Origin of the sequence: Cypionkella sinensis, from assembly GCF_042646385.1 — a bacterium.
In the GTDB taxonomy this organism is placed as follows: Bacteria; Pseudomonadota; Alphaproteobacteria; order Rhodobacterales; family Rhodobacteraceae; genus Cypionkella; species Cypionkella sinensis.
This window is the reverse complement of sequence record NZ_JBHRTO010000001.1, coordinates 2,343,392-2,455,780: the sequence shown is the minus strand read 5'-3', so window position 1 is coordinate 2,455,780 and position 112,389 is coordinate 2,343,392. Positions and strand designations below refer to the sequence as shown.

Sequence of the window (112,389 nt, the reverse complement as noted above, 5' to 3'; positions counted from 1 at the left end):
GCACAATGCGTTTGGGCTGGATGTTCGGCCCCAAGCCATTGGCGGGCAACACCAGAACCGGGGCTTTGCCGTCAAACAGGGCGGCCTCGACCACTGCTTCGGAATCGGCGCCCGACTCGGCGCCATAGGGGCGGGGCTGGATGACCAGATCGGCAAATCGGGCACGGCTGGCGACAAGATCGGTCAACGCACCCAGTTGGGTGATCACGGTCTCCACCCCATAACGCAGATCGGGGCCTTCGGCGGCAAGGGCGGCGCGCGCGGTGGCTTCCAGCGCCTTGGCATCCGCTTCGGCGCGGTCGATGCCCACCTGCATCAGCACAGCGCCGGTGCCAATATAGGAATAGCCCATCTGCGTGCGATCGACGCCCAGGACCAGCACATCGAGATGGGCATCCTGCGCCCGCGCCATACGCGCGGCGGCGCTGATCGCAAGAGCTGCGTCGGCAGGATTGCTCAGCACGGTCAGAATCGTTTTGTAGTCCATTGCACGGTCTCCCTGTTTGGGTGGTGTCGCGGTGCAACTGTGCCTTGCGGTTCGATGCCCCGCCTTGACCTTGATCAAGCTTGGCCTTGATCCGTTTTAGATGGGGACTGGTTGACATGGATCAAGGCCCACGGCCGCCCCGACTGCCAGAAGCGGGTCAGTCAAAAGCGTTGGCCGTGGCCCGAGTCGAATTCTGTGAACCCGACAAAGCTGCGGACCGGACCAAAGTCGAAGGGACGCAAAATGTGGGATTACGTGAAACTGATCGTGCTTGGCACGATCGCGGTATTGGCCGCGATCGGGGCCAATTTCGCGCATGATCTGCCGTATATGGTGAACGCAATCGTCGTCATGCTGGCCGCTTCCATCACCTTTGTGTGGGAGATCCGGCATGTGGGCGAGGTGCGGGTGCATCCGGCAAATGAATATATGGACGGCGTGGTGCGCGCCGGGGTGATCGCGACAACTTTCTGGGGTGTCGTGGGGTTTCTGGTGGGTGTGGTCATCGCCTTTCAACTGGCGTTTCCGCAGCTGAACCTGGGCAATATCACCGATGGCGTGCTGAACTTTGGCCGTCTGCGCCCACTTCACACCTCTGCGGTGATCTTCGCCTTTGGCGGTAATGCCCTGATCATGAGCGCGTTCTACATCGTCCAGCGCACCTGCGGCACCCGGTTGTGGGGCGGCAATCTGGGTTGGTTCGTGTTCTGGGGCTGGCAGTTGATGATCGTGCTGGCGGCGACCTCGTATGTCACGGGGGGCACACAGGGCAAGGAATATGCCGAAACGGTCTGGTATATCGACATCTGGATCACCGTGGTCTGGGTGGCGTTCCTGCTGGTGTTCATGGGCACGCTGTGGAACCGCCGCGAGCCGCATATCTACGTTGCCAACTGGTTCTTGCTGTCGATGATCATCACCGTGGCTATGCTGCATCTGGTCAACAACATGGCGGTGCCGGTTTCTATCCTGTCGTCGCAATCGGTGCCGGTGTTCTCGGGTGTGCAGGATGCGATGACGCAGTGGTGGTATGGCCACAACGCTGTGGGCTTCTTCCTGACCGCAGGTTTCCTCGGCATGATGTATTACTTCGTGCCGAAACAAGCCGAGCGTCCGGTCTATAGCTACAAGCTGTCGATCATCCACTTCTGGGCGCTGATTTTCCTGTATATCTGGGCTGGTCCGCACCACTTGCACTACACCGCCTTGCCCGAATGGGCCGGCACCTTGGGGATGGTGTTCTCGATCATCCTGTGGATGCCAAGCTGGGGCGGCATGATCAACGGCCTGATGACGCTGTCGGGGGCATGGGACAAGCTGCGCACCGATCCGATCATTCGGATGATGGTGATCTCGATCGGCTTCTACGGCATGTCGACCTTTGAAGGCCCGATGATGTCGATCAAGGCGGTCAACAGCCTGTCGCACTATACCGACTGGACGATTGGCCACGTGCATTCCGGCGCTTTGGGCTGGAACGGCATGATCACCTTTGGCGCGCTTTACTTCCTGACGCCGCGTCTGTGGAACCGCGATGGGCTTTACAGCCTCAAGCTGGTGTCCTGGCACTTCTGGCTCGCCACGATTGGCATCATTCTCTACGCCTCGGCGATGTGGGTGACGGGGATCATGGAAGGCCTGATGTGGCGCGAAGTCGATGCCAATGGCTTCCTGGTCAATGCTTTCGCCGACACCGTGGCTGCCAAGTTCCCGATGTATGTGGTGCGTGGCACGGGTGGTCTGATGTATCTGACCGGCGGGCTGATCATGGCATATAACCTGTGGATGACGGTGCGCGCACAGCCCGCCAAAGCCCCGGTGAACGCCAATAACTTCGTCCCGGCGGAATAGGAGGCTGAGATGGCTTTTCTGGACAAACACAAAGCAATCGAAACCCATGCGACCCTGCTGATGGTTCTCAGCCTGTTGGTTGTGACCATTGGTGGCATCGTGGAAATCGCACCGCTGTTCTATCTGCAGAACACCATTGAAAAGGTGGAAGGGGTGCGCCCCTACACGCCGCTGGAACTGGCGGGGCGGGATATCTACATCCGCGAGGGCTGCTACAACTGCCACAGCCAGATGATCCGCCCGATGCGCGACGAGGTAGAGCGTTATGGTCATTATTCTTTGGCTGCCGAGTCGATGTATGATCATCCGTTTCAATGGGGCAGCAAGCGCACCGGGCCGGATCTGGCACGGGTGGGCGGCAAATACTCGGATGCCTGGCATGTCGATCACCTGATGGACCCGCAGGCGGTGGTGCCGGAATCGGTGATGCCGAAGTACAGCTTCCTGATGGATGCTGAAATTGATGGCAAATACATCGGCGACATCATGGCGACGCATCGGCTGGTGGGTGTGCCTTACTCTGACGAAGATATGGCCAATGCCAAAGCCGACTTTGCCGCACAAGCCGACCCGAACGCCGATACCACGGGGATCGAGGCGCGCTATGGCAAGGTGACGGTGGCCAATTTCGATGGCCAGCCGCAACTGACCGAGATGGATGCGCTGGTGGCCTATTTGCAGGTGTTGGGCACGATGGTCGATTTCTCGACCTTCATTCCCGACCCGAAACGCTAGGGGGACGCGATGGAACTTTATAGTCTCTTGCGCGAATTCGCCGACAGTTGGGTGCTGTTGTTCCTGACCGTGTTCTTTCTGGGGGTGTTCGTCTGGGCCTGGCGGCCCGGATCGCGGCAAACCCATGAGGATATTGCGAATTCGATCTTCCGCCATGATCAGAAACCGGCGGCACCTGCGCCGCAAACCGAGGAGGCGTGAGACATGTGCGCCAAGCAAGTAAAGCAAACCCCGCGTGAGGTGCCGACAACCGGCCATGTCTGGGACGGGATTCAGGAATTTGACAACCCGATGCCGCGCTGGTGGGTGTGGGTTTTGTATCTGACAATCATCTGGGGGATTGGTTACACCATCGCCTATCCGGCCTGGCCGTTGCTGACCGGGCATACCCAAGGGGTGATCGGATCGAACCAACGGACCGAGGTTGAGGCCGATATCAAGCGGTTTGACGATGCCAATGCACCGATCAAGGCCAAGTTGGTGGCGGCTGATCTGGCCAGCATTCCGGGCAATGACGAGTTGAAGACCTTTGCGGTCTCGGCTGGGGCTTCGGTGTTCAAGAACAACTGCGCGCAATGCCATGGCTCGGGTGCAGCCGGGGTGCAGGGTAAGGGCTATCCGAACCTGCTCGACAATGACTGGCTGTGGGGCGGCGACATGAACGCGATCCACACCACAATCACCCATGGTATCCGCAACACCACCGATGAAGATGCGCGGTTGTCGCAGATGCCAGCCTTCGGGGTGGATGGCATCCTAGAAAAACCGCAGATCGCCGATGTGGTGCAGTATGTGCTGCAAATCTCGGGGCAGGATCATGATGCGACGCAGGCATCAGCGGGGGCTGCGGTGTTCGCCGAGAACTGCGTTGGCTGTCATGGTGAGGATGGCAAGGGCAACCGCGAGTTCGGCGCGCCGAACCTGACAGATGCGATCTGGCTGTATGGCGGCGATGCGGCGACCCTGACCGAGACTGTCACGAAGGCCCGCTATGGCGTGATGCCGGCCTGGGGTGGCAAGCTGTCAGAAGATGAAATCCGGGCTGTTGCAACCTATGTGCATAGCCTTGGTGGCGGCGAGTAACTGCACTAAACCCAGAAAAGCCGCCCCCGGTGCGCGCCGGGGGCGGCTTTGTCTTGTGGGACGATCAGCGGCGTGGCCCGTCGCCGGGGGTGCCGCTGCGGCCCTGCCAGAAATATTCATCCTCCCACCGCCGTTGCGCGACCAGTTTCTCGCGGCTGGTGCGGCGGTCGGTTTGCGGGGCGCTGGGGTGATCGGTGCGGGTGGCGACGCCAAAGGCGGCAGCAAGAATTCCTAACATGGTGGCCTCGTATCGGTTGCTTGATGTGATGAATATCGCCCAGAGTGGCATATGATTCCACGCAGCAACCATTTTTCCATGTAAGGTTTACTTTCATGATTGACTAGCGACACATGCCCCCACTATCGGCGTTGCGGGCATTTTCGGCCCTTGCCGAAGCTGGCGGGGTCGAGGAGGCCGGGGCGCGGATTGGCGTGACTCATGCGGCGATCAGCCAGCAAATCCGGGCGTTAGAGGCGCATCTGGGCTTTGCTCTGGTCGAACGAGGTGGGCGGCGGTTGGGGCTGACGGCGGAGGGGCGGCGTTTGGCAGAGGTGTTGCAAGGCAGCTTTGCCGCGATTGCCACCACGATTAACGATCTAGCCGGGGCCGATGCCGCACGCGTCTTGCGGATCACCACGACCTCGACTTTTGCGGGCGGATGGCTGCTGCCGCGGCTAGCGGATTTTCGAGCCAAGCATCCGGGAATTGATCTGGTGATCGACCCCACCGCGGAAAGCCGCGACATCGGGCGTGAAGCTGATCTGGGCATCCGCTATGGCAATGGCGGATGGCCTGGGCTGGTGTCAAAGTTGGTGCTGCGCTCGGGCGTGGTGGTGGTGGCTTCGCCCAAGCTGGTGCCCGAGGGTGCGGCCTCGACCTTGGCTGATCTGGCGAAACTGCCGTGGTTGCAGGAGTTGGGCACATCCGAGGCGACGGCGTTTCTGGAGAAGCACGGGCTTCAGCGGGCGATGGGGGCGGGGATGACGTCGATGCCGGGCACGCTATTGCTGGATGCGGCGCGGGATGGGCAAGGGGTGGCGATATCGGTGCGCGCGTTCATGCAGGCCGATCTGAACGCCGGGCGCTTGCGGCTGCTGCACGAAGATCATGGCCGCGAGGGCTATTTTCTGGTGACGCGACCGGGAATTTTGCGCCCAGCGTTGCAGGTGTTTTGCGATTGGCTGCTGAAGCAAGCGGCCAGCGGGCGTGGACAAACGGTCGCAGGGTGAAGCTGTATTTCGGATGCGGAATTGATTCATGTCAAAGTCCGGCAGGGCGACGGGGCGCATAGAGGGGCAGCCTTAGCCACCGGAGACTTCCGTGACCCATACCGATTCCCCACCACCCAGCCTTTACGCCGCACGCGAACCGATTTTTCCGCGCCGGGTCAAAGGCACCTTTCGCACGCTGAAATGGTGGCTGATGGGGGCGATGCTGGGGATCTATTACATAACGCCGTGGCTGCGCTGGGATCGCGGGCCAAGCCTGCCGGATCAGGCAGTGTTGGTCGATATCGCCAACCGGCGGTTTTTCTTCTTCATGATCGAGATATGGCCCTACGAGTTCTATTTCGTCGCGGGGCTGTTGATCATGGCGGGGCTGGGGCTGTTCTTGTTCACCAGCGCCGCAGGGCGGGTCTGGTGTGGCTATGCCTGCCCGCAAACGGTGTGGACCGATCTGTTCATTCTGGTGGAACGCTGGGTTGAAGGCGACCGCAACGCGCGGCTGCGGCTGCATCGGCAAAGCTGGAACATCGAAAAGCTGCGCAAGCGGGCGGTGAAATGGACGGTCTGGCTGCTGATCGGCCTCGCCACCGGCGGGGCTTGGGTGTTCTATTTTACTGATGCGCCGACACTGCTGCAAAACTTGATCCACGGCACCGCGCACCCGGTGGCCTATATCACCATGGCTATTCTGACAGCGACGACGTTTTTCTTTGGCGGCTTCGCGCGCGAACAGATTTGCATCTATGCCTGCCCGTGGCCGCGGATTCAGGCGGCGATGGTGGATGAGGACACGCTGACCATCGGCTATCGCGACTGGCGGGGCGAGCCGCGCGGCAAGGCGAGCGTCGAAGGTAACGGCGATTGCATCGACTGTATGGCTTGCGTCAACGTCTGCCCGATGGGGATTGATATTCGCAACGGGCAGCAGATGGCTTGCATCACTTGCGGTCTGTGCATTGACGCCTGCAATGACACGATGGCGAAGATCGGCAAGCCGTTGAACCTGATCAGCTATATGGCCCTGACGGATGAAACCCGTGAACGCGCGGGGCAACCTCCGAAATCGGTCTGGGCGCATGTGTTCCGGCCGCGCACGGTGATGTATACCGTGCTATGGGCGGGGATCGGTATAGCGCTGGTGGTGGCGCTGTTCCTGCGGGCGTCGATTGATGTCAGTGTGACTCCGGTGCGCAATCCGATGTTTGTGACGCTGTCGGATGGCTCTATCCGCAACACCTATGAATTGCGGCTGCGCAACAAGCATGGCGAGGACCGCTGGTTCACCTTTGCCGCGACCTCTGATGCCGGGTTCTTGCTGACGCTGGATGGCGAGCCGGGGTTGAAGGTGCTGGTGCCTGCCAATGCGACCAAAACCCAGCGCCTGTTCGTGACTGCCCCTGCGCATTCGTTGGGCGCTGAGGCTGCACGCACCGATCTGCGGCTGTGGATACAGGATCTTGGCACCGAAGCCGTGCCAAGCAATGATCGGGTGCATCATGACACCGTGTTCAACGGAAAGGGTGAATAAGATGGCCGAAGCAGGCGTGCGCGAAATCAAGGGCTGGCATGTGCTGGCGTTTACCGTGGCGGCGTTTGGCGTGATCATTGCGGTCAATCTGGTGATGGCCTATAAGGCGATCAGCACGTTTCCGGGGCTGGAGGTGGAAAACTCCTACGTCGCCAGCCAGACCTTTGACGCGGATCGCAAAGCGCAAGAGGCTTTGGGCTGGACGGTGGCGCCGCAATACGATGGCGCGAAGGACGAGCTGGTGCTGGCCTTCGCCGACAAGGCGGGCAAGCCGGTGGTGGTTGAGGGTTTGCAGGTGCTGCTGGGCCGCGTAACCGAGGCACGCGAGGATTCCACGCCGCAATTCATCTATGAAGGCGGGGTCTATGTGGCGAAAGTGGCGCTGCATACCGGCAAATGGATGCTGCATGTCACCGCCCATTCGGGCGATGGCGTGCTGTTCCAGCAACGGCTGAATCTGTTTGTGAAGGGCTAGGCCATGGCACTGGTCGAGGTTGAACACGGCGGAATGGCGGCTTGTCCGGCCTGTGTGGTGGCACCAATGGCAGCGGCTCAGGCGCAGGTGGCGGCCAAGGGACGGCTGATGCTGTCGCTGCCTGCGGCGCATTGCGCGGCTTGTATCTCGACAGTTGAAGGCGCGCTGGCGGCGGTGCCGGGAGTGGCGTCGTCGCGGGTCAATCTGACGATGAAGCGGGTGTCGGTGGATGCGGATGCAGAGGTGACAGCCGAGGCTTTGATCGGGGTGCTGGCAGGCGTGGGCTATGAGGCGCACGAGCTGGATGCGGGCTTGCTGAGCGCCACCGAGACAGATCGTCAGGGCCGCGAGTTGCTGATGCGGTTGGGTGTCGCGTTTTTCTCGATGATGAACGTGATGCTGCTGTCGGTGGCGGTGTGGTCGGGGGCAGAAGGTGCCACGCGCGACATGTTCCACTGGATTTCGGCGGCGATTGCGGTGCCGACGGTGATTTTCTGTGGCCAGCCGTTTTTCCGCTCGGCTTGGGCGGGGGTGAAGGTTGGGCGGCTTGGGATGGATTTTCCTATCTCGCTGGCCTTGGTGCTGGCTTCGTCGATTTCGTTGTTCGAGACGATCAAATCCGGGCATCACGCCTATTTCGATGCGGCGGTGATGCTGTGCTTTTTCCTGCTGCTGGGGCGGTATCTGGACCATCGCACGCGCGCAGTTGCACGCTCGGCTGCCGAGGAATTGGCGGCGCTTGAGGTGCCTCGGGCCATGGTGCTGCTGGATGGCGCCGAGGTGGTGCGGGTGATCTCGGAAGTGGCCGTTGGTGATCTGGTGCGGGTGCGTCCGGGTGGCCGGATGCCGGTGGATGGCGTGGTAGAGGCAGGCGCATCTGAGGTGGATCGCAGCCTGCTCACCGGGGAAAGCCTGCCGGTGTTCGTGGGGCCGGGGACGGTTGTGGCGGCGGGTGAGGTCAATCTGACCGGGCCGCTGGAGGTGCGGGTGACGGCGGCGGGGCGCGATTCTAGCCTGCACCGGATGGCTGATCTGGTGGCGGTGGCGGAAAGTGCCAAAACGAAATACACGACGCTGGCTGAACGCGCGGCGCGGTTTTATTCGCCCTTGGTGCATATCCTGTCGTTCAGCGCCTTTGGTTATTGGATGTGGGCGACGGGCGGGGATTTGCGCTTTGCGATCAATATCTCGGCGGCGGTGCTGATCATCACCTGCCCCTGTGCCTTGGGATTGGCGGTGCCTGCCGTAGTGACGGCGGCAAGCGGCAAGCTGTTTCGCAAGGGGCTGCTGATCAAACATGGCACGGCGCTGGAGCGGCTGGCGCAGGTGGATACCGTGGTGTTCGACAAGACCGGCACGCTGACGATGGGCGCGCCGGAATTGGTGGATGGGGCGGCGCATCCTGAATGGGCGTTGCAGGTGGCGGCGGGGTTGGCGGCTGGCTCATCACATCCGCTGGCGCAGGCTTTGGCTGCGGCGGTGCGGGCGCAGGGACTGGCAGCAGAGGCGATCGCCCATCTGCGCGAGGTGCCGGGATATGGTGTTGAGGGGTATTGGCAGGGGCAGGCGGTGCGCTTGGGCCGTGCAGATTGGTGCGACGTTGCTCCGCTGGAGGTGACGGCGACTTATCTGCGCGTTGGCGCGCAGACGCAGGCCTTTGCCTTTGCCGATAGTTTGCGTCCGGGGGCCGTGGCTGCGATTGAGCAGCTTATGTCGCAGGGGATGCGGATCAAGCTGATCTCAGGCGATGTGCCGGGTGCGGTGCAGGCCATGGCTGCGCGGCTGGGGATTTCCGATTGGGTGGCGGGGGCGCTGCCCGCCGAAAAAGTGGCGCTGGTGCGGGATCTGACGGCAGAGGGGCGGCGGGTGCTGATGGTGGGCGACGGGCTGAACGACACGGCGGCCTTGGCGGCTGCGCATGTCAGCATCTCACCGGCGACGGCGCTGGATGCGGCGCGGACGGCTTCGGACATCGTGCTGCTGGGGCAGGATATGGCGCCGATTGGCGATGCAACCCGAATAGCGCGTCAGGCAACGCGGCGGATGGTTGAGAATTTCGGGATTTCGGCGGCTTACAATGTGATCGCGGTGCCGCTGGCGTTGATCGGGGCTGCAACGCCTTTGGCGGCGGCCTTGGCGATGTCTTTGTCGTCGATTACGGTGTCGCTGAATGCGATGAGGTTGAAGTGATGGAGATCCTGACGATCCTGATTCCGGTATCGTTGATTCTGGGGGGCATTGGCCTGCTGGCCTTCATCTGGGCGATGAAAACCAAGCAGTTTGATGATCCGTCGGGCGATGCCAGCCGGATTTTGATGAAGGACTGGGACGATCATCCAAAGCCGTAAGCGAATTCGGCACGAAAATCGGTTACGTAGCGCTGTGCTGCAAAATCAGGCCCGTCCGGCGGTGGCCGAAAGGGTCAGCGGCTCGATCCCCATCACCCGCAACGCGCTGGCCCATTTGGCGGCGTTGTTTTCGGCAAAGATCAGCGCCTCGGTGGGCTCGACCGTCAGCCAGTCGTTGCGGGTGATTTCGGCCTCGAGCTGGCCCGGACCCCAGCCGGAATAACCCAGTGCCAGCAAGGCCTTGTCGGGGCCAAGGCCTTGGGCGAGCGCTTCCAGCACATCAAGCGTTGCCGTCATTCCATAGCCGCCTTCGATGCGCAGCGTGGCGGGGCCGCCGGTGTAATCGGGGCTGTGCAGCACAAAGCCACGGCCACGCTCTACCGGGCCGCCAAAATGCACGGCAATCTTGCGGCTTTCATCGCCCAAAGGAATGTTCAGATGCTCAAGCAGGCCCGCAAAAGACATATCCGGCAGGGTCTTGTTGATGATCAGGCCCATCGCACCTTCGGGCGTGTGGGCGCAGACCAGAATGACCGCGTGTTCAAACCGCGCATCGCCCATGCCGGGCATGGCGACCAAGAGTTTTCCGCACAGATCCATCGTGCTGCCCTCCATCGTGCTGCCCCGCTTTTGTGTCACCTCAAGATGGGCAAAACGGCGGATGGTTACAAGGCTCTCGCCGGAACGTGATTTTCCTGACGGCGCGGCTTTGCTTATGACAGGGCCATGTTGAAAACCCTCACCACCGCCGTGTTTCTAGCCAGCGCTGGGCTGTGCGCAGCCAGTATGGGCCATGCTACCACGCAGGATGATGTCTTGGTGGCCGATCTGCTACCGGGCTGGCAGATGCCGAATGGGCACCACATGGCCGGGTTGCGGTTGCAACTGGCGCCACAGTGGAAAACCTATTGGCGCAGTCCGGGCGAGGCCGGGATTCCGCCGTTGTTCAACTGGACAGGGTCGGTGAATGTGAAATCGGTCAAGGTGTATTGGCCGAGCCCGGTGGTGTTTCACACCAATGGCATGCAAACCATCGGCTATCATGACGGTGTGGTTCTGCCGATAGAAGTGGTGCCGCGCGATCCGTCAAAGCCGGTGGAGTTGCGGGCCGGGGTTGATCTGGGCGTGTGCAATCAGATCTGTATGCCGGCGGCGGTGCAGTTGTCGGCTGTGCTGGACAAGGGCGGGCCGGATGCCGCGATCAAGGCGGCGCTGAACGCGCAGCCTGTCGGCGGCAAGATGGCGGGCTTGCGCGCGATTTCCTGCGAAGTGGCCCCGATTGCCGATGGCTTGCGGCTGACGGCCGTGCTGGATTTGCCGCAGCGCGGGGCCGAGACGGTGGTGTTTGAAACTGCCGATCCCAGCGTTTGGGTGGGGGAGGCGGAAAGTGCGCGGTCAGGCGGGCGTCTGACCGCCAGCGCCGAACTGGTGGCCAGCAGCGGTGCGCCCTTTGCGCTGGACCGCTCGGGCGTGGTGGTGACGGTGCTCGGGGCAGGTGGGTCGGTCGAAATCGCGGGCTGTCCGGCACCGTGAAGCTGTGGGTGCCTCCGGCGGGGATACTTTTGCACAGAGGATGACCTTAGCCGCGCAGCTTTTCTTGCAGTGATAGCAGGTCGGCCCAAGCCTCACGCTTTGCGGCGGGGTTGCGCAGCAGATAGGCGGGATGGGTCATCGGCAGCACGTGTTTGCCTAAAGCCTCGGCCCAGATGCCGCGCAGGCGTAGTATGCCCTTGGTCTGCATCACGGTTTGCAGCGGTGTGTTGCCCATCAGCACGATCACATCTGGGTCCACCAGCGCGATATGGCGTTCGACAAACGGTCGCATCATGGCGATTTCCTGCGGCGAGGGATCGCGGTTTTGCGGGGGCCGCCAGGGCATCGTGTTGAAGATATAGACTGCGGCGGCGGGATCGGGTGCGGTGCGCGCGAGGCCGATGGCCGCGAACATTTTATCGAGCAGTTGCCCGGCGCGACCGACAAAGGGGCGGCCTTCGCGGTCTTCCTCGACACCCGGCGCTTCGCCGAGGATCAGCACGCGGGCCTTGGGGTTGCCATCTGCAAACACCAGATTGCGCGCGCCTTTCTTCAGGTCACAATGTTCGTAGGCCGCAAGTGCTTCGCGCAGATCTTCCAGCGTGGCGGCTCGGTTGGCGGCATCGCGGGCGGCGAGGATGGCGGAATCGGGATTGGGCGCTGCGGGTTCGGGGGGCGGTGGAAGCGGTGCTTTGGGGGCGACGACGGGCGGCGCTGCGGGCGGTGGCTTTATTGGTTCGGGCAGATCATAGCGATCCAGCGGGGCTTCCGCGGAAATATCGGTCAGGCCAAGCTCGACCTGCCACGCCAATGCGGCCAAAGCGGCGTGCCAGTCGCCCGCGATGTCATCAGCGATTCCCATGCGGGCAAACTAGGGTGGATGGCGCGGTGCGGCAAGATATGATGGGCGGGCCTTGCCGGGGCGGGCGGGGCTTCCTATAAGCCGTTAAACCGCCGACGGAGATGCCGATGAGCTTTCGCGCCCGCCACCTGCTTGGGATCGAGCAACTTTCGCCACACGAAATCACCACAATTCTGGATCTGGCGGATCGTTATGTCGATCTGAACCGGCGCACGGTGAAATCTTCGGATGCTTTGGCGGGGCTGACCCAGATCAACATGTTCTTCGAGAACTCGACCCGGACGCAGGCCAGCTTTGAGTTGGCGGGCAAGCGGCTGGGCGCGGATGTGATGAACATGTCGGTGGCGGCCTCATCCGTGAAGAAGGGCGAGACGCTGATTGACACCGCGATGACGCTGAACGCGATGCACCCGGATTTGCTGGTGGTCCGCCACGGTGCGTCGGGAGCGGTCAATCTGCTGGCCAGCAAGGTGAATTGCGCGGTGCTGAATGCGGGCGATGGGCGGCATGAGCATCCGACGCAGGCCTTGCTGGATGCGTTGACCATCCGGCGGGCGAAGGGGCGTATTCAGCGGCTGACGATTGCGATTTGCGGCGATATTGCGCATTCGCGCGTGGCGCGCAGCAATCTGATCTTGTTGGGGAAGATGGAAAACCGGCTGCGGTTGATCGCACCGCCGACGCTGATGCCTGCGGGTGTCGAGCATTTCGGCTGCGAGCTTTATGACGACATGCGCAAGGGGCTTGAGGGCGCGGATGTGGTGATGATGCTGCGTTTGCAGAAGGAACGTATGGACGGCGGGTTTATTCCATCCGAGCGCGAGTATTACCACCGCTACGGGTTGGACGCCGAGAAGCTGTCCTTCGCCAAGCCGGATGCGATTGTGATGCATCCGGGGCCGATGAACCGCGGCGTCGAGATTGACGGCGAACTGGCCGATGACATCAACCGCTCGGTCATTCAGGATCAGGTGGAGATGGGCGTGGCGGTACGGATGGCCTGCATGGACCTGCTCGCGCGCAATCTGCGGGCCGAGCGGGGGCGGGCGGCTGTGGGGACGATGGTATGAGCGATGGCCCCAAGAAGAAATGGTCCGATGCCCGGATGAGCGGCATGGTGGCGACGGGCGTGCTGGTGTTTCTGGCGCTGTTCACGGTGGCGTTTGTCTGGATGGCGGGGTGAGGGGCATGACGATGGTTACGAATTCTTCGTCTTCAAATGGTGATCAAGTTCAGTGGGATAAGCGCTGCCGTGCGAGGGGCGCTAAATGACCCTCCACTTCACCAACGCCCGCTTGATCAACCCCGAAGCTGGCACCGATGAGATCGGCTCTTTGACCATCGACAATGGCGTGATCGTGGCGGTGGATGCTGACGCTCCCGCCGGGTCAACCGAACTGGATTGCGGCGGGCATTGTCTGGCACCCGGAATCGTTGATATCGGCGTCAAAATTGGCGAACCCGGAGAGCGGCATAAGGAGTCATTCCGCTCGGCGGGGCTTGCGGCCTCGGCGGGGGGGATCACCACGATGGTGGTGCGGCCCGACACCACGCCCGCCATCGACACGCCCGAGACGCTGGAGTTCGTGACCCGCCGCGCCGCAGAGGCACGGGTGCGTATCCTGCACATGGCGGCGCTGACAAAGGCCCGCGCTGGGCATGAGATGGTCGAGATCGGCTTCATGCTGGATGCGGGGGCGGTGGCATTCACCGATGTGTTCAAGGTTTCGACCGATACCAAGGCGCTGTCGCGGGCCTTCACCTATGCGCGGTCCTTGGGAGCCTTGGTGATCGGCCATCCGCAAGAGCCGGGTCTGTCGGCGGGGGCAGCGGCGACCAGCGGCAAGTTCGCAAGCCTGCGCGGTCTGCCCGGTGTGTCGGCGATGGCCGAGCGGATCGGGTTGGACCGTGATCTGGGCCTCGTCGAGATGACCGGGATCCGCTACCACGTCGATCAGATCACCACGGCGCGCAGTTTGCCTGCGTTGGAAAGGGCCAAGGCCAACGGCTTTGATGTGACTGCAGGGGTCAGCATCCACCATCTGACGCTGAACGAGATTGACGTGGGCGATTATCGCACCTTCTTCAAATTCACCCCGCCGCTGCGCTCGGAAGAAGACCGTATGGCCATGGTGCAGGCGGTGGCGGAAGGGTTGATCGACATGATCGGCAGCTTCCACACCCCAGCGGATGAGGAATCCAAGCGCCTGCCGTTCGAGGAAGCCGCATCCGGGGCGGTGGGGCTGGAGACGCTGCTGCCCGCGGCCTTGCGCCTCTATCACGCCGGGCAGTTGGATCTGCCAACGCTGTTTGCAGCGCTGGCGCTGAACCCGGCCAAACGACTTGGCCTGCCGCAGGGGCGGCTGGCGGTGGGCGCACCGGCTGACCTTGTGCTGTTCGACCCCTATGCGCCCTATCTGTTGGATCGGTTCAAATTGCACTCCAAATCCAAGAACACGCCGTTTGACGGCTGCCGGATGGAGGGTAAGGTGCTGGCAACTTATGTTGCGGGCCAAGCGGTTTATCAGGGGTAAATGATGCCAGAGATTACATCCTCGCCAATGCTGTTGGGGCTGGTGGCTGTGCTGGCCTACCTGCTGGGGTCGGTGCCCTTTGGCGTGGTGATCACGCGGGCCATGGGCTTGGGCGATCTGCGTAGCATCGGCTCGGGCAATATCGGGGCCACCAATGTGCTGCGAACGGGGAACAAGGGCGCTGCATTGGCGACGCTGATCCTCGATGCGGCGAAAGGCGGCATTGCGGTGCTGATCGCGCGCTATGCGGTGGGCGAGGATGCAGCGCAACTGGCGGCGGCGGCTGCGTTTCTGGGGCATCTGTTCCCGGTCTGGCTGGGCTTCAAGGGCGGCAAGGGGGTAGCGACCTTCCTTGGCACGCTGCTGGCCTTGGCTTGGCCGGTCGGGCTGGCGGCTTGTGCGACTTGGGCGGTGTCGGCGGCGATCTGGCGGATTTCCTCGCTGGCGGCACTGATGGCGGCGGCGCTGTCCGGTCTGTGGTGCTTTGTGCTGAACGAGGGCCATATGCTGCTTTTGGTGCTGATCCTGACGGTGCTGATTTACATCAAGCACTGGCCGAATTTGCAGCGGCTGAAGGCGGGCACCGAGCCAAAGATCGGCGCGAAGAAATGATCCGGCTGGCACTTGCGCTTTGCTTGTTCGCAGGCCCGGCTTTGGCCGAAGATACGGTCGAGAAAATCCTGTCCGAAGCGAAGGCAGATTGTGCCAGCCTTGATGACGGTGTGTTCGATGCCCCGGTTGGCACGATCACCGATGTTGACCTGACCGGCGATGGCAAGCCTGAACAGGTGGTGGATGCGGCAAAATTCACCTGCTCGACCTCGGCCAGCTATTGGGGCGGCACGGGTGGCTCGCAACTGTCGCTGATCGTGGCGGGCAAGCGGCTGGATTACTTTGCGCAAGAGTGGAAAGTGATCGAGTGGAACAAGGCGCCGGTGCTGCTTTTGTGGCTGAACGGCGGCGAATGCGGCGGCGCCGGAGCAGATTCCTGCATCGAGGCGCTGGTGTGGAGCGATTTCAACAAGGCGTTCATGTCGGTGCGTCCGGCTGCCAGCGAATAGTGGACGGCTTCGCGCAGGCGCTGGGGCAGATACCCGAGGGCTACAGCCAGGGGATCTATCAGGGCCAGCGCTGGCGGATGGAGAAAACCACCTACACCCATGGCCGTAGCGTGAAATTTTATGCGCGCCCATTGAGCGGGACTGAGTTTGTCAGCCTGAACTTGTATCATCTGGCATCCGGCGATCTGCTGAAACCCTGCGAAATGGCAGAGGCGAAGGTGCGGGATTTTGTTCTGGGCGTGCGGGTGCTTGGAGCCGCGCCTTGATTTCATCTGTCCTAAAATATCCCCGCCGGAGGCTTCTGAGGTCAATGCCGGATGCCTCCGGCGGGAGTATTTAGGCCAAGACGAAGGCTAAAGGCTGCTTGCCTCGTAAATCGGCGTCAGGTTTTTGCCCCAAGCGCCGTTGTAAAGGTCAAGCCAGCGGTCGGCTTGGGTTTTCTCGGTGGCAAGGTTTTGCACCAACGGCGCGAGATAGCGTTGTTCGTCCAGACCACGGGCGGCGAGGCCTGCGTGTGACAGGCCGACGGCGGCGCGGGCGAGGTCAAGGAGTTTGACGCCATTCGCCTCGGCTTGCAGGGCGCTGACCGAGGCATTGATGCGCAGACCCTCGCGGGTATCGGCATCGAAGCCTTTCACCAGATCCCATGCGGCATCCAGCGCTGCATCATCATACATCAGGCCGACCCAGAAGGCGGGCAGCGCGTCGATATGGGCTTGGTCGCCACAATCTGCGCCGCGCATTTCGATGTATTTCTTGACGCGGGCTTCGGGGAACACCGTGGTCATGTGGTCGGCCCAATCCGAAAGCGTGGGCTTTTCGCCGGGCAGGGCGGGGAGTTTGCCATTCAGGAAATCGCGGAACGATTGGCCCAAGGCGTTGATGTATTTGCCGTCGCGGTAGACGAAATACATCGGGGCGTCCAAGACCCAATCGACATATTGCTGAAAGCCGAAGCCTTGGTCGAAGGCGAAGGGCAGCATGCCGGTGCGGGCGTTATCCAGACCGCGCCAGATCCGGCTGCGCCAGGATTTGTGGCCGTTCGGTTTGCCATCAAAGAACGGGCTGGAGGCGAACAGGGCGGTGGCAACGGGTTGCAGGGCGAGGGCGACGCGGAGTTTCTTGACCATGTCCACCTCGGACGCATAGTCGAGGTTCACCTGCACCGTGCAGGTGCGATACATCATCTGGGTGCCGTGGGTGCCGACACGGCCCATGTAATCGGTCATCAGTCGGTAGCGGCCTTTCGGCATCACGGGCATGGTTTCGGACGACCATTCGGGTGCTGCGCCGATCCCCATGAATTTGATCCCGAGCGGGTCGGCGATGCTGCGGACCTCGTCGAGGTGGTTTTGCAGCTCCTCGGCACCTTGGTGCAGGTTTTCCAACGGGGCACCGGAAAGTTCAAACTGGCCGCCGGGTTCAAGGCTGATATTTGCGCCGCGGCGGGTCATGCCGATGATGTTGTCGCCCTCGGAAACTGGGGTCCAGCCAAAGCTTTGCAGGCCGGCGAACAGGGCCGAGATCGAGCGGTCGCCCGCGTAGGGCAGCGGCGCGCGCGTGTCGGTCAGCCAGCCGAACTTTTCATGCTCGGTCCCGATGCGCCATTCGGATTTGGGCTTGCTGCCGGAATCCAGCAATTCGGCCAGTTGGGCGAAGTTTTCGATGGGGCCGCCGCCGGACTGAGGAATCGACATGGGCACGCTCTTTCGGTTGGAAATTTCAGGATGCAACAGGTGAAGCGGCGGCGCGGACAAGTCAAGGGTGGGCGTGCATGGTCCCGAGTTGGGACCAAAGTGATATGTGTTTAAGATCAATGGGTTGAAAATTTTCGTTCAGGAATTGTTAAGCATTTTCCGGCAAATCCGGCCGATCCTGCCCCGGAAGGGCGGCTGCGGTCTTGCGGTGCCAGATGGTTTGCGTGGTGGCCGCAAGGCTGAGGGCTGTGCTGCCGGTGGAGAGGCTTGGGGCAAGCGCATTGACCAGCGCCAGCGTGTTCATACCGGGCAGGCTGGCAAATGCGTCGAACAATTTGTCGGCCCCGCTGGCGTCGACCGGGATCAGCAAGGCCTGCCCATCAGCCTGTTTCAGCCGCCAGACGCGCCTGCCGCGCAAGGACAACAGGCGCAGTTCCACCAGTTCGGGGATGGCGACATAGCCGCCGCTTTGCGGGCCAAGATAGCCGATCTGGCCTTCATCCACCTCGACAACCCCCGGCGAGTCGATGGTTTGCACGAAACGCAGCCGGCGCAGGGCGAGGATGCCCCACGCGATGCCAAAGGCGGCAATGGCGGTGCCGACCGGGGTAAGCAGATAGCCACCCAGCAGGATCAGCCAGAGGCCAACGCCGAAGGCTGCGATGGCGCACAGCACCTCGGAAAAGCGGCGGATCAGGGCGATAAATTCGGGGCGGATCATGCTGCGACCTTCTGGGGTTCGGTGAACAGGATCAGCGCGAAGCTGTGGCTGGGGCGGAATCCGATGGCGAGATAGGCGCGGGCGGCGGCATCATTGGCGGCAAACAGCACCGCGCGTTTGATGCCTGTCTGCTGCGCTTCAGCGAGGATCATCGAAACGGCGCGGCGGGCGTGGCCCAAGTTGCGCAGGGCGGGCGGGGTGTAGACGCCGCCGATCTGCACGGTTTGCGTCGTCTGCGCGTTGAACCCGGCAAGGGAGACGGGCCGGTTGCCCTGCCACAGCAGGCGGTGACGCCCTTCGGCCTGCCAGCGCTGCACCTGATCGTGGGCGATCAGTGGGGCATCTTGCGGCGCGAAGCCCATGGTCTCGACCAATGCAGCGGCGCGCCATTGGATCGCCACGGCCAGATCGGCGCTGAGGGGGGTAATGCGAAAGCCATCGACAGGCGGCAGGCGCAGATCGGCGAGATCAAGGGAAAAGCCGGGCTCGATGGCGTGCATCCGCAGCGGGGCGTCATCAAGGCCAAGGGCATGTTGCAGGGCTTTGCACTGTTCGGGCGGCCCGATCAGGCCTGCGATGGCGCGATCTGCCAGCCATGGGCGCACCAGTGACCAATCGGCGTCGGGGGCCTGCGGCATCAGGTTGTGATCTGCGGTGAGACCCAGATAGCCGGTGATCTGAGTGCCGCTTTGAAACAGAAAACTTTCGGTTCTGAGGCCATGGCCCAACAGATTGTTCATCGGAAACATCGACAAAGCCTCGTGCCGTGCCAGAAACTGCAATAGGCCCGGAGCGTCGTGCTGGGTGGCTTTGCGAAAGCGGGCGGGTGTCATGCCCAATCGCCCAAGGCGGCCTGCCAGAGGGTGAGGGCGGCAACGGCGGCGGTATCGGCGCGCAGGATGCGGGGGCCAAGTGCTGTGGGGCGGATTTGCGGCAGCTTGCGCAGGCGTTGCTGTTCATCCGTCGAAAAGCCGCCTTCGGGGCCGATCAGGATCGCCCATTTGCCGCCACGCGGGCCGGAAAGGGCGGGGGCTTGGCCCACCATCGCCTCGTCACACCACAGAAGTTGGCGGTCGGGTTCGAGGCTGGTGAGGAACTTTTCAAGGCTGGTCAGATCGCAGACTTCGGGCACGGAAGTGGCGCCGCATTGCTCGGCAGCCTCGAGCGCGTGGGCCTGCAGGCGGTCTTGGCGGATACGCTCGGCATTGGTGTGGCGGGTTTGCACCGGGATGATGCGGGCGGCCCCCAACTCGGTTGCCTTTTCGACGATGAAATCGGTGCGGGCCTTTTTGATCGGCGCAAAGGCCAGCCACAGATCGGGCGGCAGGCGCAGCGGGGCGGTTTGGGCCGCGCAGATCAGGATGCCGCCGCGCTTGCCAGCCTCGGCGACTTCGGCACGCCATTCGCCATCGCGGCCGTTAAATAGGGCTACCGCAGCGCCACGGGCGAGCCGCATCACGTTGAAAAGATAATGCGCCTTATCGGCATTGACCGCCACGGCTTGCCCCGCGCCCAAGGGCTGATCTACATAGAGGCGGATTTTTGCATCTGTCATGCTGGGGAATTTATGTCTGAGTTTGCCGAAAAACCAGAGGCGGAATTTTCGCAGGCTGGCGTGGCCGATGCGGCGCAGGACAATTGGGTGGATCGTTTTGCGCCGATGGTGACGCGGCCCTATCTGCGGCTTTCGCGCGCGGATCGCCCGATTGGCACTTGGCTGCTGCTGATCCCGTGCTGGTGGGGGATCGCGCTGGCGGGGCTGAGGGATGGGTTTACGCTGTGGGATCTGTGGTTGGCAGTGTCGAGCGCGCTGGGCGCGTTTCTGATGCGCGGTGCGGGTTGCACTTGGAACGATATTGCCGACCGCGAGATTGACGCATCGGTGGCGCGCACCCGCAGCAGGCCGCTGCCTTCGGGGGCGGTGACGGTCAAGGGTGCGCTGATCTGGATGGCGGTGCAGGCGGTGCTGGCGGCGGTTATCCTGTTTACCTACAATTGGTTGGCGATCGGGTTGGGCGTGGCCTCGCTGGGGTTGGTGCTGATCTATCCGTTTGCCAAGCGGTTTACCTGGTGGCCGCAGGCGTTTCTGGGGTTGGCGTTCAACTGGGGCGCGGTGCTGCTTTATGCCGCCCATGCGGGCGAGGTGCGACTGCCTGCGGTGCTGCTTTATGGGGCGGGGATTGCTTGGACGCTGTTCTACGACACGATCTATGCGCATCAGGACCGCGAGGATGATGCGCTGATCGGGGTGAAATCGACGGCGCGGCTGTTTGGCGACAACAGTCGCGCGTGGCTGCGCGGGTTTCTGGTGGTGTCGGTGGTGCTGATGGCGGCGGCGGTGATCACGGTGGCGATTGCGCCTGCGAAAGTGCTGGGGCTGATTCTGGCTTTGGCCGGGGTTTGGGGCTTTGGCTGGCATCTGGCCTGGCAGTTGCGCGGATTGAACATCGACGATCCGGCGCAATGCCGCAGATTGTTTCTTTCCAACCGTGATGCGGGACTGATTGCTGCGCTGTTTCTTGCCGTCGCAGGCTTCCTTTGATTGATCCGGGGGGGCGGGGGCTTTATGCAGGCGCAGAGTGGCTGTCTGGCCATGGCCGTGCTGACAGTTCAAGTTGAATGACCCCGTGATAACATTGCGCAACCTTAGCTTTGGCCAGATTCCTGCAAAGTTTCTGGCACCCTCTGCCTTTGCCGCAGCGGGGGTGGTGTCTGTGTTGGTGGCCTGGGGTGCGGCGGTGCTGGTCGAGAATATCTCGGCCCGCGCGGTGAAATCCATGCTGCTGACCGAGGGGATTACCTTTGCCAGCGTGGCCCCCGATGGGTTGCAGATTCATCTGAGCGGCACCGCCCCGACAGAGGCGATGCGCTATAAGGTTGTCAATATGGTGGGCGGGCTGATCGATTCCTCGCGCATCCGCGACCGGCTGGAGGTAACGCCGGTCAAGGCGATTGAAGCGCCGCGGTTCTCGGTGGAAATGCTGCGCAATGATGACGGGATTCAACTGATCGGATTGCTGCCCGAAAGCGACACGTTGCAGGGCATCAAGGATGCAGCGCAGGCGCTGAACCCGGAAACCCCGCTGGCCGATATGCTGGAGACGGCGGCTTATCCGGCGCCCACGGGCTGGGATGCGGCGCTGAAATACGGGCTGGATGCGCTGACGATGCTGCCGCGGTCAAAGATTTCGGTGGCGGCGGATCAGGTGGCGATTACAGCGATTGCAAAATCCGAGGCGGAAAAGCGCAGCTTTACCACGCAGTTGAACAGTGCGCGGCCCGAGGGGCTGGTGGTGAAGATGGACATCTCGGCCCCGCGCCCGGTGCTGACGCCGTTCACCCTGCGGTTCGTGAAGGATGCCGAGGGCGCGCGGTTTGATGCTTGCTCGGCGGATACCGACCTTGCGCGGGCGAAGATTTTGACCGCTGCGGCTGCGGCGGGGGCTGTCGGGCGCAACACCTGCACCATCGGTCTGGGTGTGCCGACGCCGCGTTGGGCGGATGCGACGATTGCGGGGATCAAGGCGGTGGCGCAGTTGCCAACTGCGACGCTGACCTTTGCCGATGCCGATGTGACGCTGCTGGCGGGTGCGGATGTGCCGCAGGCAGAGTTTGACCGAGTGGTGGGCGAATTGGGTGCTGCGCTGCCGGATGTGTTCTCGCTGAAGGCGACGTTGGAGAAGAAAGCTGCGGGCGGCCAAGCTGGCCCGGCAGAGTTTACCGCAAAGCTTGCGCCGGAAACGCATCGGCTGGAAATGCGCGGGCGGCTGACGGATGAGATGCTGCGCAAGGCAGTCGATAGTTTTGCCAAGGCCGAGTTTGGCGCGAATACCTATCTGGCGACGCGGATGGACCCGGATCTTCCAACCGGATGGCCTGTGCGGGTGCTGGCCGGGTTGCAGGCGCTGGGCGAGTTGGACAATGGCACGCTGCTGGTGCGCGCCGATACGGTTGAAGTGAAGGGCGTTACCGGATCGCAATCGGCCAAGGTGCGGATTTCGCAGATTTTGTCGGAAAAGCTGGGGCAGGGTCAGACGTTCCGCGTCGATGTGAAATATGACAAGGCGCTGGACCCGCTGGCCGGAATTCCGACGCCGGAAGAATGCGCGCAGGATGTCGATGACGTGGTGGCGCGGCAGAAGATCACCTTCACACCGGGCTCGGCAGAAATTGCCGCCGCGGCCAATGGGGTGATGAAGGCGCTGGCGGATGTGCTGAAATCCTGCCCTGGCGTGAAGCTGGAAGTGGCGGGTTACACCGATGCGCAGGGGTCCGAGGAGGGCAACCGCGCGCTGTCTCAGGCACGCGCGGAAACCGTCGTTCTGGCATTGCAGGGGCGGCAGATTGACGTCTCTGGCATGGTGGCCAAGGGCTATGGCGAGGCTGATCCTTTGGCCGACAACGGCACCGAGGAAGGCCGCGAGGCCAATCGGCGGATCGAGTTCCGCCTGATTGGTGCGCCCAAACCCGTCTCGGCGGATTCGGCCAAGGCGGCAGCGACGGCGGCGCAGGGTTCGGATAGTGCCGCGACAGCAGTGTCGGAGGGGCCGGATTTCTCGGGCGATACCAGCCCATCGGTGGCACCGCAGAAAAAGACCATCTCACCAAAGCCGCGACCGAAGAAGTCAGAATGATGTTGGGGGCAAGCCTATGAACCGCACGGAATTTATCGCCGCCACCGCCGTTATTCTGATGCTGGCCTTTGCGGCGGGCTGGTTCACCTATTGGCTGTTGCACCGCTTTACCCGTGTGGCAGGTGGCGATATGGGCGAGATGGATCGCTTGGCGCAATCGCTGCACGAGGCCGAAGAGATGCGCGATCAGGCGATTGTCTATCTGGAAACCCGCGAGGGTGAATTGATGAACCAGATCGCCCAGACCGAAGCCGAGTTACGCGCCGCGATGGAAGGCTTGCGCGATGCACGCCACGAGGCGGAGGAAATGCGCGCCTATATCGAGCGGATGCACGCGAACAGCTAGGCAGGCTGACCTTACCTGGGCCAAGAACGCCATGCCGCCCCGGACTTGATCCGGGGCCTCGTGGTGCGGGTTTAGAGGTTATCCAGACAGGTGTTGATCAGCGGGCTATCTGGGCTTTCCAGCGCGTCGATCACGTTGAAATGGTGGGTGCCGGAATCGACTGTCCAGGCGCAGTTCCAGTTTTCCGACAGGGTGCGGGCTTGCCAGAGGAAGGCGGGGCGCTCAGAGCCGCCGACCCAGATATGGGCTTGGGTGGTCAGGGCGTGGCGCGCAGGGCTTTCGGTGGCGATTTCGGCGGCATCAAGCTGGAGTTTGGCCTGCATGTCAGTTTCGGCCAAGGGTTCCAGTTCGGACAGCGGCGAGATTGGCACCACGCGGTGCAGGCGTTCTGTCAGGGTGGCATTGCGGCCGGGGTTGGCCATGCGTGCGGTCAGGTGGCCGCCTGCGGAATGGCCGGTGATCACCAACGGGCCTGCCACTTCGGCGCAGGCGGCGGTGATGGCAGCTTCCACCTCGGCGGTGATCTGGGCGATGCGGGCGTCGGGGGCGAGGGTGTAGCCCGGCAGCGCGCAGGCCCAGCCGCGGGCGAGCGCGCCTGCGGCGAGGTGGGACCAGAGCGATTTGTCGGTAGAAATCCAATAGCCGCCGTGGATGAACACCATCAGGCCGCGCGGCGTGGTTTCGGGCAGGAACAGATCGAAGCAGTTGCGCGGGGCGGGGCCGTAGGACAGATCAAGGCGCGCGCGGCTGCCAAGGCTTTCGCGGAAAGCGTTGGCCTTCTTGGCCCAGAGCGCGGGCATGGTTTCTGATCCGGGAATGAAAGCGCCGTTTTGATATTCTCGGGTCATGTCCATCTTGATCACTCCAGTTTGACGCTCTGTCTAGGTCCAGCATTGGTGCAGGATGTGGACTTTTAAGTCCAGAGCGGGCAAGCAGGGGCAACCCGTGATAATGGAGGCCCCCATGCTCGATTCCGTGACTGATCTGCGTTCTTTGCTGAAAGACCCCAGCCTGCTGCCGAACAAGGCCTATGTGGCGGGGCAGTGGGTGGATGCGGCGGACGGCAAAACCTTTGCCGTCACCAACCCGGCGCGCGGCGATGTGATTGCCAATGTGCCCGATCTGAACCGCGAAGATGCCAAGCGCGCGATTGCGGCGGCGGATGTGGCACGGCGCGACTGGGCGGCGCGGACCGGCAAGGAACGTGCGGGCGTGATGCGCAAGTGGTTTGATCTGTGCATGGCGGCGCAGGAAGATCTGGCGACGATCCTGACCGCCGAGATGGGCAAGCCGCTGGCCGAGGCCAAGGGCGAGATCGCTTACGGTTCGGCCTATATCGAATGGTTTGGCGAGGAGGCCAAGCGCACCTATGGCGAGATCATTCCGGGCCATATGCGCGACAAGCGGATTTCGGTTCTGAAGCAGCCGATCGGCGTTTGCGCCTCGATCACGCCGTGGAACTTCCCGAACGCGATGATCGCGCGCAAGGTGGCCCCGGCACTGGCGGCGGGTTGTGGCTTTGTGGCGCGGCCTGCGGCCGAGACGCCTTTGTCGGCGATTGCGCTGGCGGTGTTGGCCGAGCGGGCGGGCGTGCCTGCGGGCGTGTTCAGCGTGATCACTTCCAGCCGTTCGTCGGAGATTGGTAAGGAGTTCTGCGAGAACCCGGCCATTCGCAAGCTGACCTTCACCGGATCGACCGAAGTGGGTCGCATCTTGTTGCGGCAGGCGGCGGATCAGGTGCTGAAATGCAGCATGGAGTTGGGCGGCAACGCGCCGTTCATCGTGTTTGACGACGCCGATCTGGATGCGGCGGTTGAGGGCGCGATGATCTCGAAGTTCCGCAACAATGGTCAGACCTGCGTTTGCGCGAACCGGATCTATGTGCAGGCCGGTGTTTATGACGCCTTTGCCGAGAAATTAGCGGCGGCAGTGGCTAAACTGGCGATTGGTGATGGCTTGACGGCTGGCACCACGACCGGGCCACTGATCAACGAAGATGCGGTTGAGAAGGTGGAAGAGCATATCGCCGACGTGTTGGCGGGTGGCGGCAAGGTGCTGACGGGCGGCAAGCGGCATGCCTTGGGCGGCACCTTCTTTCAGCCGACGGTGGTGACGGGTGTGACCAAGGATATGAAGGTCGCCAATGAGGAAACCTTTGGCCCGCTGGCACCTTTGTTCAAGTTTGACACCGAGGAAGAAGTGATCCGCCGCGCCAATGACACGATCTTTGGGCTGGCGTCGTATTTCTACGCCCGCGACATTGGCCGGATCACGCGGGTGCAAGAGCAGTTGGAATACGGCATGGTCGGGGTGAACACCGGGCTGATTTCCAATGAAATGGCACCGTTTGGCGGCGTGAAGCAGTCCGGTCTGGGCCGCGAAGGCAGCCACCATGGCATCGACGATTATATGGAACTGAAATACGTCTGCTTGTCGGTCTAAGGCGGGCGAAACGGATGAAGCGGCGCGAGGGGAAACCCTCGCGCCGTTTTGCTTATGCCGGGTTCAGCATCGCGAAGGTTTGCGTAAAGCTGCCATTGGCTTCAGCGTTGCGCAGGAATTTCACGCGCTCGACCATGAGTTCGCCACTGGCTGGTGGGTTGGCCAGAAGCGTCAGCGATTCGGTGATGAAGTCGGCCAAGGGCATCCCATGCGGGTTTTGCGCATGGCCTGGCATCAGATCGGTTTGCACGGCTGGCGGAGCGAGTTCCAGCACTTCAACACTGGTGTGGCGCAACTGGTGGCGCAGCGATTGGGTGTAGCTGTGCAGCGCGGCTTTAGTGGCGGAATAGGTGGGGGTGGCGGCCAAGGGCACGAAGGACAGCCCAGAGGTGACGTTGACCACGGTTGCGCTGGCTTGGGCACGCAGATGCGGCAGCAGGGCGGTGGTCAGAGCGATCGGAGCCAGCAGATTGGTCGTGATGGTTGCCTCGGCGGTGCCATCGGGCGGCGACAGCAGGTCTTCGGCAATCATGATGCCCGCGTTGTTGATCAGCACATTCAGCGCTGGAAAACGGGCGATCAGATCGGCGGTGACGGTGGGCAGGGCGGCGGTGTTGCTGACATCGAGCGCCAAGGTTTGCAGGCCGGGGATCGCGGCGGCGGCATCATTCAGCAGCGCCTGACGGCGACCTGCGATGATCACGGTATTGCCCGTTGCGACCAGTGCGCGCGCCAGTTCCAGACCGATGCCAGACGTGCCGCCGGTGATCAGGATGGTGTTTTCGGTGGGTTTCATTGGGGGTGTCTCCATCAAGTGATGCTTGCCAAATGCTTCCATCACGCGCAAAAAGAAAGAAGGCACCCAAAAGATTTATACTTACCTAAAAGAGAGTGTTATGTCGGTTCAGTTCCAAGCCCCTGATGACGTCACCATCGACCCACGCATCGAGCAGTTGGTGACGGATGTGATCGGGCGTGTTGCCGACAAGTGGACGATGCTGCTTCTGGAGGTGCTGGAGCAAGGCGGCACTTTGCGGTTCACCGAATTGGGGCGCGCTGTTGACGGGATCAGCCAAAAGATGCTGACACAAACATTGCGACAGATGGAGCGTGATGGGCTGGTATCGCGGACTGTGCATCCGGTGGTGCCGCCGAAGGTAGAGTATCGGCTGACCGATCTGGGGCTAAGCCTGAGTGCTGCGTTCTGCGGCGTGTGGAATTGGGCCGCGACGCATCTGGACCGGATTGAGGCCGCGCGTGCGGCGTTTGACGCACGGGGGTGATCTGCGGCTCTGCCATCCTGGGGCGGTCAATATGTGCCGCCGTGGAGATACCAAAGGCATCCCCCGCGTTTGTGTTTAGCCGCCGACGCCGCGAGAGGTGGCTGACTGGCCGAAGCCGCCGCGTGATTGCACTTGGGTTTTGGTCATCGGGGCCAAACCCTTTGTAACCGGGGCCTTGTTGAACGCGCTGGCGCTGATCTTGCCGCCGCTGTTCAGATTGCTGATGCGGGTGCCACCGTCAGGTGTTGCAAAACCGCCGCCTGCGCTGCGCACCACCGGTTGCGCCATCACCCGGCCGCCCCCACCAAGCGCTTGCCCGATCATGTAGCCCATCAGCAGCGGCATGAACACCGAACCGCCGCCGCTGTTGTTGGCGGTTGCATCGCTTCCGCAGGCCCCTGCGCCATGCTCGGCCTCGCAGAGTTCGCGGCTTTCGTAGCGCGGCGCAGTTTCTTCATGCAGCTTTTGCGCCTCGGCGAAGGCGGTGTCGCAATCGGCGGCAGTGAACCAACCGTCAGGTTTGGCGGCAGCAAGGCAGCTTGCCTTGTCGGGAAAGGCGCTGGCCTCGGTCTTTTCTTCGGTGCAGGCAGCGACACCGAAGGCCGCGGCGCCCAACAAGGCAAGTGCTACGTGATGTGAGCGTTTCATTGCCTTACCCCTCGATAAAATGCGGCTTGAACCGCGACAGATCCTGCGTGATGCGGCTGCGATCTTCGCGCAGTCCCATGCCGACGCAGGCCTCACCCACCATCCATGCGCCGATCACCGGGCGCATCTCGGCAAACACCGGCAGCGGGTGGTAGGCTTGGATGATCTTTGGGTGTTGATCGTAGGCGCGGGCGGTGGCCGATTCCAACACAGCGCCATTCTGATGGATCGTCACCGACTGGCCTTCACGCGAGAAGATCGGTTTGGTGACATAGCCTTGGGCCAGCAGATCGGGGGCACGGCCAAGGGCGGCTTGATCTTCGAAAAATGCGGGCAGCAGGTTGGGGTGGCCTTCGAACATCTGCCACAGCACCGGCAGAATCGCCTTGTTCGACAGGATGGCCTTCCATGCGGGCTCAATGAACCGACAGCCCGAGGCCGCGATCTGATCCGCGAAGGGGTCACGCAGCAGGTCTTCCCATGGGTAGAGTTTGAACAATGCGCCGATTACCCGATCTTCAGAATCGGTGAACTGGCCGCCCTCGGTGATGCCGATCTTGTCGAGGTCAGTGTAATGCGCGCCCAAACCGGCCTCTCGCGCGGCCCAGGCCATCGTCTCAACCGTGGCGTAATCTTCGGGCGCATCGGCGACGGCGGCGAAATGCAGATCGGTGTCTGGGGCGAACATTTCTGCGAAGCGGGCTACCAAAGCCTCATGCACGCCGTTGAACTGATCCGAGCCTTGCGGCAGCACGCGGGCGGCCAGTTGCTGTTCAAACCACAGCCATTGGAAGGACGCGCTTTCGTAAAGCGATGTCGGCGTATCGGCGTTGTATTCCAGCAGCTTCGCGGGGCCGTGGCCGTCGTAGGCGAGATCAAAGCGGCCATAGAGTTCAGGTTCGGCATCGTGCCAGCTTTGCGCCACCAGATCCCAATGCGCGCGCGGGATGTCCATGCGCTGCATCAGCTCGTCTGATGCGATCACCCGTGCCACAGCCTCGCGGCACATCGCGTGCAGGGCGGTGCTTGGATCTTCGATGTCATCTTCGATTTGGGCCAGCGTGAAGCTGTAGGCCGAGGTTTCGTCCCAATACGGCTCGCCATACATATCGGCAAAGGTGAAGCCGAGCTTTTCGGCCTCGGTGCGCCAGTCGGGGCGTTCGGGCAGGGGGATACGGTGCAAGGGCTACTCCACAGGGTTGCGGATGATATCGGGTTTGGTGGGGGTCAAAGCAAGGCCCTTCTGTCGGGTCTGGCGGGGTGGATGTCGGGGATGAGGGGGAAAAAACGGCCGCTTGCGTCAGACTGGCGCGCGAAACCAACAGGAGTATTGCCATGCAAAGCGTCGTCAAACTGGGTTCGACCGATGGGATCGAACCGTCAACCGCCGATCTGGATGGCTGGGTTGTCACCGAAGGCAGCCCCAAGATGAAGACATGGGCGCTGCATACCTCGGCGGCAGGGGATATGGTTTCGGGCATCTGGGAATGCACGGTCGGCAGCTATCACGCCACCTATACCGCCTATGAATATGTGGTGCTGATCGCCGGCAAAATTACCATCACCCCCGACGGCGGCACGCCTGTGACCGTGAAGGCAGGCGATGCCTTTGTGGTGGAACCAACGTTCAAGGGCATTTGGAAGATCGAAGAAAACGTCCGCAAGCATTTCGATTTCCGTATCAAATGAGTCGGTTACGGCGGGGTGCGTGTTGTGCCCCGTCGTAAACACCACGTTGTTATCGCCTATCAATGCAACGATTTTGCTTATCGGGCGTTGTGATCCCATGTTGCTCTCATCGATCAGACGAGGCTGCTCTCGCTGATCCCAACATGAAAGGATATGACATGCTGCCCGCTGTCTCGAATATCAAACGCAATACCATTGCCGCGCTGTTGGCTGTCGCGGTTGCCCTGCCTGCTGCTCCGGCTTTGGCTTGGGGTCAGCGCGAACAAGACGTGCTGAAGGGTGCCGCTGGCGTCATCCTGCTGCAAGGCATCATTCGCGAAACCAAACCGAACAAGCATCATCAGCCGCGCTATGAGCCCCGGTACGAGCCGCGCTATGAACAGCCGCGCTATCAGCATTATCAGCCGCGCTATGAGCCCCGCTATGAACCGCAGCGTGTCTCGGTCTACAGCACGGCTGCCGCCCGCGCCTTCAACAGCTATTCGTCGTCGGAACGCCGGTTGATCCAGCGCCGCCTGTCGGCCTATGGCTATTACAACGGCGGCATTGATGGCTCGTTCGGCCCCGGCACCTATAATGCGGTGGTGGCCTATGCCAGCGCGCAAGGGCAAAGCCGGCAACTGGCGTCGACCAGCACGGCTTATGGCGTCTATGACGGGTTGATGTACTGATCCGCAGGGGCCTTGGCGCGTAAAGGTCTTCCCATCTGGGAATGACTTGTGTGAAAAGGCAAAGTTGTGCCCATTTTCTACCATATATTGTGGTGGATGGTCTGAAATCTGTAAAACGCGCCCGATTGAACCGGGCGCGTTTTTATTTTGGTCCGGCCCAAGGATTGCGGGTTGGCCTGCGTCTGATTAGGGTCATGCTGATGGAAACCCCAGACGAAACCTTGGCCTTTGCCGCTGCGGGCGGTGATCGCAGCGCTTTTGCGGCGCTGGTGGAACGGCATTATGACCGGATTTATGGGCTGGCCTATCGTTTGACCGGGGCAAGGGCCGAGGCGCAGGATCTGGCGCAGGACATATGTGCCGCCTTGCCTGTGAAGCTGCGGCACTGGCGCGGCGAGGCGCGGTTTACCACTTGGCTTTACCGCGTGGTGATGAACGCGGCGCATGATCTGCGGCGGCGGCAGGCGACCCATGCGCGCGCCGCAAGCGGTTGGGGCGATTGGGAAATCGCGCGTCAGGATGAGATCAAGGTTCAGGCCGAGGCGCAGGATTGGCTGCTGCAAGCCATGGCGCGGTTATCGGTGGAATTGCGCGATACTGTCGCCTTGGTGCTGGGCGAGGAGATGACCCAAGCTGAGGCAGGGCTGGTGCTGGGCGTGTCGGAAGGCACGGTGGCGTGGCGGATGTCGGAAGTGAAGAAACGCCTGCGGGCCATGGCGGTGGAGGATGCGAAGTGATCACAACATCAGCGGCATCGCGCACCGCCTGGGCAGTGGAGGATGCGACATGACGGACGAGCTTGACGCCTTGAAGGCCGCTCTACGCACCGCGCCTGCGCCGGACGCTGACGCCAAGGCTGCCGCGATGCGGTTGGCAATGGAAAATTTCGACCGCCTCCAAGGATCGACCGAGGCCGTGCGTCCTATGCGAGACCGCCCCGAGAGGGCGGGTTTCTTGCAAAAGGGATTGGCCATGTTGAACGCATTGAAAATGAAACCTGTGCTGGCGGCGACGACTTCGGCGGCGGCGCTGTTGGTGGGGTTTGTGGTGATCTTGCCATTGGCGGGCAAGGGGCCGTTGCAGGAGGCGCGCAGCACGCCGCCGGTGGCGCAGGTCGATGCGCCGGTGCAAAACGCTGTGCCTGACGCCTTGCCTGCGCCATTGTCACAGGCTCAGGTTCAGACCGAGGCCAAACCTGCGGCAAAGATGGCGGCCAACGCTCCGAAACCGGAAGCAGAGGCGGCTGTCACAGCAGAGGCGGGCATTGTCGCCGAAAGTGCGCCCGTGGCCGCGCCGCAGGTTATGGCGGACACTGCGCCTGCGCCGATGGCGACGCGTGGTGTTGTGGCAAAGATCGCGGCGGACGGCTATGCGGCAGAGCCTGTGCCGCAACTGGTGGAGAATACCGAGGCCTTCGCCAATGCTGATGCCAACCCGGTGAAGGTGACGGCGGAGGCGCCGGTTTCGACGTTTTCGATTGATGTCGATACCGCGTCTTATGCGACGGTGCGATCATCCTTGAACGCGGGGTTCTTGCCTGATCCGGCTTCGGTCCGGGTTGAGGAGATGATCAACTATTTCCCCTATGCCTATCCGAAACCGGAAGGCGATGCGGCGTTTCGCCCGACGATCACGGTGATGCCGACGCCGTGGAACCCGAACACGCGGCTGGTGAACATCGCCATTCAGGGCGCGGTGCCGCAGGTGGAGAACCGCCCGGCCCTGAACCTGGTGTTTCTGGTCGATACCTCGGGGTCGATGGAGGATGCCAACAAGCTGCCGTTGTTGAAGCAATCGTTGGGGCTGATGCTGGGGCAGTTGAAGCCAGAGGATCAGGTGGCGATTGTGGCCTATGCCGGATCGGCGGGGCAGGTGCTGCCGCCGACCAAGGCCAGCGACACCGCGACGATCATGGCGGCGCTGGATCAGCTTGCGGCAGGGGGATCGACGGCGGGGGCGCAGGGGTTGGAACTGGCCTATCAGGTGGCGGATGGCATGAAGGCTGATGGTGAGATCAGCCGGGTTCTGCTGGCGACAGATGGCGATTTCAATGTGGGGATTGATGACCCCGAGGCGCTGAAGGATTTCATTGCCAAGAAGCGCGAAGGTGGCGTGTATCTGTCGGTTCTGGGCTTTGGCCGGGGCAATCTGGATGATGCCACGATGCAGGCGCTGGCGCAGAACGGCAATGGCACGGCAAGCTACATTGATACGCTCAACGAGGCGCGCAAGGTGTTGGTCGATCAATTGACCGGGGCGCTGTATCCGATTGCGGATAATGTGAAAATTCAGGTGGAATGGAATCCGGCGCAGGTCGCGGAATATCGGCTGATCGGCTATGAAACCCGGGCCTTGGCGCGGGAGGATTTCAACAACGACAAGGTGGATGCCGGGGATATTGGCGCGGGCACGGCGGTGACGGCGATTTATGAGGTGACAGCACCGGGAAGTGCGGCGCTGCTGAATGATCCGCTGCGCTATGGCACGGCTGCGGCCAATGGCGGCTCGTCCGAGTTGGGGTATCTGCGGTTGCGCGCGCACAAGCCGGGGTCGGCGGCAGGCAGCAGCTTGCAGGAAACTCCGATTGTGCCGGGGATGCCGGTGACGGATGAAACCCGCTTTGCCGCCGCGATTGCCGGGTTTGGCCAGTTGCTGACCGGGTCGAAATATCTGGGCGATTGGGGCTGGGATCAGGCGATTGATCTGGCCTTGGCCGCGCGCGGGGCGGATGAGTTTGGCTATCGCATCGAGGCGGTGAACCTGATGCGGACGGCGAAGGCGTTGTCGCAACAATAGGGTGCCACGCTGCCCCGGACTTGATCCGGGGCCTCGTGGGCGGCCATGAGGCTCCGGCTCAAGGCCGGAGCGGCTTGGGATTAGTCGGCCAGCGCGCGGTCAAGATCGGCGATCAGATCGCGCGGATCTTCCAGACCGACCGACAGGCGGAACACGCCTTCACCGGCGAAGCGTTTGTAATCGGCAAGGCTTTCGCCGGTCATGCGGTAGGTCGAGGCCATGATGTCATCGGTGCCGATATGCACGCAGATGCTGCGCTGGTGGCCCAAGGAAAACGCGTAATGCAAGACGCGGAAGCGGGCGGCCATCTTTTGCGCGACGGTTTCGGGATCGGCGGTTTGGAAGGTAATCATGCCGCCGGGAAGGGCCATCTGGCGGGTGGCAAGGGTGTGTTGCGGGTGGCTGGCAAGGCCGGGGTAGGTGACGGCCAGCACTTTGGCATGTGCTTCAAGGTGCTGGGCCAGCAGCAGCGCGTTGGCGGATGCGGTGCGCAGGCGGGGGAACAGCGTGTCGATGCCGCGCAGGATCAGCCAAGCGTTTTGCGCCGACAAAGCCGCACCCAGATAGACACCAGACGAGGCGCGGATGCGCGAGATCAGCTCTTTGCGGCCAATCACCGCGCCGCCCAAGGCATCGCCGTGGCCGTTCATGAATTTGGTCAGCGAGTGGATCACCAGATCAAAGCCATGGCTCAGCGGCTGGGTGATCACCGGGGTGGCGAGGGTGCTGTCGACCGAGGTCAGCACACCTGCGGCTTTCGCGATTTCGGCCAGCGCAGTAAGATCTGTCAGCCGAAGCAAGGGGTTGCAGGGGCTTTCGGCGTGGATCAGCTTGGTGTTCGGGCGCAGGGCCGCTTTGAGGGCTTCAAGGTTTGACAGGTTCACCGGCGTGACTTCGATGCCAAAACCCGGCAGGATGCGGGTGGCGAGTTCATAGGCCCCGGCGTAGCAGACATCGGAAATGATCAGATGATCGCCGGATTTCAGCAGGGCCAGAAAGGTCGCGGCGATGGCGGCGACCCCGGTTGCGGTGGCAAGCGCATCTTCGGCGGATTCGAGGCTGGCGAGGCGGCGTTCCAGGTCGCGGACGGTTGGGTTGGTCCAACGGGCGTAAAGATAGGGCAGTTCGGTCAGATCGCCGACGCCATCGGCGGAAAACGCCGAGCCGCCGGGGGTGAAGACATTGTTGACCGACATCGAAATGCTGGGCGCAATCGCGCCAGTGATCGGATCGGGGTGCAGGCCACCATCCAGCGCGCGGGTGGCGGGGTGCATTGGGTGCGCGGTTTCGACAGCCTTGATCTGTTTGGGGGGCAGGTGGGTTTTCATCGATGCCTCATCCGGCTGTTGCGGTCTGAGGCGAGTATCGCAGGAACGTGCGTAAAGCAAAAGGCCCGGCGCGGGGCCGGGCCTTTTGGGTCTGTGCCAGATTTAGGCGTTGGCAGGCTCGGCCTGCTGCTCAACCGCTTTAACTTCGACATCGGCGCGGCGGCCGATTTCGATGCGGCGGGGCTTCAGCGCCTCGGGGGTTTCGCGGATCAGGTCGATGTGCAGCATGCCGTGCTCATGGGTGGCACCGGTGACGCGGACATGATCGGCCAAGGCAAAGCGGCGATCAAAGGCGCGAGTGGCGATACCACGATGCAGATAGGCGCGGCCTTCGGTTTCCGGGGCTTTGCGGGCGGTGACATGCAGCGCGCCGTCTTTCACTTCGACCGAAAGCTCGTCGGGCGAGAAGCCTGCGACGGCGATCGAGATGCGATAGGCATCTTCGGCGGTCTTTTCGATATTGTAGGGCGGATAGGTGGGCTGGGCCACATCGGCGCTGAGCGCGCGGTCCACAAGATCGGCCATGCGGTCAAAGCCAACAGTGGCGCGGTACAGCGGGGCAAAATCAAAGTTACGCATCTTCATCCTCTTTCAAGCGATGGCCGTCCTGCGACGGCGCGGGGTGCCTTCCCATAGGGGCAAGGCGGGTTAACGCTCCCCAAGCCCGATTGCGGCACTTTGGGAACAACGCTGATTTGGGAAATGCGCGGGCGGCTTTCAAGACCCAGCGATTTGATCTTACGGTTTGATGAATTTTGCGCCGCTGGCCTTGCCGCCTGACAGGGTTCCGATCTTGGACCCTGCGACCGAAACCGCGCGGTTTTCCTTGGCCATTTCGGCCATCACCACGGCCAGCGGTGCCTCGAGCGCTGTGCCAAGCGAGACCTTCTTGCCATCGGCTTCGGCCTTCGCTGAGACCACCGAGACAATTTGCGGCACGCCATCTTTCATCGTGAAGATCGGCGCACCGGACGAGCCGAAATCGACATCGCAAGACAGCACCAGCACTTTATCCGAGCCATCAATGACATGGCAGATCTGTTGCAGCGACGGCGCCTCGGCGCGGTCTTGGGCGTAGGACACCACGCCAACCTGATCGCCCAGAGCGGGCGGGGATGTGACGGCGATGGGTTGGATCGAGGGCACGCGGATCGGCTGATCAAGCTCGAGCAGGGCAATGTCATAGGCGGTGCGATCCAGATCGTCGGCACCGGAATAGGCGTAATCGGGGTGGGCCACGGCGCGGGCGACATCGCGGTAAGCCTCGGCCCGGCCATTGCGCAGACCGGCGAGGAAGTGCAGATCGCGGGCTTCAAACCGCGCGCCGGTTTCCTTGTCAAACAGGCAATGTGCGGCGGTCAGAACCAGATCGGGGGCGATCAAAGTGCCGGTGCAAAAGCCGCGGTCGCCCAGATTGATGCGGCCAACCGCATTCCAACCCTTTGAATCATTGGCGGTTTGCAGGCTGACCAGTGGGGATTCCTGTGCCATTGCTGGCAGGGCGGCAAGGGCAAGCAGGGCAAACAGGGTCGGGCGCATGAATCCTCCGGGCTGGTGCGCCCAGCTAGCCAGAAACTGCGGCAGATGTGAGGCAAATCATGCAAGCGCGCGCGGTTTTGGCCCACCTGTTGCCCAATCCAGCAACTCGACAGTGTGGACAATGGGAATCTGCGTGGCGCCACCGATCTGCATCATGCAGCCGATGTTTCCGGCGGCGATGATGTCCGGGCGCTTGGCCTCGAGGGTCTGGGCTTTGCGGGCGCGCAACTCGGCCGAAATCGCAGGTTGCAACAGGTTGTAAGTGCCCGCCGATCCGCAGCAGAGATGGCTGTCGGCGGGTTCCACCACGGTGAAGCCCGCACGTTTCAGCAGGTCTTTCGGGGCGGTCTTGATCTGCTGCCCGTGTTGCAGGCTGCAAGCGGCGTGGTAGGCCACGGTCAGGCCTTTAGGCGCGCCTTCGGGTAGGGTAAGGCGTTGCAAGAGTTCGGAAATATCCAAAGCCAAGCCTGCGATTTCCGCAGCTTCGGGCGTGCCGAGCATGTGGCCGTAATCCTTCACTGTGGTGCCGCAGCCGCTGGTGTTGATCACGATGGCATCCAAGCCCCCGGCGCGCTTTTCGGCGATGAAAGCTGCGATATTGGCGCGGGCTGCGGCATGGCTTTCGGCCTCGCGCCCCATGTGATGCGTCAGCGCACCGCAGCAGCCCATGCCGCGCGGCACCACCACTTCGCAGCCAAGGCGGCGGAGCAGGCGGATGGTGGCGTCGTTGATATCGGTGTTCAGCGCCTTTTGCGCGCATCCGGTCATCAGGGCCACCCGCATCCGTTTGGGCGCGGTCGGCGCGAAGCTTTGCGGATCATCGTTGCGGCTGACCGGGGGGATGGTTTTCGGGGCCATCGCCAGCATGGCGCGCAGGCGGGCATCAGGGATCAGGCGCGCGAAGGGGCGGGCGAGTTTTGCGCCGAACAGCGCCAGACGAAAGCGGGTGGGATGTGGGATAACCTTTGCCAGCAGCCAGCGCAGGGCACCGTCGGACAGCGGGCGCTTGTAGGTGGCCTCGACATAGGCGCGGGCCTGGTCGATCAGATGCATGTAATCGACGCCCGACGGGCAGGTGGTGGTGCAGGCCAGGCAAGACAGGCAGCGATCCAGATGCTTGACCGTGCGGGCATCGGCGGGGCGGCCGGTTTCCAGCATTTCCTTGATCAGGTAAATCCGCCCACGCGGGCTGTCCAACTCATCGCCCAGCACCTGATAGGTCGGGCAGGTGGCGGTGCAAAAGCCGCAATGCACGCAGGATCGCAGAATCGTGTTGGCCTCGGCCAGCTTGGGGTCTTGCAGTTGCGTGTCGGTGAAATGCGTCTGCATCAGGCCATCATCCCCGGATTGAAAATGCCGCGTGGGTCGAATTGCGCGCGCAGGCCTGCGGTCAGGGCGGCCACGGCGGGCGGTTCTGGCGGAAAGGCGGTGGCGGTCATGCCCGGTAAGGGGCGGATCAGCGTGGCATGGCCCACGCCTGCGACCGCCGTGCGCACGTCGGCCTGACCCGTGGGTTCAAGCAGCCAGATCAGCCCGCCGCCCCAATCGCAAACCGCTTCCAGATCAAGCGCTTGCACCAGATCAGCCGCCGCGGTGGGCTTCACCGACAGCCGCCAGACCGCGCCGGGGCGGCCCGCAAAGGCCGCCACATCGCGCACCGCAGTCCAATCGGCAAGGGCGGCTTCAAACCCGAGCAGGTCGCGCAATTTGCCCGCGCGATAGGCGACCGATCCGGCCATACCCTCAACCCGGATCATCGCGCGGCCTGCGACCCAAGCGGCACCAGAGATGTCATAGGGCGAGCCAAGCGCGGCGCGCAGATCGGCCAGACCCTGCGGCAAGCTGCGCTCGGCCACCAGCGTCACTTCGGCCTCGGGCACCGCCTGCACCTTGAACGACACTTCGCTCAGCACACCCAAAGCGCCCTGCGATCCGGCCAGCAGTTTGACCAGATCATAGCCGGTGACATTCTTCATCACCCGCCCGCCGTTCTTGATCACATCACCGCGGCCATCGACAAAGCGCACACCCAGCAGCGCATCGCGGCAAGCGCCCACCTGCACTCGGCGCGGACCAGAGGCATTGGCCGCGACCACGCCGCCAATGGTGGACGCGCCCGTGCGGCCCAGAACCGCGCGCAAGTCTGGCACCTCGAATGCCAGCCGTTGCCGCTCTGATGCCAACAGCGCCTCGATCTCGGCCAGCGCAGTGCCCGCGCGCGCCACCAGTGTAAGCGCTCCGGGTTCATAGAGCTCTACGCCTGATAATCCGCTGGTGTCCAAGATCTCGCCAACCGCCCGGCCAAGGCCACGCGTGCCGCCACCCCGGATTTGCACAGCCTGCGCGCCTTGGATGATCTCGCTTAGTTCAACTTCTGACGAAGGGCGCATCGGGTGGTCTTTCACATTGGCCTAAATACTCTGGGGTCCGGGGCGAGGCCCCGGCGGCGTCAACCAGCGCGCCGACTGGCGGTGGCCTCCAGCGGAAACACCTTCGCCGGGTTCAGCAGCCAGCCGGGGTCGAACACATCCTTGACGCGCAACTGCGCCTCCAGATCTGCCGCATTGAACTGCACCGACATCAGATCGCGCTTTTCGATGCCGACGCCATGCTCGCCCGTCAGACAGCCGCCGACCTCGACGCAAAGTTTCAGAATGTCGGCGCCGAAGGCCTCGCAGAGTTCCAGATCACCCGGCTTGTTGGCGTTGAACAGGATCAGCGGATGCATGTTGCCGTCGCCTGCGTGAAACACATTGCCCACGTCCAGACCGCAGGCGGCGCTCATCTCGCCGATGCGGCGCAGCACGTAGGGCAGGGCGGACACCGGGATGGTGCCATCCAGGCACATGTAATCATTGATCTGGCCCATGGCACCGAAGGCCGATTTGCGGCCCAGCCAGATACGCTTGGCCTGATCTTCATCGGCGGCTTCGCGGAATTCGACCGGGTTGTGTTGCAGGGCGATGGCCTTGATGCGGGCCAGTTGCTCGGCAATCTCGGGCGGCGAGCCTTCGACTTCGATGATCAGCAAAGCCTCGCAATCCGGATAACCTGCCTTGGCGAAGGCCTCGGTGGCGCGGATGCAGGGGCGGTCCATGAATTCGATGGCGACGGGCAGGATACCGGCCTTGATGATGTCTGACACGCAGGTGCCTGCGACTTCGTTGGAGTTGAAGCCCACCAGAACGGGGCGCGCGCCCTCGGGCTTCGGCAGGATGCGCAGGGTGGCCTCCGTCACGATGCCCAACTGGCCTTCCGATCCGCAGATCACGCCGAGCAGATCAATGCCGCCCGCATCGGCCCACGGCCCGCCGATTTCCACGACAGTGCCGTCCATCTGCACCAGCGTCACGCCCAGCAGGTTGTTGGTGGTGACGCCATATTTCAGGCAATGCGCGCCGCCCGAGTTCATCGCGATGTTGCCCGCGATGGCGCAGGCGAGTTGGCTGGAGGGATCGGGGGCGTAGAACCAGCCGTCTGATTCAATCGCCCCCGTCACCGACAGGTTGGTGCGGCCCGATTGCACCCGGATGAATCGGTTGTCGTAATCGGTTTCCAGCACTGCGTTCATCCGCGCGACACCGATCAACACGCAGTCGGCGGTGGGCAAAGAGCCGCCCGCAAGGCTGGTTCCGGCCCCGCGCGGCACGACGGGCACGCCTTCCTGATGGCAAATCCGCAGAACGGCGGCGACCTCTTCGGTGGTGCGGGGCAGCACGGCGGCCATGGGGGCGCAGCGGTAGGCGGTCAGCGCGTCACATTCGTAGGCGCGGGTCTCGGCCGGGTCGCTGATCACCGCATCGGCAGGCAAGACGCTGCGCAGGCGGGCGGTGATCGCCGATTTGCGCGCAATGATCGCGGCATCGGGCAGGGGCATATCCATGGCGCACTCCTTGTGTGGTCATAAAATATAACCAATTTCAGATTTACGCAAGCGGATCGTGGCGCGGATTCACTGGAGCGTTGATTGCATTGTGTTTCCCCTTTCGCCAAACACGGCGAGGCCATAGATTTGTGTCATGCAGAGCATGATCAGCATTGGCCCCTTGGGCACCATCGACGCGATTGCGGTTGCGCTTCACCTGTTCGCCTGGGCGGCGACGGGGTGGCTGATCGAGCATCCCCCGGCCAACCGGCCATCTGTGACCATGCTGATGAAGGAATACCGGCGCGAGTGGATGCGGCAGTTTTTGACGCGGCAGCCGCGGATTTTCGATGCTTCGATCATCGACAGCTTGCGGCAGGGCACGGCGTTTTTCGCCAGCGCCTCGCTGATCGCGATTGGTGGAGGCATTGCGCTGATTGGTAATCCGACCACGGTTGTCGGGCTGGCCAAGGGTCTGACGCTGCCTGCGGATGCGACCGGATTGCAGGTGCGGGTGTTGCTGGTGGTGGTGTTTCTGGCCAACGCAGTGTTGAAATTCATCTGGTCAAACCGGCTGTTCGGCTATTGCGCGGTGATGATGGCGGCGGTGCCGAATGACCCCGCCGACCCGTTGGCCCTGCACCGTGCCACGCAGGCCGGAGAGTTGAACATCACCGCCGCCAAAAGCTTTAACCGCGGGCTGCATTCGATCTATTTCGCGCTTGGCAGTCTGGGGTGGTTGCTGGGGCCTTATGTGTTGATCGCGACCACGGTGCTGACCTCGGCCATGCTGATCCGGCGCGAGTTTGCGTCGCAGTCGCGCAAGATCATGCTGCCCGACGCTTAAAACGCCCCTCGGACAGCCAAGCCGCGACTGCCAGACCTGTGGCAAGCAGCAGCATCAACCAGCCCGGAACCAGCGGAACGACCCGCAGATCCTCGGTGACAAAAGCGCCGCGCGGGGTGATGCCGATCCAGCCGCGCCCTGCGGCGGGGCGGCCTTCGCGCACGCTGCGGATGCCGGGCAGGCCTGCCTCGATCGGCACGATGCCGCCTTGCATTGTCGCTACAATCGGGGCGAGGCCCGTATCGGTGGCGAGGGTTTCGGCGAATTCCTTGGGGGCCGAAGTCCCTACCGCCACGACGCGCACCAGATCGCCTTGTTGCAGGCGATAAAGGCCGTAAGCCGGGGCTTTCCAATCAGCGCTGTATTTGCCCGGCCCGGTTTGCGGCAGGGTCAGGGTTTGGCTGGTGCCGTCGGGGCCGGTGATGGTCAGATCGGGCAAGGCGACCTCTGACACCGTGCGGCGGGTGATCGACAGCACCTCGCCCTTGTTGGTGGCGGTCAGCGATTCTTCCTCAAGCTCTGGCTCTTTCAGCATCCAGTGCGCCAGACGCCGCAGCAGTTCCAACTGCGGCCCGCCACCTTCATAGCCGCGCCCCCAGAGCCACGCCTGATCCGAGGCCAGCACGGCAATGCGGCCTTGTTCGACGCGATCCAGCACTAACAACGGTTTGTCTTGCGGGCCGGACATCAGCACTTGCCCGCGCAGCAGGTTCACGTCGATCAGCCGGAACCAGCGGCCCCAGCCTTTGGGAAACAGTGTTTCCAGCCCTTCGGTGACGGGATGGCGGCGGCCCAGTTCGGTGAGGGCGGGTTTGTAGCCTTCCTCGATCACCTGGCTGGTGGGTTCCACGGGCAAAATCTCGGCCAGAGGCGAGCGCCACAGGCTATCCACCGCGCCAAATTCCGGGCCAGCCGCCACCAGAACCGTGCCGCCGTTTTTGACGTATTGCACCACGTTATCAATATATTCCATCGGCAGGATGCCCCGCATCCGATAGCGATCAAAGATGATCAGGTCGAAATCCTTGATCTTTTCCACGAACAACTCGCGGGTGGGGAAGGCGATCAGCGACAGTTCTTCAACGGGCACGCCATCCTGCTTTTCCGGCGGACGCAGGATGGTGAAATGCACCAGATCGACCGACGGGTCGGATTTCAGCAGGTTGCGCCAGACGCGCTCTCCGGCATGGGGTTCGCCCGAGACCAGCAGCACGCGCAGACGGTCGCGCACGCCATTCACCTGCACCACGGCGGTGTTGTTGCGGGCGGTCAACTCGCCCTCGGCGGGGGCGACCGAGAATTGCAGCACGTTCATCCCGGCATGGGGCAGGCGGACGGGCAGTTCCATTTCCTCGTTCACCGGGATCTGGAAGGTCATCGGCGCGTCGGAATCCACGCCAATGGTCAGCGCGACAGAGGCGCCCGCCGAGGCCGGAACCGCGCCCTTGTCTTCGACCTTCAGTTTCAGTTTGAATTCCTCGCCCAGAATGGCGAAGGCGGGGGCGTCCTGAATGATCAGGCGGCGATCCCAATCCTGCTTTTTCCCGGTCAGCAGCACCTGCAAGGGCGCGGGCAGGCTGGGGGCAAGGCCCAGATCATGCACCTGGCCATCGGTGATCAGAATGGCCCCGGCGATACGGGCGCGGGGTTCTTCGGCGATGGCTTGGGCGAGCGCCGTCATAGCCAGCGTTCCCGCGTCATCGGGGCCATCGGCAAAGCGGATCAGCCGCAGTTCGGTGTTGGGCAGGGCGGCGATCTCGGCCGTCATGCGGGCGATGGCGGCATCGGTCTGCGCCTTGCGATCCGACAGGGATTGACTGGCGCTGTCATCCACCAGCAGCAGCACGATGTCAGACAGCGGCTTGCGGCTTTCCTCTTGCAGCGAGGGGTTCAGCAGGGCCAGCGCCAGTGCGGTAAAGGCAAGGCCGCGCAGCAGCCAGCCGCGCAGGCCTTTCCACAGCGCAAAACCCACCAGAGCCGTCGCGAGCAGTGCCAAAGCCCAGATCAACGGCATCGGGATAAGCGGGTCGAAGATCACGCTACGGCTCATTCGCCTAGCCTTTCCAGCAGGGCAGGCACATGCACCTGATCCGATTTATAGTTGCCCGTCAGCACATGCATGATCACGTTGATGCCGAAGCGGTAGGAAATCTCGCGCTGATCCTCGCCCGCGTAGCCGCGCCCAATTGGGAACATCGGCACGCCGTCGGTGTCGGTGGCCCAAGCCGAGGCCCAATCGGCGCTGCCGATGATCACCGGCGTCACGCCGTCGTTCAGATTGCGAAACGGCATGCCTTCGGCCTGCTCAGCGGCAGGGTCAGAGGCTTCGACCCAGACCGCGCCCCCGGTGTAGCGGCCGGGGAAGTCTTGCAGCAGGTAGAAACTGCGGGTCAGCACATGGTCTTTCGGCATCGGTTCCAAAGGGGGGATGTCAAGGCCCGCCGCGATCAGTTGCAGCATTTGGCCTTCGGGTGTGGCGTCGCCGGAATAGCCCGCGATGTCACCGTCGCGGGTGTCAAACATAATCATGCCGCCGGTGCGCAGAAAGCGGTTCAGCTTGGCATAGGCGGCAGTTGACGGGATCTGCTGATTGGCGGTGATCGGCCAGTAGAGGAAGGGGTAGAACGCCAGATCGTCTTTCTCAAGATCAACGGCGATCGGCATTTCAGGCTCTACCGCCGTGCGCAGCCACAACTGATCGCTGAGGCCGCGCATCCCGGCCTCGGACACCTGATCGACCGCGGCATCGCCGGTCTGGACATAGGCCAGCACCACGCCGCGCGTTGCCTCGATTGCCTTGACATCGTCAGGCACCTGCGCGCGGGCGTCGTGCGGCAGCAGCAGGGCCAGCACCACGACCGCGCCGCGCGCCAAGCCGCCGATGCGGCCCGACACCCACAGCGCCGCCAGCACATCCAGTGCCAGCAGCAGCATCGCAGCTGTCAGCAGCGCGCCTTTGAGTGCGGTGGATTTGACGGTTTCAATGCCTTCGATGGCCACGCCTGATGGCCAAGCGGCGGCGGTGAGTTTGGTGTCGGCGGCGATCACGTTCAGCGCCACTTTGCGCTCGGCACTGGCGTAAAGCCCTGCGGGCAGGCCCGGTCCGGGGCCGGTCGCGATGGCTTTGGCAAGCTTTGCGCCTTCGATCCCGGCGATTTCGCCTGCGTCACGCTCTGTCCCGTAGCCATCCATGATCTTTTGCGGCACCCATGTCAGCCCGACCAGATCCTGCGCGTTGGGTTGTGCGGGTTTGGTCGAAACCGCCAGCCGTTCCAGCATCTGCACGAACAGGCCGGTGAGCGGCAGGTTCGACCATTCGGCATTGGCAGTGACATGCACCAGCACCACCTGCCCCGCCCCGATTTCCTTGCGGGTGACAAGCGGGGTGCCATCGGCCAATGCGGCGATGGTGCGGGTGGAAAGATCGGGGTCAGGCTGGGCCAGCACCTGTTGGGTGACGGTCACATCATCGGGGACGGCCAAGCCGTGGAAGGGCGAGTTTTCGGGGAAGGGGGCGAGGGTTTTCGGCTCTCCCCAACTCATCGCGCCGCCGACCGAGCGGCCACCTTCGCGCAGGCGCACCGGCATCAGCGGGTCTTCGTCGGCGCGCGACAGTTCCGAAGCCGCAAGGCGCGGACCGGCAAAGCGCAGCAGCAGGCCGCCTTTGTTGACCCATTCCAGCAGCGCGTCGGCCTCGGCAGGGGTGGTTTTGGCAACATCGGCGAGGATGATCACATCGGGGTTGGCTGGGATCACATCCGACAAGCTGCCTTCGACAAGATCGGCCACCGGCACCAGTGCTTGCCGCAGGTAGTAGGTGGGTTGCAGCAGCGGCAGGCCTTCGCGATCTGGCGCGCCACCGATCACTGCGATCTTGCGGCGTTTCAGGCTGTCGTCGGTCAGGCTGACCGCACCTGCCGAGCGTTGGCCCAGCAGCTCAAAGCGGTTGACGCGGTTGCGCAACTCGGGCGGCAGGTCGAGCGTGGTTTTCGCCTCGGGCGCGCCTGCGTCGAAATGCAGGCTGCCGCGCGCAAGTTCGCGGTCGATCCCCGAAGGGTCGGGCCCGCGCGCGATCACGTCAAGATCGGCAGCATCTGCGGGCAGGCGGGCGGCGGTCAGGATGATTTTGCCATCCTCAAAACCCGCCGGACGCAGGGCGAACACCGGGCGGGGCGAGACAAAGGCGGTCAGATTGCCTTTGGCGCGCAGGGCTGCCAGCAGGGCATCGCGGCCGGGATGATCAAGGCCGTCAGAGAGCCAATAGCTGTCAAAGCCCTGATCGGGCAGGGTTTTCGCCCAATCGTCATAGCTTTGAGGGGCGAAGGGTTGCGGCTCAATCGCGGCGAGGCGGCCTGCCCAAGTTTCGGCATTCTGGAAGCTGACGGTTTGCGGCAGATCGGTCAGCCGGATCACCGCCACTGGGCGACCGGCGCGACCGGCCTCGGTCAGCAGGGTGCTGGCCTTGTCGATCCGCCCCGGCCAATCGCGGGCGTCGGCCCAGCCGCCATCCAGCACGATCAGCAGCGGCCCGGTGCCTGCGGGGCGATTTTCCGGGTTCAGGATGGGGCCTGCAAAACCGATGATCGCCGCAGCCACCGCCAAAGCGCGCAGCACCAAGAGCCACCACGGGGTTTTGTCGGCCTGACGCTCTTCGTCGGTCAGCCCCAGCAGCAGCGCCACCGCCGGAAAGCGGCGGCGGATGGGGGCGGGGGGGATCGCGCGCAGCAAAAGCCACAGGATCGGCAGGGCGATCAGGCCCCAGAGTAGCCAGGGCGTGGTGAAGGCGAGCAGGGTCATCGGCCCCCCTCCAGCGCGGAATAGGCCCAAAGCAGCGCGGTTTGCGCCGATTGCCCGGTGTGGTGACAGTGATAATGCCAGCCCACAGCGCGGGCGAGGGCGGTCAGTTTGGCCTTACGCTCGGCCAGACGATCAAGGTAGCGGGCGCGCAGATCGCCCGCAGATTGGGTTTCGTGGCGCAAGGAGCCTTGCATCGATTCAAACACGGTGCGGCCCAGATAGGGGAAGTCTTCTTCTGCCGGATCAAGCACTTGCAGCAGAATACCCCGCACACCGCGATCTGCGGCAAGGGTGAGTGCGGTTTCCAAAGGCTCGATTTGACCCAAGAAATCTGACAGGAACACCGCCCGGCCATGGCTGACCATGCCCGCGATTTCCGGCGTGCCGTAGTCTGCGGCATCGTCCGATGCCAAACCTTCCAGCAACGCCATGATCTGCGCGCGACCGGGTTTTGGCGTGTGGCCCGAAAGGCCGACACGCTCACCGCCGCGCAACAGCAGCACCGAAAGCGCCAAGGCCAGAAGGCGGGCGCGATCCGCTTTGGGGGCGCGGACCTTGTCACCCGAAAATGCCATCGACCGTGCGGCATCGACCCAAAGCGTCACCGATTGCGCCGCCTGCCATTCGCGTTCACGTATGAAATGCACATCGGAACGGGCCGATCTGCGCCAGTCGATGCTGCGCGCACCGTCGCCCTGATGTGCGGGGCGGTATTGCCAGAATTCATCACCTTGCCCTGCGCGGCGGCGGCCATGTTCGCCCAGCATCAGCGTGGCTGCCAGATGTTCGGCCTCGGCCAGCAGGGCTGGCAGCGATTGGCCAAGCGTCTCCGCCCGCGCCCGAAGGTCGACGGATAGGGTCACGCAGCGGCCTCAAGCTTCAGGCTGCGCGTGATGGTGCGCTCGATCAGTCCCGACAGGGTCTCACCGCGCGCGCGGGCGGCGAAGGACAGCGCCATGCGGTGTTCCAGCACGGGTTTCGCCATGGCAGCGACATCGGCAATCGAGGGCACCAAGCGGCCATCCAACAGCGCACGGGCGCGGACGGTCAGCATCAGCGCTTGCGCGGCACGCGGCCCCGGCCCCCAAGACAGGCTGCCCGCCAGATCGCGACCCTCGGCCTCTCCTGGACGGCAGGCGCGGACGAGATCGAGGATGGCTTCGACCACCTGATCGCCCACCGGCATCCGCCGCAGCACGGTCTGGGCGGCGAACAGTTCTTCGGCGCTAAACACTTGATGGGCATGCGCTTCGGTGGCGCCGGTGGTGGCCAGCAGAATGTCACGCTCATGCGCGCGGGTGGGGTATTCGACATTTACTTGCAACAGGAAACGGTCCAACTGCGCCTCGGGCAAGGGATAGGTGCCCTCCTGTTCAATCGGGTTTTGCGTGGCAAGCACGTGGAAGGGGCGACCCAAGGCGCGGTGCTGGCCTGCGATGGTGACTTCCTTTTCCTGCATGGCTTGCAGCAGTGCCGATTGGGTACGGGGCGAGGCGCGGTTGATCTCATCCGCCATCAGCAACTGACAAAACACCGGACCTTCGATGAAGCGGAAGGCGCGGCTGCCGTCGGCGGCAGTTTCCAGCACTTCCGAGCCCAGAATATCGGCGGGCATCAGATCGGGGGTGAACTGGATGCGGTTGCCCTTCAGCCCCATCACGGTGGACAAAGTGTCGACCAACAGCGTCTTGCCCAAGCCCGGCAGACCCACCAGCAGAGCATGGCCGCCGCACAGCATCGCCGCAAGAACCTGATCGACGACGCGATCCTGCCCGATAAAGCGCTGGTTGATCGAGGCTTTGGCCTGTGCCAGCCGCGCGCCAAGCTGTTCGATCTCGGCGACGAGTTGGGTGGGATCGGCCATGACAATTCTCCGTAACGGGTTATATGGTGCCATATGATCCAAACTGGGCACCGGGCACAAATGGCAAAAAGCGAAGATGCACAAATGATCGTGAAACCGCTGGCTGAAGGGTTGGCGGCGGTGCAGGCTGCCGCAAAAAAAGGCCCGCCGCCGGTGCATCTGTGGAATCCGCCGTTTTGCGGTGACATAGATATGCGGATCGCGCGGGATGGGAACTGGTTTCACGAAGGCTCTCCCATCGGGCGGATGCCGCTGGTGAAGCTGTTCTCGTCGATTCTGCGGCGTGAGGGCGATGAGTTTTTCCTTGTGACGCCGGTGGAAAAGGTGCGCATCCGGGTCGATGACGCACCGATGCTGGCGGTGGATTTTGAGGTGGAGGGCGCGGGGCGGGATCAGCGCCTGCGGTTTTTCACCAAGACCGAGGATGAGGTGGTCGCGGGTGCCGAAAACCCGATCCGCGTGGCGATGGGGGCAGGGGGGGAGCCTGCGCCTTACGTGCATATCCGGGCGGGGCTTGAGGCGCTGATTGACCGTAAATCCTTCTATCGGTTGATGGAGTTGGGGGTGCATGAGGATCGCGATGGGGCAAGCTGGTTCGGGCTTTGGTCAGATGGGTGTTTCTTTCCGGTGATTCCTTCGCTAGACCTGCGCTGATGCCTTTATTCGCCGCAAACCTGACCATGCTTTTCACCGAGGTTTCCGCCCTCGATCGCCCCGGCTTGGCCGCGCAGGCGGGGTTTGATGGTGCGGAAATACTGTTTCCCTATGATCATTCCGCCAAGGATTGGGAGGCCGCCCTTGCCGGCCTGCCGCTTGCGATGATCAACACCCCGCCCGGCGATTGGGCGGCGGGGGATCGCGGTTTTGCCGCCGTGCCGGGCGAGGAGAGCCGCTTTCGCGACGGCTTCCTGCGCGCGGCAGAGCTTGCGGCGCGCTTGGGGGCGGCGCGGGTGCATGTGATGGCGGGGGTGGCGAAGGGGCCACAGGCCGAGCAGGTGTATACCGAGAATATCGCTTGGGCGGCGGCGCAGGCGCCGGATTTGCTGCTGACGCTAGAGCCTTTGAACCCCGATGACATGCCGGGATATTTTCTGAACGACTTCGATCAGGCTGGGCGGATCGTTGATGATCTGGGGCTGGATCGGGTGGGCATTCAGTTTGATCTGTGGCATGCCGCCCGGATTCATGGCGATGCGCAGGCGGTCTGGGCCAAGCAAGGCAGTCTGGTCAATCACGTGCAGATTTCAGGCTTTCCGGGGCGGAACGAGCCGGGGGGCGGTGGATTCGATCTGACCGGGCTGTGTTCGAGCTTGGATGAGGGTGGCTATCAGGGCTGGGTTTCGGCCGAATATCGGCCCGCCCGCGCGACGGTGCATGGGCTGGCCTGGCTCGGGGCGCTTAAGGCGCGGTCGCGGCTGATTGGGGCTTGATTAGACGTGGTCCCAACGCGGGACCTTTTTTATTTGTTTGATTACAATGGCATAGATATGCCGATTTAAGGATTTGTTAAGGTTTGGCTGTCGCCCCACTGTAGAATCGAGGCTTATTCCCCCCGTTTCATCCGTTCTTAAATATCCCCGCCGGAGGCTTCTTTGGCCGATGTCGGATGCCTCCGGCGGGGATATTTTCACGCAGAGGATGACCAAGACCAGCGGCCAAGACCCGAAGGGGCGAGGCCGCGGGGGCGGGACGCAGTGTTCTTTTTTCTGAAGGCCGTGGGGTTTGTTGCAAGGTGGGAGCCTCCGGCGGGGATATTTTTTTGACAGATGAAATTGCAGAGAGTGCCTGCAAAGCAAAACGCGCGAAGGGGAACTTCGCGCGTTTTGGCCTTGGCTGTGGGTGAGCGGATCAATGCTCGGGCAGCAGGATCTCGCGCTTGCCGACGTGGTTGGCGGGGCTGATGACGGAGTGTTCTTCCATCTGTTCCACCAGTTTTGCGGCCTTGTTATAGCCGATGCCAAGTTTGCGCTGGATATACGACGTGCTGCATTTGCGGTCTTTGGCGACGATGGCGACGGCTTGATCATAGAGGCTGTCGTCAAGGCCATCCGAGCCGAGGCCCAGCAGGGTGTCGATCTCGGCGGCGTTTTCGTCTTCGGGGCCGTCAATGACGCCCGACATATAGACCGGCGGGCCGTAGGATTTCAGGTGGTTGACAATTTCTTCAACCTCTTCATCCGACACGAAGGGGCCGTGGATACGCGACACACGGCCACCGCCTGCCATGTAAAGCATGTCGCCCATGCCCAGCAGTTGCTCGGCACCCTGTTCGCCCAGGATGGTGCGGCTGTCGATTTTTGACGTGACCTGGAAGGAGATCCGGGTGGGAAAGTTGGCCTTGATGGTGCCGGTGATCACATCGACCGAGGGGCGCTGGGTGGCCATGATCAGGTGGATACCGCTGGCGCGGGCCATCTGGGCAAGGCGCTGGATGCAGGCTTCGATTTCCTTGCCGGCGACCATCATCAGGTCGGCCATCTCATCCACCACCACCACGATATATGGGATGGTGACGGGCTGGAATTCATCGGTTTCGAACATCGGCTCGCCGGTGTCTTCGTCAAACCCGGTCTGGATGGTGCGCTTGAACATTTCGTTCTTCGACAGCGCTTCACGCACGCGGCCATTGTAGCCTTCGATGTTGCGCACGCCCATTTTCGACATTTTGCGGTAGCGTTCTTCCATCTCGGACACGACCCATTTCAAAGCCACGACAGCTTTTTTCGGGTCGGTCACGACGGGGGAAAGCAGGTGCGGGATGCCGTCATAGACCGACAGTTCCAGCATTTTCGGGTCGATCATGATCAGGCGGCATTCTTCCGGGCTGAGTTTATACAGCAAGGACAGGATCATGGTGTTGATGGCGACGGATTTGCCCGAGCCGGTGGTTCCTGCGATCAGCAGGTGGGGCATTTTGGCAAGGTTGGCGACGATGGGATCGCCGCCGATGTCTTTGCCCAAGGCGAGCGGCAGGCGCATGTTGCTGTCGCCAAAGTCGCGGGCGCTGATGATCTCGCGCAGCACCACCTTTTCGCGGGTGGCGTTGGGAAGCTCGATGCCGATGACGGTGCGGCCCGGCACGGTAGAGACGCGGGCGGACAGGGCGGACATCGACCGGGCGATATCATCGGCCAAGCCGATCACGCGGCTGGCTTTCAGGCCGGGGGCGGGTTCAAGTTCGTACATCGTCACCACCGGGCCGGGGCGCACCGAGACGATTTCGCCTTTGACGCCGTAATCGTCGAGGACGGATTCGAGCATACGGGCGTTTTCCTCCAGCGCTTCATCGGACAGCGCGTGGCGTTGCACGGAGGACGCCGGGGTCAGCAGCGACAGCGGCGGGAGTTCGTAGGCCGGTGCGGGATCGTCGAAGCGCAGGCGGGGTTGCGCCTCGGCTGCAGCGCGGGTCGAGGGGGCGACGGGCTTTTTCACCGCGTGTTGCACGACCGGGCGACGCTCGGCTGCGGGCAGGGGGCGGGGGGCTGCCAGCGGGGCAGCGGCGGCGGGGATGTATTCCGCCGGGATGTGATCGGGTTCGTAGGCGTCGTAGCCTGCGTCGTAGTCATCGGTTATGCCTTCATCGCTGAGGGCGAAGTGGTTTTCCTGCGGCAGATCAAAGTCTTGATCGTCGGTAGAGCCCACGAAAGCATTGTGCAGCGGGCTTGCGGGGACGTTGTGCAGTGGCGCTGTGGGGGCGATGACGGGCGGCTCGATGCGTTGGATCGGGCGGGTATCGGCGATCAGCGGTTTCGGGCCGCGCGGGCGTTGCAGCGGCGGCTCGCGGCGCTGGATGGCGGCGGCAAGCGGCGAAAGCTGTGCTTCTGGCGGGCGGGTGCGCGAGCGGATGGCGTCGGAAATCCGCGACTTGATGCGATCATCAGAGGGCATGTCGGCGTGATCGGCGGATTCTGACAGCATCGGTTCGATCAGTTCGGGTTCGGGATCGACGCTGCGGCGCATCAGGGCGGGCATCCGGGCGAGAAGGCCCAGCTTTTCGCGCGGCGGGGCGTATTGCGGTGCCTCGGCCAGCGGTTCGGGGTAGCGCGCATCGGCGCGCAGGGTGCTGGGGCGACCGAAGGCGGCAGGTGCCTCGACCGCCGGTTCGGCGCGGCGGATGGTGGTGGCGGGGGCGCGGTCTTCGCGCCAGTCGGCGGGCGCGCGCAGGGTGGCATCGGGTTGCGCGGCCTCGGCTGCGGCGCGTTTGCGGCGGGCGTGGATGGCGGCGGCGGCGCGGGTGGTGCCTTCGGCACCTTTGCCAGCAGCGCCCAGCAGGATGGAATAGCTGTAGATCAGGCTGGTGATCAGGAAGCGGAAGGCGGCTTGGATTTCGGGCAGGTTGAAGCCGGTGACGAACAAAAGCAGGGCGATCATCGCAGCGCCTGAGGCGAGCGAGATCAGTTTCAGGCCGATGGCCGAAGTGCCGGGGATGATGTTCATCAGCGCGCCGACAACGGTGTCGCCGAACAACCCGCCCATGCCAAAGCTGTGCACCCACATCGCCGAGGGCAGCAGGGTGGCGGCGTAGACCGAGGCCATGGCGACGGCGATCACGGCGAACACCATGCGCGAGATCGCACGCTCGGCCCCGCGATGCAGCACAAAGCGCAGGCCCCAGGCGGCGAGGATCATCGGGATGGCCCAGGCTCCTTTGCCGCCGATGATCATCAGGGTGGAGGCCAGCGCTGCGCCAAAGCGGCCCAGCGTGTTGGCGGCGGGTTCATCGGTGGCGACCATCCAGCCCGGATCTTCGGGCGAATAGCTGCCGAGCATCAACAGGAAGGCGAAGGCGCCTAGGATCAGGGCGATCCCCAGCAGCTCACGCCCGCGGCGTTCCAGCATGGCCGTGGTGCCTTGGTCGAGAAGTGGGTCGCGTTGCCGTGCTTGATAAGATGCCATGATACCCTGTCCTCAACCGTAGAGGCAGTCGCGGAGTTGGATCAGCCCGCGCTGCATTTCTTCTTTGGGGGCCACGAGGGCGACCCGGATATAGCCTTTGCCGGGGTTTTCCCCGTTTGCGTTGCGCGACAGATACGCGCCGGGCAGCACCCGGACGCCGGTTTCGCGCCATGCTTTCAGTGCCGCTTGCTCGCCATCCTCGACGGGCAGCCAAAGGAAGAAGCCGCCCTCGGGGGTTTTGAAACCCTGAAGGCCTGCGAAAATCGCATCCGCCGCGTCGAACTTCGCGTGGTAAAGCGCGAGGGAGGCCGCGACATGCGCATCATCCTCCCAAGCGGCTTGCGAGACCTTTTGGATCGGCAGCGGCAAGGGTGCGCCTGCGAAAGAGCGCAGTTTGCGGATTTGCGCGATGCCTTTCGCGCCGCCTGCCACGAAGCCAGAGCGCAGGCCGGGCAGGTTGGAGCGTTTTGACAGCGAGTGGAAGGTGAACACACGCTCGGGGTGGGCGCCGGTCGCTTGTGCCACTTCGAGGATGCCGGTGGGCGCGGTGCTGCGCCAGATCTCAGAGTAGCATTCATCGGCGAAGATGGTGAAATCGTGCTTTTCCGCCAAGGCCAGCAGGGTTTTCCAATAGTCGGCGCTGGCGACCGCGCCCTGCGGATTGGCGGGAGAGCAGATGTAGGCAATGGTCACGCGGTCAAGAATTTCAGGCGGCAAGCCTGCGTAATCGGGCAGGAAACCCGTGGCGGCAGTGGCGGGGACATAAAGCGGCTCGGCCCCGACGGTGACAGCGGCGACGGCGTAAACTTGGTAAAACGGGTTCGGCATCAAGACGATGGACTGTTTGCCGTTTTTCGTTTCCGGCGACAGGGCGATGCAGGCGTTATACAGGCCCTCGCGCGTGCCGTTGAGGACCATCAGTTGATCTTGCGCGATCTGTGCGCCGTAGCGGCGGTTGATCCAGCCGGAAATCGCCGCCAGCAATTCAGGCGTGCCGTCATTGGCTGGATAGACCGCGAAGTCATTGATGCTGGCAGCCATAATCGGCGCGACAAAATCGGGAATCGGATGCCGGGGCTCTCCGATGGTCATGGAAATGGTCTCACCGCCGGGCGCATATGCGTCCAGAAGCTTCCGCAAACGCGGAAACGCATAATCCGGCAGGTTCGAAAACCGCTTGGGAAACGCCATTACTGCCTCATTTCAGGGTCATATCGCCCCGTTCACTGCCACGATAACCAGATCATGCGGGCGCGTCCAGAAAAACCCATATGGGATATGGGCTTGCTGGGCGGGTTTGTGGCTTTTGGATCGTTTTGGGGGAAACAACAGCTTTCAGTCGGGCGGATCAGAAAACGCATTGCGTTTTCCCGCCCGTGCGGAGGGGTTGCCGCATCATCCGTTCAGCCTGCAATCACAATAGGCCAGTGCCTGCCCCGGTGGGCGAGAAGCGCCCGCCGATGGCGGGGCGGGCGCTGGCCGGGCCATGGAGGCCCGGCGGTTTGTGCGAAAACGGCAGCACATGGCGAAGGCGATGGCCTTCGCCAGATTGCCGAGGCGGATGAAAAGTTGTCAGGCCAGCGCGCGTTCGGCGGCGGCACCGAGCCGCAACAGGCGTTCTTCCCGACCGGGGCCAGCCATGAAAGAGATGCCGCAGGACGGTTGTGCGGTGGGCAGGGTCAGCGCGCAACCCCCCAGCATGTTGCCAATACGGGTGTTGCGCAAAGCCAGCAGGTTTTCTTTGACATAGTAGGCGTCGTCGGTCATCAGCCGGTGGGCATTTGGCGGCAGGATGGGCGAAGTGGGCAGCACAATCGCATCAAATCCGGCGGTTTTCTCGGCCCAGATCTGGCGGATGTCGTGCAAGCGCCGCCACGCGGCGACATAATCGACGGCGGTGATGCTGGCACCGCTGCGGAAGCGTTCCAAGGTGCGGGGGAACATCTTTTCAGGGGCGGTTTCGATGACCTTTGACCAGATGCCATAGGCCTCGGCGGTGACAAGTGTGCCTGCGAGGGCCATCGCCTCGGCGACTTCGGGCAGATCGAGATGGCTGATCTGTGCGCCAGCGCGGCTGAGGCGGCTGAGGGCATCTTCAAAGCCCGCGGCGGGACGGGGGCGCAGATCATCCATCGCGACGGTGTTCAGCACGGCCAGACGGGCATTTGACAGGCTGCTGCCGGCCAGATCGGCGGGTTTGCCTGACCCCATAGCTGCAAGCAGAAGGGCGCAATCCTCAACCGAATGGGCAAGCGGGCCGATGGTGTCGAATTGGTCGCAGAGCGGCACAGCACCTGTCAGCGGCAACCGGCCATGCGCGGTTTTCAGCCCGACAAGATCGTTCCATGCGGCCGGAACGCGCACGGAACCGCCGGTATCCGAACCGATGGCCGCAGGTGCAAGGCCAAAGGCGACCGAAGCCGCGCCGCCCGAGGTAGAGCCGCCCGGAACCGCCTGATCATCATTGATGCAGGGCGGGGTGGCAGTGACGGGATTGAGGCCAAGGCCGGAAAACGCGAGTTCCGACATATGGGTTTTGCCAAGGCAAACAAGGCCTTGGCGGGTTGCGGCCTCTAGCACGGTGGCGTCTTTCAGGGGCGTGCGACCCTTTAGCAGGGCCGAGCCTGCTTCGGTTTCGATCTGCGCGGTGTCGAACAGGTCTTTCCAACTGATCGGCACACCATCCAGCAAACCCCGGCGCAGGCCGGATTTGGCGCGGGCGGCGGCACCCATCGCCTCACCCCGGGCGCGGGTGGGGGTGGGGCGGGCGTAGATGCGGGTGGAATGTTCGTGAATGGCGATCTTTTCCAGAAAAAACTCGGTCAGTTCCACCGGATTGATGCGACCTTTGCCGATCTCTCGCCCCAGATCGGCGGCGGTCATGTTGGACCAGGTTTTGCTCATGTTGTTCCCCATTTTCGCCGGCGATTTGGCCAAGCGTAGCGGCAAGGCGGCGCATGGACAATGCCGCAGGTTGGGCCATATTTACCGCATGGAAAAAGATGCTGACATCGTGATCGTGGGCGGGGGCCTGAATGGCCCGGCCTTGGGCGTGGCTTTGGCGCGGGCGGGGCTGCGGGTGATCGTGGTCGATGCGCGACCAGCGCAGGCGCGGGCCGAGGCGGGGTTTGACGGGCGGGCCTATGCGCTGGCGGTGGCGTCAAAACGGCTGCTTGAGGTGATCGGGGTTTGGCCACGGCTTGGCGGCTGCGTGCAGCCGATCTTGCAGATCAAGGCGAGCGATGGCGTGGCGGGGCAAGGGCCCGCGCCATTTTTCCTGACCTTTGATCACGCCGAGATGGAAGAAGGCCCGATGGGGTTCATGGCCGAGGATCGGCTGCTGTATGCGGCATTTCTGGGCGCGATGGCGGATAGCGGGGTGACGCTGATCTCTGGGGAAACGGTGGTTTCTCAGAGTGTGGCCGGGGCGGGGGTTGAGGTTGTTCTGGGCTCGGGGCGTGTTGTGCGCGGCTCGGTTCTGGTGGGCTGTGATGGCCGCGCGTCGGGTGTTGCGGCGCGGGCGGGGATCGGGCGGACGGGCTGGGGCTATGGCCAGACGGCGCTGGTGACGGCAATTGCGCATGAGCGGGATCATCAGGGCATTGCACAGCAGTTCTTCATGCCCTCGGGGCCGCTGGCGATTTTGCCGCTGGTGGGGGGGCATCATTCGTCGATTGTGTGGAGTGAGACGGACGCGCAGGCGGCGGCTATTCAGGCGTTGGGGGATGAGGAATATCTTGAGGCTTTGCGGCCCCGGTTTGGTGATTTTCTAGGGGAAATTACGCTGGCGGGGGATCGGTTCACCTATCCGCTCAGCCTGACCCTGGCGAACAGCTTTGTGGCCCCGCGTGTCGCTTTGGTCGGCGATGCGGCGCATGGGGTGCATCCGATTGCGGGGCAAGGGTTGAATTTGGGCCTGCGCGATGTGGGGGCCTTGGCCGAGGTGCTGATTGAGGCGTCACGGCGGGGCGAGGATATCGGGGCTGCCGATGTGCTGGAGCGATATCAGCGCTGGCGGCGGTTCGACAGCACGGCGATGGCCTTGGGGATGGACGGGGTGAACCGGCTGTTCTCCAACGATAACCCGGTGTTGCGGTTGGGGCGTGATCTGGGGATGGGGCTGGTGAACGCTCTGCCGGGGCTGCGGCGGGGCTTCATGCGGCAGGCGGCGGGGTTGTCGGGGGAAGTGCCACGGTTGTTGAGGGGGATGGAGGTTTAGGGGGCGCGAGCGTGTAGATTAGGACATGCGGTTATCAAACCTTAAAAGCCCTGTATCGGCATCGAGCCGCTTGCGTGGGGTACTTGAACCTAGTTTTATTGGCACAATGAAGGTTTGGAGGGAACCATGCGCCAAAAGATTGACGCCGTAAAGCGCGCTGAAACGTCGAAATATGAGAAACTGACGCTCGCAATATCGGTTGTGTCTTTGGCCGTCTCTGCTCTTGTCGCAGCACTTTCCCTTAGTCAGGGAAGCCAAGAAAACGTTTTGACTCAAGAGGCTTTTACGGAGTCCTCTGTTCAGTCGCGGATTGCGAATTGTCTCGCTTTAGCCTCATTTTATGCTGGCCAAGGACAGGCAGTTCCGCAAGAAAACGGGTTGCCAAATGCTACATATCAGGCCTTTGCAGACAAATCGCTTTTCACCGCTCGCGGCCTTGCCTTGTGCCAGGTTAGGTCTGCGTCTGCGGAACAGCTTACAGAATGTGTTTTGACAGACGTTAATAGCAGTAATGGTAACAAAGTGTTGGACACAAGTTCTGACGGTAGCACCGCAACTAATCTAATCTGCTGATCACGCGCTGCGCGTTTTTCACTCCACCGCCCGCGCCTCGCTCACCAGCATGATCGGAATGCCGTCCCGGATCGGAAACGCCAGATGGGCGGCTTTCGAGATCAGCTCCATCTTTTCCGCATCATAGGTTAGCACGGCTTGGGTGACGGGGCAGACCAGCGCCTCTAGCATGCGGCGGTCGTGGGGGGGGGTGTCGATCATTGCAAGGTCTCATCGCGGCCATCGGAATGGAGGGCGATTTCCAGAAGGGTGACAAGGGTTTCGCGGCGGGTGACAAGCGACGGCGCTTCCAGCAGCGCCTGTTTGTCCTCGGGGGCGAAGGGCAGCAACATCGACAGCGAGTTGATCAGCAGTTCGGTGTCGGCGGCTTTGATGCCGCTCCAATCCGTGCCCAGATCGCGGGTGGCGAAGTAGCGGGCGAGCAGGGCGAGGAAGGGTTCGCGGTCAAAATCCTTGTCGCTTTCCTCGCGGCCCAGATCGCGGGCGAAGGGCTGCCAATCAATATGGGCGCGGCGGTAGGGGGTAAAGCCTTCGACCTCGGCGCGCAGGCGGAAGCGCGAGATCCCGGTAAGGGTGATCATATAGCGGTGATCTTCGGTTTCGGAAAACGCCGTCAGGCGGCCCGCGCAACCGATCGCGGACAGGCGTTTTTCGCCGTTCGGTCCCTCGCGTGGCTGGATCATGCCGATCAGCCGGTGCGGGGTTTTCATGCAGTCTTCCAGCATCGCCAGATAGCGCGGCTCAAAGATATGCAACGGCAGGCGGGCGCGCGGCAGCAGCAGCGCACCCGGCAGCGGGAAAATGGCGAGGGTATCGGGCAGGTCGGTTTGCTTCATCATACCCTCTAGCTAGTGTGCCATTTCGATTAGGCAAAGATCATCGACGACAGGCGGCGACGGCCTGCCAGCACGATGGGGTCTTGCGGTTTCAGCGCGTCGAAGATGGTGAAAAGCTGAGTGCGGGCGGCGTTGTTGTTCCACTCGCGATCCAGTTTGAACAGATCCAGCAGGGTGCTGACGGCCTCTTCCACCTTGCCGTTGGCATGCAGGGCGGTGGCAAGGTCGAACAGGATTTGCGGGTTTTTCGGATCGGCGGCGTGGGCTGCGCGCAGATCATCCTCGGGGCCAGCGGAGGCTGCTTGGCGGGCAAGGTCAAGCATGGCACGAGTGGCCTCAACCTCTTTGGCTTTGGCCAGCGTGCCGGGGGCGGTGGTGATCAGGGTCTCGGCAAGGTCGAGATCGCCAAGCGCCAGATGTGCGCGGATCAGGCCCGCGTAGGCGACGGCGTTTTCGGGTTCTTCTTCCAGGATGGCGGTGAAGGTCTCAATCGCATCGGCGTAATCGCCATCCTCCAGCATCGTCTCGGCGGCGGCGATGGCATCGGCAAGGCCGTTGTCCGGCTCTGGCCCCATGGCGGCGAGTTTATCGACAAAGCGCTTGAGGTCGGAAGCGGGGATATTGCCCTGGAAGGCATCAACCGGCTGGCCGCGGAAGAAGGCAAAGACGGTCGGGATCGACTGAATGCGCAACTGGGCGGCAACCGCCTGATTTTCATCTACGTTGATCTTGACCATCCGCACGCGGCCTTTGGCGGCCGTCACGGCGGCTTCTAGCGCGGGGCCAAGGGTTTTGCAGGGGCCACACCAAGGTGCCCAGAAATCGACGATGACCGGCACGGTTTGCGACGCGTCGATCACATCTTGCATGAAGGTGGCTTCGGATCCGTCGATGATCAGATCGCTGGTGGGGGCGGGTGCTGGGGTGCCGAACATGGAAAGCCTCGATGTCGTTGGTTGGCGTATATATGGGGGGCGGGGGGCGAAAGGGGAAGGGGGTTTACGCTGTGGCGCGGGCTGCGTAGCGTGGCGCAAAATGGGGGATGATGATGCCGGTTGTGATGTGCTTTGGCGACAGTAACACGCATGGAACGCCGCCGATTGTCGATCTGGCGCGGTATGAGCGCTATGGAGCAGGCGTGCGCTGGCCTTCCCGCGTGCAGGCGGCTTTGGGCTGGGAAGTCGTCGAGGAGGGGCTGCCGGGGCGGACGGCGCAGTTCGATGATCCGATCATGGGCGCGCATATGAACGGACAGGCGGGACTGAAGATCGCGCTGGAAAGCCACGGGCCGCTGGATCTGTTGGTGCTGATGCTGGGCACCAACGACGTGAAAGCGCGGTTCACCGCAACGCCCGAGGCGGTGGTGGGCGGGATCGCCGGGCTGCTTGACATCGCGCAGCATCGGCTGATGCAGGAGCGGCATGGCGGGTTCAAGATTTTGCTGGTGTGCCCGACCCCGGTGGTCGAGGTCGGGCCGATCAAGGATGAGTTCTGGGGCGGGGCCGCGCGCTCGCAGGCTTTGGCACCGATGTATGCCGCTTTGGCTGCGGCGCGCGGGATCGCGTTTCTGGATGCGGGACAGGTGATTAAGGTCAGCCCGCTGGATGGCGTGCATTTTGATGAGGGCGAACATGCCAAGCTGGCCGAGGCTGTGACGGCAAAGCTGCGCGAAATGATTTAGGCGATTGGCTTCATCTTGGCTTAAATACTCCCGCCGGAGGCATCCGACATTGGCCGCAGGAGCCTCCGGCGGGAGTATTTAAGCCAAGATGAAGTTGTTGGGCGCGGCAAGGGCTGGCTGGGGCGGGCGCAAATTTTAATCTTGTTTCAATTAAGCCGAAGCGGTCAGGTCGGACCAGCCGCAGATTGAGGCGAGGTATTCTGGTGCGTGGTTTATGCCGACTGACATGTTGGCGCGGAATTTCTCGGATCGGTAGTCTTGCCAGCGGTTTTTATAGAGGTGCAGGCCGGATTTCGAAATCTTGATGATCGGGGTGCGCAGCGGCAGATGATCGCGCCATTTGTGGCGCATAGCTGTGTAGCACTGCACGAAATCGTCGCGCAGGTGGTCGTGATAGCGGTCGTTGTGGATGGTGGGCAGGGCACCGGCATAGGCGTGCAGACCGCATGTGCGGGCGGTGGTGACGATATCGGTGCCATACATGTGCCAGCCGGGCAGCGCCTCATCAAACCGCAAGCCGGCAGAGCGGCGCATGACGATGACCATTTCATCATAGCTTTGCACTTCGGCGGGGGTGGTGGGGACGCGGCCGACGATCAGGCCGATGCTGGAGGACCAGACCGGGCCGATGTGGCTGGCATCGAGCCCGACGCCGAATGGGCCGTAGAGCGCCCAGTTGGGGTCATGTGCCGCAACTTCGCGCAGGCGGCGGGTCAGCAGGTCTTCCCAGCCGCGGGGGAGGTAAACGTCGTGATGGGCGAAGATCAGGATATCCGCGTCGGTGGTGTCAATGGCGCGGTTATAGGCCACGGCAGCCGAGGTCGCCCCGCGTTGCAGATGCAGCGGCACGCGGCCTTCGGTGATCATGGGGGAGCGCGCCAGATTGGCGTTCAGGATTTCATCATTATGGCTGGCGCAGATCAGGGCGTAGGTCATGCAGGATTCACGGTTTCGCTGTGCAGGGGGCGGTTGGCCACTGCCTCAGATTTCAACGCCTCGGCGAAATGTCCAGCCAGTTTGGCGGCTTCGGTCATGCCGTCGTGCCGGGACATGGCGCGGGCGCGGGCGGCGAGGCCCATTTCGGCAAGCTGATCGTTCGGGGTGTGGGACAGTTCGACAATCGCGTCGGCGAGTGCTTCGGGATCGCCTGCGGGCACAAGCCAGCCTTCGTTCGGGGTCAGCAGTTCCGGCACGCCGTTGATGCAGGTGGAGATGACGGGGCGGCCGCAGGCCATCGCCTCGATCACCACCATCGGCAGGCCTTCGGCCAGCGAGGGCAGGATCAGCGCATGGGCGGCAGCGATGGCGGCGCGGACGCCGGATTCGTCCACCCAACCGGCGATGTTGATGCGGTCTGCGATGCCGTGGCGGGCGATTTCGCCGTCGATCAGTTCGCGCAACTCACCGTCGCCGCAGATGGTCAGGGTCAGACCGGGTAGGCGTTTGGCGGCGAAGGCCATGGTTTCGATCAGGACGGGGAAGCCTTTTTGTTCGCACAGACGGCCAATGGCGACCAAATGCGGGCCGCCTTCGGGCATTGGCGCGGGTGCTGGGTAGCCTGCGGTATCGACGCCGCAATGCACCTCTTTGATCTTCGGCCACTCGGGGATCTGGCTCCATCGGAACAGCTGGCTGCGGCAAAAGCTGGAGATCGCGACGGTAAAGCGGGCGCGGGCGATTTTCTCGGGGAAGGAAAACGCGCGGGGGGCATCAAATTCTTCCGGGCCATGGACGGTAAAGCTGAAACCGGGGCCGCCGAGGGCTTCGGCCAGCATGGCGACGGTGGCCGAGTTGGTGCCGAAATGTGCGTGGATATGGGCGATGCCAAGGTCATTGGCACGGCGGGCGATATGGGCGGCTTCCAGCAGATAGATCAGATGGCGGGGCAGGCCGCCGGTGCCCGGGCCACCGGAATTGCCGCGCCGCCCGCAGCGGACCGCCATCGCAAGGCCAGCGAGCGCGTGTTTGGGGTGCCGGATCATCCAGCCGAGGCTGGAGCGCAGCAGGTTTTTGCCGCCGATTTCCAGCACATGTTCGGTCTTGTCATCTTCGATGAAATCGACAGGATCCACCAAGGAACCACGATCAGAGCGCATGGCAAAGCGGTGCACCTGCCATCCAAGCACCTCAAGTGCCGCTATTTCGCGCCGAATGAAGGTATGTGAGGGTTTCGGATAGGTGTTGATCAGGTAGGCAATTTGCATGGCGGCACCGTATTACGTCGAAGCCTTGGTCAATAGGGGCGGCTTTTGGCAAGAGTAAGGCAATTTTACCGATTTCACCCGCAGATTGTTGCCAAACCGGCCTTCATTGACGCGTTACCCGCATCCGCCTAGGGTCGCGGCGCAGTCTTTAAGGGTTTTTGGATGTCTGAGCTGAATAGTGCCGCGCCTGCGGGGAAAAGTCTGTTTGCACGTGCGATGCGCGGCTCGGCCTTTACGGCAGGGTCTTATGTGTTGACGCAGGTGATGCGGCTGGCGTCCAACCTGATTCTGACGCGGATTCTGGCGCCTGATGCCTTTGGCGTGATGGCGCTTGTTTCGGTGGTGCTGGTGGGCATGGTGATGTTCTCGGATGTGGGGGTTTCGGCATCCATCGCGCAGAACAAACGCGGCGACGATCCGGATTTCCTGAACACCGCGTTTACCATTCACGCGTTTCGCGGCACGATGCTGTGGCTGGTGACATGCGCGCTGGCCTGGCCTTTGGCGAGTTTCTATCATGCGCCCGAGTTGAAGTATCTGCTGCCGGTGGCGGGGATCTCGTTGTTCATCTCGGGGTTCAATCCGACGCGAATTGATACTGCGACGCGGCATTTGCTGCTGGGCAAGGTGACGCTGCTGGACCTGATCGCGCAGGCGATCGGGATTGTGGCGATGGTAGCGCTGTCGCTTGCGACGCATTCGGTCTGGGGGCTGGTGATTGGTGCGATTGTCGGATCGCTGGCGAAACTGGTGCTGACTTGGGTGTATCTGCCGGGGCCTGCCAACCGCTTTCACTGGGATAAATCGGCGGGGCATGAGCTGATCCACTTCGGCAAGTGGATTTTCATGTCCACCGCTTGCGGCTTTGCGCTGGCGCAGGGCGACAAGGCGATTTTCGGCCATTACCTGAGCCTTGAGCAGTTGGGCGTTTATAATATTGCGTATTTCCTGGCCTCATTTCCCCTGCTGTTGGCGCGCGCGGTGAACAGCAGGGTGATGATCCCGCTTTACCGCGATCATCACCCCGCAGAGTCGGCGGCGAACTATGCGAAAATGCGCAAGCTGCGCTGGGCGATTTCGGGTGGCACGTTGTTTCTGCTGGGATTTGTGGCGATCATCGGCGTGCCGCTGATTGGGTTCATGTATGATGAGCGCTATGCGGCGGCGGGGCTGATCCTGGTGGCGGTGGCGTGGTGTCAGATGCCCGAGGCGCTAGGGATTACCTACGATCAGTCGGCATTGGCTGCGGGGGATTCGCGCAATTACTTCTGGCTGCAGGCACTGAAGGCTGCAGCGCAGACGGTGGCGTTTCTGGTTGGCATCCAGATCGCGGGGCTGCATGGCGCGCTGTTTGCGCAACTGATTGCGCTGGTGGCGGTGTATCCGGCGGTGGTTTTGCTGGCGCATAAACATCGGGCTTGGGATTGGAAGAACGATGTGCTGATGTTTGCCATTGCCGCGGTGATGATCGCGCTGGGGCTATGGGTGAACGGCAATCCGTTCGTGCTGATCTGACTGTGATTTTTCCATCTGTGTCTGGCTGGCAGAATGGGCTAAGACGGCGACAACACAGTTCTGAACGGGCAAGATGATGCAGATTGAAGAAACGGAATTGCCGGGCGTGGTGATCATTACGCCGAAACGGTTTGGCGATGATCGCGGCTGGTTTTCCGAGACTTGGAATGGCAGTGCGATGGCAACGGCTGGGCTAGATCTGCGGTTTGTGCAGGACAATCACTCGATGTCGGCAACCGTCGGAACGCTGCGGGGCTTGCATTATCAGGCGCCGCCGCGGGCGCAGGACAAGCTGGTGCGCTGCACGGCGGGGTTGATTTTTGATGTGGCGGTAGATTTCCGCCGCGGCTCGCCGACTTTTGGGCGTTGGATCGGGGTTGAGCTGTCGCCGGAGAATGGGCGTCAGTTGCTGGTGCCAAAGGGCTTTCTGCACGGGTTCGTGACACGCGCGCCCCATACCGAGGTGCAGTATAAATGCACTGATGTTTATGCGCCCGATTGTGATGGCGGCGTGCGCTGGGATGATCCCGAGATTGGCATTGACTGGGGGCTGACAGGGTCGCCCGTTCTTTCGGGCAAGGATGCAGTGGCACCGTTTTTGCGGGATGTTGTGTCACCGTTTGAATGGGTGCAGGCATGAAGATTCTGGTGACGGGGGGCGCGGGCTTTATCGGCTCGGCTGTGGTGCGGTTGGCGGTGGCGCGCGGGCATGAAGTGGTCAATCTCGACGCGCTGACCTATGCGGCTTGCCTTGAGAATGTGGCCTCTGTGTCCGAGTCGAACCTTTACAGTTTCGAGCAGGCCGACATTCGCGACCGTGCGCGGCTGGATGAGATTTTCAGCGTTCATCGCCCGGATGTGGTGATGCATCTGGCGGCTGAATCGCATGTGGATCGCAGCATCGACGGGCCGGGGGATTTCATCCTGACCAATATCAACGGCACCTATAACATGCTGGAGGCCGCAAGAGCCTATTGGCTGGGCGCTGGCAAGCCGGCGGGGTTTCGGTTTCATCACATCAGCACGGATGAGGTTTTCGGCTCGCTGGGGACTACGGGGCAGTTCACCGAAGAGACCTCTTACGATCCGCGCAGCCCCTATTCGGCCAGCAAGGCGGCGAGTGACCATCTGGTGCGGGCATGGCATGAAACCTATGGCCTGCCGGTGGTGTTGACGAATTGCTCGAACAACTACGGGCCGTTCCATTTCCCGGAAAAGCTGATCCCGGTGGTGATTTTGAATGCCTTGGCGGGCAAGCCTTTACCGATCTATGGCGATGGATCAAACGTGCGCGATTGGCTTTACGTCGAGGACCACGCCGATGCTTTGCTGTTGGTGGTGGAAAAGGGCAAGCTGGGGCGCAGCTATAATATCGGCGGCGAGAATGAGCGCAGCAATCTGCAACTGGTGCGGACGTTGTGCGGGATTCTGGATGCCAAGCGGCCGAAGGCGCAGGGCTCTTACGCCGATCAGATCACCTATGTCACCGACCGACCGGGGCATGATGCGCGCTATGCGATTGATCCCAGCCGTATCCGAGACGAACTGGGCTGGCGCCCGAGTGTGACGGTCGAGCAGGGGCTTGAGAAGACCGTGCAATGGTATCTGGACAATGAAGCCTGGTGGAAGCCGTTGCAGGCGCGTGCGGGCGTGGGTGTGCGGTTGGGGGTGAAGGCGTGAAGGCGCTCGTTTTCGGCCAAACCGGGCAAGTGGCTCGGGAACTAGCGCGGCGATTGCCAGCCGGTGTGACGGCAGAGTTTCTGGGGCGCGCGCAGGCTGACCTGTCTGATCCCGCGGCTTGTGCCGCGGCGGTGATGGCGAGCAATGCCGATGTGGTGATCAATGCGGCGGCCTGGACGGCGGTGGACAAAGCTGAAACCGAAGAAGCGGCGGCCTTGGTTGTGAACGGCGATGCGCCGGGTGCGATGGCGCGTGCCTGTGCGGCGCGGCGCCTGCCGTTTTTGCACATCTCGACCGATTATGTCTTCGATGGCATGGGGGATCAGCCGTTTGGGGTGGATCATCCTGTGGGCCCTTTGGGGGCTTACGGGCGCACGAAACTGGCGGGCGAGCAGGCGGTGCAAGCCGCAGGTGGCGTGCATGTAATCTTGCGCACCTCTTGGGTGGTGTCGGCGCATGGTGCGAATTTCGTCAAGACCATGCTGCGCCTGGGGCGTGAGCGCGAAAGTCTGAATGTGGTGGCGGACCAGATTGGCGGGCCGACGCCAGCGGCGGATATCGCCGACGCGCTTTATGTCATGGCGGCGGGTTTGCTGGCCGGCAAGCCGGGCGGCGTGCAGCATTTCGCGGGTGCGCCCGATTGTTCCTGGGCCGATTTCGCGCGCGCTATTATGACGCAGGCGGGGCTGGCTTGTGTGGTGCAGGATATTCCGTCTAGCGCTTACCCAACACCTGCCAAGCGGCCGCTGAATTCGCGGATGGATTGTTCACGACTTGCGGAATTTGGCTTGAAGCGCCCCCAATGGGAGCTTTGTTTGGCTGGAATTATCAACGAGGAGAGTTTGTAAATGGCTGAAAATGTTTCTGCGGGCGTGAAATCGGCCGACTACTTGGTCTCGACTTTCTCTGTAGAGGGAATGGATTTTACCTTTAATGTGGGCAATCCGAATGATGCCATTCAAAAGGTCTTGCTTTCTGGTTCTCTCTTTGACTTCCCAGAAATTCTTGAGATGGTGAAGTACATCAAGGATGGTGACACCATTGCAGACGTGGGAAGCAACGTCGGGAACCATGCCGTGTACTATTCCAAGAAATTCCCGAATGCGCGCATCTTGCCTTTCGAGCCAAATGCCGAGGCTATGCGTTTGCTTGTGGCCAACCTTGACAGCAATGGCGGATGCCCGAATGTCGACAGGCGATACATCGGCTTTGGCATGTCTGACCAAAGCGGTGCTGCAGTGAGCTGGCGCGGTGGCGACAATAACCTTGGCAATTCGAAGATTCTGGATGCCAGCAATTTGCATCTGGTTGATCGCGATCCAGCTCGGTTCAATGAGACGCGGCTTGTTACTGGTGACGATGTGTTCCTTGAAAGTGGCGTTGATTTCATCAAGATCGACGTCGAAGGTCATGAAGTGCCTTGCCTTATGGGGCTAAAAAAGACGCTTGATCGGCATCACCCGGTTGTTTTCATTGAAATCTCTAACGACAATATGAAGCTGGTGACTGATTATTTTGCCGATCTGGGATATGTTGATGTCTGGAAAGATACCCATTACGCCAAAGTGACAAACAAGATCTTTGTCTTTTCTGCAGAAAAACGCCCGGCATAGCATTCAAGGGACCTGTATATCATGATGAAGCGCAAGGGGATCATTCTGGCGGGTGGCTCGGGCACGCGGCTTTGGCCGATCACTATGGGCGTCTCGAAGCAGTTGCTGCCGATCTATGACAAGCCGATGATCTATTATCCGCTGTCGGTGCTGATGCTGGGCGGTGTGCGCGAGATTGCCATTATCACCACGCCTGACGATCAAAGCCAGTTCATCCGGCTGCTGGGCGATGGCAGCCAGTGGGGGATCTCGCTGAGCTATATCGTGCAGCCAAGCCCGGATGGGCTGGCGCAGGCCTATCTTTTGGCGAAGGATTTTCTGGCGGGCGCGCCTTCGGTGTTGGTGCTGGGCGATAACATCTTTTTCGGCCACGGATTGCCGGAAATTCTGGCCTCGGCGGCGGCGAAAGATATGGGTGGTACGGTGTTCGGCTACCGCGTCGCTGATCCCGAGCGGTATGGTGTGGTGGAGTTTGACGCAGAAGGCCGGGTGCAGGCAATCATTGAAAAGCCCGAGGTGCCGCCGTCGAATTACGCGGTGACGGGGCTATATTACCTGGATGGGCGCGCACCGGAGTTGGCGGCGCGGGTAAAGCCCTCGCCGCGCGGTGAGTTGGAGATTGCCGACCTGCTGGAGATGTATCGCGCCGAGGGTAGCCTGACGGTCGAGAAAATGGGGCGCGGCTTTGCCTGGCTCGACACCGGCACACATGGCAGTTTGCTGGACGCGGGAAACTTCGTGCGCACGCTGGAGGCGCGGCAGGGTTTGCAGGTGGGATGCCCGGATGAAATCGCCTATCGCGCGGGGTGGATCAGCAAGGGCGATCTACAGGCGCGGGCCGATATTTTCAGAAAGAACGACTATGGTCGGTATTTGCTGGGGATTGTTTCCGAGTAACCGGCAAAACTTCGCGCACAGGTTGAATTTTGTCGCGATGCGGCGGATTTTTTGCATTTTTCGCTAGCATTGTTTCGGAATCCTGCAAGACTAAGCCTGTCAGGTTTAGTCTGATCAAGGCGCGGTGAAAGATGATTGTCGGCATAGTGCTGAGCGCGATTTCAGGTGGGGCGACTGCTTTGGCAGTGTCGCTGGCGCATGATGTCAGCGCATTGCATGCGGTACTGTCCTATCCATTGGGCGGGATCGTTGCGGTCATGGCATTTGCGACGGTGGCTTTTGGGCGTCAGTCGATGGATCGGTACTGAACGCAGCGCTGAATTGTTGATCATGTGGAAACAATGCCTTGGCGTTTCGACGCATTTGGCGTTTTAGGTGATTCGCGCTGTGATGCTGCACCTGCGTGCCCAGTATGCACCTGCGGCGGAGGCCGTTTTCCACCGCTCACGTCAAGGTTGCGCTGGTTTCAAACGTGGCAAGATCATGGCGGCAATAAGGCCAAATATCTTGGTGAAAATGGCTTAAATATGTTCGTAGCGCAGCAATAGCTGTCGCCAAGCCCCCCGTGAAACGGCTAAATTGCCTGTGGGGGCGTACTTGTTAAGTGCGGCAAATGAACTGCTAATTTCTGATCGGATCCCGGCATACGGGTGATTGATTTGTTTCCTGAATCCTACGTGAAGGTAGGGCAGGGTGGTGGTGTCATTATGCCGTTTGGTGACGCGCAATGACGATTAATTATCGAGAGTTCTACAGCTTCCGCTCTGCTTCGGCCGATGCGGAGGAGCGGTCTGATGACCTGGCGGCGTCTCGTCTGGTCGCTGTCAGCCCAACGGGGCGGGGGCCCTACCGGCGGTTTTTCAAGCGCGCCTTTGATGTGACGGCTATTGTTGTGGCGGCACCTGCGGTGTTGCCGATTGTCGCGGTTGCCGCGGTGTTGGTGGCGCGCGATGGCGGCAGCCCGTTCTATTCGCAGATGCGCGTCGGCAAGGGCGGCAAACGCTTTCGGATGTGGAAACTGCGCTCGATGGTGCGTGACGCGGATGAGCGGATGGAGGAATTTCTGGCCGCCAATCCCGAGGCGCGGCTGGAGTGGGACAGCACGCAAAAGCTGAAGGCCGATCCGCGCATCACCCGCATGGGTAAGTTTTTGCGTAAATCCTCGCTGGATGAGTTGCCACAGCTTTGGAACGTGCTGGTGGGCGATATGAGCCTGGTGGGGCCGCGCCCGATGATGATCAGCCAGCAGAGCCTATACCCGGGGCAAGCCTATTACGCGCTGCGGCCGGGGATCACGGGTTATTGGCAAACCTCGGGGCGCAACCGCACAACGTTTGAGGCGCGGGCTGCGTTTGATGATGCCTACGAGGCCGATCTGTCGATGCTGACGGATGTGAAGGTATTGGCCGCCACGGTTGGCGTTGTGGTCAACGGCACGGGTTACTGAGCTTCGGCAAAGACAAAGCCCGCTTCATGGGTGAAGCGGGCTTTTGCATGTCTGGCCTAATGGCTCGGATTAGCCGATTACCGCTGCCGTCAGTACCAATGCAAGTGTAACAACGGCGGCGATGACGGCAAAGCGGGGCAGGCCGAAGATCGGGCGTTTTGGGTCGTCGATCAGGCGCAACGCGGCACTGCCAAGCCGACCTTTTGGTGCGCGGATTTCGGGGATGCAGACCACCGGCTCCAGATCAAGCTGGCGCTGCATCTGCGCTGCGGTGCGCACAACCGGCTTGGCCAGATCCAGCAGGAAAGCCAAAGCGATGGCCCCAAGCAGGCTGGCAACTGCCCCGGCGATGGCGATTTTCTTCTTGCCGCCGCCGATGGCGTAATCGGGTGACAGGGCGCGGTCGAGCAGGGTGAAACGCTCGGACTGTTGGCGTTCGGCGAGGCGCTGGGTCGTCTCGGCCTCGGCCATGCGCTGCATTACATTGTCGTACTGGCCCTGCAACTGCTGAAGCTGGCGATCATATCCGGCCAGAACCCTTTCCACTTCGGGCGTGGCGGAAAGTGCAGCCTCGACATCTGCCTTGCGCGCGTTGATCGAGGCAACTTGTGCGTTCAGCACGTCAATCTGGGTGGCGATATCGTCGAGCCGACGTTTGTCGATCTCACGCTGCTGCGGCTTGGCGGCAATGGCAGCCTGTTCGCCCTGTAGGCCAACAAGGCTTTGCGTGGCCTGCCGCAGATCATCGGACAGGCTGACGATTTCGTCGCGACGCGCATCCGAAAGTGTCGGCATCGCATCGGCATGGGTGTTTTTGTAATCAGCGACTTCGGCTTCGAGTTTGCTGATCTGATCGTAAATGCGGGCCTCTTCCTCTTTGAAGAAAGCTACATTCTTGTCGGCCCGGTCGCGCTGCCCTGCGGCGCTTTGATCAAGGATTCCCTGGGCGAAATCATTCGCAAGCTCGGCTGCAGTGTTTGGGTCGCCGTAGCGGACCGAGATGATGATGGCGGATATGCTGCGGCCCTGTCCAAAGGCTTGCCCGCCTGCGCTATCGACGGCTTGAAAGGTGACGGCGGTGCGCAGGGCGACGAGTTTTTCGTCGCTGGTCATCTGCGGCTGGTCGGCAAACAGGTTGTGCCGTTCGATCACCGCTGTCAGGGCATCGCGGGTGGTCAGGCGTTGTTCGATGGTTTGCAGGATTTGCGCAGCACCGCCGCCATCCGGCTGAGCCTGCCCGCCCGGTGTTGTGGGCTCTGCCACCTGCGCGCCTTCGATCTGGATCACAGCGGCGGTTTCAAACACGTCGGGCCGGGATTTGGCGAAGATTACAGCGCCCAGCAGACCTGCAAGGGTGATCAGGATGATCATCCAGCGCCGACGCAGCAGCAGGCTGATGAGTTCTTCGATAGATTGAATCTGGCCCATGGTTATGTCTTTGCGTAGCGGTAGCGGCCCGCATTGAAATCCTGCGCGCGGTTCAGCACCACGCCGAGCAGGGGAATCCGGCCCTCGAACAGTTTTTCGCAGGCGCGGATTTCTTCTGGCGAGGTCTTTGAGCCGTCTGTCACCAGCAGCACGGCATCCAGCGAGGGGCCAAGCGCCAGCAGGTCATCATTGGCCAAGGCCGGGGGCAGATCGTAGATCACCACTTCGGGATCAAGCTGTTCGATCATTGCGGCGAGTGCCACCACGGTATCGGGATCGTGAAGGGTTTCCGAAGCCTGCGAAATCGGATGCGTGTTCAGCCCCAGCGCAAGGGTGCGGCCAAAGCGGCGGAATTCACTTTCCAGTGGCTGATGGCCAGCAAGGAAAGCGCCAAGGTCGATGTCGTCTTTCACGCCAAGGATCTGGGCGATCTCGGGGTGGCGCAGATCGAAATCCATCAGCACGGTGCGGCTGGCCGGGCGGCGGGCCAGTGCGAAGGCAAGATTGGTGGCCACAAAAGACTTGCCACAGCCGTGAGTAGGCGAGGTGACGGCGATGCGCTTCCAGCCCTTCTCGGCCAGACCGCGCAGCAGCCGGGTGCGCAAGATATCAAATGCGGTGGCGGCTGGATGTGATGAGGCTTCCAGAAACAAACCGTTTCCTGTTTTTGAGCGGGTGTCGGCCTGAATGGCGGCAAGCGATTCCCAGACGCGGGCAGGGTTGAACAGGGCTGGAAGGTTGCTTGAGAAAATCTCGCGCCCGGTCAGCAGATCGGGGGAAACATCATGCGGCGCGGTTGTTTGGCCAGTGCCGAACACAGAAATGCCCGCGGATTTGCCGTCTTTGCGCGGGCCGCTCTGGTTGGCAGTCATGGCGCTAATCTCCAGATCTGCGGGGCCAATGGGCCGCGACGTCAAGATATTGTATCTGCTCATCCGAAGGTCAGGCTCCTGCGCAACTGCGCCGGACAGGGCGCAATTTTGTAAACAAAGACCCAACCAAGGCTGGGGGTGGTGCAGAACGAGCCATAAACCAGCCTGGCACCCTGCGGTGCAGTGCGGCGAAAGATTCGTCCAGGCCCCCGCCTAGAAGGGCAATACATAGCTGAACTTCCCCCGAATTGAAAGACTTGCAGGCGATGCTGCATATGCAGCGGGGCATAGCCAAGGCGCAAACATGGCCTTAGATTGGCGGCAGTTTAAGGGGTGTCGGATGCAAGATGCGGTGATTGACGCGGTGGTGATCGGGCGCAATGAGGGTGCGCGGCTGATCGGCTGTCTGCAATCGCTGCAAGGCCGGGTGCGGCGGCTGGTCTATGTCGATTCCGGCTCGACCGATGGCTCGGTTGCGGCGGCGCGGGCCTTGGGGGCCGATGTTGTGGCGCTGGATATGCGGCAAAACTTTACCGCCGCGCGGGCGCGTAATGCTGGCTTGGCGGTACTGGACGCGCCGGAGTTTGTGCAATTCGTCGATGGCGACTGCGAGGTGCGGCCGGGCTGGCTGACTGCTGCGTTGGCCGGGTTTGCAGCGCATCCGGCGGCAGTGGTGGTCTGTGGGCGGCGGCGTGAGCGGTTTGTGCAGGCCTCGGTTTACAACCGATTGGCGGATATCGAATGGGATACGCCTGTCGGGCAGGCGCGGGCCTGTGGCGGGGATGCGTTGATGCGATTTGCGGCGGTGCAGGCGGTGGGTGGCTATGATGCGAGCCTGATCGCCGGAGAGGAACCGGAGTTGTGCTTGCGGTTGGCGCGGGCGGGTGGTGAGATTTGGCGGATTGATGCCGAGATGACGTTGCACGACGCCAATTTGCAGCGGTTCGGGCAGTGGTGGCGGCGGATGGTGCGGGCGGGTTATGCGTTTGCGGAAGGGTCGGCTCGCTATGGTGCCGCCCCCGAGCGGCATTGGCTGGCCGAGACCCGGCGGGCGGTGCTGTGGGGGATTGCGCTGCCTGTGGCTGTGGTTGTGGCGGCGGTGATCCATCCGCTCGGCTGGCTGTTGGCGCTGATTTACCCGGCGCAGATGTGGCGGCTGGCGCGGCGCGGCGGCTGGGCTTGGGGGTTTTTCACCGTGATCGGCAAATTCGCTGAAGCGCGGGGGGTGGTGAGCTATTGGGTCAATCGCGTGCGCGGGCGCGGGCGCGGTTTGATCGAATACAAATGATTAGCGCAGCTTCAGCGCGGCGATGATCTGCGCGGGCAGGATCGCAAAGCAGGCGGCGTAGCGCGGGATCATCCGGCGCGGGTCGGACAAAGCGCGCCACAACCACTCCATCGCGAACAGGCGCATCCAGCGCGGCGCGCGGGTTTGAGTGCCGGCAAGGAAATCCAGACCGGCGCCGAAGCTGGCAAAGCCGGTATGTGGCGCATGGGTGCGGCCAACGGCTGCGATCACCTCTTGCTTGCCGGCGGGCAAGGCGATGACGCAAAAGCCGATGTCGGCGGCGTTCAGGCGGGCAAGGATGGCGCGGGCCTCGGGGCCTTGCGGATCAAAACCCATCGGTGGAGCGATTGTCAAGTCGATCTCCAAGCCGGGGATTTTCGCCTGTAGCGCGGCCGATGCGGCAGCAAGTGCGCTGTCTGTCGTGCCGATCAGGGCAACGCGGCACCCTGATTGCACGGCAAGCGCGATCAGCGGAATAACCATATCGGAACCGGGGACCAGTTCGACCGGGCGACGGGCTAGACGTGACAGCCAGACAATCGGATTGCCGTCGGCCACCACGAAATCTTGCGCGGCATAAATCGCGCGAAAGCTGGGCGAGGCGCGCAGTTTCACCAGATGATCAAGGTTGATCGTTGCCAAGGCAAAGCCTTGCCGATCACGAAAGCGCTGCCCTGCTGCTGCGAGCAGAGCGGCACGGTTGCGAATGTTGACCGTGATCGTGGTTGTATCAAACCGAAACTGCACTGGACCTCTCTTGCTTGTCCACGCGCATGGCATGGGACCATGGCCGATATATGGCGGGAAATCGGGGAAATGCGAACAATCTGTTTCGCAGGCGCAGCACCGAAGCCGTTGCATCGTTTTGGCATTATGGCTTACGCACAAAGGATGAGTAACATCAGCAGTCATCGCCAATCGGTTGATCTGGCCCGCTTCCTTGCCTGCTTTGGCATCGTGGCGGCGCATGCCTATGCGCTGGAGGATGACTGGGTCGGCCACCTGTCGCTGGGGCTGTTTCTGGTGCTGACCGGGTTTCTGGCGATGCAATCCTATCAGCGCGCCGGCGGCAGATACAACTTTCGCTCGCGGGCGGTGCGGCTGTTGCTGCCGTGGCTGTTCTGGTCGGCGTTTTTCCGGCTGGTTGATCTGAAGGTTTCGGATTCGCCGGACAAGTGGCAGTTGCTGCAAGACCCGTGGACGCTGTTCGTGGGATCGGCGATTCATCTGTGGTTCTTGCCATTCATCATGCTGGCGATGTTGCTGGTGAAACCGGTTGGGCAGTTTGTCACAACACCCGAGCGGTTGGCGGCGGTGTTGTTGGGGCTTGTGGTGATCTCGGTGCCGATGTTCTGGGCAATGCACCACTACGCGCCGCCAGCACCACTGCCGCAATGGCTGTATTCGCTGCCGGTTTATACTCTGGGCTTGTTGGTGGGCTTGGCGCACCCGATGGGACGTGCGGTTTGGCCGTTGGTTGCGGGTGCCGCGATGGCAACGGGGGCTTACCTTGTGACCGAACAGGCACCCTGGGCCTGGACGGTGTTCGCGGCGGTTGTGCTTTTCGAAAGCTTTTGGCGGGTGCAGATGCAGCACAAGATGTTGCCAAAGCTGGGGCAGGCCGCGTTTGGCATCTATCTGTTACACCCGTTCTTCATGCTGGTGACGTATAAATTCGCGGGGCCCGATGTTGACCGGATGATTGCCACGCTCAGCACGTTCGGGATGAGTTGGGCAGCGGTGGTGATCTTGCGGCGCATCCCGTTCTTTCTGCGTGTGACCTGAGCGGCAGCGCGTGTTGGTCAGCACCATCCTATTGTGCTAAGACGCTGTCATTGCCGATAGAAAGCTGATCCGCGCCGTGGCCTCGCCGAATTTCCTTGCCTATCTGATGCTGTTTGTCTGGCCGATGCTGTGCTGGCAGATGTGGAAACGGCTGGACCCGGCACGGGCACTGATCTGGACAGTGCTGGGCGGATATCTGATCATGCCGCCGCTGACGGTGATCAACTTTCCGATCATCCCTGACCTGGACAAAACCACGATTCCAAACCTGATCGCTTGGTGTGGGGCTTTGTATGTGGTTCGCGACAAGATCAGCTTTCTGCCTGAGGGGCGGATCGGTAAGGTGCTGATCCTGATGTATATTCTATCGCCATTTGCCACGGTCTTGACCAACACCGATCCGCTGTATTTCGTGGCGGGTTCTGTGCAGGGCATGAAGATTTACGATTCGGCCGCAGCAGTGGCAAACCAGTTCATTGCGCTGTTGCCGTTCTTTCTGGCGCGGCGCTATCTGGGCACGCCTGCCGGGATGCGGGCGATGATTGAGGCGCTGGTGCTGGCGGGGTTGTGGTATTCGATCCCGATGTTGATTGAGGCACGGTTCTCGCCGCAGATGAACGTCTGGGTCTATGGGTTTTTTCAGCACGACTTTTTCCAGACCATCCGGCAGGGCGGCTATCGCCCGGTGGTGTTCTTGCCGCATGGTCTGTGGGTGGCGTTTTTTGCGCTGATGTGTCTGCTGGCGGCGATGGTGCGGTTGCGCGATACCACGGCCGAGATCCGCTCCAAGGCCTTGCTGATCGCGCTGTATCTTGGGTTCATGCTCTATGTCTGCAAAAGCGCGGGTGTGGCGGTTTATGCCCTGTGTCTGGCGCCGTTGCTGCTGCTGGCGGGCTGGCGGCTGCAGGCACTGGTGGCGGCGGTGATTGCGGTGGTGGTGATCAGCTATCCGATCCTGCGCGGTCTGCATCTGGTGCCGGTGCAGCAGATCGTCGATTTCGCCAATGGCTTCAGCGCGGACCGCGCAGGCTCGTTGCAGTTCCGCATCGTGAATGAGGAAGCGCTGTTGGCGCGCGCGCAGGAAAAGGCGCTGTTCGGCTGGGGCGGATATGGCCGTGCGTTCCTGCATGATCCGATCACCGGGCAAATGACGACGATTGCCGATGGCGCGTGGATCATCGTGATGGGCACCTATGGCTGGCTTGGCTTTATTGCCGAGTTCGGGCTGACGGGCCTGCCGCTGCTGTTGTTGGGGCGCGAGGCGCTGTCGTGGCACGGGGCGGTGTTTAATCGCTATGCCACGGGTTTGGCGCTGATCCTGGCGGCCAATATGGTCGATCTGCTGCCCAATGCGACGCATATTCCATTCACCTGGCTGATGGCAGGCGGGCTGTTGGGTGAGGCCGAACGGATGCGGCGTGCGCGATTGGCTGACAGTCATGCGGTGCTGCGCAGCGGTTTGCGCGGCGGCACGCAGAAGCGGACGGTCATCTGATGCGGGTGGATATTGGCATCTTTGCCCATAACGAAGCGGGCGGCATTGCGGCCATGGTCTCGCGGCTGTTGGCGCAGGATGTTCTCGCCGATCCGGCGTTTTCGGCGCGGGTGCTGGTGCTGGCCAATGGCTGTTCTGACGATACGGTTGCGCGGGTGGTTGGGGTCGAGGTGGTTGACTTGCCCGAGGGTGGCAAGTCACGCACTTGGAACCGCTTTGTGCATGATCTGGCGCGGCCAGATGCCGATGTGCTGGTGTTTGCCGATGCCGATATTGCGTTTTGCGATACGGGGGCGTTGCGGCGCTTGGTGCAGGCTTTGGGCGCGCGTTGGGTGATCAACAGCCAGCCGGTGAAGGATATCGTGGCGCATCCCGAAGGCCTGTCGGCGATGGACAAAATCATTGCGGCTGCCGGGGGTGGCCTGGATGATTGGCAAACGGCGATTTGTGGCCAGCTTTACGCGATGCCTGCCGCAGTCGCACGGCGGTTTCATATGCCGATTGGCCTACCGGTTGAGGATGGCTTTCTGCGTGCGATGGTGCTGACAGATGCACTGACTGGGCCAGAGGATTTCAGCCGGATTGGCGGGGCTGAAGGGGTTTGGCATATCTATGCCTCGGAACGCTCAATCAGCGCGCTGATCCGGCATCAGGTGCGCATCGTGATTGGCTCGGCAGTGAATTTTGCAGGATTTTGCGCTTTGGCGGCGTTGCCTGCGCCTGCGCGGCACGCGGAACTGGCGCGGGCGGCACAGGATGCGGGCTGGCTGGGGGCTGCGTTGCGCACTGGATTACCGCGTTGGCCGTTTGGCTATGTGCCATGGCATTTCCTGACCAAACGGCTGGCGCGCGCGGCGGCAAACCCGCGCGATCTGCTGCGACCGAAGCGGCTGGTGGTGACGGTTCTGGGCTTTGGCTTTGACTTGATTGTGTTTTGTCGCGCGCAATGGGCGATGTGGCGCGGCACGGGTGTGGGGCACTGGTAGCTGGTTTTCACGAAACTTTGCCATATCCGGGCCGTATTGTTTCGCTAGTGCGGGATTGTTCAAAGCCACTGCACGCGCCATCTCTGCCTCGTGTCAGGGTATGAAAGCCGTGGGTTTTGCGTAAAGTGTTAAGGTCTGCCTTCGGGGTATCCGGCAGGCTGTGAGAAAAGAGAAGACGGATGAGCGAAGATTTCGATCCAATGGGCATCAGCGAGAATGACATCGCGGTGGTGGGCATGGCGGCGCATTTGCCGGGAGCCGCCGATATTGCTGCCTATTGGGCCAATCTTGTGGGCGGCGTGGAATCGATCCGCAGCTTGAGCGAGGCCGAACTGCTGGCGGCAGGAGAATCGCCCGCCCGGATGCGCAAGGCAAACTATGTGCCCGCCGCCGCGGTGCTGGAGGGATTCGAGCAATTTGACGCCGATTTCTTTGGGTTTTCGCCGAAGGAAGCCGCGATCATGGATCCGCAGCATCGGCAGTTTCTGGAAGTGGCTTGGGAGGCATTGGAGAACGCAGGCCATCCGCCCGAGAATTTTCCGGGTGCCATCGGGGTTTATGCGGGCTGCGGCATGGGCAGCTATTTCTATTTCAACCTGTGTTCCAACCGCGATCTGGTCGATCAGACCGGCATGTTCCTGCTGCGCCACACCGGCAATGACAAGGATTTTCTGGCGACGCGGGTCAGCCATATCTTCGATCTGAAAGGCCCCTCGATCAACCTGCAAACCGCCTGCTCCACGTCTTTGGTGGCGGTGCACTATGCCACGCAGGCGCTGCTGAATGGCGAATGCGACATGGCGCTTGCGGGGGGCGTCACCATCGAATTGCCACACGCCCGCGGCTATCTGTTCACCGAGGGCGAGATTCTGTCGCCTGACGGCCATTGCCACGCGTTTGATCACCGCGCCGAGGGCACGGTATTTGGCTCGGGTGCGGGTGCGGTGGTGTTGCGCCGCGCCAAAGATGCGATCCGTGATGGCGACCATATCTGGGCGATCCTGAAGGGATCGGCGGTGAACAATGATGGTGCAGCTAAGGCTGGCTATCTGGCGCCGTCGGTGGATGGGCAGGCCAAGTGCATTGCCGAGGCTCAGGGCATTGCCGGGGTTGCCGCGCAGGATGTGTCTTATGTGGAATGTCACGGCACGGGCACCTATCTGGGCGATCCGATTGAGGTGGCGGCACTGACACAGGCGTTCCGGCAGACCACCGACGCGGTGGCGAGCTGCCGCATCGGCTCGGTCAAGACCAACATCGGGCATCTGGATACGGCGGCGGGGGTGGCTAGCCTGATCAAGGTGGCGCTGTCCTTGCATCATCGGCAGTTGCCGCCCAGCTTGGGCTATGAAGCGCCGAACCCGTCGATTGATTTCGGCTCTAGCCCATTCATGGTGAATGACCGCTTGACGGATTGGGCCAGCGACAAACCGCGCCTTGCGGGGGTGAACAGCCTTGGCGTGGGCGGCACCAATGCGCATGTGGTGTTACAGGAAGCCCCGGCGCGCAAGCCGGGCGAGGAAAGCCTGTGGCCGTTCCAGCCGCTTGTAGTTTCAGCGAAGTCGAAGGGCGCGCTGGATGCCGGTGCTGCGCGTTTGGCGGCGCATCTGCGTAGCGATCAAACGCAGGATCTGGCCGATGTCGCCTTTACCCTGAAAGAGGGACGGCGGGCGTTTGAAAAGCGCCGGGTGTTGGTGGCTGGATCGCATGACGAAGCAGCATTTCTGCTGGAAGGTGGCGATCCACGCCGGGTGTTCAACCATGATTATCTGGGCGAGAACCCCGAGGTCGTGTTCATGTTCCCCGGTGGCGGCGCGCAATATGCCGGTATGGCGCGCGATATCTACGCAACCGAACCCGTGTTTGCCGATTGGATGGACAAGGGCTTGGCGGTTTTGCAGCCGAAGCTGGATTACGACATCCGGGCTTTGTGGCTGCCAGAGCCGGGGACGGAAGCTGCGGCGCATGAGCAGTTGAAGCGACCCTCGGTGCAACTGCCGCTGATCATGATCACCGAATACGCGCTGGCGCAGTTGTATATGTCGTGGGGGGTGACGCCTGCGGTGCTGGTCGGGCATTCGATGGGCGAAAACACCGCGGCCTGTCTGGCGGGGGTGATCGGGTTTGAGGATTGCATCGGCCTTGTCCATCTGCGCGGCAGCTTGTTTGACACGATTGCGCCGGGGGGGATGCTTTCCGTGCCGCTGGCCGAGGCCGATCTGCGGCCCTATCTCACCGGTGATCTTGATCTGGCCTCGGTCAATGCGCCGGGGCTTTGCGTGGTGTCGGGGCCGGATGCGACTTTGCTGGCCTTGGCGGCAGACTTGGCGAAGGCCGATGTCGAGACACAGCGCATCCAGATCGACATTGCCGCGCATAGCCGGATGTTGGAGCCGATCTTGGCCCGGTTTGGCGATTATCTTGCCAGTATCCGCCTGAACCCGCCGCAGATTCCGATCGTCAGCAACCGCTCTGGCAAACGCCTGACCGATGCCGAGGCGACCAGCCCTGCCTATTGGGTGCAACACCTGCGCAATACGGTGAACTTTCAGGCTTGCATGGCCGATCTGATGGCCGAACCGGGGCGGGTTTATCTGGAGATGGGGCCGGGGCGGGCGCTGTCTTCGCTGGCGCAGGCCAATGGCGTGCCTCAGGGCCAGGTGATAGCGGCTTTGCGTCACCCCGAGCAGAAGATGGCAGATGACGCCTGGCATGTGGCTTCCATCGCGCGGCTGTGGGCTTGTGGCGTGCCGGTGGATTGGGAGCCGATCTGGGGTGGCGCTGCGCGCAATCGGGTGGTGCTGCCGACCTATGCGTTTCAGCGCAAACCCTATTTCATCGAACCCGGCAAGGGGGCTGAGGTGGAAGCTGCGGCGCTGCCAGCCCGGATCGACGATATTGGCCAATGGGGCTGGAAACCGCATTGGCGACCGGCGGCGACGGGGTTTGATCTGAGCGCGGATTTGGGCGATGCAAAGCCCGAGAACTGGCTGATTTTTGTCGATGCAGAAGGGCTTGGTGCCGCATGTGCCGCGCAACTGCGTGCGGCGGGCCATCATGTGACGACGGTGCGCGCGGGCGATGCTTTTGGCCGCGATGGCGAGGGTGGCTATCTTCTGGCGCCAGAGCGGGGGCGCGAAGGTTATGATCAACTGCTCCGCGATCTGGTGGCTAAGGGGCAGGTGCCCAGCCGGATCGCGCATTTCTGGCTGGTGACGCGGGGGGCTGATTTCCGCCCCGGCTCCAGCTTTTTCCATCGCAATCTTGAACAGGGTTTCTACAGTCTGCTGTTTCTGGCGCAGGCGATGGCCGAGGAGAGTCTGCCGCGTCCGATCCATCTGACGGTGGCAACAACAGGGGCGGCGCAGGTGAAGGCCGAGCCGCTGGCCGACCCTGAAAAGGCCACCATTCTGGGCCCGGTGCGGGTGATCCCGCGCGAATTGCCGGGGATTTCTGTCTCGACGCTGGATGTGGTGCTGCCGCCGCTGCCGCGACGGGGCAATCCCGCGTTGCAGCCCTTGGCCGAACAGGTTCTGGAAGACCTTCTGGCAGCGCCGTCCGGCGTTGTTGCGGCACTGCGCGGTGAAAAGCGTTTTGAACTTGGGCTGAAGCCCGCCGTCTTGCCGGAACAACGCCTAAGCCTGCAGCAGGGTGCGCATGTGCTGATCACCGGGGGCTTTGGCGGTATCGGGCTGACCATTGCCGAAGACTTGATCCAGCGGCACGGTGCCAAGATCACCCTGATCGCACGGCGCAATCTGCCGGATCGCAGCACTTGGGCGCATTATCTGGCGACCCATGATCCCGCAGGGCCCATCGCGCGGCGGATTTTGGCGTTGCAGCGGCTTGAGGCTTTGGGAGGCGAAGTGTTTGTCGCCACTGCCGATGTCTGCAATATGGAAGACATGCAGGCAGCAGTTGCGGCGGGTGTGCAGCGCTTTGGTGCGGTGCGCGCGGTGATTCATGCCGCCGGTGTGGTGGATGACGGGCCGCTTTTGGTGAAATCCCCGGCGCAGGTCGAGGAAGTTTTCGCGCCGAAACTGCACGGCACTTTGGTGCTGGATCGGTTGTTCCCCGATGGCGCGATTGATCTGCTGGTGGTGTTTGCCTCAACCTCGACCGTCACCGGGCCTGCGGGGCAGATCGACTATGTTGCGGCGAATGAATTTCTGAATGCCTATGCCAAGTCGCGCAGCGCTGGCAAAACCAAGGTGGTGGCGCTGAATTGGGGGATATGGACGGGCGTTGGCATGGCAGCCGAGGCTTTGGCGGATCGCACCGGCGCACCGCCCGCGCCGCGCCTGCCGATCTCTGCACCGATGCTGGATGAGGCTGGGTTTGACGCGCAGGGCAACCGTCTGTTCACCGCGGCTTACGCGGTGGATCGCTGGGCGCTGGACGGGCATCGCACCAAAGCGGGCCAAGCGCTGATCCCCGGCACCGGCACGATTGAAATCGCTGCCGAAGCTTTGCGCGCGCAGGGCGAAACCGGCGCGTTTGAGCTGCGCGATCTGTATTTCTTCCGCCCGCTGGATGTGGCTGATACCGAGACGCGGCTGGTGCGCGCCACCTTGTCGCGCAGTGAAGAAGGCTATGGGTTCGAGTTGCGCTCTGCCGTCACGGTGAAGGGGCGTCTGGGGTGGCAGTTGCATGCGCAGGCACGGGCGATCCCAGCGGCGGCCACCCCGGCGCGCATTGACGTTTTGGCGATTGCCGGGCGCTTGCCTGCCCCGGAAACCGGCATCGGCTTGCGCAGCCCGCAAGAGCAGCATCTGGCCTTTGGGCCGCGCTGGAGGGTGCTGCAATCGCGCACGATTGGCGCAGGTGAGGGTCTGGCGCGGCTGGCGCTGCCCGACGATTTTGCGTCCGAGGTGGCAAGCTGGATATTGCACCCGGCGCTGATGGATCTGGCGACGGGCTGGGCGATGGGGCTGATCGCGGGCTATCAACCCGATCATCTTTGGGTGCCGGTTTCCTACACCCGCATCCGGGTTTTGCGCCCGCTTCCGGCGCAGATCGTGTCTTGGGTGCGCAATGCGGCGGATAACCGCGTGGGGGCCTCGACCGCCTGTTTTGATGTGACGCTGGCCACGCCAGATGGCGAGATTTGTGTGGAAATCGAAGGCTTTAACATCCACCGGCTTGAGGGTGGCCTGACATTCGCCGCCCCCGATCCCCGTGAGTTGGTCTATGATGATGTGGCGGCCAAGCCAGTTTCACCCGCCGAGGAGCGTTTGCTGCATGCCTTCAACTTGGGGATTAAACCCAGCGAGGGGGCCGAGGCATTTGGGCGGGCGGTGGCTTTGGGGGGCAGCCAGATCATCGTCTCCAGCCTGAACCTGCCCGACCTGATCCGTCAGACCGCCGAGGCAGAGGCGGCCAAGACCGAGGGCAAAGCGTTTGAGCGCCCCGATCTGGACACTGCCTATGTCGAGCCGCGCAACGATGTGGAACGCACTCTGGTCGGGTTCTGGCAGGAACTTCTGGGCGTGGCGCAGGTTGGGGTCGAGGACAGTTTCTTCGATCTGGGTGGGCATAGCCTGATCGCGGTGCGCCTGTTCGCGATGGTGAAGAAGACCTATCGGGTGGATTTCCCTATTTCGGTGCTGTTTGAAGCGCCGACGATTGCGCGTTGCGCGGCGTTGATCATCGCGCAGATTGGCGATGTGGGCGGCGATGCCCCTGCAAAGCTGGCGGCTCCGGCGCGGCGGTTCACCCATCTGGTGCCGATGCATCAGGGTGAGGGTGGGGCGAAACAGCCGTTCTTCCTGGTGGCGGGCATGTTCGGCAACGTGCTGAACCTGCGGCATCTTGCGCAGCTTTTGGGTGGGGATCGGCCGTTCTACGGGCTTCAGGCGCGCGGGCTTTACGGCGATGCCGCGCCGCATGAAACCCTGCCCGAAGCGGCGGCGGATTACATCGCCGAACTGCGGCAGGTGCAGCCGAAGGGGCCGTATATGCTGGGCGGATTCTCGGGCGGGGGGCTGACCGCCTGGGAAATGGCGCGGCAGTTGGAAGCCGCGGGCGAGGTGGTGTCAATGGTGGTTCTGCTGGACACACCCTTGCCCATGCGCCCCAGCTTGAGCCGTGCCGATAAAGCCTTAATCAAACTGGCCGAATTGCGCGCCAAAGGCCCCGGCTATCTGGCCGAATGGGCGCGCAAACGCTGGGAATGGGAGATGCAAAAGCGTCAGCCGCAGGCGATGGAACAGACTGATGCGCAATTCCACAATGCCGCGATTGAGGCGGCTTTCCGCGCGGCCTTGCCGCTTTATCAGATGACAAAGCGGCGTGGGGCCACGGTGTTGTTCCGCCCGCCGCTGGATCGGCATTGGGCGGTGACGGCGGGCAACTGGGTGTCGAAGGCGAAGGAATATGTCTTTGATGACAACGACCTGACGCAGTTCGCCCCAAGCTTGGTGACGATAGAAGTGCCCGGCGATCACGACAGTATGGTGCTGGAGCCGAATGTGCGGGTGCTGGCGGCGAAGCTGCGCGCGGTGATTGCCGAGGCCGAGACCACGGCTGCCACCCCGCTTGCCACGGCGGCGGAATAGCCATGGCGGGGTTGCTGACGGTTTTGCTGAACTGGCGCTCTGCCGAGATGACGCTTCGGGCGGCGGAATCGGCGCTTGTGGCGCTGGAGGGGCTAGCCGGGGCGCTGGTGATCGTTGACAACGATTCCGGCGATGAATCGTTTGAAACCATGGCTGCCGAAGTGCGCAAACGCGGCTGGGATCAGGGGCCGCAGGCGGTGCGGGTTTTGCAATCCGGGCACAACGGCGGCTTTGGCGCGGGCAACAACTTTGGCATCCGCGCCGGGATGCCTGATGGCAGCGCACCAGACTTTGTCTATATCCTGAACTCGGATGCTTTCCCCGAACCCGGAGCCATTCGCGCCCTGTTGCAGCATCTGCAGACCCATCCGGCGACGGGCTTTGCGGGCAGCTTTATCTATGGCGACGATGGTGCGCCGCACCGCACCGCCTTCCGCTTTCCCTCGATTGCGTCAGAGTTTGAGGGGCAGATCCGCTTTGGCCCGGTCAGCCGGATGCTGAACTGCTGGATCGTGGCGCAACCAATCCCGCAGGCGACGCGCCGGGTCGATTGGCTGGCGGGCGCAAGCCTGATGATGCGCAGGGCGGTGCTGGATCAGATCGGCCTGTTTGATGAGCGGTTTTTTCTGTATTTCGAAGAGACCGATCTGTGCCGGCGTGCGGCGTTGGCGGGTTGGCCGACGGATTATGTCGTGGAAAGCCGGGTGATGCATATCGGCTCGGTCTCGACCGGCATGCGGCAATGGTCGCGCATTCCGCAGTTTTGGCTGGACAGCCGTTTGCATTATCTGGTGAAAAACCATGGCGTTGCTTATGCGATTGCCGCCACTTTGGCGCTGATCTGTGGCGGCATTCTGTGGCGCGCGCGGCTTCTGATCCAGCGCAAAGACCGGGGCGATCCGCCGTTGTATCTGACCGACCTGACGCTGCACGCGCTGCGCGCGGTGTTGAATTCTGTGCGCGGCAGACCTGCCGCTTTTGCCAAATCGCCCCGCGGCACGCGCGGGTAAGGATGCCAAGATGACCCAGTTTTCCGCTTATCTGATCGGCAATGAAACCCTGACCCGCCAATGCGGTGAGATGCTGTTGGCGCGCGGGCATACCCTGGCTGCCGTGGTGACGCGCAACGCCGATGTGCGGCTGTGGGCGCAGGCCAGGGGGTTGCGGGTGGAGGCCTATGGCCGCGATCTGGCACAGCGCTTGGGGGGCCGTGTTGATTGGCTGCTGTCGGTGGCCAACCTCTCGGTGATCGGGCCAGAGGTTCTGGCGCTGGCGGGCGGAGCGGTGAACTTTCACGATGGCCCGCTGCCGCAATTTGCCGGGTTGAATGCGCCTGTCTGGGCAATCTTGAACGGTGAAAGCCAGCACGCGATTTCGTGGCATCTGATCGCGGGCGGCGTGGACGAAGGCGATGTGCTGGAAAGCCGCAGCTTTGCGATTGCACCGCAGGATACCGCGCTGACCCTGAACACGCGGTGTTTTGAGGCGGCGATGGAAAGCTTTCCCAGCGTTCTGGCGCAGTTGGAGAGCGGCGCATTGCAGCGCAAGCCGCAGGATCTGAGCGAGCGTCATCTCTATCTGCGCGATGATCGCCCGGCGGCGATGGGGCGGATTGATTTTACCCAATCGGCCGAGGCTGTGGTGCGACTGGTGCGCGCCTTGGATCATGGCCGCTACTGGAACCCGCTGACCACGGCAAAGATTGCGACCCGTGCCCGCGTTTTGAATGTCGGGGCTGCCGAGATTGCCGAAGGCGCGGGCGCTGCGGGGCAGGTGTTGCGGGCTGACGAGGCCGGGCTGGTGGTGGCCTGCGGTCAGGGTGCCGTGCGGTTGATGCGGCTGACCTGTCAGGAAAAAGGGCTGGCGGTGTCGCCTGCGACTGTCACCGATGGGATGCTGTCGGGTGATGTTTCGGGCCTGACGGTCTTGGGGCAGGCTCTGGCCGCAGCCGATCCGGCGATGCGCAGGGCTTTGACCGCATTGCAGCCCGCAGTGCTGGGGCATACGGCGCAGGGGGCCGCAGATTGGCAAAGCTTGCCGCTGTCGGCGGATTTGACCGCGCTTGCCTTGGCGGTTGGCCTTGCCTCGGGCGCGACCGAGGTTGATCTGGCGTTGGCTGCACAGGCGACGGCGGGATATGTGTCAGACTGGCGACCTGTGCGGGTGACTTGCGCGGGGTCAGTGACCGAGGCGCGGCGGGCGTTGGATCTGGCGTTGAAACCTGGCTTCGCCTTGGATCTGCTGACGCGCGATGCAGCGCTTGCGGGCATGTCCTGCCCGCAGATCGGTCTTGCGGATGCAGGCCCGATTGCCGGAACCACCGTTACGCTGACGCCGAATGCGCTGCAATTTGACGCTGCGCGCCTGCCTTTGCCTGAGGCCGAGGCCTATGCTGCGCGCATCCGACATCTGGCAGATGCCTTGGCGCAGGCCGATGTCGATGCCCCGCTTGCCAGCATATCCACGCTGACGCCTGCCGAGCGCGATCAGGTGCTGCACGGGTGGAACCAGACCAAGACGCCCTATGATGCCAGCCTTTGCGTGCATCATGCGTTTGAGCGTCAGGTGCAGCGCAGCCCGGATGCCGTGGCGTTGGTCTGCGATGATCAAAGCCTGCCTTATGCCGCGCTGAACGCGCGCGCCAATCGGGTGGCGCATTTGCTGATTGGCATGGGCGTTGGGCCGGGAACGCTGGTGGGTCTTTGCCTGAACCGCAGTCTAGATCTGCTGGTGGGAGCGTTGGCGATTCAGAAAGCGGGCGGCGCCTATGTGCCGATGGACCCGGCCTATCCTGCCGACCGCATCGCGCTTTATATTGAGGATTCCGCCTGCCCGGTGATCGTGACGCATAGCAAGATCGCAGCAGGATTGCCCAGCCATCAGGCGCAGGTGCTGTGTCTGGATACCGATGGGCGGCCCGGTCAGGCGCGCGATGATGATCCTATATCTGGTGTCACCTCGGCTGATTTGGCCTATATGATCTATACCTCTGGCTCGACCGGACGGCCCAAGGGCGTGATGGTAGAGCATCGCAACGTGGCGAACTTCTTCACCGGGATGGACCTGCGCATTGGGCCAGAGGCGGGCGTTTGGCTGGCTGTGACCTCGCTTTCCTTCGACATTTCGGTGCTGGAACTGTTCTGGACACTGGCGCGTGGCTTCAAAGTCGTGCTGACCAGCGATGAAAACCGCAGTCTGGTGTCGGGTGGCACGATTGCTTCGGCGCAGAAGATGGATTTCTCGCTGTATTACTGGGGCAATGACGATGGCGCTGGGCCAAAGAAATACGAACTGCTGCTGGAGGGCGCGAAATTTGCCGACAGCCACGGCTTTTGCGCGGTCTGGACACCCGAACGGCATTTCCACGCCTTTGGCGGCCCCTATCCGAACCCGTCGGTGACAGGCGCTGCGGTGGCAGCAGTGACAAAGAACATCGGTGTGCGGGCGGGGTCTTGCGTGATGCCGCTGCACCATCCGGCGCGGATTGCCGAAGAATGGGCGGTGATCGACAACCTGACCAATGGCCGCGCCGGAGTCGCTGTGGCCTCGGGCTGGCACCCGGATGATTTCGTGCTGCGGCCCGAAAATACGCCGCCCAACAACAAGGCCGCGATGTTTGCCGCCGCCGATCAGGTGCGCCGCTTGTGGCGGGGGGAAAAGGTGGGCTTTCCGACGGCAGACGGCGGCATGTTCGAATTGGTCAGCCAGCCGCGCCCGGTGTCAAAGGAACTGCCGCTGTGGGTGACGACCGCAGGCAACCCAGACACATGGCGCGAAGCAGGGTCGATTGGTGCGAACGTGTTGACGCATCTGCTGGGCCAGTCGATTGACGAGGTTGCAGGCAAGATCACGCTTTATCATCAGGCTTTGCGCGCGGCGGGGCACGATCCGGCCAATCACACCGTGACCTTGATGCTGCACAGCTATATTGCGCGCGACCGAGACCATGCGCGCGAAGTGGCACGCGGCCCGATGAAGGAGTATTTGCGCTCGGCTGCGGCGCTGATCAAGCAATATGCCTGGGCCTTCCCGGCGTTCAAGAAGCCGCAAGGCGTGTCGAACCCGATGCAGATCGACCTGCAATCGCTTAGTGCAGAGGAAACCGAGGCGATCCTCGATTTCGCCTTCCAGCGCTATTTTGAAGACTCGGGTCTGTTCGGCACGGTTGAGGATGCCTTGGCGCGGGTTGAGCAGTTGAAGCGGATCGGCGTCGGTGAGGTTGCTTGCCTGATCGACTATGGCATCGCGCCGGAGAAGGTGATGGAGGGGCTGTATCCGCTGGCTGAGGTGGTGGCGCGCGCCAATGCAGGCGGTGGAGTTGCAGCGGATGATTTCTCGATCGCCGCGCAAATCCTGCGCCATGGCGTGACGCATCTGCAATGCACGCCGTCGATGGCGCGAATGATCACGATGAACGCGGAATCGCGCGTAGCGCTGGCGGGCGTGAGAACCATGTTGCTGGGCGGAGAGGCTTTGCCGGGTGCGCTGGTGGCTGATTTGCGGCAGGCGACACGGGCGCGGATTTTGAACATGTATGGCCCGACCGAAACGACGATCTGGTCTTCGGTCGAGGAAGTCGGCGCTGTGGATGGCGTCTGCAACATCGGCACGCCTTTGGCGAACCAGCAGATTTACGTGCTAGATGAGGCGATGAACCCGGTAGCGCCGGGTGTGGCGGGCGAGTTGTGGATTGGCGGCGACGGCGTGACGCGCGGCTATTGGCAGCGCCCCGATCTGACCGCCGAGCGATTTGTGACGGATGGTTTTGTCACGCCGGATCGGGCCTGCGCCTGGGGTGCCCGGATGTATCGGACCGGCGATTTGGTGCGTTGGCGGGCGGACGGCAAGGTTGATTTCTTGGGCCGCACCGATCATCAGGTCAAGTTGCGCGGCTATCGGATTGAATTGGGCGAGATTGAATCGGTGCTTGAGGCGCAGCCGGGGGTGCGGCAAGCCGTGGTGATGGCGCGCGAAGATACGCCCGGTGATCTGCGGCTGGTGGCCTATCTGATTGGCACCGCGACCGAGCCCGCGCTGCGCGCCAGTCTGGCGGGCGTTTTGCCCGAGCATATGATGCCCGCGCATTTTGTCACGCTCGATACCTTCCCGCTGACACCCAACCGCAAGGTTGATCGCAAAGCCCTTCCCGCGCCAAGCAGCAAGCCACTGGAGGCGCAGAACTTTGTTGCGCCAGTTTCAGATATCGAGGCGCAGATCGCGGCGATCTGGGGGCGAGTTCTGGGCGTGGCAAAAGTGGGCGCGAAGGACAATTTCTTTGCCCTCGGCGGCCATTCCTTGCTGGCGGTGCAGGTGCATCGCGAAATTCGCGACAGTCTGGGTGTCAGCAAACTGTCGATCACCGACATCTTCCGCTTTCCGGTTCTGTCCGCCCTTGCGGCGCATCTGGATGACCGCCCGAAAGCGGCCCCCATGGCTGCCACCTCGGATCGCGCCGATGCCCGCGCCGATGCGATGGCGCGGCGGCGGGCGATGCGGGGGCAGGCCGGTGCCTGACATCGCAGCGCGGTTGCGTTTGATCCTGCCGCCGGGTGTCGGTCTCGCATCTGCCGACGCGCCGCAACCTTTGTGGCCGGGTGAAGATTTACCCGGTGCAACGCCGGCGCGGCTGGCCGAGTTTGCAACCGGCCGCACCGCCGCCCGCCAAGCCTTGCAGGCCTTGGGTTGCGATCCTGCCGCGATTGCTGTGGGATCAGATCGCGCACCGCAATGGCCTGATACGGTCAGCGGCAGCATAAGCCATTGTGCCGGGGCATGTCTCGCGGTGGCGGGTTTCAGGCACGATTACCTTGGGCTTGGGCTGGACGTAGAGCCATCAGCCGCCTTGCCCGCAGACATCTGGCAAACCGTGCTGCGGCCAGAGGAGCGGCATGAACTCAATGCTTTGCCGCAACCAAAGCAAGGTCTGCAAGCGCTGCGCATTTTCGTGGCGAAAGAAGCGGCCTATAAGGCGCAGTATCCGATTTCTCAGAAGGTTTTCGATTTTCAGACGCTGGGCATAATCTGGAACGGTCAGGGCTTTATTGCTGCGTTTCAGCAAGCGATCCCGCCATTTGAAAAACATTTTCAAGTTGTCGGACGCATGGCGGAAAACCCGGATCACTTTGCTGCAATATGCTGGCTGCCTACTGTGTGAACATGCCAAAGGTTGCCAGCGGCACGCGTTGCAGCATCGAGCGGTAGACCACCGAATAAATCCCTTCGCCGCTGCTGTCGTCCGGATCGTAAATCCGCAGCGTTGTCGTGCTGCCGTCCGGGCTATGCGAGCCGCGCGCGCCGACGATTACCACATAATGCCCGGACGATCCGGTGCCGCGCTGAAACGCGCTGGGATTATGCAGCAGTTCCAGCATGATCGGCCCATTGCGCAACAGAGCGATCAATGCGGCGACGGGCCAGCTTTGCGGCGGTTGATAGCGCAGGCGGTGCAATTGCGCGAAGGCCTGATGCACTTCCAGCCGTTGCCCGCGCTCGCTTTCATTGATCAGCGAACCGTCAGCCGTCAGAAGGCGCTGTGGTGTCGTCATGCGGATCGACTGGATAGACAGCCGGGTCAGCATGGCGGTGGCTGCGGCCCAACACGTTGTGGGGGTGGGCTGGCTGAGATACGGGACATTGTGCAGGATGATCGGCGACGCTTCCGTTCCATAAAGGGCATCCAAGGTGCAGGGACCGGCGATACCGTCCATCTCGAGCCAGTTGGAGCGTTGAAATGCAAGCACAGCGCGTTCGGTTTGCGGGGTAAACAGGCCATTGACGATCAGATTGGGCGAGGGGTTCAGGCGGTTGTTCAAGGCCAACTGCAAATCCCGGACCGATTGTCCGGAAGAACCCGCGCGCACAATGACATTTCGCATGAAACGTCTCCGATACAATAAAATCTGTTCAAAATGGTCGATCCGGTGAGTCTCGGATCTGCTTTCAACAAGCGTAGGGGAAACATTGAAAGCGCTCAAGCACTCGTTTGATGCTCTGAGCCATTGATCCAGAAGTGGTTTTTCTGCCCGGACCGATCAGGCTGCAACAGCCGGACGCTTGATGGCGGATGCGGCCTCCAGCACCAGCGGGCGCAATCCGGCACCGCCTGCATCCAGAACCTCAAACAGATGGCGGCGCATCCGGGGTTCCCAGAAGTCATTGATATGCGAGGCAAGCAGGGTCAAGCCCTCGGCATGGGGTTTGGATTCCATGAATTTGGCGATCTGGTTCGCCATGTAGATCAGCTTTGCGTGCGGGCCTGCGTGGGTGTCATTAAGCGACATGGGCGGTCTCCTGCGAAATGCGGTCGGTGTGGGTATAGGCCTCAAACCTGTCGGGGCGGGCGAGGGCAATCAGGGTGATGCCGGCCTGATCGGCGAGGGCGACGGCATGGGCGGTGGGGGCGGATACGGCGATCAGCATCGGCGCACCAAGGGCTGCCACCTTCTGCACCATGTCGATGGAAACCCGGCTGGTCAGCACAACAGCACCCGTGGGATGCGGCGTGCGGATCAGATGGCCGCACAGTTTGTCCAGCGCGTTGTGACGGCCAACATCCTCGCGCGCGGCGAGCAGTTTGCCGCTGAAAAAGCCTGCAGCATGGACAGCGCGGGTAATATCGTGCAGCGGCTGGGCGGCGGGCAAGCTGGCGACGGCGGCCATGATTTCAGACGGCGTCATGCGGAAGCTGCTGCGTGGCACTGGCTGCATCACCCGCGTGGCTTCCTCAAGGCTGTCGATGCCGCAAAGCCCGCAGCCCACCGGGCCAGCCATGCTGCGGCGGCGTTTGGTCTGCCGTGCCTCGGCCTCGGCGGCCAGCCAGATTTGCACATCAAGACCCAGAGGAGTTTCGACAACCTCGACGCTTTCGATTTCAGACGGTGTTGCAATGCCCTCAGTCAGCGAAAATCCGTAAGCGAAATCAATCAGATCGGCAGGCGAAGCCATCATCACCGCCTGCGTTGATCCGTTGAACGACAAGGCCACCGCAACCTCCTCGGGCAGTTCTCGGCTGGCCGAAGCAGCGCCAGACCCGAAGGTCAGGCGCGGCAAGGGGCGGTGGGTTTGCATCACTCTGCCGCAGCGATGCGGCGCGACATCGCGGCTTGAGCGTTGTATTCCTCTTGCCATTCCGACGGGCCATTGCTGGGCGAGACTTGCACAGCCGTGACCTTGTATTCGGGGCAGTTGGTGGCCCAGTCCGAGAAATCGGTGGTGATGACGTTGGCTTGGGTATCCGGGTGGTGGAAGGTGGTATAAACCACGCCCGGATTGACCTTGTCGGTGATCGTCGCGCGCAAAGTGGTGTCGCCCGAGCGGCTGGCCAAGCGTACGAAGTCGCCCTCTTTCACGCCACGCACTTCGGCGTCGTGCGGGTGGATCTCCAGCAGATCTTCCGAGTGCCAAGCCACGTTGCCCGTCCGCCGTGTTTGCGCGCCGACGTTGTATTGCGACAGGATGCGCCCGGTGGTCAAAAGCAGCGGGAAGCGTGGGCCGGTTTTCTCATCCGTCGCCACGTATTCGGTGTTGATGAACTTGCCCTTGCCGCGCACGAACCCATCGACATGCATCAAAGGCGTGCCTTCCGGGGCCTTTTCGTTGCACGGCCACTGGATCGAGCCCATGGTTTCGATCTTCTCATAGCTGACGCCCGCAAACGACGGCGTGGTCATGGCGATCTCATCCATGATTTGCGTCGGGTGCGTATAAGACCACTTCGCACCCATCGCATTGGCCAGCATCTGGGTGATTTCCCAATCGGCATAACCATTGCGCGGCGCCATCACCTTGCGCACCATATTGATGCGGCGCTCGGCATTGGTGAAGGTGCCGTCCTTTTCAAGGAAGGTCGAACCGGGCAGGAACACATGCGCGTAGTTCGCGGTTTCGTTCAGGAACAGGTCATGCACGATCACGCAATCCATCGCAGCCAGACCGGCGGCGACGTGTTTGGTGTCGGGGTCGGATTGCAGGATGTCTTCCCCCTGACAATACAGACCCTTGAACGTGCCCTCAACCGCCGCGTCCAGCATGTTCGGGATGCGCAGGCCGGGTTCTTCGTCAATCTTGACGCCCCAAGCCTTCTCGAAAATATCGCGCACGCCTTCGCCTTTGACATGGCGATAGCCGGGCAGTTCATGCGGGAATGAGCCCATATCGCAAGAGCCTTGCACGTTGTTCTGCCCGCGCAATGGGTTTACCCCCACGCCGGGACGGCCGACATTGCCGGTCATCATCGCCAAGTTGGCGATGCCGATCACGGTGGTCGAGCCTTGGCTATGTTCGGTCACGCCCAGCCCATAGTAGATCGAGCCATTGCCGCCCTTGGCATAAAGCCGGGCCGCCGCGCGCACCTCTGCCGCCGGAACCCCAGTCAGAAGCGCCACGGATTCTGGCGAGTTTTGCGGCTGGCTGACGAATTCGGCGTAATCCTGGAACTCATCCCAATCGCAGCGGTCTTGGATGAATTGCGCGTCGAACAGGCCTTCGGTCACAATCACATGCGCCAAAGCGGTGACGATGGCGACGTTGGTGCCGGGGGTCAGCGCAAGGTGATGTTCAGCCTTGATATGCGGGCTTTCCACCATCTCAGTGCGGCGCGGGTCGATCACGATCAGCTTGGCGCCTTTACGCAGCCGCTTTTTCAAACGGCTGGCAAAGACCGGGTGGCCGGAAACGGGGTTCGCCCCGATCACGATGACCACATCGGTTTCTTCAACCGAGTCAAAGTCTTGCGTGCCCGCGCTGGTGCCAAGGGTTTGGCCCAGACCATAGCCGGTGGGCGAATGGCAGACCCGCGCGCAGGTATCGGTATTGTTGTTCATGAACACGGCGCGGGTCAGCTTTTGCACCAGATAAGCTTCTTCATTGGTGCAGCGCGATGAGGTGATCACCCCAACCGAATGGCGGCCGTGCTGCTCAATAATGCCCTTCATCCGCTTGGCAGTGAAATCCATCGCCTCATCCCAGGACACTTCCTGCCACGGATCGTTGATGCTGTCGCGGATCATCGGGTTCAGGATGCGGTCCTTGTGGCTGGCATAGCCATAGGCGAAGCGGCCCTTGACGCAGGAATGGCCACGATTGGCCTTGCCGTGTTTGTAGGGCACCATACGCACCAGCTCATCACCGCGCATTTCGGCTTTGAAGCTGCAACCGACACCGCAATAGGCGCAGGTGGTGATCACCGAGCGCTCGGGCGTGCCGATCTCGATGATCGACTTTTCCTGCAAGGTCGCGGTCGGACAGGCCTGCACGCAAGCGCCGCAAGACACGCAATCCGACGACAAGGCGGTGTCGGTTTTCGCCCCGAATGAGACGCGGGAGTCGAAACCCCGGCCCTCGATGGTCAGCGCGAAACTGCCCTGCACCTCCTCGCAAGCGCGCACGCAGCGCGAGCAGACGATGCATTTTTGCGGATCATAGCTGAAATAGGGGTTGGAATCGTCGCGCGGGATGTAATGCGGATTGGCGATGCCCGAAGTGTCTTTGGCTTTGAAATGGGTTGCCATTTCCGTGCCTTGCGGCGCCTCATAGCGCACATCGCGCAGGCCGACCGCGCCGGCCATATCCTGCAACTCGCAATCGCCATTGGCAGAGCAGGTCAGACAATCCAGCGGGTGATCCGAGATATAAAGCTCCATCACCCCGCGGCGAAGCTGCTTCAGCCTGGCATTCTGGGTATGCACCTTGATGCCGGGGGCAACCGGGGTGGTGCAGGATGCCGGGGTGCCATTGCGGCCCTCGATCTCGACCAGACACAACCGGCACGACCCGAAAGCGTCAATGCTGTCGGTGGCGCAGAGCTTCGGCACCGAAATGCCGATTTCTGCCGCCGCGCGCATGATGCTGGTGCCTTCCGGCACGGTGATGTCGAAACCGTCGATGGTCAATGTGACCATTTGTTTGCTTTTCGCGGCAGGGGTGCCGAAATCGCGATCCGGGATGATGAAGTCTTTCATTCGGCGGCCTCTTTCATCGGGGCAAAATCATCGGGGAAATGGGTCAGGGCGGACATCACCGGGTAGGGCGTAAAGCCGCCCAAAGCGCAGAGCGAGCCGGATTTCATCGTGTTGCACAGATCGGTCAGCAGTGGGATCGCAGTGCTGTCGCCTTTGGCGATACGGTCAACGGTTTCAACGCCGCGCACAGCACCAATCCGGCAGGGCGTGCATTTACCACAGGATTCAATCGCGCAGAACTCCATCGCGAAACGGGCCTGCTTCAGCATATCGGCGCTGTCGTCGAACACCGTCAGGCCAGCGTGGCCGATCAAGCCATCCTTGCCCGCGAATTCTTCATAGCCGAATGGCGTGTCGAACAAGGCGCGGGGGAAATAGGCCCCCAGCGGCCCGCCGACCTGCACCGCCTTGACCGGGCGGCCTGAGGCGCTACCGCCCGCAATTTTATCAACAATTTCGCCCAAGGTCAGGCCAAAGGCGATCTCAAACAGCCCGCCATGTTTGACATTGCCCGCGATTTGCAACGGGATGGTGCCGCGCGATCGGCCAAGGCCGAAGTTCTTGTAAAACTCGGCACCTTTCTCAAAAATCACCGGCACAGAGGCCAGCGAAATCACGTTGTTCACCACCGTCGGGCGGGCCATGAAGCCTTGCAGCGCAGGCAGCGGCGGCTTGGCGCGCACCACGCCGCGCTTGCCCTCCAGCGAGTTCAGCAGACTGGTTTCCTCGCCGCAGACATAGGCACCAGCGCCAACGCGGATTTCCATGTCGAAGGCATGGGCCGAGCCGAGAACGCTGTTGCCCAGCACCCCGGCATCCCGCGCGATTTTAACCGCCTTCTGCATCACCTCAATCGCGACAGGGTATTCCGAACGGATATACACAAATCCCTTGGTCGCCCCAGTCGCGAGCCCCGCAATCACCATGCCTTCGATCAGCGTGAAGGGGTCGCCTTCCATCAGCATCCGGTCGGCGAAGGTGGCGCTGTCGCCTTCATCGGCGTTGCAGACGATGTATTTGCGATCCGCCACCGCGTCGGAAACCGTCTTCCATTTGATGCCTGTCGGGAAGCCCGCACCACCGCGACCGCGCAGGCCAGAGTTAGTGACTTCGGCCACAATCGCCGCCTTATCCAGCCCAAGCGCCATGGTCAGGCCCGCCAGACCGCCGTGCGCCTTGTAATCATCCAGCGACAGCGGGTCGATCACGCCGACACGCGCGAAGGTCAGCCGGGTTTGCGCTTTCATCCAAGGCAGTTCATCGGTCAGGCCCAAAGCCTTCGGATGCGCCGCCAGATCATCGAACAGCGCAGGCACATCGGCCAGCGTCAGCGGGCCAAACGCCATCCGGCCTGCATCGGTGACAACCTCGGCCATCGGTTCCAGCCAGACCATCCCACGTGAGCCGTTGCGGATCAGCGTCAGGTTGATTCCGCGCGCCTTGGCTTGGAACAGCAGCGATTCCGCGATTTCATCAGCACCAAGGGCGACGGCGGCGCTATCCAGCGGCAGGTAAATCTTCATTTCAACCCCCCGATGATCACATCAATCCGGGCTTCATCGACCCGGCCCACCAGCTTGCCATTGATCATCGCAGCGGGGCCGCAGGCACACAGACCAAGACAGAAGATCGGCTCCAAAGTCACGCGACCGTCCTTGGTGGTTTCGTGCCATTCGATGCCCAAAGCCTTTTGCGCATGGGCCGCCACGCGATCTGCCCCCATCGACTGACAGCTTTCGGCACGGCAGAGTTTCAGCACATGATCGCCTGCCGGATGCTCGCGGAAGTCATGGTAAAACGTCATCACGCCATGCACTTCGGCCTTCGACAGGTTCAGGTTTTGCGCAATGACCGGCAAAGCCGCCTGCGGCACATAGCCAAATTCCGCTTGAATGGCGTGCAGGATCGGCAGCAAAGACCCCTCCATCCCCTTGTGATGGTTGAGAATTTCTTCAACCCGAGCAATGACATCGACGGAATCAAGCATATGGCGGCCCTTTGGTAGCTTGCCTCCGTGATACGCCGATTGATAGCAAAATCAATATTGATATACCGTCATTCGATAGGCTGGGGCTATCAACGCAAACGCAGAGCCAGTTTTGCCGCCTCGTCCATCAGCGCTTGCAACACCGGGGTTTGCGGATCGCGTTTGGCGGTGATCAGGCCCACCAGATGCTCGGCCTCCGGCTCGACAATCGGGATAGCTCGCAGACCTTGCCCCGTGAACATCTCGGCCAGCCTCATCGGCACAACGCTGGCCCATAGCCCGGATCGCACATGCGCCACCAAAGCGATGCTGGAGTTCGACTCGACCGTTGGTGCAATGCGCACGCCTACCTCGGCCAGATGCTGATTGACGATGCGGCGGTTCTGCATGTCGGCGGTCAGCAGGCACAGAGGTTCATGCACCAGATCACTCCACGTCACTTGCGCGCGATCCGCCATCGGCGAGGTGGGCGCGCAGAGATAGCGGTAAAACTCGGTATAAAGCGGCGTCTGCGTCACCCGACCCAGCGGCTCATTGTCCAGATAGGTGATGCCGGCATCCAGCTCAAGGCTTTCGATCCCGGCAAGGATTTCGGCCGAGGTGCGCGACAGTAACGTCACGCGCATGTTCGGATGCCGCGCGGTGAAAGGCGCGGTCAGGTCGGCCACCATCGGCAAAGCGGTCGGGATCACCCCAATGCGCAGATTGCCCGATAGCCCGGAATGAACCGTACGCATTTCATCCTTCAGCGCGCGCATATCGCCGACGATCCGCCGCGCCCAATCCAGCACGCGCTGGCCTTCCGGCGTCAGACCCTGAAATCGGCTGCCGCGAAACACCAACTGCACACCCAACTGATCTTCCAAATGCCGGATCGCTGAAGACAGGCTGGGCTGTGTTACCCGGCACACCTCTGCCGCGCGACCAAAGTGGCGCTCGTTTGCGAGTGCAATGAACATTTCCAGCTTGTCGATCATTGCGGCAGGGTGGCGGGGATTGGCCTTGTTCGCAAGGGGCCAAGGCCTTAGCTTTGCGGCATGATGAAATTTATCCCCTTTGTAAAGAAATCCCCCGTTGTTCCGGTGATCCGGCTGGCAGGCACGATTGGCACCGGGCGCAATGCGCTGAGTGATGCGGGGCTTGCCGCGATCATCGACAAGGCGTTTCGGATGAAACCCGCCGCTGTCGCGCTGGTGGTGAATTCTCCGGGTGGCTCGCCGGTGCAATCAAGCCTTATCGCAGCCCGCGTGCGACGCTTGGCCGATGAAAAATCGGTGCCGGTTCACGCCTTTGTCGAAGATGTGGCGGCATCGGGGGGCTATTGGCTGGCCTGCGCGGCAGATCACATCTGGGTCGATCCTTCGTCGATTGTCGGCTCTATCGGGGTGATCTTTGCCAGCTTTGGCTTTCCCGAATTGATGGCGAAACAGGGGGTAGAACGGCGCGTGGTGGCGGCGGGCAAGCAGAAAAGCTTCGCCGACCCGTTCCTGCCGCAAAAGCCCGAAGACATCGAACGCCTGAAAGCCCTGCAAGCCCCGATCCACGCGGCCTTCATCGCCCATGTCAAAGCTCGCCGCGGCGCGCGTCTGGCCGAGGCGGATCTGTTCAATGCCGATATCTGGGTGGGCCAAGCCTCGGTTGATCTGGGGCTGACCGATGGCGTGGCGCATCTGGTTCCCAAAATGAAATCGCTTTACGGTGATAAGGTAAAGCTGGTGCCGCTGGGTCAAAGGCGTGGATTGCTCAGCCGCTTTGGCCTGAATGTGGCCGAGGATGCGCTGGCCTCTGTCGAAGAACGCGCGCTTTGGGCGCGCTACGGGTTGTAACATGATCAAAGCCGTCTTGGTTTTTCTGCTGGTGATGTTGGCCATCGGCATGGTTGGCAACGCGCTGTTTCCCGGCTCTTTGGGACGATCGGTAAAAAAACGTCTTGGATTGGCCGGACCGGCTACCTGCAAGCGCTGCGGGCGCTATGTGATCGGCTCCAAGGGGTGCGATTGCAAAAAGGGCTGAACATGCGGGCATTGGTCACGGGGGCAGGCAAGCGGCTGGGGCGTGAGATGGCGCTGTATCTGGCGCGGCGCGGCTATGACGTGGCCGTGCATTACGCCGCTTCGCGCAAAGAGGCCGAGGCGGTGGTGAAAGAGATCACCGCACTGGGCCGCAAGGCCGTCGCCCTGCGGGGCGATCTGCTGATCGAAAGCCAAGTGGAAAAGCTGGTGCCGATGGCGGTGCAGGGGCTTGGCGGCCCGCTGACAGTGCTGATCAACAATGCCTCGATCTTTGAGCATGACACGGTGGCGACGGCGACGCGCAAAAGCTGGGATCGCCATATGGAAAGCAACCTGCGTGCGCCCTTCGTGCTGACGCAGGCTTTCGCCGCGCAAGTGCCCGCGCCAAGGCTGGACGATCATGGCGAACCTGTCGCGTCTGGCATGGTGCTGAACATGATCGACCAGCGGGTGTTGAAACTGACGCCCGAGTTCATGTCCTATACGCTGGCGAAGATGGGGCTCTGGGCACTGACGCGGACGGCGGCACAGGGCTTGGCACCGAATGTGCGGGTGAATGCCATCGGGCCGGGGCCGACGCTGCAAGGCGCGCGGCAAAGTGACGAAAGCTTTGTTACCCAGCGCGGCGCTACCGTGTTGCAACGTGGTGCCAATCCTGCCGATATCACCGCTGCCCTTGGGTTCTTTCTCGATTCTGCTGCCGTGACAGGACAAATGATCTGTGTAGATGGCGGACAGCATCTGGGCTGGAAAACCCCCGATGTGTTGGATTTCGATTAGGCGGAATCCAGCCTCTCGCAAAAGTTGTCCACTTTTTGGATTTGCTTCACAGAGCCGTTACAAAAAGTCGTGACTTATCAGGGATTTGTCTGATGTTAAGAAATGTTTATATTAATATCAAAGACTTATTATTTCGCCCAAAAAATAGGCAATTCAACGAACGGGGCCAAAAACAAGGGAAATTTCCGGCTTCTGAAATCTTCTCCGCAAGGTTATCCACAGAAAGCGGGGATAGCTTTGCTCTTGTCGCGGGGGCGATATCGTTGCAGCTACAACAGAGAATCGACTAATCCCGAAAGTGTGTTTGCGCATGAGCGATGGCGGTCTGACAGGGCATGATCTGATCCAGGATTATCTGAAAACGCTGGATGGTAGCCCCGGCGTTTACCGGATGCTGAACGCGGCATCCGAGGTGCTTTATGTCGGTAAAGCACGCAATTTGCGGGCACGGGTGTCGAATTATGCGCGGCCTTCGGGGCATTCGGGGCGCATCGCGCGGATGATTTCGGAAACCGTGTCGATGATGTTTCTGACCACGCGGACAGAGACCGAGGCGCTGCTGTTAGAGCAGAATCTGATCAAGCAGCTAAAGCCGCGCTACAACGTGCTGCTGCGGGATGACAAATCCTTCCCGAACATCCTGATCAGCACTGAACACCCGTTTCCGCAGTTGAAAAAGCATCGTGGCAAGCGAAGTGAGAAGGGCAGCTATTTCGGCCCCTTCGCCAGCGCCGGGGCGGTCAATCGCACGCTCAATCAGTTGCAAAAGGTCTTCCTGCTGCGCAACTGCTCCGATTCGATGTTCGACAGCCGCACCCGGCCTTGCCTGCAATATCAGATCAAACGCTGCGCCGCGCCCTGCACTGGCAAGATTGATCAGGCGGGCTATGCCACCTTGGTGGCCGATGCCGAGCGGTTCTTGCAGGGCAAGACAACCACCGTGCAGGCCAACCTGGCGGCTGAGATGAACATCGCCTCGGAAGCGATGGAGTTTGAGCGGGCAGCGGCGCTGCGCGATCGAATCAAGGCGCTTACTCAGGTGCAGCAAAGCCAAGGAATCAACCCGGCAGGCGTGGCCGAGGCGGATGTGGTGGCGCTGCATCTGGAAAACGGCCAAGCATGTGTGCAGGTGTTCTTCATCCGCGCCAATCAAAGTTGGGGCAACCGCGACTTTTACCCCCGCACCGGCGCGGGCGCGGATGAGGCCGAGATTCTGGAGGCTTTCCTGGCGCAATTCTATGACGACAAGGAACCACCCCGCTTGATCCTGCTGTCGCATGGCGTCGAGAACGAGGATCTGCTGGTCGATTTGCTGTCGGAACGGGCGGGGCGCAAGGTGGAACTGGCGGTGCCGCAGCGCGGGGAGAAAGCGGAGCTGGTGGAAAATGCGGTGCGCAACGCCCGCGAAAGTCTGGCGCGCAAGATGTCGGAAAGCTCGACCCAGAACAAACTGCTGGCCGGGTTGGCCGAGGCGTTTGATCTGGATGCCCCGCCGCAGCGGATCGAGGTCTACGATAACGCCCATATTCAGGGCAGCGATGCGGTGGGCGGCATGATCGTCGCGGGGGCCGAGGGATTCCTGAAATCACAGTATCGGAAGTTCAACATCAAATCGGATGCGGGCAAGAATTCCGATGATTTCGGCATGATGCGCGAGGTGATGACGCGGCGGTTTGAGCGGCTGTTGAAGGAAGACCCGGAGAGGACTTCGGGTGCTTGGCCGGATTTGCTGCTGATTGACGGTGGCGCGGGGCAGGTTTCGGCGGTCGGAGGGATTCTGGCCGAGTTGGGCGTGGATGATATCGCGATGGTGGGGGTCGCGAAGGGGATCGACCGCGACGCGGGCAAGGAAGAATTCTACCGCACGGGAATGCCGGTGATGGCGCTGCAGCGCAACGATCCAGTGCTGTATTTCATTCAAAGGCTACGCGATGAGGCGCACCGCTGGGCGAATGGGGCGCATCGGGCCAAGCGGGCCAAGCAGATTTCAGTCACTCCGCTTGATGATATTCCCGGGGTCGGGGCGGTGCGGAAACGGGCCTTGCTGGCGCATTTCGGCTCGGCCAAGGCGGTGTCTCGGGCAGGGATTTCCGACCTGATGGCGGTGCCGGGTGTATCCGAGGCGATGGCCCGCACGATCAGCGACTTTTTCAGCGCCCGCGGATAGTATCCACGCGTGGACAAAATAGGTTAGTGTGCAAAACCAATGGTTTGACTATTTTCTGTTTACCACTTTTTAACTTTTGCGCAGGGTGGTTTGGGGGCCGCATGAGGGCAATCTCACACTAAATGTGAGTTGGATTGTGGGTTTGAGGGACGGGGCTGAAGGAGAGATTGCCATACCTGGCAGACCTTGCCGTTGGGCAGCGATCTTGGGGAACCTTTGGTGAAGCTTGGCACATTCAGAAAATCCATTATTCTGCTTCCAATCGAATGTCATCTGGAGGGCGACGTGATCAAGGCAATGCACCATATCCAGCTTGCGATGCCAAAGGGTGGCGAAGATCAGGCGCGGAGGATCTACATTGAAGCCTTGGGTTTCAAGGAGGTCGATAAACCTTCAATCCTTCAGGGTAGGGGCGGCGTCTGGTTCAGCCAAGCAGGAGTCGAAGTCCACCTTTGAATTGAGCATCCTTTTACCCCACGCGAAGAAAGCTCATCCCACTTTTGAGGTTGTTGCACTTCAACAAACTGTCCAACGCCTTGCTGGCATGGACCTTGAATATCGTCGCGATGTTGATCTGCCAACCATACGCCGGATCTACGTTGATGACCCGTTAGGAAACCGAAACAAACTTCTAGAGGCCGCCCTCTGGTGCATCTTCGCCGAAGTCCAGAGCGCAGGCCGTCAGCGCCGGAAAATCCGACAGCAGCAGGTTTGACACGGTTTGCTGATTGAGCGGGCCGCCGGTGACGCCGATGTCGTCCACCTCAACCTACAGCTAGGTCAGATGGCGGTGGCGGACGGGTGATGACAGGGTGAAATGGCCGTGCAGGTGCAACTCGGTCAGCGCCGGGGCGAATTGGAAGATCGGGGAAATCTCGCCCAGGCTGCCGAACAGGCGGTGGCAGTTGAACAGCATCTCCATATCGCCTAGCCCCAGCCGTTTGAGCATAGGCAGGCTTGCGCCGTGCAGGGTGGCGACGGCTTGGGTCATGTCATAGCCCGCCGCGCGGTGCTTGGCGTAATCATGCGAGGTGCCGATCACCAGATGCTCGAGGTGGCGCGCGCAGGCTGGTGGCAAAGGCGCGGATCAGATCGGCTTGCAGCGGGGCATCGAGAAAGCTGATCGAAGCAGTTGTGGCGGGAACGGCTTGCAGCGGCGTCAGGCGATATGCGGGATCGGGGCCAAGTCCAATGCACAGGGTTTGTTCCGCCATCGCGCAGCGGTGCAGACCATCAGCGTTGAGGGCATTGGCAAAGCGATCAAGGCGAGGCCAGTCTAGGCGCGTGGTGGCGCGTATCCGACCGGTGTTGGGGTTTCAGCATGGTATATACAGAAAGCGGCAGATCACGCGGCTTTCGCGGGCGGTTTCTCTTGTATCTCGTGAAACTTTGGCCGCGCTGCCGCCGACATGCTGCACGGGTGCCGCTTTCAACCCCGCGTCACGTGCATTCTTGCACAGAGGTGTTGGCGCAAACAAGTGTGGTTTCTGTCTGGAAAGTGGCTAAACTTTATAGTTCAGATTTCTGTAGAAGGACGCAACACGATGAGTGCCTCGATTTTTGATCCGATTTTGATGGGGTCGCACAAGTTGCAGAACCGCATCGTGATGAACCCGATGACCCGTTGCCGCGCGGATGTGTCAGCGGTACCGACCCCGATCATGGCGACCTATTATGGCCACCGTGCCACAGCAGGGCTGATCGTGACAGAAGGCACGGCGCCTAGCCCGAATGGTCGCGGCTATGCCCGCACGCCGGGGCTGTGGAGCGATGCTCAGGTGGCCGCTTGGAAACCCGTGACGGCGGCGGCCCATGCCAAGGGCGCGCAGATTTTCGCGCAGATCATGCACACCGGGCGGGTCAGCCATCCGGGCAACATGCCGGCGGGGGCAAAGATCGTCGCACCCTCGGCGATCGCTTTGGCGGGGCAGATGTATACCGATGCCGAGGGGATGCAGGACTATCCGGTGCCGCAGGAAATGACCGAGGCGGATATTCAGCAGGCCAAGGCTGAATTCGTGACGGCGGCTAAGAATGCGATTGCGGCAGGCTTTGACGGGGTCGAGCTGCACTCGGCCAATGGCTATCTGCTGGAGCAGTTCCTGTCGCCCGATACCAACAAACGCAGCGATGGCTGGGGTGGGACGGTGGCCAAGCGGTCGCGGTTCGTGCTGGAGGTTGCGCAAGAGGTTGTCGCCGCGATTGGTGGCGACAAGGTGGGCATACGGATCTCGCCCTATGGCACCGCTTCGGGTATGGCGGCTTATGCTGAGGTGGACGAGACCTATCTGGCGCTCGTGGCGGCTTTGGACAAGATCGGCTTGGTCTACGTGCATCTGGTCGATCATGCTGCGATGGGCAATCCGGCGATCCCGGCGGAGTTTCGGGCGAAACTGCGGGCAGCCTGGCCGCGGACTTTCATTCTGGGCGGAAGCCTTGATGCGGCTTCTGGGCAGGCGGCGGTGGATAGCCGTGCGGCGGATCTGGTCGGCTTTGGCCGGGCATTCATTGCAAACCCCGATTTGGTCGCGCGGATGAAGGCGGGGGCAGAGTTGAATGCGCCGGATTTCTCGACCTTCTACACGCCCGGCGAAAAGGGTTACACCGACTATCCCAGCTTGGCGTGATCAACCTTGATGAGGTGGAGAAAGCCGTGCTTTTGCGCGGCTTTTTTCATGGTCCCAACTCGGGACCATTTTGGCGTCTTTGATTTCAGAGGGTTACGAGGACGAAGTTACACATTATTAACACTTTCGCAGAATCGGGATGGTTTGGCGGTCATTTTATTTCTGTGCATAGATGCGCAGGATCGGTGCGATTCCTGTAATTGTGCAGATAGGGGAAAGGGCGCATCTAAGGGGCATAGAATTCCTCCTCCTCTTGATAGGGACCCTGAGAATGACCAATATCCTGCGTGTTGAATCTTCGATCAAACCGGCTGGCGCGGTGTCGCGTCGGTTGACCGACCGGATTATGGAGCGTGTGCTGGCTGCCAATCCTGGGGCCAATGTTGTGACCCGTGATCTGTCGGCTGGCGTGCCGGCGATTGATGGTGCTTGGCTTGGCGCGGTGTTCACGCCCGCTGAAGCCCGCAACGAAGACCAGAAAGCCACCGCTGCCTATGCAGATGCTTTGCTGGCCGAAGTCAAAGCCGCTGACCTTTTGGTTATCGCGCTGCCGGTTTACAACTTTGGTGTGCCGTCCCAGTTGAAATCCTGGTTCGACCAACTGGCCCGCAAGGGTGAGACCTTCAACTATTCGGAAGCTGGTCCGGAAGGGCTGCTGAAAGGCAAGCGCGCGATCGTGGCCTATACTTCGGACGGCACCAAAATTGGCTCGGAGATCGACTTTGCTTCGGGCTATGTGCGCCATATGCTTGGCTTCTTCGGCATCACCGACGTGCAGTTTGCTGCGGCTGATGCAATGGCTTACGGGCCGGAAGCCGCGATTGCCAAAGGCGAAGCAGAAGTGGATGCTTTGGCGGCCTGAGGTTTGCCTGGCTGGCCCCCGGAGGGTTTCACACCCTCCGGACCAGCCGTGGAGTATTTGGGCCAATGTGAAGGCGAATTTTAGTCAAATTCTACGAAAAGGCCCTGCGGTTTGCAGGGCTTTTTTGTTGATGCGCATTGGCTGCAATGGCTCGCTAATCAAAGCAAAACGGGGAAAGCGCAAGCTTTCCCCGTTTCAAATCTGATATGATGGGCGACGTTACGCCGCCCAAAATGGCTTATGCCAGAGCCAGGTTCACTGCCGACTCGCGGCCGTCACGGCCTGCTTCGATGTCGAAGGTGACAGCTTGGCCGTCATTCAGTTGACGGATGCCAGCGCGTTCCATTGCGGAAATGTGCACGAACACGTCTTTGTTGCCGTTTGCCGGGGCGATGAAGCCGAAGCCTTTGGTGGCGTTGAACCATTTCACGGTGCCGTTGGCCATCGTGTGTCTCCTAGTTTTGGTGTGCCATCCGCGGAATGCGATGACGTGGCTCAGTCGTAGCAATCGAGAACTGAGGCCTAGAGAGGAGACAGATGTTCGATAGATAGCGTTTCGCCCCCCCTACATGCGCCATTTTGGCTGGCAAAACAAGGGGGCAGCAAAAAGAATCAGGTTAGAACAGATCAAGCAGGCGGTTGAGGTAGCTGCGTTCCTGATCGCTGCGTGATTGATCGGCAGAGCGTTTGCGAATCTGGTCGAGCAGTTCCTGCGCGCGTTTGAACACGTCTTTGTTCTCGGCCAGATTGCCATCCGAGCCGATGTGCAGGCCGTTGTCGCGGCCCAAAGGATCGCGTGGGCCGCCGGATTGCGGGTCTTCGGTTTTCTGGGTGCCATCAGGTGAGGCGCCCTGCTGATTGTTCTGTTCGGCAATGGCATCGCCGAAATCGCGCATGCCTTCGCGCATCTTGTCCATCGCCTCGGCCTGTTTGTCCAAGGCGCCGGGCAGATCGCCGTCCTTAAGGGCGTCTTCGGCGTCTTTCATCGCCTGTTCCGCATCGTTGAGCGCCTGTTTGCCGGCCTCACCCTTTTCGTTGCCTTGCCCGGGGAGTTTGCCACCCTCGCGCAGGTCTTTCAGCCGTTCGCGCAACTCCTGCTGGCGCTCGGACAGGGTCTTGCCGTCTTTGCCGGGGCTTTCCTGACCATCTTGCAGATCGCGGAAGCTGTCGTCCGACAGGCCTTGCTGGCCGCGCAGCGTTTCGCCAAGATCTTTCATCGCCTGCTTGCCGGGGCTGCCCTTGCCGCTTTGGCCATCGCCCTGCTGAACCTTCATGTTGTTCAGAAGCTCTTGCAGTTGCTTCATCAATTCAGCGGCTTCGGCGGTTTTGCCTTCTTCCATCAGCTTTTGCAGCTTATCCAGCATTTGCTGAATCTGATCTTGGGTGATGGTCGGGCCTTTTTGCTGCGGCGAGGTTTCGTCATTCGGGTCGGGTGGATTTTTCTTGGCTTCTTCGGCCATGTAATCGTCCAAGGCGTCGCGCATCTCATCCATCAGTTTCTGGATTTCCTCGGGCGAGGCACCTTTGCGAATGGCTTCGGCTAGGCGTTCTTGCGCGCGCATCATGCGGGCTTTGGCGTCGTTCAGCTTGCCATCTTCGATCATCAGCGAGATCTCCCAAAGCTCTTTGGCGATCTCGTCGCGGGCTTTGGGGGTGAGGCTTGTGGCCTCGGTGTCCAGCCGTTTGATCACGGCTTTCAGGCGATTGTAGGCCTTGTCATCTGCAAAGATGTCGCCGGGTTGGTTGCTGACGGCTTTCAGGATTTCCAGCGCGGTGGGGGCATTGGCACGGGACCACAGGATATCGCGGCGCATCTCGATCAGCGCATCGGCGAGCGGATCGAAGAAGCGTTTGCCGGGGAGGATCACATGCACGGGCGCGGTGGTGCCGCTGTTGCCTGCGGCGTCGGTGACGGCATAGGTGATGGTCACGGGCAGGTTCGACAGCACCGATTCCGACAGATCGCCGACGAGGGTGGCCTTGATATCAGCGCGGCTGCCTTTGAACGGCAGCGGCAGGTCGAGGGTGACGGGGGCGATGGATTCGGGGTCGGTCTTCAGGCCGTAGAAGCGGGGGACGGTGGCGAGGTCCAGCGCGATGGTGACTTCGCCTTTGGTGACGCCGTAATCATCGGTTGCGGTGAACTTTTGCTTGAAGCGGCCCTGCGCATCGCGGGAAATCTCAGTGGCGGGGGTGATGGTGGGGGCGCGGTCGGGAGTGGCGATGATGCGCCATGTGCGGCCTGCGGCACCCTCAATGGCGAGTTTGCCCGAGGTGGTGACGGTGAAATCCTGCGTCGGCTGGCTGGCTGGCGGCGCGTCGGTGCGGCCCGAGACGGTTTCCGAGACGATCAGCGCGCCGGGTTCGCCGTAAAGCCGGATTTGCAGTTTGGTGCCCACGGGCAGGGTCAGCGCATCGGCGGTCTGGTCGTTGAGGTAAAGCGCGGGTTTGCCGGTATAGGCGGGGGGTTGAGCCCAGCCTTCCCATGCCGGGCCGGCGGCGGCATTGGCCGTGCCGCCGGGGGTGAGGCCTGCGACAGAGGTGACGCGCCAGATCGAGCCGAACAGCAGCGCCATCACCAGCGCGGTAAGCGCGACGTAGCGCAGCGCGAAGGGATCGCGTGACGCCAGTTCCAGATCGGGTTGCACGGGTTTGGCGGCGCTGGCGCGGGCGGCCATGCGGGCGCGGTGGGCGGCCCAGACCGCTTTGGAAGCTTCATCGGTGATGCCGATGGCTTGGGTGTCGCGCAGCGCGGCAATGGGTTGGCCGGGCAGTTTGCTGTCCAGCCGGATCAGGGCGTCAATGCGGGTCGGGCGACGGAAGCTGCGGAAGCCGTGGACGATGCCCCAGATCAGACCCAGCACGGCGGCGACCATGCCGAACCATGCGATCTCGATTGGCAGGCTGTCTTGCAGGCCGAAGGCGGTGGCGGCAAGGCTGGTGATGGCGATGGTCCAGAACGGCCAGAAGGCGCGGGTGATGCGTTCAGCCCAAAGCCCCGCAAGCGTTATCCGCAGCGGGGTTTCGATCCGTTTCAAGGCTTGGGCTTCGGTGTTCTCGGTCATCGGCCTTTCACAGTTTCAAAGCCATAGGGGGATGGTATCGCGGTTCAGCATGTCTTCATAGCTGGGCCGCGCGCGAATGACGGCGAATTGATCATCTTTCACCAGCACTTCGGGGATCAGGGGCCGGGTGTTGTATTCCGAGGCCATCACCGCGCCATAAGCCCCTGCCGAGCGGAAGGCGATCAGGTCATCTTCTTGCAAGGGTGCCAGCGGGCGGGCCTTGGCGAAAGTGTCGCCAGTTTCGCAGACCGGGCCGACCACATCATAGGCATGAGCCTCGGTCGCGGCTTTGGCCTCGACCACCGGGATGATGTCGTGATGCGCGCCATACATCGAGGGGCGGACAAGATCGTTCATCGCGGCATCGACGATCAGGAAATCGCTGATCTCGCCGGATTTTACATAGATGACTTTCGACACCAGCAGGCCGGAATTGCCCGAGATCAGGCGACCGGGTTCAATTTCGATTTCGCAGCCCAGATCGCCCACGGTGCGTTTGATCAGCGCACCGTAGTCGTGCGGCAAAGGCGGGGCAGAGTTGGAGCGTTCATAGGGGATGCCCAAGCCGCCGCCCAGATCAAGGCGGCTGATGGTATGGCCTTCGCTGCGCAGGCGTAGGGTCAGGTCGGCGACCTTTTTGTAAGCCTGTTCAAAGGGTTCGAGTTCGGTCAACTGGCTGCCGATATGCACGTCAATGCCGATGACCGCCAAACCGGGCAGTTTCGCGGCCTCGGCATAAACCTCAGAGGCGCGGCTGATCGGGATGCCGAACTTGTTGTCTTTCTTGCCGGTCGCGATTTTCTCATGCGTACGGGCGTCTATATCTGGGTTGACGCGGATGGTGATCGGGGCGGTGGTGCCCATTGCGGCGGCCACTTCGGAAAGCGCGCGCAGTTCGGGTTCGGATTCGACGTTGAACTGGCGGATGCCATGTTCAAGTGCAAAGCGCATTTCTTCGCGGGTCTTGCCAACACCGGAAAACACGATGCGGCTGCCGGGAACGCCTGCGGCCAGAGCGCGGCGATATTCGCCGCCCGACACCACATCCATGCCTGCGCCGAGATCGCCCAGCAGTTTGAGGACGGCAAGGTTGGACAGAGATTTGATCGCAAAGCAGACGAGATGCGGGAGGGGCGAGAGCGCCTCGGTAAACAGGGTGTAGTGCCGGGTGAGGGTGGCGCTGGAATAGACGTAGAACGGCGTGCCGACTTGCGCGGCAATGTCAGCCACGGCCACATCTTCAGCATGAAGCGTGCCGTCGCGATAAAGGAAATGGTCCATTGATGCCTCACCTGAGCTTTGATGCAGACTTAGGCGAGAATGAAGGAAAGAGCCAGAGTTGGAACTATGAATGGGCGGTTTCGATGCGGGGCGCGGCAGGGGTTTTGGTCTTGTGCGCACGGCTTGGCGATATTTTAGCAGCTGACTTGGGGCATACCGAACCGAAAGAAAACTCTGCGGGGCAGAGTTTTCCGGTTCGTTGTTCATAAGGCTGGAAGCCGTTGAACAAGGGGCGTCGGGCAGCAAGCCGACATCTCCGAAATCGGGGCGCGCCTGACTGGCGGGCGCGAAAAGCGCCTGCCGGGGGCAGGCCCCTTACAGCGATTGCAAGCAATCGCTTACCGGGCAATGAGGCGCGGCCCGATTTGTCACGGGACAAATCGGGCAAGAGCGTCAACCCGACGGCACCTTATCGATGGGGCGGCTCGCCCTGCCTTACGGCGTTTCACCCATGGTCACTCCGGCGCGGGCGTCGCCCGACAGGGTCACGCCCGAGGCTGCCGGGGCGGTGGGTTTGCCGTCGGCACCGCAGGCGGCAAGCAGGGCGAGGGCGATCAGGGGGAGGAATTTCATATTCGGTCCTTTATGGGGAATAGCTGATGCGGCCGCCACCGGGGATGGCGCCGGAAATCACCGGGCGGATGGTGGCGCCATGCGGGCCGATGCCGATACCTGCGCCCAACTGCGGGTCGGAACAGGCGGCCAGCAGCAGGCTGGCTTGAAGTAGCAAGATCGGCAGCAGGCGCATGATGCTCTCGGGCGTTTTGGGCAAAGTGGCCTAGCCGAGAATGGTTTTCCAGCGGGCGACTTGCTCGGCCACGCGCGTGGGCGAGGTTCCGCCGTAGGATGTCCGCGAGCGCACCGAGTTTTCGACGCCCAAGACCGAATAGACCTCTTGCGTGATGCCATCGTGGACGGATTTCATCTCGGTCATCGATAGATCCGGCAGATCGCAGGCTTTGGATTCCGCCAAGGCCACAAGGGTGCCGGTGACGTGATGCGCCTCGCGGAACGGCAGGTTCAGCGCGCGCACCAGCCAATCGGCAAGATCGGTGGCGGTGGAGAAACCGCTGGCTGCGGATTGGGCAAGGACTTCGCGGTTGGCAGACATATCGCCAACCATGCCTGTCATCGCGGCAAGGGCGAGCATCAGGGTGTCGGCTGCATCGAACACCTGCTCTTTATCTTCCTGCATGTCCTTGGAATAGGTCAGCGCGAGGCCCTTCATGATGGTGAACAAAGCCACGGTTGCCCCAAGGATGCGGCCCAGTTTGGCGCGCAGAAGCTCGGCTGCGTCGGGGTTTTTCTTTTGCGGCATGATACTGCTGCCGGTGGTCCATTTGTCCGACAGTTTGACGAAACGGAATTGCGCCGAGGACCAGATCACCAGTTCTTCGGCGAAACGCGACAGATGCATGGCGCAGATGCTGGAGGCAGACAGGAATTCCAACGCGAAATCGCGGTCGGAGACGGAATCGAGGCTGTTGGCGGTGGGGCGGTCGAAGCCGAGCGCCTTGGCGGTCATGTGGCGGTCGATGGGGAAGGATGTGCCGGCGAGTGCCGCAGCGCCCAGCGGGCATTCGTTCATGCGACGGCGGGCGTCTTCAAAGCGGGATTTATCGCGGGCGAGCATCTCGACATAGGCGAGCATATGGTGGCCCCATGTCACCGGCTGAGCGGTTTGCAGATGGGTGAAGCCGGGCATCACCCAATCGGCCCCCGCCTCGGCTTGCGCCAGAAAGGCCTTCATCAGCGCTGTCAGGCCAGAAATCGCAGCGTCGCATTGGTCGCGAACCCAGAGGCGGAAATCGACTGCGACTTGATCGTTGCGCGAACGGGCGGTGTGCAGGCGGCCTGCTGCGGGGCCTACCAGATCCTTCAGGCGGGATTCGACGTTCATGTGAATGTCTTCAAGTGCCGTCGAGAACGCGAAATTCCCGGCTTCGATCTCTGACAACACCGTGAGCAGGCCTTCCCCGATCGCCTCGGCATCGGTAGAAGTCAGGATGCCGGTGGCGGCCAGCATGGCGGCATGGGCGCGGCTGCCCGCAATGTCTTGCGCGTAAAGCCGCTGGTCAAAGCCGATCGAGGCGTTGATCGCGGTCATGATCGCGTCGGGGCCAGAGGCAAAGCGGCCGCCCCACATCTGGTTGGCGGAAGTGTTTGGGGAATTGGTCATGGAAGGGCCTTCGACATGATGCGCAAGATGCTGTTGGCGGTTCTTTATACGGCCTTTGCCTGTGGTGCAAATATCGGGTTGGCACAGGCTGGCAGCGTGGATGGCTTGCTGACAGGCGATATGAAAAAGCTGGCGCTGGTGGAGCCTGTCGCGGTGCCGGCTGCAGTGCTGCTGGACGGCGAGGGGCAGGAAAGCGGGCTGGATCAGTATCGCGGCAAGTGGATGGTGCTGAACTTCTGGGCGACATGGTGCGCGCCCTGCCGCAAGGAAATGCCTGCGCTGCAACGGCTGGCCGATGCGATGCCCGAGATTGCGGTTGTGCCAGTGGCGACGGGGCGCAATGATGTGGGCCAGATCGTGAAGTTTTATGGCGAGGCGGGCGTGACCTCGTTGCCGGTGCTGCGCGATCCGAAATCCGGGCTGGCGCATCAGATGGGGGTGCTGGGGCTGCCCGTAACGCTGATCGTCAACCCCGAGGGGCAGGAAGTGGCGCGGCTGATTGGCGATGCTGCTTGGGATTCAGCCGAGGCGCAGGCGGTCTTGAAGGCGATGATGGCGGAGTGAGCGGCGGGTGTTCTGCGTTGTGGTGAGTTGGGCCGCGTTGAACGCTCCGCGGGGGATATTTACGGTGTTATGTAGCAAGCGCACCAAGCATTGGTTGAGTCTTGTCCGCAACAATAGCCGCAGAATGGGTCAACATGCCGCGATTAGGCATGTATCTACGGCCATAAATGATTATCTGCGTGGGAGAGGTGCCGATATGAAGCGTGTTCACACAACCGTTAAGTATGATGGGCCAGCACTGGCCGATAAGTCTATGGACGTGGCACATCTGGCACCCGCACTTCTTGCGCTCAGCGATCTTGTGAAAGAGGCAAACAGGTATGCTAATGGCGACCGTGCCGCCGCCCGCATTTATGTCAACGCTGATATAGAGCAGAAGTGCTTTGAACTCGATGTATCGGTGGCCCTTACAATTTGGGAACAGGCCAAGCTGCTCTTGGCTGATGACAATGTTAGGTCCGCGAAAGACCTTTTTGAGTGGATTGGTATCGCTGGGGGCGGGTTTGGTCTTTTTCAGCTAATCAAGTGGCTCAAAGGCAAGACAGTTTCCAATGTTGTCGTGCTGCGGGTGAAAGACGGCGACAACTTGGTGGAGATCACGGTTGAAGGCGACGAAAAGCCCAAGCAGGTCGCGCAGGCAGTCTATGAACTTTACGCAAACGTGACCACTCGTCATAAGGCGCTAGCCGTCTTAGCGCCATTGCGCGAGGATGGTTACGACAGCTTGGAGTTTTATGAGAAAGAGGGCGTTTTTGTTCACTTCCATGAGGAAGATGTTCCAGCATCGGACGGGAGCGATCTGCCTGAGGTAATCCCACAAAACGTTCACATCTCAACCATCAGGACGGGCGTTAAGATCAGGCGCGCAGTTTACGAGGGTCGGGCAAAGTGGACGGTAATGTATCAGCGCGCACGCGAAGCATCATTCGATGGGCTGGCACTGTCGTGGCTTGACGCTTTCCAGAGGGGAGACGTTCAAGCCCCGCCAGGTAGCTATCTAGATGTCGATCTTGAAGAAAATTACGTTACCAATGATCTTGGTGA

The 112,389-nt window shown here is 61.9% G+C and carries 104 protein-coding genes (2 of these 104 only partly in view); 55 read left to right on the top strand and 49 right to left on the bottom strand.

Features of this window, described 5'->3' with window-relative positions; all coding sequences use genetic code 11:
* Positions 1 to 487, bottom strand: the 5' portion of a protein-coding gene (locus tag ACFOGH_RS12300; protein ID WP_380073364.1) for a universal stress protein. The gene continues 362 nt to the left of window position 1, outside the view; the window shows 487 of its 849 coding nt (coding positions 1–487); its start codon is at positions 485 to 487; the stop codon falls past the left edge of the window.
* A 243-nt stretch (positions 488 to 730) separates the two neighbouring features.
* On the opposite strand from ACFOGH_RS12300, the gene ccoN reads away from it, so the two are divergent.
* From ccoN to ccoP, 4 genes are read left to right on the top strand one after another with little or no spacing between them, the layout of a single operon-like run.
* On the top strand, positions 731 to 2,338 hold the full coding sequence (gene ccoN, locus ACFOGH_RS12295) for a cytochrome-c oxidase, cbb3-type subunit I (RefSeq protein WP_380073363.1): 1,608 nt from the start codon (positions 731 to 733) through the stop codon (positions 2,336 to 2,338).
* Positions 2,339 to 2,347: 9 nt separating this feature from the next.
* Positions 2,348 to 3,073: a cytochrome-c oxidase, cbb3-type subunit II gene (gene ccoO, locus ACFOGH_RS12290; RefSeq protein ID WP_380073362.1), complete on the top strand. Its 726-nt coding sequence runs from the start codon at positions 2,348 to 2,350 to the stop codon at positions 3,071 to 3,073.
* A 9-nt stretch (positions 3,074 to 3,082) separates the two neighbouring features.
* Positions 3,083 to 3,274 carry a cbb3-type cytochrome c oxidase subunit 3 gene (locus ACFOGH_RS12285; protein WP_380073361.1) on the top strand — a complete coding sequence of 64 codons (192 nt, stop codon included), beginning with the start codon at positions 3,083 to 3,085 and terminating at the stop codon, positions 3,272 to 3,274.
* A 3-nt stretch (positions 3,275 to 3,277) separates the two neighbouring features.
* A complete protein-coding gene (ccoP, locus tag ACFOGH_RS12280; protein WP_380073360.1) occupies positions 3,278 to 4,156 on the top strand; it encodes a cytochrome-c oxidase, cbb3-type subunit III in 879 nt (292 codons plus the stop codon).
* 64 nt (positions 4,157 to 4,220) lie between these two features.
* Here the strand turns inward: ccoP and ACFOGH_RS12275 are convergent, their stop codons facing one another.
* Positions 4,221 to 4,394, bottom strand: coding sequence for a hypothetical protein (locus tag ACFOGH_RS12275; protein WP_380073359.1), 174 nt, complete (start codon positions 4,392 to 4,394; stop codon positions 4,221 to 4,223).
* 113 nt (positions 4,395 to 4,507) lie between these two features.
* On the opposite strand from ACFOGH_RS12275, the gene ACFOGH_RS12270 reads away from it, so the two are divergent.
* The 5 genes from ACFOGH_RS12270 to ccoS all read left to right on the top strand — a co-directional run bounded on the left by ACFOGH_RS12270 (position 4,508) and on the right by ccoS (position 9,734).
* Positions 4,508 to 5,386: a LysR family transcriptional regulator gene (locus ACFOGH_RS12270; protein WP_380073358.1), complete on the top strand. Its 879-nt coding sequence runs from the start codon at positions 4,508 to 4,510 to the stop codon at positions 5,384 to 5,386.
* A gap of 91 nt (positions 5,387 to 5,477) precedes the next feature.
* Positions 5,478 to 6,911 carry a cytochrome c oxidase accessory protein CcoG gene (ccoG, locus tag ACFOGH_RS12265; RefSeq protein ID WP_380073357.1) on the top strand — a complete coding sequence of 478 codons (1,434 nt, stop codon included), beginning with the start codon at positions 5,478 to 5,480 and terminating at the stop codon, positions 6,909 to 6,911.
* Between the two features lies 1 nt (position 6,912).
* Positions 6,913 to 7,386: a FixH family protein gene (locus ACFOGH_RS12260; protein ID WP_380073356.1), complete on the top strand. Its 474-nt coding sequence runs from the start codon at positions 6,913 to 6,915 to the stop codon at positions 7,384 to 7,386.
* A gap of 3 nt (positions 7,387 to 7,389) precedes the next feature.
* The gene (locus ACFOGH_RS12255; RefSeq protein ID WP_380073355.1) at positions 7,390 to 9,576 is read left to right on the top strand and encodes a heavy metal translocating P-type ATPase; all 2,187 of its coding nucleotides are present in this window, start codon (positions 7,390 to 7,392) and stop codon (positions 9,574 to 9,576) included.
* Positions 9,576 to 9,734 carry a cbb3-type cytochrome oxidase assembly protein CcoS gene (gene ccoS / locus ACFOGH_RS12250; RefSeq protein ID WP_380073354.1) on the top strand — a complete coding sequence of 53 codons (159 nt, stop codon included), beginning with the start codon at positions 9,576 to 9,578 and terminating at the stop codon, positions 9,732 to 9,734. Before ACFOGH_RS12255 ends, ccoS begins: the two co-directional genes overlap by 1 nt.
* Before the next feature lie 45 nt (positions 9,735 to 9,779).
* On the opposite strand, the gene ACFOGH_RS12245 is transcribed toward ccoS, so the two are convergent.
* Positions 9,780 to 10,334 carry a YqgE/AlgH family protein gene (locus ACFOGH_RS12245; RefSeq protein ID WP_380074001.1) on the bottom strand — a complete coding sequence of 185 codons (555 nt, stop codon included), beginning with the start codon at positions 10,332 to 10,334 and terminating at the stop codon, positions 9,780 to 9,782.
* A 126-nt stretch (positions 10,335 to 10,460) separates the two neighbouring features.
* Here ACFOGH_RS12245 and ACFOGH_RS12240 point away from each other — a divergent pair, with 126 nt between their 5' ends.
* Entirely contained in the window at positions 10,461 to 11,267 is an 807-nt protein-coding gene (locus tag ACFOGH_RS12240; protein WP_380073353.1) for a protein-disulfide reductase DsbD domain-containing protein, read from the top strand.
* Between the two features lie 46 nt (positions 11,268 to 11,313).
* Here ACFOGH_RS12240 and ACFOGH_RS12235 read toward each other — a convergent pair whose 3' ends face one another.
* Complete coding sequence (locus ACFOGH_RS12235; protein ID WP_380073352.1) at positions 11,314 to 12,129, bottom strand: uracil-DNA glycosylase; 816 nt, start codon at positions 12,127 to 12,129, stop codon at positions 11,314 to 11,316.
* A 107-nt stretch (positions 12,130 to 12,236) separates the two neighbouring features.
* On the opposite strand from ACFOGH_RS12235, the gene ACFOGH_RS12230 reads away from it, so the two are divergent.
* The 5 genes from ACFOGH_RS12230 (at position 12,237) to ACFOGH_RS12210 (ending at position 15,990) form a co-directional block, all read left to right on the top strand.
* Positions 12,237 to 13,199 (top strand): aspartate carbamoyltransferase catalytic subunit, encoded by a 963-nt coding sequence (locus tag ACFOGH_RS12230; protein WP_380073351.1) that lies wholly within the window; start codon positions 12,237 to 12,239, stop codon positions 13,197 to 13,199.
* A gap of 198 nt (positions 13,200 to 13,397) precedes the next feature.
* A complete protein-coding gene (pyrC, locus tag ACFOGH_RS12225) occupies positions 13,398 to 14,663 on the top strand; it encodes a dihydroorotase (RefSeq protein ID WP_380073350.1) in 1,266 nt (421 codons plus the stop codon).
* Positions 14,664 to 14,666: 3 nt separating this feature from the next.
* Positions 14,667 to 15,275 (top strand): glycerol-3-phosphate 1-O-acyltransferase PlsY, encoded by a 609-nt coding sequence (plsY, locus tag ACFOGH_RS12220; RefSeq protein ID WP_380073349.1) that lies wholly within the window; start codon positions 14,667 to 14,669, stop codon positions 15,273 to 15,275.
* Entirely contained in the window at positions 15,272 to 15,724 is a 453-nt protein-coding gene (locus tag ACFOGH_RS12215) for a hypothetical protein (protein ID WP_380073348.1), read from the top strand. The genes plsY and ACFOGH_RS12215 overlap by 4 nt, the downstream gene beginning before the upstream one ends.
* Positions 15,670 to 15,990: a hypothetical protein gene (locus ACFOGH_RS12210; RefSeq protein WP_380073347.1), complete on the top strand. Its 321-nt coding sequence runs from the start codon at positions 15,670 to 15,672 to the stop codon at positions 15,988 to 15,990. Before ACFOGH_RS12215 ends, ACFOGH_RS12210 begins: the two co-directional genes overlap by 55 nt.
* A gap of 87 nt (positions 15,991 to 16,077) precedes the next feature.
* On the opposite strand, the gene ACFOGH_RS12205 is transcribed toward ACFOGH_RS12210, so the two are convergent.
* From ACFOGH_RS12205 to ACFOGH_RS12190, 4 genes are all read right to left on the bottom strand, one after another.
* Positions 16,078 to 17,421 (bottom strand): glutamate--cysteine ligase, encoded by a 1,344-nt coding sequence (locus ACFOGH_RS12205; protein ID WP_380073346.1) that lies wholly within the window; start codon positions 17,419 to 17,421, stop codon positions 16,078 to 16,080.
* Between the two features lie 148 nt (positions 17,422 to 17,569).
* Entirely contained in the window at positions 17,570 to 18,142 is a 573-nt protein-coding gene (locus tag ACFOGH_RS12200) for a hypothetical protein (RefSeq protein WP_380073345.1), read from the bottom strand.
* Complete coding sequence (locus tag ACFOGH_RS12195; protein ID WP_380073344.1) at positions 18,139 to 18,975, bottom strand: GNAT family N-acetyltransferase; 837 nt, start codon at positions 18,973 to 18,975, stop codon at positions 18,139 to 18,141. The genes ACFOGH_RS12200 and ACFOGH_RS12195 overlap by 4 nt, the downstream gene beginning before the upstream one ends.
* A complete protein-coding gene (locus ACFOGH_RS12190) occupies positions 18,972 to 19,697 on the bottom strand; it encodes a 16S rRNA (uracil(1498)-N(3))-methyltransferase (protein ID WP_380073343.1) in 726 nt (241 codons plus the stop codon). The genes ACFOGH_RS12195 and ACFOGH_RS12190 overlap by 4 nt, the downstream gene beginning before the upstream one ends.
* A 12-nt stretch (positions 19,698 to 19,709) precedes the next feature.
* Here ACFOGH_RS12190 and ubiA point away from each other — a divergent pair, with 12 nt between their 5' ends.
* From ubiA to ACFOGH_RS12175, 3 genes are all read left to right on the top strand, one after another.
* Positions 19,710 to 20,684: a 4-hydroxybenzoate octaprenyltransferase gene (ubiA, locus tag ACFOGH_RS12185; protein WP_380073342.1), complete on the top strand. Its 975-nt coding sequence runs from the start codon at positions 19,710 to 19,712 to the stop codon at positions 20,682 to 20,684.
* A gap of 85 nt (positions 20,685 to 20,769) precedes the next feature.
* A complete protein-coding gene (locus ACFOGH_RS12180) occupies positions 20,770 to 22,776 on the top strand; it encodes an OmpA family protein (RefSeq protein WP_380073341.1) in 2,007 nt (668 codons plus the stop codon).
* A gap of 16 nt (positions 22,777 to 22,792) precedes the next feature.
* Positions 22,793 to 23,122, top strand: coding sequence for a hypothetical protein (locus ACFOGH_RS12175; protein WP_380073340.1), 330 nt, complete (start codon positions 22,793 to 22,795; stop codon positions 23,120 to 23,122).
* Between the two features lie 71 nt (positions 23,123 to 23,193).
* Here ACFOGH_RS12175 and ACFOGH_RS12170 read toward each other — a convergent pair whose 3' ends face one another.
* Entirely contained in the window at positions 23,194 to 23,976 is a 783-nt protein-coding gene (locus ACFOGH_RS12170; protein ID WP_380073339.1) for an alpha/beta hydrolase, read from the bottom strand.
* A 109-nt stretch (positions 23,977 to 24,085) separates the two neighbouring features.
* Here ACFOGH_RS12170 and ACFOGH_RS12165 point away from each other — a divergent pair, with 109 nt between their 5' ends.
* The gene (locus ACFOGH_RS12165) at positions 24,086 to 25,564 is read left to right on the top strand and encodes an NAD-dependent succinate-semialdehyde dehydrogenase (protein WP_380073338.1); all 1,479 of its coding nucleotides are present in this window, start codon (positions 24,086 to 24,088) and stop codon (positions 25,562 to 25,564) included.
* Between the two features lie 52 nt (positions 25,565 to 25,616).
* On the opposite strand, the gene ACFOGH_RS12160 is transcribed toward ACFOGH_RS12165, so the two are convergent.
* Positions 25,617 to 26,360, bottom strand: a complete 744-nt coding sequence (locus ACFOGH_RS12160) for an SDR family oxidoreductase (RefSeq protein WP_380073337.1) — start codon at positions 26,358 to 26,360, stop codon at positions 25,617 to 25,619.
* A 100-nt stretch (positions 26,361 to 26,460) separates the two neighbouring features.
* Here ACFOGH_RS12160 and ACFOGH_RS12155 point away from each other — a divergent pair, with 100 nt between their 5' ends.
* Positions 26,461 to 26,847 (top strand): winged helix-turn-helix transcriptional regulator, encoded by a 387-nt coding sequence (locus ACFOGH_RS12155; RefSeq protein ID WP_380073336.1) that lies wholly within the window; start codon positions 26,461 to 26,463, stop codon positions 26,845 to 26,847.
* Positions 26,848 to 26,922: 75 nt separating this feature from the next.
* On the opposite strand, the gene ACFOGH_RS12150 is transcribed toward ACFOGH_RS12155, so the two are convergent.
* On the bottom strand, positions 26,923 to 27,495 hold the full coding sequence (locus ACFOGH_RS12150) for a DUF1190 domain-containing protein (protein WP_380073335.1): 573 nt from the start codon (positions 27,493 to 27,495) through the stop codon (positions 26,923 to 26,925).
* Between the two features lie 4 nt (positions 27,496 to 27,499).
* Positions 27,500 to 28,678, bottom strand: a complete 1,179-nt coding sequence (locus ACFOGH_RS12145) for a glutathionylspermidine synthase family protein (protein ID WP_380073334.1) — start codon at positions 28,676 to 28,678, stop codon at positions 27,500 to 27,502.
* Positions 28,679 to 28,830: 152 nt separating this feature from the next.
* On the opposite strand from ACFOGH_RS12145, the gene ACFOGH_RS12140 reads away from it, so the two are divergent.
* From ACFOGH_RS12140 to ACFOGH_RS12125, 4 genes are all read left to right on the top strand, one after another.
* Entirely contained in the window at positions 28,831 to 29,184 is a 354-nt protein-coding gene (locus ACFOGH_RS12140; protein WP_380073333.1) for a cupin domain-containing protein, read from the top strand.
* A gap of 158 nt (positions 29,185 to 29,342) precedes the next feature.
* Positions 29,343 to 29,855, top strand: coding sequence for a peptidoglycan-binding protein (locus ACFOGH_RS12135; RefSeq protein WP_380073332.1), 513 nt, complete (start codon positions 29,343 to 29,345; stop codon positions 29,853 to 29,855).
* Between the two features lie 200 nt (positions 29,856 to 30,055).
* Complete coding sequence (locus tag ACFOGH_RS12130) at positions 30,056 to 30,592, top strand: RNA polymerase sigma factor (protein ID WP_380073331.1); 537 nt, start codon at positions 30,056 to 30,058, stop codon at positions 30,590 to 30,592.
* Positions 30,593 to 30,641: 49 nt separating this feature from the next.
* Positions 30,642 to 32,651: a YfbK domain-containing protein gene (locus ACFOGH_RS12125; protein WP_380073330.1), complete on the top strand. Its 2,010-nt coding sequence runs from the start codon at positions 30,642 to 30,644 to the stop codon at positions 32,649 to 32,651.
* Positions 32,652 to 32,731: 80 nt separating this feature from the next.
* On the opposite strand, the gene ACFOGH_RS12120 is transcribed toward ACFOGH_RS12125, so the two are convergent.
* The 6 genes from ACFOGH_RS12120 to ACFOGH_RS12095 all read right to left on the bottom strand — a co-directional run bounded on the left by ACFOGH_RS12120 (position 32,732) and on the right by ACFOGH_RS12095 (position 39,401).
* Complete coding sequence (locus ACFOGH_RS12120) at positions 32,732 to 33,979, bottom strand: trans-sulfuration enzyme family protein (RefSeq protein WP_380073329.1); 1,248 nt, start codon at positions 33,977 to 33,979, stop codon at positions 32,732 to 32,734.
* Between the two features lie 102 nt (positions 33,980 to 34,081).
* On the bottom strand, positions 34,082 to 34,558 hold the full coding sequence (locus tag ACFOGH_RS12115) for an Hsp20 family protein (RefSeq protein ID WP_380073328.1): 477 nt from the start codon (positions 34,556 to 34,558) through the stop codon (positions 34,082 to 34,084).
* A gap of 159 nt (positions 34,559 to 34,717) precedes the next feature.
* A complete protein-coding gene (locus ACFOGH_RS12110; RefSeq protein WP_380073327.1) occupies positions 34,718 to 35,518 on the bottom strand; it encodes a trypsin-like serine peptidase in 801 nt (266 codons plus the stop codon).
* 57 nt (positions 35,519 to 35,575) lie between these two features.
* On the bottom strand, positions 35,576 to 36,847 hold the full coding sequence (gene glcF / locus ACFOGH_RS12105; protein ID WP_380073326.1) for a glycolate oxidase subunit GlcF: 1,272 nt from the start codon (positions 36,845 to 36,847) through the stop codon (positions 35,576 to 35,578).
* Positions 36,847 to 37,908 carry an FAD-binding protein gene (locus ACFOGH_RS12100; RefSeq protein WP_380073325.1) on the bottom strand — a complete coding sequence of 354 codons (1,062 nt, stop codon included), beginning with the start codon at positions 37,906 to 37,908 and terminating at the stop codon, positions 36,847 to 36,849. Before ACFOGH_RS12100 ends, glcF begins: the two co-directional genes overlap by 1 nt.
* A gap of 59 nt (positions 37,909 to 37,967) precedes the next feature.
* On the bottom strand, positions 37,968 to 39,401 hold the full coding sequence (locus ACFOGH_RS12095; RefSeq protein WP_380073324.1) for an FAD-linked oxidase C-terminal domain-containing protein: 1,434 nt from the start codon (positions 39,399 to 39,401) through the stop codon (positions 37,968 to 37,970).
* A 136-nt stretch (positions 39,402 to 39,537) separates the two neighbouring features.
* Here ACFOGH_RS12095 and ACFOGH_RS12090 point away from each other — a divergent pair, with 136 nt between their 5' ends.
* A complete protein-coding gene (locus ACFOGH_RS12090; RefSeq protein WP_380073323.1) occupies positions 39,538 to 40,230 on the top strand; it encodes a DUF599 domain-containing protein in 693 nt (230 codons plus the stop codon).
* On the opposite strand, the gene ACFOGH_RS12085 is transcribed toward ACFOGH_RS12090, so the two are convergent.
* From ACFOGH_RS12085 to ACFOGH_RS12070, 4 genes are read right to left on the bottom strand one after another with little or no spacing between them, the layout of a single operon-like run.
* Positions 40,211 to 42,280 carry a hypothetical protein gene (locus ACFOGH_RS12085; RefSeq protein ID WP_380073322.1) on the bottom strand — a complete coding sequence of 690 codons (2,070 nt, stop codon included), beginning with the start codon at positions 42,278 to 42,280 and terminating at the stop codon, positions 40,211 to 40,213. The genes ACFOGH_RS12090 and ACFOGH_RS12085 overlap by 20 nt on opposite strands.
* Entirely contained in the window at positions 42,277 to 45,027 is a 2,751-nt protein-coding gene (locus ACFOGH_RS12080) for a DUF4159 domain-containing protein (protein WP_380073321.1), read from the bottom strand. The genes ACFOGH_RS12085 and ACFOGH_RS12080 overlap by 4 nt, the downstream gene beginning before the upstream one ends.
* The gene (locus ACFOGH_RS12075) at positions 45,024 to 45,890 is read right to left on the bottom strand and encodes a DUF58 domain-containing protein (protein ID WP_380073320.1); all 867 of its coding nucleotides are present in this window, start codon (positions 45,888 to 45,890) and stop codon (positions 45,024 to 45,026) included. Before ACFOGH_RS12075 ends, ACFOGH_RS12080 begins: the two co-directional genes overlap by 4 nt.
* A complete protein-coding gene (locus ACFOGH_RS12070) occupies positions 45,887 to 46,891 on the bottom strand; it encodes an AAA family ATPase (RefSeq protein WP_380073319.1) in 1,005 nt (334 codons plus the stop codon). Before ACFOGH_RS12070 ends, ACFOGH_RS12075 begins: the two co-directional genes overlap by 4 nt.
* Before the next feature lie 84 nt (positions 46,892 to 46,975).
* Between ACFOGH_RS12070 and ACFOGH_RS12065 the strand changes: the two genes are divergently transcribed.
* Both ACFOGH_RS12065 and ACFOGH_RS12060 read left to right on the top strand, forming a co-directional pair.
* Entirely contained in the window at positions 46,976 to 47,545 is a 570-nt protein-coding gene (locus tag ACFOGH_RS12065) for a DUF1285 domain-containing protein (RefSeq protein ID WP_380073318.1), read from the top strand.
* Between the two features lie 26 nt (positions 47,546 to 47,571).
* Positions 47,572 to 48,321, top strand: a complete 750-nt coding sequence (locus ACFOGH_RS12060; RefSeq protein ID WP_380073317.1) for a hydroxypyruvate isomerase family protein — start codon at positions 47,572 to 47,574, stop codon at positions 48,319 to 48,321.
* A 418-nt stretch (positions 48,322 to 48,739) separates the two neighbouring features.
* Here ACFOGH_RS12060 and ACFOGH_RS12055 read toward each other — a convergent pair whose 3' ends face one another.
* The 3 genes from ACFOGH_RS12055 to ACFOGH_RS12045 form a co-directional block, all read right to left on the bottom strand.
* Positions 48,740 to 51,787 (bottom strand): DNA translocase FtsK, encoded by a 3,048-nt coding sequence (locus ACFOGH_RS12055; protein ID WP_380073316.1) that lies wholly within the window; start codon positions 51,785 to 51,787, stop codon positions 48,740 to 48,742.
* A 12-nt stretch (positions 51,788 to 51,799) separates the two neighbouring features.
* Positions 51,800 to 52,978 (bottom strand): aminotransferase class I/II-fold pyridoxal phosphate-dependent enzyme, encoded by a 1,179-nt coding sequence (locus tag ACFOGH_RS12050; protein WP_380073315.1) that lies wholly within the window; start codon positions 52,976 to 52,978, stop codon positions 51,800 to 51,802.
* A 381-nt stretch (positions 52,979 to 53,359) separates the two neighbouring features.
* Complete coding sequence (locus tag ACFOGH_RS12045; RefSeq protein ID WP_380073314.1) at positions 53,360 to 54,691, bottom strand: amidase; 1,332 nt, start codon at positions 54,689 to 54,691, stop codon at positions 53,360 to 53,362.
* An 88-nt stretch (positions 54,692 to 54,779) separates the two neighbouring features.
* On the opposite strand from ACFOGH_RS12045, the gene ACFOGH_RS12040 reads away from it, so the two are divergent.
* Positions 54,780 to 56,006, top strand: a complete 1,227-nt coding sequence (locus tag ACFOGH_RS12040) for an FAD-dependent monooxygenase (protein ID WP_380073313.1) — start codon at positions 54,780 to 54,782, stop codon at positions 56,004 to 56,006.
* Positions 56,007 to 56,132: 126 nt separating this feature from the next.
* Positions 56,133 to 56,579: a hypothetical protein gene (locus tag ACFOGH_RS12035; protein WP_380073312.1), complete on the top strand. Its 447-nt coding sequence runs from the start codon at positions 56,133 to 56,135 to the stop codon at positions 56,577 to 56,579.
* A gap of 18 nt (positions 56,580 to 56,597) precedes the next feature.
* Here ACFOGH_RS12035 and ACFOGH_RS12030 read toward each other — a convergent pair whose 3' ends face one another.
* The 3 genes from ACFOGH_RS12030 to ACFOGH_RS12020 are packed head-to-tail and all read right to left on the bottom strand — an operon-like array spanning position 56,598 to position 58,350.
* Positions 56,598 to 56,780 carry a Trm112 family protein gene (locus ACFOGH_RS12030; protein ID WP_380073311.1) on the bottom strand — a complete coding sequence of 61 codons (183 nt, stop codon included), beginning with the start codon at positions 56,778 to 56,780 and terminating at the stop codon, positions 56,598 to 56,600.
* Positions 56,777 to 57,418, bottom strand: coding sequence for an LON peptidase substrate-binding domain-containing protein (locus tag ACFOGH_RS12025; RefSeq protein ID WP_380073310.1), 642 nt, complete (start codon positions 57,416 to 57,418; stop codon positions 56,777 to 56,779). Before ACFOGH_RS12025 ends, ACFOGH_RS12030 begins: the two co-directional genes overlap by 4 nt.
* 26 nt (positions 57,419 to 57,444) lie before the next feature.
* Positions 57,445 to 58,350: a tetratricopeptide repeat protein gene (locus tag ACFOGH_RS12020; RefSeq protein ID WP_380073309.1), complete on the bottom strand. Its 906-nt coding sequence runs from the start codon at positions 58,348 to 58,350 to the stop codon at positions 57,445 to 57,447.
* Between the two features lie 107 nt (positions 58,351 to 58,457).
* Here ACFOGH_RS12020 and ACFOGH_RS12015 point away from each other — a divergent pair, with 107 nt between their 5' ends.
* Complete coding sequence (locus ACFOGH_RS12015; RefSeq protein WP_380073308.1) at positions 58,458 to 59,096, top strand: SGNH/GDSL hydrolase family protein; 639 nt, start codon at positions 58,458 to 58,460, stop codon at positions 59,094 to 59,096.
* Between the two features lie 150 nt (positions 59,097 to 59,246).
* On the opposite strand, the gene ACFOGH_RS12010 is transcribed toward ACFOGH_RS12015, so the two are convergent.
* Positions 59,247 to 60,032, bottom strand: coding sequence for a hypothetical protein (locus ACFOGH_RS12010; protein WP_380073307.1), 786 nt, complete (start codon positions 60,030 to 60,032; stop codon positions 59,247 to 59,249).
* The gene (locus tag ACFOGH_RS12005; protein ID WP_380073306.1) at positions 60,029 to 61,300 is read right to left on the bottom strand and encodes a glycosyltransferase family 4 protein; all 1,272 of its coding nucleotides are present in this window, start codon (positions 61,298 to 61,300) and stop codon (positions 60,029 to 60,031) included. The genes ACFOGH_RS12010 and ACFOGH_RS12005 overlap by 4 nt, the downstream gene beginning before the upstream one ends.
* Before the next feature lie 162 nt (positions 61,301 to 61,462).
* Here ACFOGH_RS12005 and ACFOGH_RS12000 point away from each other — a divergent pair, with 162 nt between their 5' ends.
* From ACFOGH_RS12000 to ACFOGH_RS11965, 8 genes are all read left to right on the top strand, one after another.
* A complete protein-coding gene (locus tag ACFOGH_RS12000) occupies positions 61,463 to 62,815 on the top strand; it encodes an oligosaccharide flippase family protein (protein ID WP_380073305.1) in 1,353 nt (450 codons plus the stop codon).
* A 76-nt stretch (positions 62,816 to 62,891) separates the two neighbouring features.
* The gene (gene rfbC, locus ACFOGH_RS11995) at positions 62,892 to 63,455 is read left to right on the top strand and encodes a dTDP-4-dehydrorhamnose 3,5-epimerase (RefSeq protein WP_380073304.1); all 564 of its coding nucleotides are present in this window, start codon (positions 62,892 to 62,894) and stop codon (positions 63,453 to 63,455) included.
* A complete protein-coding gene (rfbB, locus tag ACFOGH_RS11990) occupies positions 63,452 to 64,495 on the top strand; it encodes a dTDP-glucose 4,6-dehydratase (RefSeq protein WP_380073303.1) in 1,044 nt (347 codons plus the stop codon). The genes rfbC and rfbB overlap by 4 nt, the downstream gene beginning before the upstream one ends.
* Entirely contained in the window at positions 64,492 to 65,343 is an 852-nt protein-coding gene (rfbD, locus tag ACFOGH_RS11985) for a dTDP-4-dehydrorhamnose reductase (RefSeq protein WP_380073302.1), read from the top strand. The genes rfbB and rfbD overlap by 4 nt, the downstream gene beginning before the upstream one ends.
* Positions 65,344 to 66,108: an FkbM family methyltransferase gene (locus tag ACFOGH_RS11980; RefSeq protein WP_380073301.1), complete on the top strand. Its 765-nt coding sequence runs from the start codon at positions 65,344 to 65,346 to the stop codon at positions 66,106 to 66,108.
* A gap of 21 nt (positions 66,109 to 66,129) precedes the next feature.
* Positions 66,130 to 67,005 (top strand): glucose-1-phosphate thymidylyltransferase RfbA, encoded by an 876-nt coding sequence (gene rfbA, locus ACFOGH_RS11975; RefSeq protein ID WP_380073300.1) that lies wholly within the window; start codon positions 66,130 to 66,132, stop codon positions 67,003 to 67,005.
* 131 nt (positions 67,006 to 67,136) lie between these two features.
* Complete coding sequence (locus ACFOGH_RS11970; RefSeq protein ID WP_380073299.1) at positions 67,137 to 67,313, top strand: hypothetical protein; 177 nt, start codon at positions 67,137 to 67,139, stop codon at positions 67,311 to 67,313.
* Positions 67,314 to 67,732: 419 nt separating this feature from the next.
* Entirely contained in the window at positions 67,733 to 68,452 is a 720-nt protein-coding gene (locus ACFOGH_RS11965; protein WP_380073298.1) for a sugar transferase, read from the top strand.
* 69 nt (positions 68,453 to 68,521) lie between these two features.
* Here ACFOGH_RS11965 and ACFOGH_RS11960 read toward each other — a convergent pair whose 3' ends face one another.
* Together ACFOGH_RS11960 and ACFOGH_RS11955 are read right to left on the bottom strand one after the other, a co-directional pair.
* Entirely contained in the window at positions 68,522 to 69,880 is a 1,359-nt protein-coding gene (locus ACFOGH_RS11960) for a GumC family protein (RefSeq protein WP_380073297.1), read from the bottom strand.
* Positions 69,881 to 69,882: 2 nt separating this feature from the next.
* Positions 69,883 to 70,752, bottom strand: coding sequence for a CpsD/CapB family tyrosine-protein kinase (locus ACFOGH_RS11955; RefSeq protein ID WP_380073296.1), 870 nt, complete (start codon positions 70,750 to 70,752; stop codon positions 69,883 to 69,885).
* 340 nt (positions 70,753 to 71,092) lie between these two features.
* Between ACFOGH_RS11955 and ACFOGH_RS11950 the strand changes: the two genes are divergently transcribed.
* Positions 71,093 to 72,040 carry a glycosyltransferase gene (locus ACFOGH_RS11950; RefSeq protein ID WP_380073295.1) on the top strand — a complete coding sequence of 316 codons (948 nt, stop codon included), beginning with the start codon at positions 71,093 to 71,095 and terminating at the stop codon, positions 72,038 to 72,040.
* Here ACFOGH_RS11950 and ACFOGH_RS11945 read toward each other — a convergent pair whose 3' ends face one another.
* The gene (locus ACFOGH_RS11945) at positions 72,041 to 72,787 is read right to left on the bottom strand and encodes a WecB/TagA/CpsF family glycosyltransferase (RefSeq protein ID WP_380073294.1); all 747 of its coding nucleotides are present in this window, start codon (positions 72,785 to 72,787) and stop codon (positions 72,041 to 72,043) included.
* A gap of 144 nt (positions 72,788 to 72,931) precedes the next feature.
* On the opposite strand from ACFOGH_RS11945, the gene ACFOGH_RS11940 reads away from it, so the two are divergent.
* The 7 genes from ACFOGH_RS11940 to ACFOGH_RS11910 all read left to right on the top strand — a co-directional run bounded on the left by ACFOGH_RS11940 (position 72,932) and on the right by ACFOGH_RS11910 (position 89,017).
* On the top strand, positions 72,932 to 73,825 hold the full coding sequence (locus ACFOGH_RS11940; RefSeq protein WP_380073293.1) for an acyltransferase: 894 nt from the start codon (positions 72,932 to 72,934) through the stop codon (positions 73,823 to 73,825).
* Between the two features lie 76 nt (positions 73,826 to 73,901).
* Positions 73,902 to 75,320: a hypothetical protein gene (locus tag ACFOGH_RS11935; protein WP_380073292.1), complete on the top strand. Its 1,419-nt coding sequence runs from the start codon at positions 73,902 to 73,904 to the stop codon at positions 75,318 to 75,320.
* Complete coding sequence (locus ACFOGH_RS11930; protein WP_380073291.1) at positions 75,320 to 76,306, top strand: glycosyltransferase; 987 nt, start codon at positions 75,320 to 75,322, stop codon at positions 76,304 to 76,306. Before ACFOGH_RS11935 ends, ACFOGH_RS11930 begins: the two co-directional genes overlap by 1 nt.
* Positions 76,307 to 76,485: 179 nt before the next feature.
* Positions 76,486 to 82,863, top strand: coding sequence for a type I polyketide synthase (locus ACFOGH_RS11925; protein ID WP_380073290.1), 6,378 nt, complete (start codon positions 76,486 to 76,488; stop codon positions 82,861 to 82,863).
* A 2-nt stretch (positions 82,864 to 82,865) separates the two neighbouring features.
* Positions 82,866 to 83,873, top strand: coding sequence for a glycosyltransferase (locus tag ACFOGH_RS11920; protein WP_380073289.1), 1,008 nt, complete (start codon positions 82,866 to 82,868; stop codon positions 83,871 to 83,873).
* A gap of 10 nt (positions 83,874 to 83,883) precedes the next feature.
* Positions 83,884 to 88,377, top strand: a complete 4,494-nt coding sequence (locus ACFOGH_RS11915; RefSeq protein WP_380073288.1) for a MupA/Atu3671 family FMN-dependent luciferase-like monooxygenase — start codon at positions 83,884 to 83,886, stop codon at positions 88,375 to 88,377.
* Positions 88,271 to 89,017 carry a 4'-phosphopantetheinyl transferase family protein gene (locus ACFOGH_RS11910; RefSeq protein WP_380073287.1) on the top strand — a complete coding sequence of 249 codons (747 nt, stop codon included), beginning with the start codon at positions 88,271 to 88,273 and terminating at the stop codon, positions 89,015 to 89,017. The genes ACFOGH_RS11915 and ACFOGH_RS11910 overlap by 107 nt, the downstream gene beginning before the upstream one ends.
* On the opposite strand, the gene ACFOGH_RS11905 is transcribed toward ACFOGH_RS11910, so the two are convergent.
* The 7 genes from ACFOGH_RS11905 to ACFOGH_RS11875 form a co-directional block, all read right to left on the bottom strand.
* Positions 89,007 to 89,738 (bottom strand): peptidoglycan-binding protein, encoded by a 732-nt coding sequence (locus ACFOGH_RS11905; protein ID WP_380073286.1) that lies wholly within the window; start codon positions 89,736 to 89,738, stop codon positions 89,007 to 89,009. The genes ACFOGH_RS11910 and ACFOGH_RS11905 overlap by 11 nt on opposite strands.
* Positions 89,739 to 89,894: 156 nt before the next feature.
* The gene (locus tag ACFOGH_RS11900) at positions 89,895 to 90,143 is read right to left on the bottom strand and encodes a formate dehydrogenase subunit delta (protein ID WP_380073285.1); all 249 of its coding nucleotides are present in this window, start codon (positions 90,141 to 90,143) and stop codon (positions 89,895 to 89,897) included.
* Entirely contained in the window at positions 90,133 to 90,933 is an 801-nt protein-coding gene (fdhD, locus tag ACFOGH_RS11895; RefSeq protein ID WP_380073284.1) for a formate dehydrogenase accessory sulfurtransferase FdhD, read from the bottom strand. Before fdhD ends, ACFOGH_RS11900 begins: the two co-directional genes overlap by 11 nt.
* Positions 90,930 to 93,821, bottom strand: a complete 2,892-nt coding sequence (gene fdhF / locus ACFOGH_RS11890) for a formate dehydrogenase subunit alpha (protein ID WP_380073283.1) — start codon at positions 93,819 to 93,821, stop codon at positions 90,930 to 90,932. Before fdhF ends, fdhD begins: the two co-directional genes overlap by 4 nt.
* Positions 93,818 to 95,344 (bottom strand): formate dehydrogenase beta subunit, encoded by a 1,527-nt coding sequence (locus ACFOGH_RS11885; RefSeq protein ID WP_380073281.1) that lies wholly within the window; start codon positions 95,342 to 95,344, stop codon positions 93,818 to 93,820. The genes fdhF and ACFOGH_RS11885 overlap by 4 nt, the downstream gene beginning before the upstream one ends.
* On the bottom strand, positions 95,341 to 95,808 hold the full coding sequence (locus tag ACFOGH_RS11880; protein WP_380073280.1) for a formate dehydrogenase subunit gamma: 468 nt from the start codon (positions 95,806 to 95,808) through the stop codon (positions 95,341 to 95,343). The genes ACFOGH_RS11885 and ACFOGH_RS11880 overlap by 4 nt, the downstream gene beginning before the upstream one ends.
* Positions 95,809 to 95,897: 89 nt before the next feature.
* Positions 95,898 to 96,785: a LysR family transcriptional regulator gene (locus ACFOGH_RS11875; protein ID WP_380073279.1), complete on the bottom strand. Its 888-nt coding sequence runs from the start codon at positions 96,783 to 96,785 to the stop codon at positions 95,898 to 95,900.
* 60 nt (positions 96,786 to 96,845) lie between these two features.
* On the opposite strand from ACFOGH_RS11875, the gene ACFOGH_RS11870 reads away from it, so the two are divergent.
* From ACFOGH_RS11870 to ACFOGH_RS11850, 5 genes are all read left to right on the top strand, one after another.
* Entirely contained in the window at positions 96,846 to 97,634 is a 789-nt protein-coding gene (locus ACFOGH_RS11870) for a S49 family peptidase (RefSeq protein WP_380073278.1), read from the top strand.
* 1 nt (position 97,635) lies between these two features.
* Complete coding sequence (locus tag ACFOGH_RS11865) at positions 97,636 to 97,821, top strand: hypothetical protein (protein WP_380073277.1); 186 nt, start codon at positions 97,636 to 97,638, stop codon at positions 97,819 to 97,821.
* A gap of 2 nt (positions 97,822 to 97,823) precedes the next feature.
* Positions 97,824 to 98,600, top strand: a complete 777-nt coding sequence (locus ACFOGH_RS11860) for an SDR family oxidoreductase (RefSeq protein ID WP_380073276.1) — start codon at positions 97,824 to 97,826, stop codon at positions 98,598 to 98,600.
* 310 nt (positions 98,601 to 98,910) lie between these two features.
* Complete coding sequence (gene uvrC / locus ACFOGH_RS11855) at positions 98,911 to 100,767, top strand: excinuclease ABC subunit UvrC (protein ID WP_380073275.1); 1,857 nt, start codon at positions 98,911 to 98,913, stop codon at positions 100,765 to 100,767.
* Between the two features lie 186 nt (positions 100,768 to 100,953).
* The gene (locus ACFOGH_RS11850) at positions 100,954 to 101,223 is read left to right on the top strand and encodes a hypothetical protein (protein WP_380073274.1); all 270 of its coding nucleotides are present in this window, start codon (positions 100,954 to 100,956) and stop codon (positions 101,221 to 101,223) included.
* A 175-nt stretch (positions 101,224 to 101,398) separates the two neighbouring features.
* Here ACFOGH_RS11850 and ACFOGH_RS11845 read toward each other — a convergent pair whose 3' ends face one another.
* Genes ACFOGH_RS11845 through ACFOGH_RS11835 form a run of 3 tightly spaced genes read right to left on the bottom strand, consistent with a single transcriptional unit; the run spans position 101,399 to position 101,981 of the window.
* A complete protein-coding gene (locus tag ACFOGH_RS11845; protein ID WP_380073273.1) occupies positions 101,399 to 101,530 on the bottom strand; it encodes a hypothetical protein in 132 nt (43 codons plus the stop codon).
* 12 nt (positions 101,531 to 101,542) lie between these two features.
* On the bottom strand, positions 101,543 to 101,809 hold the full coding sequence (locus ACFOGH_RS11840) for a hypothetical protein (protein WP_380073271.1): 267 nt from the start codon (positions 101,807 to 101,809) through the stop codon (positions 101,543 to 101,545).
* Positions 101,790 to 101,981 carry a hypothetical protein gene (locus ACFOGH_RS11835; protein WP_380073270.1) on the bottom strand — a complete coding sequence of 64 codons (192 nt, stop codon included), beginning with the start codon at positions 101,979 to 101,981 and terminating at the stop codon, positions 101,790 to 101,792. The genes ACFOGH_RS11840 and ACFOGH_RS11835 overlap by 20 nt, the downstream gene beginning before the upstream one ends.
* Positions 101,982 to 102,311: 330 nt before the next feature.
* On the opposite strand from ACFOGH_RS11835, the gene ACFOGH_RS11830 reads away from it, so the two are divergent.
* Both ACFOGH_RS11830 and ACFOGH_RS11825 read left to right on the top strand, forming a co-directional pair.
* Positions 102,312 to 103,394, top strand: a complete 1,083-nt coding sequence (locus ACFOGH_RS11830; protein WP_380073269.1) for an alkene reductase — start codon at positions 102,312 to 102,314, stop codon at positions 103,392 to 103,394.
* Between the two features lie 271 nt (positions 103,395 to 103,665).
* A complete protein-coding gene (locus ACFOGH_RS11825; RefSeq protein ID WP_380073268.1) occupies positions 103,666 to 104,256 on the top strand; it encodes an FMN-dependent NADH-azoreductase in 591 nt (196 codons plus the stop codon).
* A gap of 238 nt (positions 104,257 to 104,494) precedes the next feature.
* On the opposite strand, the gene ACFOGH_RS11820 is transcribed toward ACFOGH_RS11825, so the two are convergent.
* From ACFOGH_RS11820 to argH, 6 genes are all read right to left on the bottom strand, one after another.
* A complete protein-coding gene (locus ACFOGH_RS11820; RefSeq protein WP_380073267.1) occupies positions 104,495 to 104,701 on the bottom strand; it encodes a cold-shock protein in 207 nt (68 codons plus the stop codon).
* Between the two features lie 172 nt (positions 104,702 to 104,873).
* On the bottom strand, positions 104,874 to 107,321 hold the full coding sequence (locus ACFOGH_RS11815; RefSeq protein WP_380073266.1) for a DUF4175 domain-containing protein: 2,448 nt from the start codon (positions 107,319 to 107,321) through the stop codon (positions 104,874 to 104,876).
* A gap of 15 nt (positions 107,322 to 107,336) precedes the next feature.
* Complete coding sequence (gene lysA / locus ACFOGH_RS11810) at positions 107,337 to 108,602, bottom strand: diaminopimelate decarboxylase (protein ID WP_380073265.1); 1,266 nt, start codon at positions 108,600 to 108,602, stop codon at positions 107,337 to 107,339.
* 435 nt (positions 108,603 to 109,037) lie between these two features.
* Positions 109,038 to 109,175, bottom strand: coding sequence for a hypothetical protein (locus ACFOGH_RS11805; protein WP_380073264.1), 138 nt, complete (start codon positions 109,173 to 109,175; stop codon positions 109,038 to 109,040).
* A 10-nt stretch (positions 109,176 to 109,185) separates the two neighbouring features.
* Positions 109,186 to 109,350 carry a hypothetical protein gene (locus ACFOGH_RS11800; RefSeq protein WP_380073263.1) on the bottom strand — a complete coding sequence of 55 codons (165 nt, stop codon included), beginning with the start codon at positions 109,348 to 109,350 and terminating at the stop codon, positions 109,186 to 109,188.
* 30 nt (positions 109,351 to 109,380) lie between these two features.
* Positions 109,381 to 110,781: an argininosuccinate lyase gene (argH, locus tag ACFOGH_RS11795; protein WP_380073262.1), complete on the bottom strand. Its 1,401-nt coding sequence runs from the start codon at positions 110,779 to 110,781 to the stop codon at positions 109,381 to 109,383.
* Positions 110,782 to 110,799: 18 nt separating this feature from the next.
* Here argH and ACFOGH_RS11790 point away from each other — a divergent pair, with 18 nt between their 5' ends.
* Both ACFOGH_RS11790 and ACFOGH_RS11785 read left to right on the top strand, forming a co-directional pair.
* Positions 110,800 to 111,345, top strand: coding sequence for a TlpA family protein disulfide reductase (locus ACFOGH_RS11790; protein ID WP_380074000.1), 546 nt, complete (start codon positions 110,800 to 110,802; stop codon positions 111,343 to 111,345).
* Positions 111,346 to 111,541: 196 nt separating this feature from the next.
* A protein-coding gene (locus ACFOGH_RS11785; protein ID WP_380073261.1) for a hypothetical protein crosses the window boundary here: on the top strand, positions 111,542 to 112,389 show its 5' portion. The gene runs 94 nt beyond the window's last position; only the first 848 of its 942 coding nucleotides appear in the window; it begins with the start codon at positions 111,542 to 111,544; its stop codon lies off the right edge, out of view.

Excerpts from the sequence above, each read along its gene's own strand:
- ccoN (WP_380073363.1), top strand. The coding sequence starts at position 731 with ATGTGGGATTACGTGAAACTGATCGTGCTTGGCACGATCGCGGTATTG.
- ccoO (WP_380073362.1), top strand. The coding sequence starts at position 2,348 with ATGGCTTTTCTGGACAAACACAAAGCAATCGAAACCCATGCGACCCTG.
- ACFOGH_RS12285 (WP_380073361.1), top strand. The coding sequence starts at position 3,083 with ATGGAACTTTATAGTCTCTTGCGCGAATTCGCCGACAGTTGGGTGCTG.
- ccoP (WP_380073360.1), top strand. The coding sequence starts at position 3,278 with ATGTGCGCCAAGCAAGTAAAGCAAACCCCGCGTGAGGTGCCGACAACC.
- ACFOGH_RS12275 (WP_380073359.1), bottom strand. The coding sequence starts at position 4,394 with ATGTTAGGAATTCTTGCTGCCGCCTTTGGCGTCGCCACCCGCACCGAT.
- ACFOGH_RS12270 (WP_380073358.1), top strand. The coding sequence starts at position 4,508 with ATGCCCCCACTATCGGCGTTGCGGGCATTTTCGGCCCTTGCCGAAGCT.
- ACFOGH_RS12260 (WP_380073356.1), top strand. The coding sequence starts at position 6,913 with ATGGCCGAAGCAGGCGTGCGCGAAATCAAGGGCTGGCATGTGCTGGCG.
- ACFOGH_RS12255 (WP_380073355.1), top strand. The coding sequence starts at position 7,390 with ATGGCACTGGTCGAGGTTGAACACGGCGGAATGGCGGCTTGTCCGGCC.
- ccoS (WP_380073354.1), top strand. The coding sequence starts at position 9,576 with ATGGAGATCCTGACGATCCTGATTCCGGTATCGTTGATTCTGGGGGGC.
- ACFOGH_RS12245 (WP_380074001.1), bottom strand. The coding sequence starts at position 10,334 with ATGGATCTGTGCGGAAAACTCTTGGTCGCCATGCCCGGCATGGGCGAT.
- ACFOGH_RS12240 (WP_380073353.1), top strand. The coding sequence starts at position 10,461 with ATGTTGAAAACCCTCACCACCGCCGTGTTTCTAGCCAGCGCTGGGCTG.
- ACFOGH_RS12235 (WP_380073352.1), bottom strand. The coding sequence starts at position 12,129 with ATGGGAATCGCTGATGACATCGCGGGCGACTGGCACGCCGCTTTGGCC.
- ACFOGH_RS12230 (WP_380073351.1), top strand. The coding sequence starts at position 12,237 with ATGAGCTTTCGCGCCCGCCACCTGCTTGGGATCGAGCAACTTTCGCCA.
- pyrC (WP_380073350.1), top strand. The coding sequence starts at position 13,398 with ATGACCCTCCACTTCACCAACGCCCGCTTGATCAACCCCGAAGCTGGC.
- plsY (WP_380073349.1), top strand. The coding sequence starts at position 14,667 with ATGCCAGAGATTACATCCTCGCCAATGCTGTTGGGGCTGGTGGCTGTG.
- ACFOGH_RS12215 (WP_380073348.1), top strand. The coding sequence starts at position 15,272 with ATGATCCGGCTGGCACTTGCGCTTTGCTTGTTCGCAGGCCCGGCTTTG.
- ACFOGH_RS12205 (WP_380073346.1), bottom strand. The coding sequence starts at position 17,421 with ATGTCGATTCCTCAGTCCGGCGGCGGCCCCATCGAAAACTTCGCCCAA.
- ACFOGH_RS12200 (WP_380073345.1), bottom strand. The coding sequence starts at position 18,142 with ATGATCCGCCCCGAATTTATCGCCCTGATCCGCCGCTTTTCCGAGGTG.
- ACFOGH_RS12195 (WP_380073344.1), bottom strand. The coding sequence starts at position 18,975 with ATGACACCCGCCCGCTTTCGCAAAGCCACCCAGCACGACGCTCCGGGC.
- ACFOGH_RS12190 (WP_380073343.1), bottom strand. The coding sequence starts at position 19,697 with ATGACAGATGCAAAAATCCGCCTCTATGTAGATCAGCCCTTGGGCGCG.
- ubiA (WP_380073342.1), top strand. The coding sequence starts at position 19,710 with ATGTCTGAGTTTGCCGAAAAACCAGAGGCGGAATTTTCGCAGGCTGGC.
- ACFOGH_RS12175 (WP_380073340.1), top strand. The coding sequence starts at position 22,793 with ATGAACCGCACGGAATTTATCGCCGCCACCGCCGTTATTCTGATGCTG.
- ACFOGH_RS12170 (WP_380073339.1), bottom strand. The coding sequence starts at position 23,976 with ATGGACATGACCCGAGAATATCAAAACGGCGCTTTCATTCCCGGATCA.
- ACFOGH_RS12165 (WP_380073338.1), top strand. The coding sequence starts at position 24,086 with ATGCTCGATTCCGTGACTGATCTGCGTTCTTTGCTGAAAGACCCCAGC.
- ACFOGH_RS12160 (WP_380073337.1), bottom strand. The coding sequence starts at position 26,360 with ATGAAACCCACCGAAAACACCATCCTGATCACCGGCGGCACGTCTGGC.
- ACFOGH_RS12155 (WP_380073336.1), top strand. The coding sequence starts at position 26,461 with ATGTCGGTTCAGTTCCAAGCCCCTGATGACGTCACCATCGACCCACGC.
- ACFOGH_RS12150 (WP_380073335.1), bottom strand. The coding sequence starts at position 27,495 with ATGAAACGCTCACATCACGTAGCACTTGCCTTGTTGGGCGCCGCGGCC.
- ACFOGH_RS12140 (WP_380073333.1), top strand. The coding sequence starts at position 28,831 with ATGCAAAGCGTCGTCAAACTGGGTTCGACCGATGGGATCGAACCGTCA.
- ACFOGH_RS12135 (WP_380073332.1), top strand. The coding sequence starts at position 29,343 with ATGCTGCCCGCTGTCTCGAATATCAAACGCAATACCATTGCCGCGCTG.
- ACFOGH_RS12130 (WP_380073331.1), top strand. The coding sequence starts at position 30,056 with ATGGAAACCCCAGACGAAACCTTGGCCTTTGCCGCTGCGGGCGGTGAT.
- ACFOGH_RS12125 (WP_380073330.1), top strand. The coding sequence starts at position 30,642 with ATGACGGACGAGCTTGACGCCTTGAAGGCCGCTCTACGCACCGCGCCT.
- ACFOGH_RS12120 (WP_380073329.1), bottom strand. The coding sequence starts at position 33,979 with ATGAAAACCCACCTGCCCCCCAAACAGATCAAGGCTGTCGAAACCGCG.
- ACFOGH_RS12115 (WP_380073328.1), bottom strand. The coding sequence starts at position 34,558 with ATGCGTAACTTTGATTTTGCCCCGCTGTACCGCGCCACTGTTGGCTTT.
- ACFOGH_RS12110 (WP_380073327.1), bottom strand. The coding sequence starts at position 35,518 with ATGCGCCCGACCCTGTTTGCCCTGCTTGCCCTTGCCGCCCTGCCAGCA.
- glcF (WP_380073326.1), bottom strand. The coding sequence starts at position 36,847 with ATGCAGACGCATTTCACCGACACGCAACTGCAAGACCCCAAGCTGGCC.
- ACFOGH_RS12100 (WP_380073325.1), bottom strand. The coding sequence starts at position 37,908 with ATGCGCCCTTCGTCAGAAGTTGAACTAAGCGAGATCATCCAAGGCGCG.
- ACFOGH_RS12095 (WP_380073324.1), bottom strand. The coding sequence starts at position 39,401 with ATGGATATGCCCCTGCCCGATGCCGCGATCATTGCGCGCAAATCGGCG.
- ACFOGH_RS12090 (WP_380073323.1), top strand. The coding sequence starts at position 39,538 with ATGCAGAGCATGATCAGCATTGGCCCCTTGGGCACCATCGACGCGATT.
- ACFOGH_RS12085 (WP_380073322.1), bottom strand. The coding sequence starts at position 42,280 with ATGAGCCGTAGCGTGATCTTCGACCCGCTTATCCCGATGCCGTTGATC.
- ACFOGH_RS12080 (WP_380073321.1), bottom strand. The coding sequence starts at position 45,027 with ATGACCCTGCTCGCCTTCACCACGCCCTGGCTACTCTGGGGCCTGATC.
- ACFOGH_RS12070 (WP_380073319.1), bottom strand. The coding sequence starts at position 46,891 with ATGGCCGATCCCACCCAACTCGTCGCCGAGATCGAACAGCTTGGCGCG.
- ACFOGH_RS12065 (WP_380073318.1), top strand. The coding sequence starts at position 46,976 with ATGATCGTGAAACCGCTGGCTGAAGGGTTGGCGGCGGTGCAGGCTGCC.
- ACFOGH_RS12060 (WP_380073317.1), top strand. The coding sequence starts at position 47,572 with ATGCTTTTCACCGAGGTTTCCGCCCTCGATCGCCCCGGCTTGGCCGCG.
- ACFOGH_RS12055 (WP_380073316.1), bottom strand. The coding sequence starts at position 51,787 with ATGGCATCTTATCAAGCACGGCAACGCGACCCACTTCTCGACCAAGGC.
- ACFOGH_RS12050 (WP_380073315.1), bottom strand. The coding sequence starts at position 52,978 with ATGGCGTTTCCCAAGCGGTTTTCGAACCTGCCGGATTATGCGTTTCCG.
- ACFOGH_RS12045 (WP_380073314.1), bottom strand. The coding sequence starts at position 54,691 with ATGAGCAAAACCTGGTCCAACATGACCGCCGCCGATCTGGGGCGAGAG.
- ACFOGH_RS12040 (WP_380073313.1), top strand. The coding sequence starts at position 54,780 with ATGGAAAAAGATGCTGACATCGTGATCGTGGGCGGGGGCCTGAATGGC.
- ACFOGH_RS12035 (WP_380073312.1), top strand. The coding sequence starts at position 56,133 with ATGCGCCAAAAGATTGACGCCGTAAAGCGCGCTGAAACGTCGAAATAT.
- ACFOGH_RS12030 (WP_380073311.1), bottom strand. The coding sequence starts at position 56,780 with ATGATCGACACCCCCCCCCACGACCGCCGCATGCTAGAGGCGCTGGTC.
- ACFOGH_RS12025 (WP_380073310.1), bottom strand. The coding sequence starts at position 57,418 with ATGATGAAGCAAACCGACCTGCCCGATACCCTCGCCATTTTCCCGCTG.
- ACFOGH_RS12020 (WP_380073309.1), bottom strand. The coding sequence starts at position 58,350 with ATGTTCGGCACCCCAGCACCCGCCCCCACCAGCGATCTGATCATCGAC.
- ACFOGH_RS12015 (WP_380073308.1), top strand. The coding sequence starts at position 58,458 with ATGATGATGCCGGTTGTGATGTGCTTTGGCGACAGTAACACGCATGGA.
- ACFOGH_RS12010 (WP_380073307.1), bottom strand. The coding sequence starts at position 60,032 with ATGACCTACGCCCTGATCTGCGCCAGCCATAATGATGAAATCCTGAAC.
- ACFOGH_RS12005 (WP_380073306.1), bottom strand. The coding sequence starts at position 61,300 with ATGCAAATTGCCTACCTGATCAACACCTATCCGAAACCCTCACATACC.
- ACFOGH_RS12000 (WP_380073305.1), top strand. The coding sequence starts at position 61,463 with ATGTCTGAGCTGAATAGTGCCGCGCCTGCGGGGAAAAGTCTGTTTGCA.
- rfbC (WP_380073304.1), top strand. The coding sequence starts at position 62,892 with ATGCAGATTGAAGAAACGGAATTGCCGGGCGTGGTGATCATTACGCCG.
- rfbB (WP_380073303.1), top strand. The coding sequence starts at position 63,452 with ATGAAGATTCTGGTGACGGGGGGCGCGGGCTTTATCGGCTCGGCTGTG.
- ACFOGH_RS11980 (WP_380073301.1), top strand. The coding sequence starts at position 65,344 with ATGGCTGAAAATGTTTCTGCGGGCGTGAAATCGGCCGACTACTTGGTC.
- rfbA (WP_380073300.1), top strand. The coding sequence starts at position 66,130 with ATGATGAAGCGCAAGGGGATCATTCTGGCGGGTGGCTCGGGCACGCGG.
- ACFOGH_RS11970 (WP_380073299.1), top strand. The coding sequence starts at position 67,137 with ATGATTGTCGGCATAGTGCTGAGCGCGATTTCAGGTGGGGCGACTGCT.
- ACFOGH_RS11965 (WP_380073298.1), top strand. The coding sequence starts at position 67,733 with ATGACGATTAATTATCGAGAGTTCTACAGCTTCCGCTCTGCTTCGGCC.
- ACFOGH_RS11960 (WP_380073297.1), bottom strand. The coding sequence starts at position 69,880 with ATGGGCCAGATTCAATCTATCGAAGAACTCATCAGCCTGCTGCTGCGT.
- ACFOGH_RS11955 (WP_380073296.1), bottom strand. The coding sequence starts at position 70,752 with ATGACTGCCAACCAGAGCGGCCCGCGCAAAGACGGCAAATCCGCGGGC.
- ACFOGH_RS11950 (WP_380073295.1), top strand. The coding sequence starts at position 71,093 with ATGCAAGATGCGGTGATTGACGCGGTGGTGATCGGGCGCAATGAGGGT.
- ACFOGH_RS11940 (WP_380073293.1), top strand. The coding sequence starts at position 72,932 with ATGAGTAACATCAGCAGTCATCGCCAATCGGTTGATCTGGCCCGCTTC.
- ACFOGH_RS11930 (WP_380073291.1), top strand. The coding sequence starts at position 75,320 with ATGCGGGTGGATATTGGCATCTTTGCCCATAACGAAGCGGGCGGCATT.
- ACFOGH_RS11925 (WP_380073290.1), top strand. The coding sequence starts at position 76,486 with ATGAGCGAAGATTTCGATCCAATGGGCATCAGCGAGAATGACATCGCG.
- ACFOGH_RS11920 (WP_380073289.1), top strand. The coding sequence starts at position 82,866 with ATGGCGGGGTTGCTGACGGTTTTGCTGAACTGGCGCTCTGCCGAGATG.
- ACFOGH_RS11915 (WP_380073288.1), top strand. The coding sequence starts at position 83,884 with ATGACCCAGTTTTCCGCTTATCTGATCGGCAATGAAACCCTGACCCGC.
- ACFOGH_RS11910 (WP_380073287.1), top strand. The coding sequence starts at position 88,271 with ATGACCGCCCGAAAGCGGCCCCCATGGCTGCCACCTCGGATCGCGCCG.
- ACFOGH_RS11905 (WP_380073286.1), bottom strand. The coding sequence starts at position 89,738 with ATGCGAAATGTCATTGTGCGCGCGGGTTCTTCCGGACAATCGGTCCGG.
- ACFOGH_RS11900 (WP_380073285.1), bottom strand. The coding sequence starts at position 90,143 with ATGTCGCTTAATGACACCCACGCAGGCCCGCACGCAAAGCTGATCTAC.
- fdhF (WP_380073283.1), bottom strand. The coding sequence starts at position 93,821 with ATGAAAGACTTCATCATCCCGGATCGCGATTTCGGCACCCCTGCCGCG.
- ACFOGH_RS11885 (WP_380073281.1), bottom strand. The coding sequence starts at position 95,344 with ATGAAGATTTACCTGCCGCTGGATAGCGCCGCCGTCGCCCTTGGTGCT.
- ACFOGH_RS11880 (WP_380073280.1), bottom strand. The coding sequence starts at position 95,808 with ATGCTTGATTCCGTCGATGTCATTGCTCGGGTTGAAGAAATTCTCAAC.
- ACFOGH_RS11875 (WP_380073279.1), bottom strand. The coding sequence starts at position 96,785 with ATGATCGACAAGCTGGAAATGTTCATTGCACTCGCAAACGAGCGCCAC.
- ACFOGH_RS11870 (WP_380073278.1), top strand. The coding sequence starts at position 96,846 with ATGATGAAATTTATCCCCTTTGTAAAGAAATCCCCCGTTGTTCCGGTG.
- ACFOGH_RS11865 (WP_380073277.1), top strand. The coding sequence starts at position 97,636 with ATGATCAAAGCCGTCTTGGTTTTTCTGCTGGTGATGTTGGCCATCGGC.
- ACFOGH_RS11860 (WP_380073276.1), top strand. The coding sequence starts at position 97,824 with ATGCGGGCATTGGTCACGGGGGCAGGCAAGCGGCTGGGGCGTGAGATG.
- uvrC (WP_380073275.1), top strand. The coding sequence starts at position 98,911 with ATGAGCGATGGCGGTCTGACAGGGCATGATCTGATCCAGGATTATCTG.
- ACFOGH_RS11835 (WP_380073270.1), bottom strand. The coding sequence starts at position 101,981 with ATGGCGGAACAAACCCTGTGCATTGGACTTGGCCCCGATCCCGCATAT.
- ACFOGH_RS11830 (WP_380073269.1), top strand. The coding sequence starts at position 102,312 with ATGAGTGCCTCGATTTTTGATCCGATTTTGATGGGGTCGCACAAGTTG.
- ACFOGH_RS11825 (WP_380073268.1), top strand. The coding sequence starts at position 103,666 with ATGACCAATATCCTGCGTGTTGAATCTTCGATCAAACCGGCTGGCGCG.
- ACFOGH_RS11820 (WP_380073267.1), bottom strand. The coding sequence starts at position 104,701 with ATGGCCAACGGCACCGTGAAATGGTTCAACGCCACCAAAGGCTTCGGC.
- ACFOGH_RS11815 (WP_380073266.1), bottom strand. The coding sequence starts at position 107,321 with ATGACCGAGAACACCGAAGCCCAAGCCTTGAAACGGATCGAAACCCCG.
- lysA (WP_380073265.1), bottom strand. The coding sequence starts at position 108,602 with ATGGACCATTTCCTTTATCGCGACGGCACGCTTCATGCTGAAGATGTG.
- ACFOGH_RS11805 (WP_380073264.1), bottom strand. The coding sequence starts at position 109,175 with ATGAAATTCCTCCCCCTGATCGCCCTCGCCCTGCTTGCCGCCTGCGGT.
- ACFOGH_RS11800 (WP_380073263.1), bottom strand. The coding sequence starts at position 109,350 with ATGCGCCTGCTGCCGATCTTGCTACTTCAAGCCAGCCTGCTGCTGGCC.
- argH (WP_380073262.1), bottom strand. The coding sequence starts at position 110,781 with ATGACCAATTCCCCAAACACTTCCGCCAACCAGATGTGGGGCGGCCGC.
- ACFOGH_RS11790 (WP_380074000.1), top strand. The coding sequence starts at position 110,800 with ATGCGCAAGATGCTGTTGGCGGTTCTTTATACGGCCTTTGCCTGTGGT.